99 protein-coding genes (2 of these 99 running past the window's edge) are annotated in these 112734 nt (G+C 66.1%); 51 read left to right on the top strand and 48 right to left on the bottom strand.

The window, feature by feature from the left end; genetic code table 11:
• The 5 genes from ACVOMC_RS12430 to ACVOMC_RS12410 form a co-directional block, all read right to left on the bottom strand.
• Positions 1 to 371: the start of a methylglyoxal synthase gene (locus tag ACVOMC_RS12430; RefSeq protein WP_481524203.1), read on the bottom strand. 505 nt of this gene lie to the left of the window's left edge; only the first 371 of its 876 coding nucleotides appear in the window; it begins with the start codon at positions 369 to 371; its stop codon lies beyond the left edge, outside the window.
• Positions 372 to 416: 45 nt separating this feature from the next.
• Positions 417 to 1862, bottom strand: a complete 1446-nt coding sequence (locus ACVOMC_RS12425) for an FAD-dependent oxidoreductase (RefSeq protein ID WP_481524202.1) — start codon at positions 1860 to 1862, stop codon at positions 417 to 419.
• Between the two features lie 96 nt (positions 1863 to 1958).
• Positions 1959 to 6413: a glutamate synthase large subunit gene (gene gltB / locus ACVOMC_RS12420; RefSeq protein ID WP_481524201.1), complete on the bottom strand. Its 4455-nt coding sequence runs from the start codon at positions 6411 to 6413 to the stop codon at positions 1959 to 1961.
• A 174-nt stretch (positions 6414 to 6587) separates the two neighbouring features.
• Complete coding sequence (locus ACVOMC_RS12415) at positions 6588 to 6968, bottom strand: I78 family peptidase inhibitor (protein ID WP_481524200.1); 381 nt, start codon at positions 6966 to 6968, stop codon at positions 6588 to 6590.
• A gap of 80 nt (positions 6969 to 7048) precedes the next feature.
• On the bottom strand, positions 7049 to 7369 hold the full coding sequence (locus ACVOMC_RS12410) for a hypothetical protein (protein WP_481524199.1): 321 nt from the start codon (positions 7367 to 7369) through the stop codon (positions 7049 to 7051).
• 228 nt (positions 7370 to 7597) lie between these two features.
• Here ACVOMC_RS12410 and ACVOMC_RS12405 point away from each other — a divergent pair, with 228 nt between their 5' ends.
• From ACVOMC_RS12405 to ACVOMC_RS12375, 7 genes are all read left to right on the top strand, one after another.
• Positions 7598 to 8713, top strand: coding sequence for a saccharopine dehydrogenase family protein (locus ACVOMC_RS12405; RefSeq protein ID WP_481524198.1), 1116 nt, complete (start codon positions 7598 to 7600; stop codon positions 8711 to 8713).
• A 97-nt stretch (positions 8714 to 8810) separates the two neighbouring features.
• A complete protein-coding gene (locus tag ACVOMC_RS12400) occupies positions 8811 to 9197 on the top strand; it encodes a BlaI/MecI/CopY family transcriptional regulator (RefSeq protein ID WP_054660920.1) in 387 nt (128 codons plus the stop codon).
• Between the two features lie 3 nt (positions 9198 to 9200).
• Positions 9201 to 10964: a M56 family metallopeptidase gene (locus tag ACVOMC_RS12395; protein WP_481524197.1), complete on the top strand. Its 1764-nt coding sequence runs from the start codon at positions 9201 to 9203 to the stop codon at positions 10962 to 10964.
• 194 nt (positions 10965 to 11158) lie between these two features.
• Positions 11159 to 11824, top strand: a complete 666-nt coding sequence (locus ACVOMC_RS12390) for a hypothetical protein (protein WP_481524196.1) — start codon at positions 11159 to 11161, stop codon at positions 11822 to 11824.
• 6 nt (positions 11825 to 11830) lie between these two features.
• Entirely contained in the window at positions 11831 to 13168 is a 1338-nt protein-coding gene (locus ACVOMC_RS12385) for an XVIPCD domain-containing protein (protein ID WP_481524195.1), read from the top strand.
• Positions 13169 to 13383: 215 nt separating this feature from the next.
• Positions 13384 to 14037 (top strand): hypothetical protein, encoded by a 654-nt coding sequence (locus ACVOMC_RS12380; protein ID WP_054658834.1) that lies wholly within the window; start codon positions 13384 to 13386, stop codon positions 14035 to 14037.
• On the top strand, positions 14034 to 14264 hold the full coding sequence (locus tag ACVOMC_RS12375; protein WP_481524194.1) for a hypothetical protein: 231 nt from the start codon (positions 14034 to 14036) through the stop codon (positions 14262 to 14264). The genes ACVOMC_RS12380 and ACVOMC_RS12375 overlap by 4 nt, the downstream gene beginning before the upstream one ends.
• Before the next feature lie 75 nt (positions 14265 to 14339).
• Here ACVOMC_RS12375 and ACVOMC_RS12370 read toward each other — a convergent pair whose 3' ends face one another.
• Positions 14340 to 15590, bottom strand: a complete 1251-nt coding sequence (locus tag ACVOMC_RS12370) for a ribonuclease H-like domain-containing protein (protein ID WP_481524193.1) — start codon at positions 15588 to 15590, stop codon at positions 14340 to 14342.
• Positions 15587 to 18079 (bottom strand): DEAD/DEAH box helicase, encoded by a 2493-nt coding sequence (locus ACVOMC_RS12365; RefSeq protein WP_481524192.1) that lies wholly within the window; start codon positions 18077 to 18079, stop codon positions 15587 to 15589. The genes ACVOMC_RS12370 and ACVOMC_RS12365 overlap by 4 nt, the downstream gene beginning before the upstream one ends.
• A gap of 159 nt (positions 18080 to 18238) precedes the next feature.
• Here ACVOMC_RS12365 and ACVOMC_RS12360 point away from each other — a divergent pair, with 159 nt between their 5' ends.
• From ACVOMC_RS12360 to ACVOMC_RS12340, 5 genes are all read left to right on the top strand, one after another.
• Entirely contained in the window at positions 18239 to 18748 is a 510-nt protein-coding gene (locus ACVOMC_RS12360; RefSeq protein ID WP_481524191.1) for a hypothetical protein, read from the top strand.
• An 86-nt stretch (positions 18749 to 18834) separates the two neighbouring features.
• Positions 18835 to 19518: a dTMP kinase gene (gene tmk / locus ACVOMC_RS12355; RefSeq protein WP_481524190.1), complete on the top strand. Its 684-nt coding sequence runs from the start codon at positions 18835 to 18837 to the stop codon at positions 19516 to 19518.
• Between the two features lie 125 nt (positions 19519 to 19643).
• Positions 19644 to 20639, top strand: a complete 996-nt coding sequence (gene rlmF, locus ACVOMC_RS12350; protein ID WP_481524189.1) for a 23S rRNA (adenine(1618)-N(6))-methyltransferase RlmF — start codon at positions 19644 to 19646, stop codon at positions 20637 to 20639.
• Between the two features lie 226 nt (positions 20640 to 20865).
• A complete protein-coding gene (locus ACVOMC_RS12345) occupies positions 20866 to 21138 on the top strand; it encodes a hypothetical protein (RefSeq protein WP_157722936.1) in 273 nt (90 codons plus the stop codon).
• 278 nt (positions 21139 to 21416) lie between these two features.
• Positions 21417 to 21896, top strand: a complete 480-nt coding sequence (locus ACVOMC_RS12340) for a hypothetical protein (protein WP_481524188.1) — start codon at positions 21417 to 21419, stop codon at positions 21894 to 21896.
• A 121-nt stretch (positions 21897 to 22017) separates the two neighbouring features.
• Here the strand turns inward: ACVOMC_RS12340 and ACVOMC_RS12335 are convergent, their stop codons facing one another.
• The 9 genes from ACVOMC_RS12335 to ACVOMC_RS12295 form a co-directional block, all read right to left on the bottom strand.
• A complete protein-coding gene (locus tag ACVOMC_RS12335) occupies positions 22018 to 23232 on the bottom strand; it encodes a serine hydrolase domain-containing protein (protein WP_481524187.1) in 1215 nt (404 codons plus the stop codon).
• A 993-nt stretch (positions 23233 to 24225) separates the two neighbouring features.
• Positions 24226 to 24438 (bottom strand): hypothetical protein, encoded by a 213-nt coding sequence (locus ACVOMC_RS12330; RefSeq protein WP_481524186.1) that lies wholly within the window; start codon positions 24436 to 24438, stop codon positions 24226 to 24228.
• A 92-nt stretch (positions 24439 to 24530) separates the two neighbouring features.
• The gene (locus tag ACVOMC_RS12325) at positions 24531 to 25076 is read right to left on the bottom strand and encodes a hypothetical protein (RefSeq protein ID WP_481524185.1); all 546 of its coding nucleotides are present in this window, start codon (positions 25074 to 25076) and stop codon (positions 24531 to 24533) included.
• 39 nt (positions 25077 to 25115) lie between these two features.
• A complete protein-coding gene (locus tag ACVOMC_RS12320; RefSeq protein WP_481524184.1) occupies positions 25116 to 25469 on the bottom strand; it encodes a hypothetical protein in 354 nt (117 codons plus the stop codon).
• A 105-nt stretch (positions 25470 to 25574) separates the two neighbouring features.
• Entirely contained in the window at positions 25575 to 25877 is a 303-nt protein-coding gene (locus ACVOMC_RS12315; RefSeq protein ID WP_481524183.1) for an excalibur calcium-binding domain-containing protein, read from the bottom strand.
• A 102-nt stretch (positions 25878 to 25979) separates the two neighbouring features.
• Complete coding sequence (locus ACVOMC_RS12310) at positions 25980 to 26708, bottom strand: serine hydrolase domain-containing protein (RefSeq protein ID WP_481524182.1); 729 nt, start codon at positions 26706 to 26708, stop codon at positions 25980 to 25982.
• Between the two features lie 840 nt (positions 26709 to 27548).
• On the bottom strand, positions 27549 to 28382 hold the full coding sequence (locus ACVOMC_RS12305; protein WP_481524181.1) for a hypothetical protein: 834 nt from the start codon (positions 28380 to 28382) through the stop codon (positions 27549 to 27551).
• The gene (locus ACVOMC_RS12300; protein WP_481524180.1) at positions 28379 to 28942 is read right to left on the bottom strand and encodes a hypothetical protein; all 564 of its coding nucleotides are present in this window, start codon (positions 28940 to 28942) and stop codon (positions 28379 to 28381) included. The genes ACVOMC_RS12305 and ACVOMC_RS12300 overlap by 4 nt, the downstream gene beginning before the upstream one ends.
• An 85-nt stretch (positions 28943 to 29027) precedes the next feature.
• Entirely contained in the window at positions 29028 to 29411 is a 384-nt protein-coding gene (locus ACVOMC_RS12295; protein WP_481524179.1) for a hypothetical protein, read from the bottom strand.
• A gap of 237 nt (positions 29412 to 29648) precedes the next feature.
• Here ACVOMC_RS12295 and ACVOMC_RS12290 point away from each other — a divergent pair, with 237 nt between their 5' ends.
• From ACVOMC_RS12290 to ACVOMC_RS12270, 5 genes are all read left to right on the top strand, one after another.
• The gene (locus ACVOMC_RS12290) at positions 29649 to 30407 is read left to right on the top strand and encodes a PIN domain-containing protein (protein ID WP_481524178.1); all 759 of its coding nucleotides are present in this window, start codon (positions 29649 to 29651) and stop codon (positions 30405 to 30407) included.
• A 240-nt stretch (positions 30408 to 30647) separates the two neighbouring features.
• Positions 30648 to 32381: a cytochrome c biogenesis protein DipZ gene (locus tag ACVOMC_RS12285; RefSeq protein ID WP_481524177.1), complete on the top strand. Its 1734-nt coding sequence runs from the start codon at positions 30648 to 30650 to the stop codon at positions 32379 to 32381.
• A 144-nt stretch (positions 32382 to 32525) separates the two neighbouring features.
• Entirely contained in the window at positions 32526 to 32885 is a 360-nt protein-coding gene (locus tag ACVOMC_RS12280) for a DUF1428 domain-containing protein (protein ID WP_481524176.1), read from the top strand.
• Positions 32886 to 32914: 29 nt separating this feature from the next.
• Positions 32915 to 33451 carry an EF-hand domain-containing protein gene (locus tag ACVOMC_RS12275; protein ID WP_481524175.1) on the top strand — a complete coding sequence of 179 codons (537 nt, stop codon included), beginning with the start codon at positions 32915 to 32917 and terminating at the stop codon, positions 33449 to 33451.
• 132 nt (positions 33452 to 33583) lie between these two features.
• Positions 33584 to 35503: a M61 family metallopeptidase gene (locus ACVOMC_RS12270; protein ID WP_481524174.1), complete on the top strand. Its 1920-nt coding sequence runs from the start codon at positions 33584 to 33586 to the stop codon at positions 35501 to 35503.
• Between the two features lie 122 nt (positions 35504 to 35625).
• On the opposite strand, the gene ACVOMC_RS12265 is transcribed toward ACVOMC_RS12270, so the two are convergent.
• The 10 genes from ACVOMC_RS12265 to ACVOMC_RS12220 all read right to left on the bottom strand — a co-directional run bounded on the left by ACVOMC_RS12265 (position 35626) and on the right by ACVOMC_RS12220 (position 48601).
• A complete protein-coding gene (locus ACVOMC_RS12265) occupies positions 35626 to 37365 on the bottom strand; it encodes a carboxypeptidase regulatory-like domain-containing protein (protein WP_481524173.1) in 1740 nt (579 codons plus the stop codon).
• The gene (locus ACVOMC_RS12260; protein WP_481524172.1) at positions 37365 to 39506 is read right to left on the bottom strand and encodes a hypothetical protein; all 2142 of its coding nucleotides are present in this window, start codon (positions 39504 to 39506) and stop codon (positions 37365 to 37367) included. The genes ACVOMC_RS12265 and ACVOMC_RS12260 overlap by 1 nt, the downstream gene beginning before the upstream one ends.
• The gene (locus ACVOMC_RS12255; protein WP_481524171.1) at positions 39503 to 40651 is read right to left on the bottom strand and encodes a BatA domain-containing protein; all 1149 of its coding nucleotides are present in this window, start codon (positions 40649 to 40651) and stop codon (positions 39503 to 39505) included. Before ACVOMC_RS12255 ends, ACVOMC_RS12260 begins: the two co-directional genes overlap by 4 nt.
• Positions 40648 to 41550, bottom strand: a complete 903-nt coding sequence (locus tag ACVOMC_RS12250) for a DUF58 domain-containing protein (RefSeq protein ID WP_481524170.1) — start codon at positions 41548 to 41550, stop codon at positions 40648 to 40650. Before ACVOMC_RS12250 ends, ACVOMC_RS12255 begins: the two co-directional genes overlap by 4 nt.
• 21 nt (positions 41551 to 41571) lie before the next feature.
• Positions 41572 to 42555 (bottom strand): AAA family ATPase, encoded by a 984-nt coding sequence (locus tag ACVOMC_RS12245; protein ID WP_481524169.1) that lies wholly within the window; start codon positions 42553 to 42555, stop codon positions 41572 to 41574.
• Between the two features lie 16 nt (positions 42556 to 42571).
• Positions 42572 to 43246 (bottom strand): DUF4159 domain-containing protein, encoded by a 675-nt coding sequence (locus tag ACVOMC_RS12240; protein WP_481524208.1) that lies wholly within the window; start codon positions 43244 to 43246, stop codon positions 42572 to 42574.
• Positions 43247 to 43405: 159 nt separating this feature from the next.
• Positions 43406 to 43720, bottom strand: coding sequence for a hypothetical protein (locus ACVOMC_RS12235; RefSeq protein WP_481524168.1), 315 nt, complete (start codon positions 43718 to 43720; stop codon positions 43406 to 43408).
• A gap of 74 nt (positions 43721 to 43794) precedes the next feature.
• Positions 43795 to 45129: a TldD/PmbA family protein gene (locus ACVOMC_RS12230; protein ID WP_481524167.1), complete on the bottom strand. Its 1335-nt coding sequence runs from the start codon at positions 45127 to 45129 to the stop codon at positions 43795 to 43797.
• Positions 45130 to 45150: 21 nt separating this feature from the next.
• Positions 45151 to 46785, bottom strand: a complete 1635-nt coding sequence (locus tag ACVOMC_RS12225) for a TldD/PmbA family protein (RefSeq protein WP_481524166.1) — start codon at positions 46783 to 46785, stop codon at positions 45151 to 45153.
• 187 nt (positions 46786 to 46972) lie between these two features.
• Positions 46973 to 48601, bottom strand: coding sequence for a TldD/PmbA family protein (locus ACVOMC_RS12220; RefSeq protein ID WP_481524165.1), 1629 nt, complete (start codon positions 48599 to 48601; stop codon positions 46973 to 46975).
• 156 nt (positions 48602 to 48757) lie between these two features.
• On the opposite strand from ACVOMC_RS12220, the gene ACVOMC_RS12215 reads away from it, so the two are divergent.
• A complete protein-coding gene (locus ACVOMC_RS12215; protein ID WP_481524207.1) occupies positions 48758 to 49387 on the top strand; it encodes a DUF938 domain-containing protein in 630 nt (209 codons plus the stop codon).
• A gap of 44 nt (positions 49388 to 49431) precedes the next feature.
• The gene (locus tag ACVOMC_RS12210) at positions 49432 to 51345 is read left to right on the top strand and encodes a M61 family metallopeptidase (RefSeq protein WP_481524164.1); all 1914 of its coding nucleotides are present in this window, start codon (positions 49432 to 49434) and stop codon (positions 51343 to 51345) included.
• Positions 51346 to 51413: 68 nt separating this feature from the next.
• On the opposite strand, the gene ACVOMC_RS12205 is transcribed toward ACVOMC_RS12210, so the two are convergent.
• Positions 51414 to 55124: an indolepyruvate ferredoxin oxidoreductase family protein gene (locus ACVOMC_RS12205; RefSeq protein ID WP_481524163.1), complete on the bottom strand. Its 3711-nt coding sequence runs from the start codon at positions 55122 to 55124 to the stop codon at positions 51414 to 51416.
• Positions 55125 to 55299: 175 nt separating this feature from the next.
• Here ACVOMC_RS12205 and ACVOMC_RS12200 point away from each other — a divergent pair, with 175 nt between their 5' ends.
• From ACVOMC_RS12200 to ACVOMC_RS12190, 3 genes are all read left to right on the top strand, one after another.
• Complete coding sequence (locus tag ACVOMC_RS12200; RefSeq protein WP_481524162.1) at positions 55300 to 55935, top strand: tetratricopeptide repeat protein; 636 nt, start codon at positions 55300 to 55302, stop codon at positions 55933 to 55935.
• Between the two features lie 175 nt (positions 55936 to 56110).
• On the top strand, positions 56111 to 57025 hold the full coding sequence (locus ACVOMC_RS12195) for an AEC family transporter (RefSeq protein ID WP_054660235.1): 915 nt from the start codon (positions 56111 to 56113) through the stop codon (positions 57023 to 57025).
• 56 nt (positions 57026 to 57081) lie between these two features.
• The gene (locus ACVOMC_RS12190) at positions 57082 to 58098 is read left to right on the top strand and encodes a hypothetical protein (RefSeq protein WP_481524161.1); all 1017 of its coding nucleotides are present in this window, start codon (positions 57082 to 57084) and stop codon (positions 58096 to 58098) included.
• 34 nt (positions 58099 to 58132) lie between these two features.
• Here ACVOMC_RS12190 and ACVOMC_RS12185 read toward each other — a convergent pair whose 3' ends face one another.
• Positions 58133 to 59614: an AAA family ATPase gene (locus ACVOMC_RS12185; RefSeq protein WP_481524160.1), complete on the bottom strand. Its 1482-nt coding sequence runs from the start codon at positions 59612 to 59614 to the stop codon at positions 58133 to 58135.
• Between the two features lie 135 nt (positions 59615 to 59749).
• Between ACVOMC_RS12185 and ACVOMC_RS12180 the strand changes: the two genes are divergently transcribed.
• From ACVOMC_RS12180 to ACVOMC_RS12160, 5 genes are read left to right on the top strand one after another with little or no spacing between them, the layout of a single operon-like run.
• The gene (locus ACVOMC_RS12180; protein WP_481524159.1) at positions 59750 to 60382 is read left to right on the top strand and encodes a nucleotide-binding protein; all 633 of its coding nucleotides are present in this window, start codon (positions 59750 to 59752) and stop codon (positions 60380 to 60382) included.
• Between the two features lie 18 nt (positions 60383 to 60400).
• Complete coding sequence (locus ACVOMC_RS12175) at positions 60401 to 60877, top strand: SixA phosphatase family protein (protein WP_054660137.1); 477 nt, start codon at positions 60401 to 60403, stop codon at positions 60875 to 60877.
• Positions 60878 to 60881: 4 nt separating this feature from the next.
• Entirely contained in the window at positions 60882 to 61451 is a 570-nt protein-coding gene (locus tag ACVOMC_RS12170; protein WP_481524158.1) for a YceI family protein, read from the top strand.
• A complete protein-coding gene (locus ACVOMC_RS12165; protein ID WP_481524157.1) occupies positions 61448 to 63421 on the top strand; it encodes a phospholipase D family protein in 1974 nt (657 codons plus the stop codon). The genes ACVOMC_RS12170 and ACVOMC_RS12165 overlap by 4 nt, the downstream gene beginning before the upstream one ends.
• Positions 63422 to 63453: 32 nt before the next feature.
• Positions 63454 to 63882 carry a hotdog fold thioesterase gene (locus tag ACVOMC_RS12160; protein WP_481524156.1) on the top strand — a complete coding sequence of 143 codons (429 nt, stop codon included), beginning with the start codon at positions 63454 to 63456 and terminating at the stop codon, positions 63880 to 63882.
• A 15-nt stretch (positions 63883 to 63897) separates the two neighbouring features.
• Here ACVOMC_RS12160 and ACVOMC_RS12155 read toward each other — a convergent pair whose 3' ends face one another.
• Positions 63898 to 66486 (bottom strand): EAL domain-containing protein, encoded by a 2589-nt coding sequence (locus tag ACVOMC_RS12155; RefSeq protein WP_481524155.1) that lies wholly within the window; start codon positions 66484 to 66486, stop codon positions 63898 to 63900.
• Between the two features lie 196 nt (positions 66487 to 66682).
• On the opposite strand from ACVOMC_RS12155, the gene ACVOMC_RS12150 reads away from it, so the two are divergent.
• The 4 genes from ACVOMC_RS12150 (at position 66683) to ACVOMC_RS12135 (ending at position 71287) form a co-directional block, all read left to right on the top strand.
• Positions 66683 to 67474, top strand: coding sequence for a lysophospholipid acyltransferase family protein (locus ACVOMC_RS12150; RefSeq protein WP_481524154.1), 792 nt, complete (start codon positions 66683 to 66685; stop codon positions 67472 to 67474).
• 56 nt (positions 67475 to 67530) lie between these two features.
• Positions 67531 to 68523 carry a YheT family hydrolase gene (locus tag ACVOMC_RS12145; protein ID WP_481524206.1) on the top strand — a complete coding sequence of 331 codons (993 nt, stop codon included), beginning with the start codon at positions 67531 to 67533 and terminating at the stop codon, positions 68521 to 68523.
• 67 nt (positions 68524 to 68590) lie between these two features.
• Positions 68591 to 70660 (top strand): tetratricopeptide repeat protein, encoded by a 2070-nt coding sequence (locus ACVOMC_RS12140; RefSeq protein ID WP_481524153.1) that lies wholly within the window; start codon positions 68591 to 68593, stop codon positions 70658 to 70660.
• Positions 70661 to 70675: 15 nt separating this feature from the next.
• A complete protein-coding gene (locus tag ACVOMC_RS12135) occupies positions 70676 to 71287 on the top strand; it encodes a YbhB/YbcL family Raf kinase inhibitor-like protein (protein WP_481524152.1) in 612 nt (203 codons plus the stop codon).
• A 66-nt stretch (positions 71288 to 71353) separates the two neighbouring features.
• On the opposite strand, the gene ACVOMC_RS12130 is transcribed toward ACVOMC_RS12135, so the two are convergent.
• Positions 71354 to 72163 carry a DUF4377 domain-containing protein gene (locus ACVOMC_RS12130; protein ID WP_481524151.1) on the bottom strand — a complete coding sequence of 270 codons (810 nt, stop codon included), beginning with the start codon at positions 72161 to 72163 and terminating at the stop codon, positions 71354 to 71356.
• Between the two features lie 82 nt (positions 72164 to 72245).
• Positions 72246 to 73040: an undecaprenyl-diphosphate phosphatase gene (locus ACVOMC_RS12125; RefSeq protein ID WP_481524150.1), complete on the bottom strand. Its 795-nt coding sequence runs from the start codon at positions 73038 to 73040 to the stop codon at positions 72246 to 72248.
• A gap of 211 nt (positions 73041 to 73251) precedes the next feature.
• On the opposite strand from ACVOMC_RS12125, the gene glnA reads away from it, so the two are divergent.
• The 7 genes from glnA to ACVOMC_RS12090 all read left to right on the top strand — a co-directional run bounded on the left by glnA (position 73252) and on the right by ACVOMC_RS12090 (position 80822).
• Positions 73252 to 74661 carry a type I glutamate--ammonia ligase gene (glnA, locus tag ACVOMC_RS12120; RefSeq protein ID WP_481524149.1) on the top strand — a complete coding sequence of 470 codons (1410 nt, stop codon included), beginning with the start codon at positions 73252 to 73254 and terminating at the stop codon, positions 74659 to 74661.
• 375 nt (positions 74662 to 75036) lie between these two features.
• On the top strand, positions 75037 to 75375 hold the full coding sequence (locus ACVOMC_RS12115; RefSeq protein ID WP_054659584.1) for a P-II family nitrogen regulator: 339 nt from the start codon (positions 75037 to 75039) through the stop codon (positions 75373 to 75375).
• Positions 75376 to 75468: 93 nt separating this feature from the next.
• A complete protein-coding gene (locus ACVOMC_RS12110) occupies positions 75469 to 76896 on the top strand; it encodes an ammonium transporter (RefSeq protein ID WP_481524148.1) in 1428 nt (475 codons plus the stop codon).
• Positions 76897 to 77065: 169 nt separating this feature from the next.
• The gene (locus ACVOMC_RS12105; RefSeq protein WP_481524147.1) at positions 77066 to 78130 is read left to right on the top strand and encodes a two-component system sensor histidine kinase NtrB; all 1065 of its coding nucleotides are present in this window, start codon (positions 77066 to 77068) and stop codon (positions 78128 to 78130) included.
• Positions 78123 to 79562 (top strand): nitrogen regulation protein NR(I), encoded by a 1440-nt coding sequence (gene ntrC / locus ACVOMC_RS12100; protein WP_057505946.1) that lies wholly within the window; start codon positions 78123 to 78125, stop codon positions 79560 to 79562. The genes ACVOMC_RS12105 and ntrC overlap by 8 nt, the downstream gene beginning before the upstream one ends.
• A 38-nt stretch (positions 79563 to 79600) precedes the next feature.
• On the top strand, positions 79601 to 80170 hold the full coding sequence (locus ACVOMC_RS12095; RefSeq protein WP_481524146.1) for a superoxide dismutase family protein: 570 nt from the start codon (positions 79601 to 79603) through the stop codon (positions 80168 to 80170).
• A gap of 49 nt (positions 80171 to 80219) precedes the next feature.
• Complete coding sequence (locus tag ACVOMC_RS12090; RefSeq protein WP_481524145.1) at positions 80220 to 80822, top strand: superoxide dismutase family protein; 603 nt, start codon at positions 80220 to 80222, stop codon at positions 80820 to 80822.
• Positions 80823 to 80891: 69 nt separating this feature from the next.
• Here the strand turns inward: ACVOMC_RS12090 and ACVOMC_RS12085 are convergent, their stop codons facing one another.
• Positions 80892 to 81779, bottom strand: coding sequence for a hypothetical protein (locus tag ACVOMC_RS12085; RefSeq protein ID WP_481524144.1), 888 nt, complete (start codon positions 81777 to 81779; stop codon positions 80892 to 80894).
• Positions 81780 to 81868: 89 nt separating this feature from the next.
• On the opposite strand from ACVOMC_RS12085, the gene ACVOMC_RS12080 reads away from it, so the two are divergent.
• From ACVOMC_RS12080 to ACVOMC_RS12070, 3 genes are all read left to right on the top strand, one after another.
• Positions 81869 to 83164: an acetyl-CoA C-acetyltransferase gene (locus ACVOMC_RS12080; protein WP_481524143.1), complete on the top strand. Its 1296-nt coding sequence runs from the start codon at positions 81869 to 81871 to the stop codon at positions 83162 to 83164.
• A 408-nt stretch (positions 83165 to 83572) separates the two neighbouring features.
• Positions 83573 to 84475 carry a hypothetical protein gene (locus ACVOMC_RS12075; RefSeq protein ID WP_481524142.1) on the top strand — a complete coding sequence of 301 codons (903 nt, stop codon included), beginning with the start codon at positions 83573 to 83575 and terminating at the stop codon, positions 84473 to 84475.
• Between the two features lie 257 nt (positions 84476 to 84732).
• Positions 84733 to 84942 carry a hypothetical protein gene (locus tag ACVOMC_RS12070; RefSeq protein WP_054661041.1) on the top strand — a complete coding sequence of 70 codons (210 nt, stop codon included), beginning with the start codon at positions 84733 to 84735 and terminating at the stop codon, positions 84940 to 84942.
• Between the two features lie 66 nt (positions 84943 to 85008).
• Here ACVOMC_RS12070 and ACVOMC_RS12065 read toward each other — a convergent pair whose 3' ends face one another.
• The 4 genes from ACVOMC_RS12065 to ACVOMC_RS12050 all read right to left on the bottom strand — a co-directional run bounded on the left by ACVOMC_RS12065 (position 85009) and on the right by ACVOMC_RS12050 (position 88625).
• Positions 85009 to 85446 carry a hypothetical protein gene (locus ACVOMC_RS12065; RefSeq protein ID WP_481524141.1) on the bottom strand — a complete coding sequence of 146 codons (438 nt, stop codon included), beginning with the start codon at positions 85444 to 85446 and terminating at the stop codon, positions 85009 to 85011.
• Between the two features lie 39 nt (positions 85447 to 85485).
• Complete coding sequence (locus ACVOMC_RS12060) at positions 85486 to 86748, bottom strand: heme biosynthesis HemY N-terminal domain-containing protein (protein WP_481524140.1); 1263 nt, start codon at positions 86746 to 86748, stop codon at positions 85486 to 85488.
• Entirely contained in the window at positions 86745 to 87725 is a 981-nt protein-coding gene (locus ACVOMC_RS12055) for a uroporphyrinogen-III C-methyltransferase (RefSeq protein ID WP_481524139.1), read from the bottom strand. The genes ACVOMC_RS12060 and ACVOMC_RS12055 overlap by 4 nt, the downstream gene beginning before the upstream one ends.
• A gap of 111 nt (positions 87726 to 87836) precedes the next feature.
• A complete protein-coding gene (locus ACVOMC_RS12050; RefSeq protein ID WP_481524138.1) occupies positions 87837 to 88625 on the bottom strand; it encodes a uroporphyrinogen-III synthase in 789 nt (262 codons plus the stop codon).
• Positions 88626 to 88668: 43 nt separating this feature from the next.
• On the opposite strand from ACVOMC_RS12050, the gene ACVOMC_RS12045 reads away from it, so the two are divergent.
• The 5 genes from ACVOMC_RS12045 (at position 88669) to ACVOMC_RS12025 (ending at position 91753) form a co-directional block, all read left to right on the top strand.
• Positions 88669 to 89127 carry a YiiD C-terminal domain-containing protein gene (locus tag ACVOMC_RS12045; protein WP_481524137.1) on the top strand — a complete coding sequence of 153 codons (459 nt, stop codon included), beginning with the start codon at positions 88669 to 88671 and terminating at the stop codon, positions 89125 to 89127.
• Positions 89128 to 89152: 25 nt separating this feature from the next.
• Positions 89153 to 89581, top strand: a complete 429-nt coding sequence (locus ACVOMC_RS12040; protein ID WP_481524136.1) for a hypothetical protein — start codon at positions 89153 to 89155, stop codon at positions 89579 to 89581.
• Positions 89582 to 89648: 67 nt separating this feature from the next.
• Positions 89649 to 90086 (top strand): rhodanese-like domain-containing protein, encoded by a 438-nt coding sequence (locus ACVOMC_RS12035; protein ID WP_057505955.1) that lies wholly within the window; start codon positions 89649 to 89651, stop codon positions 90084 to 90086.
• Positions 90087 to 90189: 103 nt separating this feature from the next.
• The gene (gene secB / locus ACVOMC_RS12030; protein WP_054660447.1) at positions 90190 to 90705 is read left to right on the top strand and encodes a protein-export chaperone SecB; all 516 of its coding nucleotides are present in this window, start codon (positions 90190 to 90192) and stop codon (positions 90703 to 90705) included.
• Between the two features lie 19 nt (positions 90706 to 90724).
• Complete coding sequence (locus ACVOMC_RS12025) at positions 90725 to 91753, top strand: NAD(P)H-dependent glycerol-3-phosphate dehydrogenase (RefSeq protein ID WP_057505956.1); 1029 nt, start codon at positions 90725 to 90727, stop codon at positions 91751 to 91753.
• 302 nt (positions 91754 to 92055) lie between these two features.
• Here ACVOMC_RS12025 and ACVOMC_RS12020 read toward each other — a convergent pair whose 3' ends face one another.
• Entirely contained in the window at positions 92056 to 92628 is a 573-nt protein-coding gene (locus ACVOMC_RS12020) for an OmpO family porin (RefSeq protein WP_481524135.1), read from the bottom strand.
• Positions 92629 to 93089: 461 nt separating this feature from the next.
• On the opposite strand from ACVOMC_RS12020, the gene ACVOMC_RS12015 reads away from it, so the two are divergent.
• The gene (locus ACVOMC_RS12015) at positions 93090 to 93866 is read left to right on the top strand and encodes a glucose 1-dehydrogenase (RefSeq protein WP_054658876.1); all 777 of its coding nucleotides are present in this window, start codon (positions 93090 to 93092) and stop codon (positions 93864 to 93866) included.
• A gap of 18 nt (positions 93867 to 93884) precedes the next feature.
• Here the strand turns inward: ACVOMC_RS12015 and ACVOMC_RS12010 are convergent, their stop codons facing one another.
• From ACVOMC_RS12010 to ACVOMC_RS11980, 7 genes are all read right to left on the bottom strand, one after another.
• Entirely contained in the window at positions 93885 to 94280 is a 396-nt protein-coding gene (locus tag ACVOMC_RS12010) for a c-type cytochrome (protein ID WP_481524134.1), read from the bottom strand.
• A gap of 162 nt (positions 94281 to 94442) precedes the next feature.
• On the bottom strand, positions 94443 to 96122 hold the full coding sequence (locus ACVOMC_RS12005; protein WP_481524133.1) for an electron transfer flavoprotein-ubiquinone oxidoreductase: 1680 nt from the start codon (positions 96120 to 96122) through the stop codon (positions 94443 to 94445).
• A gap of 1583 nt (positions 96123 to 97705) precedes the next feature.
• Complete coding sequence (locus ACVOMC_RS12000; RefSeq protein ID WP_481524132.1) at positions 97706 to 98278, bottom strand: hypothetical protein; 573 nt, start codon at positions 98276 to 98278, stop codon at positions 97706 to 97708.
• A 63-nt stretch (positions 98279 to 98341) separates the two neighbouring features.
• Complete coding sequence (locus tag ACVOMC_RS11995; RefSeq protein WP_481524131.1) at positions 98342 to 98647, bottom strand: PLDc N-terminal domain-containing protein; 306 nt, start codon at positions 98645 to 98647, stop codon at positions 98342 to 98344.
• 82 nt (positions 98648 to 98729) lie between these two features.
• The gene (locus ACVOMC_RS11990) at positions 98730 to 99098 is read right to left on the bottom strand and encodes a hypothetical protein (RefSeq protein WP_481524130.1); all 369 of its coding nucleotides are present in this window, start codon (positions 99096 to 99098) and stop codon (positions 98730 to 98732) included.
• Positions 99099 to 99170: 72 nt separating this feature from the next.
• Positions 99171 to 99557, bottom strand: a complete 387-nt coding sequence (locus tag ACVOMC_RS11985) for a hypothetical protein (protein ID WP_481524129.1) — start codon at positions 99555 to 99557, stop codon at positions 99171 to 99173.
• An 884-nt stretch (positions 99558 to 100441) separates the two neighbouring features.
• Positions 100442 to 100738 carry a hypothetical protein gene (locus tag ACVOMC_RS11980; protein WP_481524128.1) on the bottom strand — a complete coding sequence of 99 codons (297 nt, stop codon included), beginning with the start codon at positions 100736 to 100738 and terminating at the stop codon, positions 100442 to 100444.
• A gap of 224 nt (positions 100739 to 100962) precedes the next feature.
• Here ACVOMC_RS11980 and ACVOMC_RS11975 point away from each other — a divergent pair, with 224 nt between their 5' ends.
• The gene (locus ACVOMC_RS11975) at positions 100963 to 101886 is read left to right on the top strand and encodes an IS110 family RNA-guided transposase (protein ID WP_481524127.1); all 924 of its coding nucleotides are present in this window, start codon (positions 100963 to 100965) and stop codon (positions 101884 to 101886) included.
• Between the two features lie 975 nt (positions 101887 to 102861).
• On the opposite strand, the gene ACVOMC_RS11970 is transcribed toward ACVOMC_RS11975, so the two are convergent.
• Together ACVOMC_RS11970 and ACVOMC_RS11965 are read right to left on the bottom strand one after the other, a co-directional pair.
• Positions 102862 to 103242, bottom strand: a complete 381-nt coding sequence (locus tag ACVOMC_RS11970; RefSeq protein WP_481524126.1) for a hypothetical protein — start codon at positions 103240 to 103242, stop codon at positions 102862 to 102864.
• A 1216-nt stretch (positions 103243 to 104458) separates the two neighbouring features.
• On the bottom strand, positions 104459 to 105025 hold the full coding sequence (locus tag ACVOMC_RS11965; RefSeq protein WP_481524125.1) for a hypothetical protein: 567 nt from the start codon (positions 105023 to 105025) through the stop codon (positions 104459 to 104461).
• A 761-nt stretch (positions 105026 to 105786) separates the two neighbouring features.
• Between ACVOMC_RS11965 and ACVOMC_RS11960 the strand changes: the two genes are divergently transcribed.
• Positions 105787 to 106749 (top strand): integron integrase, encoded by a 963-nt coding sequence (locus tag ACVOMC_RS11960; RefSeq protein ID WP_481524124.1) that lies wholly within the window; start codon positions 105787 to 105789, stop codon positions 106747 to 106749.
• 5 nt (positions 106750 to 106754) lie between these two features.
• Here the strand turns inward: ACVOMC_RS11960 and ilvD are convergent, their stop codons facing one another.
• Positions 106755 to 108593 (bottom strand): dihydroxy-acid dehydratase, encoded by a 1839-nt coding sequence (gene ilvD / locus ACVOMC_RS11955; protein ID WP_481524123.1) that lies wholly within the window; start codon positions 108591 to 108593, stop codon positions 106755 to 106757.
• Positions 108594 to 108792: 199 nt separating this feature from the next.
• On the opposite strand from ilvD, the gene ACVOMC_RS11950 reads away from it, so the two are divergent.
• A complete protein-coding gene (locus tag ACVOMC_RS11950) occupies positions 108793 to 109356 on the top strand; it encodes a DUF1190 domain-containing protein (RefSeq protein ID WP_481524122.1) in 564 nt (187 codons plus the stop codon).
• 4 nt (positions 109357 to 109360) lie between these two features.
• Positions 109361 to 110548 (top strand): glutathionylspermidine synthase family protein, encoded by a 1188-nt coding sequence (locus ACVOMC_RS11945; RefSeq protein WP_481524121.1) that lies wholly within the window; start codon positions 109361 to 109363, stop codon positions 110546 to 110548.
• A gap of 58 nt (positions 110549 to 110606) precedes the next feature.
• On the opposite strand, the gene ACVOMC_RS11940 is transcribed toward ACVOMC_RS11945, so the two are convergent.
• Positions 110607 to 112734, bottom strand: partial view of a TonB-dependent receptor gene (locus ACVOMC_RS11940; RefSeq protein ID WP_481524120.1) — the 3' portion only. The gene runs 518 nt beyond the window's last position; 2128 of the gene's 2646 nt are visible here — the last part of the coding sequence; its start codon lies beyond the right edge, outside the window; its stop codon occupies positions 110607 to 110609.

Genomic DNA, 112734 nt, shown 5'->3' with positions numbered 1-112734 from the left:
ACGGTGGAGATGAAAGGCTTGCCGTGGATCACGCACTGGCGTTTCAAGGCGATGGCTTCGGGGAATACCGAAGACGGGTCGACCGGGTCGATCAGGTAGATGGCGCCGTCCAAAGTCCGTTCCGGTGTGCCCATGCCGACGACTTCGGCCACCAGTTTCATCAGCCCGCCCTCGCGGCCGTAAGGGTAGCGCTTGAGGGCGGGATAGTTCTCCAGCGGCCGGGTGCTGGCGATGGCGTCATAGGTGCGACCAACCGCGTGCAGCTCCACGCCGAGCTCGCGGATGCCGTTTTCGCACGCGCGCAGCCAGCGGAACAGGGCCGAATCGGCCCCTTCATGATGCAGGCGGTTGGCCGCCAGACCGATACGCATTGCGGGGACTTCTCCGGATGGGGAGCGCTGAGTGTAGAGCGTGTGTCAGCGTTGCAGCAGGGCGATGATGCTCTGCGCTGCGTCCCGGCCTTCGGCAACGGCTGTCACCACCAGGTCGGCACCCCGCACCGCATCCCCGCCGGCGAACAGCCGGGGGTTGTGGGTCTGGTAGGGCAGCAGGGAGCTGCCGCCGGCGATGATGCGGCCGTTGCTGCTGGCCTGTACGCCTTGGGCTGCCAGCCACTCCGGCAGCGTCGGCGAGAAGCCGAAGGCGATGATCACCACATCCGCTTCCAGCAGCGACTCGCTGCCCTCGATGGGCACGGCGTTGCGGCGGCCGTTGGTATCGGGGGCGCCCAGCCCGGTTTCGACCACGGTCACGCCGATCACTTCGTCGTCAGCACCGGCCTCGATCGCCAACGGTTGGCGGTTGAACAGGAAGCGCACGCCCTCTTCGCGGGCGTTGGCCACCTCGCGTGCCGAGCCCGGCATGCTGGCTTCATCACGGCGATACGCGCAGGTCACTTTGGCCGCGCCCAGGCGGATCGCGCTGCGCACGCAGTCCATGCCGGTGTCACCGCCGCCGAGTACCACCACGCGCTTGCCGTTGAGGTCGGGCAGGGCGATCTGGTCTTCCCAGCCGGCGATCGGCCGTCCTTGCGGATCATCGCCACTGACGATGCGGCTGTTGTGCACCAGGAACGGCAACGCCGGCAGCACGCCCTTGAGATCCTGGCCGATCAGGCCGCCGTCGGTGTAACGGTAGGCACCGGTGCCGAGGAACACCGCGTCGTAGTCGGCCTGCAGCTGCTCGATGCTGATGTCACGGCCGATCTCCACGCCCAGGCGGAACTGCACGCCCATGCCGTCGAGGATCGCGCGGCGGCGGTCGATCACGCTCTTGTCCAGCTTGAAGCTGGGGATGCCGAACTGCAGCAGGCCCCCAATCTTCTCGTAACGGTCGAACACCACCGCCTGCACGCCCGCCCGTGCCAGTCGATCGGCGCAGGCCAGCCCCGCCGGGCCGGCACCGACAACCGCCACGCGCTTGCCGGTGCACTTGACCGCGTGTAGATCGGGCTTCCAGCCGGTGGCCAGCGCGGTATCGACGATGTACTTCTCGACCGCACCGATGGTGACCGCGCCGAATTCCTCCAGCGTGCAGCTGCCTTCGCACAGGCGGTCCTGCGGACAGACGCGACCACAGACTTCCGGCAGCGGGTTGGTGGAATGGCACAGCGTCGCCGCCTCGTGGATGCGGTCCTCCTGCACCAGCTGCAGCCACTGCGGGATGGCGTTGTGTACCGGGCACTTCCAGCTGCAGTACGGGTTGCCGCAATCCAGACAACGGCCGGCCTGGTATTGCGCATCGGCTTTGTCGAACTTGCCGTAGAGCTCGCCCCAATCGCCGGAGGTGCGCAATTCCACCGGAATGCGCTGCGGCATGGTGCGGGGCAGATCGAGGAACTGGAAGGCTTGCTTGCGGCTCATGGAAGATTCCGGGCGAGCTTCCCGTCTGCGGGAAGCATTGGCTAAGGCACAACGGTTGGATGCGTCGACGCGGGGCGTGTCCGTACCGACGCCAGATCAGGCCGCGCGGCGCAGCGACTCGGCCAGCGACTCGATGCTGGCGGCCTTGGGTTTGACCAGCCAGAACTTGCCGACGTAGTCGCGGAACTCGTCGAGGATCTGCTGCGCCCAGATGCTGCCGGTCAACTCGCGGTGACGGCCGATCAGGGTGTGCAGGTGTTGCCGGTAGTTCTCGAAGCCTTCGGCCGAAATGCGGTGGATGTCGATCAGCTCATGGTTGTAGCGGTCGACGAAGTCACGGTCGACGTCGAGCACATAGGCCAGGCCACCGGTGAAGCCGGCGCCGAAGTTCAGGCCGACCTTGCCCAGCACCACCACCACACCGTCGGTCATGTATTCGCAGCAGTGGTCGCCGGCGCCTTCAATCACCGCCAGCGCGCCGGAGTTGCGCACGCCGAAGCGTTCGCCTGCGCGACCTGCGGCAAACAGCTCGCCACCGGTGGCGCCATAGAGGCAGGTGTTGCCGATGATGGCGGTATTGCGCGCCTCGAAGCGGGCGCCGCGCGGTGGGCGTACCACCAGGCGACCGCCGGCCATGCCCTTGCCCACGTAGTCGTTGGCTTCACCTTCCACTTCCAGGTTCAGGCCGCCGACGTTGAACGCGCCGAAACTCTGGCCTGCAGTGCCGCGGAAGCGCAGGTTCAACGGCGCTTCGCTCATGCCGTGGTTGCCATATGCGCGGGCGATGGTGCCGGACAGACGCGTGCCCACCGAGCGGTCGGTGTTGTGGATCAGGAAGCGGTGCTCGCCGCCCTGCTTGTTGGCGATGGCATCGGCGAGCAGGTTGTCCATCTGCGTGGCCAGGCTGTCCGGCGACTGGTACAGGCGCTGCGCGGCGCAATGCGCGCCGTCGTAATGCGCAGGCGCAAGCAGGCGCGACAGATCGACCTTGACGCCTTCGCGCGGCGACACTTCCAGCTGCTGCAGCAGATCGGTGCGACCGACGATTTCATCCAACGAACGCACGCCCAGATACGACAGCCACTCGCGCACTTCCCCGGCCAACAGGCGGAAGAAGTTCTCCACGCGTTCCGGCAGGCCGGTGAAGTAGCCGGCACGCAGGCGCTCGTCCTGGGTGGCGACGCCGGTGGCGCAGTTGTTGAGGTGGCAGATACGCAGGTACTTGCAGCCGAGCACGATCATCGGCCCGGTGCCGAAGCCGAAGCTGTCGGCGCCCAGCAGTGCAGCCTTGACCACATCCAGGCCGGTCTTCAGGCCACCGTCGGTCTGCAGGATGGTGCGGCTGCGCAGGTCGTTGCCGACCAGTGCCTGGTGCGACTCGGCCACGCCCAGCTCCCACGGCACGCCGGCATAGCGGATCGAACTGATCGGCGAAGCACCGGTGCCGCCGTCGTGGCCGGACACGGTGATCAGGTCGGCACCGGCTTTCACCACGCCCGCGGCAATGGTGCCGACGCCGGCATGCGAGACCAGCTTCACCGACACCAGCGCCTGCGGATTGACCTGCTTCAGGTCGTAGATGAGCTGCGCCAGATCTTCGATCGAATATATGTCGTGGTGCGGCGGCGGCGAGATCAGGCCGATGCCGGGCTTGGCGTAACGCAGGCGCGCGATCAGCTCGTTGACCTTGTGGCCGGGCAGCTGGCCACCTTCGCCGGGCTTGGCGCCCTGCGCGACCTTGATCTGCAGCACTTCGGCATTGACCAGGTATTCGGCGGTGACGCCGAAGCGACCGGAGGCCACCTGCTTGATCTTGGAGCGATTCTCGGTGCCATAGCGGGCGGGATCTTCGCCGCCTTCGCCGGAGTTGGAGCGGCCGCCGAGGCGGTTCATCGCAATCGCCAGCGCCTCATGCGCTTCCGGCGAAAGTGCGCCCAAGGAAATGGCGGCGGTGTCGAAACGCTTGAACAGTGCTTCGGCCGGTTCCACTTCATCCAACGGCACCGGCGTTGCTGCCGGCTTGAGCTGCAGAAGATCGCGCAGCGCCGAGGTCGGGCGCGAATGCACCGCATCCATGTACTTGCGCCAGTCTTCGGCATCGCCGGTGCGTGATGCGCGCTGCAGCGTCATCACCACGTCCGGGTTGTACATGTGGTACTCGCCGCCGTGCACGTACTTGAGCAGGCCGCCTACTTCCGGCTGCGCCAGATCGTTCCAGGCACGCACGGTGAGCTCGCGTGCTTCGGTATCCAGACGTGCAAGGCCCACGCCGCCGATGCGGGCAGCGGTATCCGGGAAGCACAGTTCAACCACGTCCGGGTCGAGGCCAACGATCTCGAACAACTGCGCGCCGCGATAACTGGCAATGGTGCAGATGCCCATCTTGGAGATGATCTTGCTCAGGCCCTTGTAGATGCCCTTGCGGTAGCTGCGGCCGATCTGCGAGACCTCACCGCCCTTCTTCAACTGCAGGATGCCGCGCCGGCCCAGGTCGAACAGCGTCTGGTAGGCCAGATACGGATATACCGCGGTCGCACCAAAACCCAGCAGACACGCCATATGGTGCGCATCGCGGGCGGTGCCGGTCTCGATGATCAGGTTGACGTCGCAGCGCAGGCCAACCTTGGACAGATGGTGATGCACGGCGCTGGTGGCCAGCAGTGCATGCACCATCGGCCGGTCGGCGACCGGGTAGCGGTCGGACAGCAGCAGCATCACCATGCCTTCGCGCGCGGCCTGTTCGCACTGCGCGCAGATGCGCTCGATACCGGCCTTCAGCCCTTCCTCGACGCTGTAGGACAGGTCGATCAGGCGGTTGCGCGCGACGTACTGCTCCATCTTCAGCAACTGGCGCAGCTTGCGCTGGCTCAGCACCGGCGAGTTGAGGATGACGTGGTTCACCGTCTCCGCACCGGCGTGGAAGATGTTGGTCTCCTTGCCGAGCTGGGTGGTCAGCGACATCGCGCACTCTTCACGCAGCGGATCGATCGGCGGGTTGGTGACCTGCGCGAAAGCCTGGCGGAAGTAGTCGTACAGCGGACGGGTGTGGCGGCTGAGCACGGCGATCGGCGTGTCATCGCCCATCGAGCCGGTGGCTTCCTGGCCGGTTTCGGCCAGCGGCCGCAGCACCTGTTCCAGTTCCTCGGTCGTGAGCTGGAACAGCTTGTGGTAGCTGCGCAGCGTGGCTTCGTCGAACGGCTCCTCGGCCAGTGACGGATCGATCAGCTCGGTCTGCAGGTAGGTCACGCCCTGGTGCAGCCATTGCTTGTACGGCGCACGTGCACGGTTGATGCGGTCGATGGCGTCCGAATCGAGCAGGTCGCCACGCTTGAGATCGATGGCCATCATCTGGCCCGGACCGAGCTTGCCCTTGCGCACCACGCGCTCGGTGGGCACTTCCCAGACGCCGGCTTCGGAGGCGACCAGGAAGTGGCGGTCGGAGGTCAGCAGCCAGCGCGCCGGGCGCAGACCGTTGCGGTCCAGGGTGCAGGCGGCATAGCGGCCATCGCAGGCGACGATGCCGGCCGGGCCATCCCACGGTTCGCTGTTCAAGCCATAGAACTCGTAGAACGCGGCCAGATCGGCATCCTTGAATTCCAGCGACTGGGTTGCCGGCGGTACCAGGATGCGCAGCGCCTGGATCAGCTCCATGCCACCGGCCACCATCAGCTCCAGCATGTTGTCCATGCTCTGCGAATCGGAGCCGTGCATCGAGATCACCGGGTCGAGCTCGGCGATGTCGAACTTCGGCGTCTTCCACACCTTGCTGCGCGCCTGCGCCCAGCGGCGGTTGCCTTCGATGGTGTTGATCTCGCCGTTGTGGGCGAGCAGGCGGAACGGATGGGCCAGCGGCCAGCGTGGCAGGGTGTTGGTGGAAAAGCGCTGGTGGAACACCACCACGCTGGAGGCCAGTTCATGGCGCTGCAGGTCCGGGTAGAAGGTGCTCAGCTTGTCCGGCAGCACCATGCCCTTGTAGCTGATGGCTTCGGCGCTGAGGGTGGTGACGTAATAGTCGGCGACATCGCGCAGCGCCTGTTCGCTGCGACGGCGGGCCATGAACAGCGCCAGTGCGAACTGTTCGGCACTCTGCTCGATGTCGGCATCGACGAACACCTGCTCGATCTTCGGCAGCGTGTCGCGCGCCAGCTGGCCACAAACGCTGTCATCGGTGGGCACCTCACGCCAACCGCGCGGATGGCAGCCGGCGTGGCGCAGCTGGGCATCGAGTTCGTCACGGCAGCGCTGTGCGGCATCGGCGTCGTGCGGCAGGAACATCACGCCGGCGGCGAAATTGGGCCCCAGCGCGATGCCGGCTTCTTCGGCCAGCTGGCGCAGGAACACGGTGGGTTTGCGCAGCAGCAGGCCGCAGCCGTCACCGGTGAGCCCGTCAGCGGCGACGCCACCGCGGTGGGTCATGCGCGACAGGGCGGCGATGGCGGTATCCACCAGCAGGCGCGAGGGCTGGTCATCGAGCTGGGCGACCATGCCGAAGCCACAGGCGTCGCGTTCGTCTTGCGGGTCGTAAAGCCCTTGCGGGGTTCGGACTGCCATGTGTGCCTCTTGACGATGTCAGGTGAGCGGCGACACTCGCCTCGCGCTCAATCCCTGGAGCGCACCTTGAGGCCACCGGATGGCATCGACTAGATCACAGATGCTGCAGTGCCGCAATACATCGTTGCGGACGCAACCAAAACCTTGTGGGACAAGGCTTTGGCGGGTTTCCATTCAGCCGCAACGCACGCCGCTGACCAGGCCTTTTTCATCGAGCTCGATGTTCAGGCGCTCGCCGATGAACTCCATCGTGACCGGCTGGTTGGGCTTGAGCACGCGGACCTCGCTGGCGCCGGCATCATTCTTGGCCTGGGCCTGCATCGCCTCCGACCAGGTCTGGCCGACCAGCCCCTGCACCTGGCTGGCATCGCAGCTGCCCACCGGCGGAGGCGTGGCGGCTTCGGCGGTGGCAGCGGCGGCGGCGGCCTGTTGGGCCTGGTCCAGCGCCTGGTCCTGCTCTTCCGCGGCCGGGCCCGAGCACGCGCCCAGCAACACGAGCGAGAAAGTGGCGGCAATCAGCGCGGCGGAGCGGCGCGTCGTGGACGGAAACTGCATCGGAACTCCAGAACGTTGTTGGACGTCCCCAGCATATCGTCTGCGTCCGGATGTGTACTGTCGCGCTGCAAAACGGCGGGTCATCCGCAGCGCAGCGCGGTGATGTTGTTGGTGGGGCCGATCTCGATGGTCAGATGGTCACCGCCAGCGCTGGCACCCACGTTGGCGTCATTGCGCCCGCGCTGCCCGCGGACCACGCTGACGCCCAGGCTGTCGCTGTCCACGCGTGCGCGTTCCACCGTTCCCGGTGCCGCCGCCAGGCCCACTGCGCCGCGCACGCTATCGGTGTGGCATTGCCCGGAAATCACCCCGTCGATGGGTTCCACCGACGCGACCGGGGTGCTGCTGCAGGCGCTGAGCGCCATCGCACTGATGCCGACGACAACAAGGATGCGTGACATGTTCGACTCCGGGTGTGGCAGTTGCCTACAGCCTGCCGCCGCTGGCGTAAGCGGTTGATGAAAAGCCCGGCGGTGCTGTTCCGCAGATGGCTCACCGGGCGCGCACGCAGGCCGGCGATGCGGGGCATTCGCGACTCGAACGTAGGCATACGGACGCCCCGGTTGGCGGTCACCTGACAAAGGCCTGCTGCGCTGCCGATAATCGGGCCTTCACTTCCGGAGATGGCGATGTCAGCGCAGGAACGCTGCCGGGTACTGGTACTGGGCGGCTATGGCCACTTCGGAGCACGCATCGTGCGCGCCCTTGCGATCACGCCGGGTATCACGGTGATCGCCGCAGGTCGCAATCCGGCGCAGGCTGCCGCGCGTCTGCCAGGAGTGGATCTGGCGAACATCGAGCTGTGCCGATTGGATACTGCGGCTGCGGATTTTGCAGCGACGCTTGCCTGCACGCGCGCGGACCTGGTCATCCACACCGCCGGGCCATTCCAGGGGCAGGGCTACGACGTGGCGCAGGCCTGCCTGCGGGCCGGCATGTACTACATCGATCTGGCCGATGGCCGTGAGTTTGTCGCCGGCTTTCCCGGGCAACTGGACGCGCTTGCGCAGCGGATGCAGTGCTGCGCGATCACTGGCGCCAGCACGTTGCCGGCGCTGTCCAGTGCGGTGGTGGATGCGTTGGCGCCGCAGTTCGAACAGCTGCACAGCATCGACATGGTGATCGCGCCGGCGCAGGCCACGCCGCTGGGCATCGCCACGGTGCGCGCGGTGTTGTCCTATTGCGGCAGGCCGTTCGACTGCTGGATCGATGGGCGCTGGCAGACCCGTATCGGGTGGGCCAAGCCGCAGCCGGTGCGCTTTGCGCGCATCGGCCCGCGTCTGGCCTCGCCCTGCGATGTGCCCGACCACACCTTGCTGGTGCAGCGCTATCCGGGCGTGGCGACGGTGCGTTTTCGTGCCGCGCTGGAACTGCCGTTGCTGTCGCGCTGTCTGGCCGCGCTGGCGTGGCTGCGCAGTCACGGCCTGCCGTTGCCGATGGAAGCGCTGGCCGGGGTGTTCGCGCGCGCCGGACGCTGGTTCGACCGTTTCGGCACGGACCTTAGCGGTATGCGCATCACCCTGCGCGGCCAACGCGGTGGTTTGCAGCACACCGTCCATTGGGACCTGACCGCGCCGATGCTGCACGGCCCGGAGATTCCCACCTTCGCCGCGGTGCTGCTGGCGCGCCGCTTCGCCCGCGGGGAAGGGCTGCCGATTGGCGCCCATGCCTGTATGGGCATGCTGAGCCTGGCCGAGTTCGAGCGCGAGTTCGCGCGCTGGCGGATCGACAGCGCCGTCAGCTGAAGCATTCAGCCCGACAGGGGTCAGGGTGCCGACCGGGCTATTGACGACATTTGTAGTCAGGCCTACCGTGACGACACATGTAGTCACGGAGACGGCCATGCGCCGCAAGACCATCGGGGACCAGGAACTGGCCCTGCTGCAGTACATCGGAGAGAACGAACCGGCCAGCGTCGGCGAGGTGGCGGCGTGCTTTGGGGAGGCCCGCGGGCTGGCCCGTTCCACCGTGCTGACGATGATGGAGCGCCTGCGCACCAAGGGATACCTGCAGCGTGAGCACGACGCCGGTGTATACCGCTACACCACCACCACCGGGCAGCAGGACGTGGTCAGCGGTGCGGTCGGCAGCTTTGTCGAGAAGACCCTGCAGGGATCGATCTCGCCGTTCGTGGCATGGATGTCGCAGAAAGCCGAGGTCAGCGACCACGAACTGGCCGAACTGGAAGCGCTGGTCAGCAAGCTGCAGTCGCAGCGCCGGGAGGACTGAATCATGGATTCCACCTTCGAACTGTTGGGCAGCCGCTTGCTGGCCACCAGCGTGCAGACCGCCCTGTTGGCGGGCCTGGTGTGGTTGCTGTGCCGCTGCGTGCGGCGGCTGCCGGCCAGCACCCAGTGCGCGCTGTGGTGGCTGGTGGCGCTGCAGGCGGTGGTCGGCGTGTTCTGGGTCGCACCGCTGGAACTGCCGGTACTGCCTGCAATAGAAATGGTGACGGTGGTGCAGCAGGCGCAGGCCGCCGCTCCGACGGTTGCAGCCACGCCGCTGATCGTGATGAAGCCCCTGCCGGTGGACAGCGGCTGGTCGTGGTCGCTGGTGCTGATGGCGTTGTGGGGGGGCGGCGTTGCGGTGATGGTATGGCGCACGTTCACTGCCTGGCGCGGCAGCCGTGCGCTGCTGCGTCATGCCCAGCCGTGCCGCGACCACAAGCTCGGTGCCGCCTTGCAACTCGCCGCCGCTGCCCATGGCCTGCGCCGCGCACCGCGTCTGATGCTCAGCACGGCCATCGATTCGCCGCAGCTGATCGGGCCGTGGCATCCGGTCCTGCTGCTGCCGGCACGTGGCCTGCAGCGCATGGACGATGACCAGCTGGACATGGCGCTGACCCACGAGCTGGTCCACCTGCAACGCCGCGACCTGTGGCTGGGCCTGGTGCCGGCACTGGCCCAGCACCTGTTCTTCTTCCACCCGCTGGTCCACTTGGCCGCCCGCGAATACGGCATTGCCCGCGAAGCGGCGGTGGACGCCGCCGTGGTTGCCGGGAATCGCCACTGCCGCCACCACTACGGACGCCTGCTGCTGCAATTGGGCGTCGCTCCACGTCCCGGCGCTGGATTGGCCAGTGCCTCGCCCAGCTTCCTCAGTCTGAAGCGGAGATTGCTCATGTTGCAGGACACCCCATCTTTCCCGCGCGCCGGCGCGGTGCTGATTCTTGCCGTCGTCGCGCTGGTCGGCGTGGCACCGCTGCGGCTGGTGGCGATGCCGGCTCCGCCCGCACCTCCCCCGCCGCCCGCTCCCCCTGCTGCGCCACCTGCCCCCCCCGCGCCTGTCATGCCGGCCATGCCCAAAGCCCTGCCCGCGCCGGCGATGCCGGCGGCACCGACGATGCCGTCCGCTCCTCCCGCGGCACCAGTGAAGACGCAGGGCGTGCTCCATCTCTCCAGCCAACCCCGCAGTGATGGCTATGTACTGCTGAAGGGGGACTACAACGTGATGAATGGTTCGGTCGCGGATCTACGCCACGCACAGCAGCTGGACGACGGCAACGGCGTGCTCTGGCTGCGCCGCGACGGCAAGCAGTACGTGGTCCGTGACGCCGCCACGCTGACACGCTTCCAGCAGCTGTATGCGGAGACCGCGCGCCTGGGTGAGGCACAGGGCCAGCTGGGTGAACAGCAAGGCAAGCTGGGCGAGCGGCAAGGGGAAATCGGTGCACGCATGGGCGAAATCGGCGCGCGTATCGGTGCCCTGGCCGCGCAACATGCCCAGCTGGCGCTACGCAGCGATGACAGCACCGAGGCCATACGCAGCGCCGTCGAAGCGGCCCGTCGCAAGGCCGAGCAGGCCCGTGCCGAGCTAGACACCCCGGCGCTGCGTGAGGAAATGCAACGTCTTGCCCGACAGCAGGCGGCGCTGGGCACGCGACAGGCTGCACTGGGCAAGCAGCAGGCCGCAGCCAGTGCCCGCGCCGAGCGCGAGGCCGAGCAGTTGATCCAGCACGTCATCCGCGAGGGCCTGGCCAAACCGGTCAGCGGCTGACCGGCCGATCATGCCCCGGGCCGCGCAACATTGCTGCGCGGCCTTTCCATTTTCGGCGAAAGTGGCCGCCGGTCACGGTAAAGAGGGGTCTGGTCTGCGAATCTTCGGCAACAGTCGTTTGTGCCGGCGTGCGGTGAAATCGCCGAATTCCATCTGCGGCACAATCGGCTCCACTTACGTGTCATGGAGGACCGATGAAGCCGATTTCTCTATCCGTTATGGCACTGTTCCTGGCCGGTATCGGCACCGCATGCGGAGCACGTTCGATGTCTGACCCGATCGCATCCAATCCTTACGCGGATGTAAAACACAGGGCGCCGCCGCAGCCCGAACTCAAGCGCAACCCCACGCCCACCCCGTACGAAATCACGGTGACGTTGAAAGACGCGCCGGGGCCATTCGCCTCGATCAAAGGCTTCATGCAGTACGAGACGAAACTGGCCGATCCCTGTCTGCCGGATCTGGGGGGCATGGCCGGTACGCGGATGCGGATCAAGGAAAACGTGCCGTTCGAACTGCAACAGGTCGATGTCGATACCTATCGTGGTGTGATCTATACCGATCTGTTCGAGGACCACGATTACTTTGGTCTGGGGAGCTGCCATGTGGGCCTTGTAGCAGCAAGGGTGGAGTTGCGGCCAACCGGAGCGACGACCGAAAGCGCATTTGTTGAATACCTGTCGCTGGATGAAATCCAGAAGCAGACTCCCATGCATTCGGGATTTCTGAAGCGTCAGTATCCCGCAGGGACGTTCGGTGGCGCATCTGTTCCTTCATTCCGGGAAGGAACCCAGATGCGCGCCAGAGTGGATGGGAAAGATCTCTTCGGCATCGAGCTTGTTGCCCATAAGCGGAACTGACCGGGCATGGACACGACCATCAATTCCAGGTTGGCCGTAGATGTGTATGAGGCGGCGAAGCCGCGTCAAGAAGAAGAATGGTTTGATCTTGATGGACACAGGATCAAGGTTGTCAGGCGCTTCGATGATGAATCCGGCTATCAGGGAGTTCTGTATGAAAGCCTGCAGACCGGTGAGCTGATCCTTGCCCACCGCGGCACCGAGTTCGACAAGCAACTGGTCAAGGATGGTCTTATCGCCGACGGTGGAATGGTGATGTTTGGAGCGAACAGCCAGGCCAAAGCTGCGATGAACGCAACAGAGTTCGCGTTGGAATATGCGAAGAACAATGCTGAAGCCTGTGGAGCAATGCCACTCTCAGTTGTTGGTCATTCTCTTGGTGGAACGCTGGCGCAGATCACCGCTTACCGCTATGGCCTGCGCGGTGAGACCTTCAACGCCTATGGTGCTGCAGGTCTGACCGCCGACCTGCATGAAGGGGGCAGCCAGATCATCAACCATGTGCGTGCGACCGACTTTGTGAGCGCTGCGAGTCGGCATGTCGGCGAAGTCCGTGTTTACGCCGCACAGAAGGATATTCAAGCATTGGAGTTGGCTGGGTACGCCAACGATGACCGTCGTTTCACTGATCTACGCAATCCGCTGGCCGTAGTGGCTGGCGTTGGCGTCGAGGCGCACTACAGCCGCAACTTCCTCGCGGACAATGATCTCGGTATCGGCGGCTCGATCACCGGTGCTGAGAATGCCGCCCGCTACGAACAGTACAAGCCGATGATCGACAAGTACCGCGCGGACGTGGCCACGCTCCACAACACACTGGCGCTGCCACGGAACGTTGTCGACGGTGTCGTTGACCGGGCCCGCAACGTGTTCGCCGGACGTGACATGCAGGAACAGCCCGCGGCATTGCGACAGACCGGCTGTGCATTGCCTGCATCCGTTGATGCCCGCGATCCCGCACACCCGGATCACGGGCTCTACGTGCAGATCCAGCAGGGCATGAGGGCGGTGGATGCCAGTCTTGACCGGGTCCCGGACGCAGCGACAGATCGCGCCAGTGCGCGACTGTTCGCGGAGGCCAAGGCCGGTGGCATCACCCGTGCCGACCATGTGCTGATGAGCACGGGAGGCGCTGCTCCTGCCGCAGGTCCCAACCTGTTCGTTGTCCAGGGCGCGTTGAATGACCCGGCGCACCTGCGCGTGCAGGTGAGTTCATCCGAAGCCGTGGCCACAGCCGTGGAGCAGTCTTTTGAGCGTGCTGCGCTCTTTGAAAAGCGGCAGGCCGCTTCGCCTTCGCAACAGATGCAACAGCAGGAACAGGGCGCACCCCGTCTTTCGATGTGAGGGCGCGCGCTTGCCGATAGCACGGCGGGTGCGCGCCGATTCACTATTTCATCGCCTCTATCGCTGTCCGGCAGTGCGTCTCAACGGTGTAGTCCACAGGAACAGCTGCACCCCCCGACTTTTCGGATGCCGATGTCGAAAGCGTCTGGTTCCGATTCCGCAAAGGCGTTCTGCTTTCGTCCCGTTTGGATCAACTTGCCCGTCATGGAGGACTGATGAAATCGATACTTCGCATCCTTGGGGCGCTGCTGCTGAGCAGTGTGTTTACGGCATGCGGCGTTGGCTCTTTCACCTCAGGTGCCTACGCGGATGTGAGGCATAGAGCGCCGCCGCAGCCCGAACTCAAGCGCAACCCCACGCCCACCGCGTACGAACTGACGGTGACGCTGAAAGACGCGCCGGGTCCATTCGCCTCGATCAAAGGCTTCATGCAGTACGAGACGAAACTGGCCGACCCGTGTCTGCCGGATCTGGGGGGCATGGCCGGTACACGGATGCGGATCAAGGAGAACGTGCCGTTCGAACTGCAACAGGTCGATGCCGATACCTATCGCGGTGTGATCTATACCGACCTGTTCGAGGACCATGACTACTTTGGTCTTGGTCCATGTCGCGTCGGCTTTGTCGAGGCGCGAATAGATCTAAATCCAGATGGCGGCAGTACTTCGACGCGTTTCATTGGTGGTGTCGATGGTGGCGAGATTGAAACGGAAAGCGCTGTTGACGTCTATTTCCCCCGTAGGCAATACGGTCGAAATGATATGGATGGCGTGGGTGTGCCGGGTATGCGGCCGGGAACCCCTTTTCATGAACGCTGGAAAGCTGAAGATCTGTTTTCCGTGGAGATGTCAGTCCTGAGGAAGCCATGAGTCCCTCAACGGATGCGATGGCCGTAATTGCCGTCGACAGCTACGTTGACCCACGCAGCCGTGGCGATGATGAGACGATCAAGATCGGTGGACATGGGTTCCACGCGATCAACCACTTCAATAACCCGGCTGGATATCAGGTAGCCGACTATCAGGACGAGGTGACGGGCCAGCTGGTTGTCATCCATAGCTGTACGGCCTGCGACAAGTCACTTATCGAGGAGTGAGCACCGCTCCCGATACGATTCCCGCGAGCAACGAGAGGTAACGGTAAGAAGCGATGCGGGCAACGGAGTACGTCCTCAAGACACTGTTGCGGCAGATGAACGGAGGGCTTCCAGTTCATGCCGACTTTCGTCGTTGCGTTGTTCTTCGACCAGCCGCAGGAACAGCTGCGCCAGCGTGACCACGTCCTGATGGTTGTGCTCGCCGACACGGCGCAGGTTGCGCGCGCTGCCGCCGCGCAGATAGCCCAGCCACGCCGCCGGGGCTTCGGAGCCGGGCAGGTCATCCTCGCGGGCGATCTGCAGCAGCTGCCGTTCGATGGTGCCCAGCCTGCAGTTCTCCCAGGTGCCGCGATAACGGCGGCGGGTCGGGAACAGCAGGTCCACATGGTCCAACGCCGAAATAGGATCGCCACGCCGTGCCAGCCGGTAGCGCGTCTTCAACAACGGCGCGTCGTAGCAGCGGCCGTTGTAGCTGGACAGCACGGTGGACGGCGCCAGCCAGCTGGCGAACAGCTCCAGCATCGCGCTCTCGGCGGCCATCGTGGCCATCAGCAGCTGGCGCACACGCAGGCCTTCACCACGCGCGGCATCACGATGCCAGTCGGCCGCGCCGATCATGAAGGCGCGGGTGCCGGTGCCGCCGGCCAGGCCGGTGGTCTCGGTGTCGAAGAACAGCAGATCGTGCGGCGCCACCGCCTCATCGGGGCGCTTGCTGAAAGCCAGCGACAGCGGCTGCGCGGGAATCGGCTGGGGCAGAAAGGCTTCGATCAGATGCAGGCCGGGCGCGATCTCGCTGCCCGGCAGCTCGCGATCAATCGGACCCGCAGGTTCGGCGCGCAACGGAGCGCCGGCAGCGCGCTTGCGGGTGGCGAGCAGGCGCCGCAACACGTCGCCATCCTGCGGCCGGTGCACCGCTGGCCGCGTGGAAGTTGCGGCCGGCGCGCGCGGTGCCGCGACCGCTTTGTGCTGGATCTGCTCCACCCAGCCGAATACCGAGGTTTCGCGCGGCGCCGCTGGAGGTTGTTGCGCGCGTGCTGCGGTAGCGCCGGGCGAGCGCAATGGCGGTGTGGCGGCAGCTGCGATGGGAGAGACAGTGGCGTTCTCCGCAGCCGATGGCGGCGACACATCTACCACCGCCGCGTCTGCACTCGTCGCACCGCTGTCCGGTTCCGAAGAATCTCGGGCGTCCCATGTCGCCGTTGAAGAAGCGGAAGCGGGCGACGCCGCTGCATCCACCCCCCCTGCGGAAGACGGCGCAAGCGCTGCCTTGTCCACATGCCCTGCCTGTTTCCGCAGGGCTTTGAGCTTGTCCAGGCTGAGGCTCATGGCAGCAGGTCGAGGGCCTCATCGACGGGGTCGGCCATCACGGCGCACACCTGCTCGCAACGCTCGGCCGAGAGCAGCGACAACACGGTCAACGCCAGCGAGCGCGGTGTCTGGCCCTTGTCCTCTTCCTGCGCGGCCAGCACCGGGCCCACGCAGGCCGGGCAGCCGGCGTTGCAGTCACAGCGCTCCACCAGCTCCAGGGCACGCGTCACCAGTTCGCCTTGACGCTGCCACAGCGGCTCGCTCAGGCCCACGCCGCCGGGGAAGTTGTCGTACAGGTATACCGTGGGTACGAAACTCTGCATCAGTTCCACCGTGGTCTCGCCGGCGTCGTTGCCACGCAGCTGCCCGCGGCCGGTCTGGTCGGCGATTGCAAACCAGGCGCCATCGCCGCTGCCCACCGCTTTCTGCAGGTCGCGCGCATCGGCCATTACCGCCACGGTGGCGACGATGTGCAGCGCATAGGCCGCGCCGAGGAAACCATCCAGCGCGTCCTGCTTCTGCGCGAAGCTGCGCAGCAAGGTTGCCTGCGGCAACTGCCACCACACCGCAGTGGTATGCAGTTCCTGGTCGGGCAGGTTGACCGGGCCGTAGCCGATGTTCTCGTGGGTGTAGTAGCGGATCTTCTTGTAGCCGGCCACACGCCGCACGACATGCACCTCGCCATGGTGCGAATCGCCGCGACCGGCGCCGTTGCCGTCGAAGCGGTCCAGCACCTTGAGCTTGGTGAAGTCGATGCTGTCGGTGTAGTAGTCCACGTGCGTGCGGGTGACGTAGGCCTTGCGCCCGTCCCAGTCCAGCCGCTCCACCTGGTAGGGCGTGCTCTGCACCATGTGGATCGCGCCTTCGTACAGGGTCAGCGCGGCGGCGGAATAGTCCACCTCGGCGATGATCTGCTGCTTGCCGTCGCTGCGGTCCACCACCACGAAGTTGCCATCGGCCACCGCGCGCAGGCTCACCGCGTTGGCGGGGTAGCTGTCGGCGATCCACTCCCAGCGGTCGCCTTCCTGGTGCACCACTTCGGTCTCGGCCAGCGCCTGCAGGAACACCAGCGGGTCGATCGGCCCGAACGGCTCGCCGGCCAGGAACGGCAGTTCGAAGGCGGCGCAGCGGATGTGGTCGAACAGGATCAGCGGCTGGTCCGGCGAGATGCGTGCGTGTTCGGGCGTGGCATTGGCGAAGAAATCCGGATGTCGCACCACGTACTGGTCCAGCGGCTGGCTGCTGGCCACCATCACGCCCAGCGCCGCCTGCTGACGCCGGCCTGCGCGGCCGAAGCGCTGCCAGGTGGCGGCGACGCTGCCCGGGTAGCCGTTGAGGATGACCACATCCAGCGCACCGATATCCACGCCCAGCTCCAGCGCCGAGGTGCTGACGATGCCGTCGATGCTGCCCGCGCGCATCGCCCGTTCCACCTCGCGCCGTTCGGTCGGCAGGTAGCCGCCGCGGTAGGCGCGGATGCGGGCCGGCTTGCGCGGGTCGTTGTCAAAGATGTCCTTCATGTACTTGGTCAGCACCTCGACCATCAAGCGCGTCTGTGCGAACACCAGCGTCTTCAGGCCGCTTTTGATCGCGATGCGGGCGATGCGGTTGGCCTGCGAGCGGGCGGAGGCGCGCAGGCCCAGATCGGCGTTGATCACCGGCGGGTTCCACAGCAGCACGTGCTTGGGTCCACTCGGCGCGCCGGACTCGGTGATCGCATGCACCTTCTCTTCCACCAGCGCCTCGGCATGCGCATGCGGGTTGCCGATGGTGGCCGAGCACAGGATGAACTGCGGTTGCACGCCGTAGAACGCGCAGATGCGCTTGAGCCGGCGCAGCACATTGGTGACATGGCTGCCGAACACACCGCGATAGGTGTGGATCTCGTCGATCACCACATAGCGCAGGTTCTCGAAGAACTGCGCCCACTTGGTGTGATGCGGCAGGATCGCCTGGTGCAGCATGTCCGGGTTGCTGACCACGATATCGCCATGCAAACGGATCGCCTGCCGCGCATCGCCGGGCGTATCACCGTCGAAGGTGAAGGCCTTGACCCCAAGATCGCCGGCCCGGTTGAGCTCCAGCAGCTCGGCCACCTGGTCCTGCGCCAGCGCCTTGGTCGGGAACAGGTACAAGGCCTTGGCATTGCCCTGCATCGCCGCGCTTACCACCGGCAGCGTGTAGCACAGCGATTTGCCAGAGGCGGTCGGGGTGACGATGGCAACGTGCTCGCCGCGCTGGCTGGCGTCCCAGGCCTGCGCCTGGTGCGAGTACAGCTGCTCGATGCCGCGCGCCTTCAATGCGGCTTTCAGCGCCTCCGGCACGTCATCGGGAATCGGCGCGTAACTGCCTTCGCGGCCCGGAAGGGTGAAACTGCCGGTCACCCGGTCCTTGTAGCGCCGGGCCAGGCGCTGGCCCAGCAGCGAGCCGTCACGCGAAGGCAGGCCATCGGTGGTTGCCAGCGCCCGTTCGCTGGCTTCGGTGCGGGGAGCGAGGGAGAACGCCATGCACGCAACTGCCGGTCAAAGGAGCGGCATGGAAACACACCCCGATCTCAGCGTGTGAGACGGATTTGTTTTCTACGCTGAACAGGGCCGGGCATCCACCAACAAAATCTGAAGCCGCGCCGCCGTATCCTGCGCGCTCGGCGGAACAGGCGGACGTGGATGATGGTGGCAACACGTGGATGGCAGGCGATGATGGCCGGCCTGCTGTTGGCAGGGGCGGCGCAGGCGCAGCAGACGCCGCCGTCCGCACCGGCGTTACCGGGAACCGCCGGGGTGGCGCCCCCCATCGCGCCGCCGGCTCCGCCAACGCCGGCGCAGGACAAGGTCACCACCCTGGAAGAGGTGCGGGCGCTCAAGCCCGAGGACGAGCAGCCGCTGGACCTGTACCGCTTCAAGAGTCCGGTCGCACCTGCGCCCAACCGTTTCAGCAAATCCTGGAGCGAGCCGCCCACGCCCGAACAGGTCAGCCTCAGTGGTGGCTACCTTTTCATGGGCATCAACTACGGGCTGATGGCCGCGGCCAAGGGCCTGCACAAACTCACCAATGGCCGCGACCAGATCCAGTCCGCCATCGCCCGCCCGCCACCGGAGTTCGACGCCGAACAGCAGCGCCGCGCGCTGCAGTTCTGCCAGCAGCAGGGGGACTGCCCGGCGCCGCCGGGTTCGTGAGTCGAACGGTCCACGCCGACAGGAGGCTGGCGGCGGGGCCGTCACCGCCGTTGGGTGGGCGCGGCGGGTTCCGTTAAAGTAGCGCCATGAACAAAGAAAAGATCACTGGCGGCCTGCTCATCGCCATCGAAGGCATTGATGGCGCTGGCAAATCCACCCTCGCGCGCAAACTGGCGGGGGTGCTGGAATCTGCCGGTGCGGAAGTCGTCCTGAGCAAGGAGCCGACCAATGGCCCCTGGGGGACGCGCCTGCGGGAAACCGCGGCTACCGGAAGGCTCCGCCCGGAAGAGGAGGTGGAATACCTGCTTCTGGATCGCCAGCAGCATGTGGAAGAGATCATCCGGCCGGCGCTGGACAGGGGGCAGATCGTCATCCTGGATCGCTATTTCCCTTCGATGGTGGCGTATCAGGGCGCTGCGGGTCTGCCGGTGGAGCAAATGCTGCATTCCAATGATTTCGCACCCCGGCCGGATCTGCTGCTTTTGCTGGACCTGACGCCGGCGCAGGGGCTGCAGCGGATCCGCGCGCGCGGTGATGTGCCCAATCATTTTGAAACGGCCCAGAATCTGGAGCGCTGCCGCGAGATCTTCAATCAGCTGGAGTTGCCCGGCAAAACGGTGATCGATGCCAGCCGGGGTGAAGCCGAAGTGCTGGGGGATGCACATGCCGCCACCGTGGCCGCCCTGGCCAGGCGGATTGCGGAAGATGGCGGCCTGACGCCGGAAAATGTCCAGAAACTGGAACGCCTTACGGCCGCGGTTGCCTCCTGACCTGCGGAAACGGTGCCCGGTCCTCCCGGACCGGTGTCCACGCACTGCCCGTGTCTGCCGGGCGGTACGGCCCGGAGCGTTTGCGGTGGCTGCATCCGGCGCTCCCCATGGCGTCTAATACGTGCATGAATTCCCCATCCCCGCGCCCGTCACCGCGGCGTACCGCCGCCACGCCTGCCGCGGCGACGCCCGGCCTGCATCCCCGTAACCGCCACCAGGGCCGCTATGACCTGCCACGGCTGGTTGCCGCCAACCCGGCGCTGAAGGCGCACCTGGTCCGCACGCCGGCGGGCACGCAGAGCATCGATTTCAGCGATCCGCTGGCGGTGCGCGAGCTCAACCGCGCGCTGCTGGCCAGTGATTACGGCATCAGGCACTGGGATATTCCCGAGGGCTACCTGTGCCCGCCGGTGCCGGGCCGGGTGGACTACCTGCACGGACTGGCCGATCTGCTGGCCGCCGATGCCGGCGGCACGATCCCGCGCGGACCGCACGTGCGCGTGCTGGATATCGGCGTCGGCGCCAACTGCATCTATCCGCTGCTTGGGCAGGCCGAATACGGCTGGTCGTTCGTCGGCAGCGATATCGATCCGGGCGCGTTGCAGTGCGCCGCCGCCAACCTCCAGGCCAACGGTCTGGCCAAGGTGATCGAGCTGCGCCAGCAGCATGCGCGTGGCAGCCTGTTCGCCGGACTGCTGCAGCCGCAGGACCGCTTCCAGCTGACCATGTGCAATCCGCCGTTCCACAGCTCGGCCAAAGAGGCCGCGCAGGGCAGCCAGCGCAAGCGCCGCAACCTCGGCAACGCGCCGGCGCCACGCGGCAGCCGGGCGCCGGCATTGAACTTCGGTGGCCAGGCCAACGAGCTGTGGTGCACCGGCGGCGAAGCCTCGTTCCTGCGCCGGATGATCAAGGAAAGCGTGGTGTTCCAGACCCAGGTGCTGTGGTTTTCCTCGCTGGTGGCCAAAAGCGAGCATCTGCCCGACCTGCACAAACAGCTGGCCAAGGCCGGCGCCGCCGAGGTGCGCGAGGTGGCCATGGCCCAGGGCCACAAACAGAGCCGCTTCGTGGCGTGGAGCTTCCACGCGCCGGCCGCGCGCAGGGCATGGTTGTTGTCCGGCTGAAGCTCTACCGCGGAAAGCGCCGCGCCAGAGGCACCCCATCCTGAATCGATTTGGTCGGGTCTGATTGGTCGCCGCGATCGGTAATGAGCGGCACGGCGGGAGGAGTCTGAAAGCGGTGATGCATCACTGCGACTGCTGCCATGTGGGGTGAACACGACGAAGGCGTATCGCGTATATATGAATGTGCATAACCCGCCGCTCCCCTGACCGACTTTCGAGGATCAACGTGCTGACCCATTACCGTGCTGGAAGACTCGTCGCCAAGATTTTCATCAGGCTGGCCTGGGCCATTTTGATGGCCTTCGCTCTCATCCTGTTGATCGGGTTGCCCGGCTATTTCCTGTTTACCGGCAACTCCATCGCCGGGAGTTTGCAGTTGCTTCCCCACTCTGTTTTTCCCCTGCTGCCGTTGACATATGCGTGTCTGGCGACCGTGCTGTTCGGCCATGTCGCGCTGGCGGTGTTCGACATGGCCGATGCGGCGCGGAAAACCGGCTGACGCCGCCCCGACCGCCCGCGCTGGCGGACGACTGGAACGGTTCCAACAGAAACCGCGGCCTCGGCCGCGGTTTTCCATTTCAGAAAACGTGCCGCCGCCGGACCCTGACGATCCCGCATCCCGCATCCCGCATCCATGCCCCCTGCAGCGTGCGCCGGGGACACGCGCGGCGCCGCCATCCGACTTCTTTTTCACATGAATGAATACGAGCGCGGTTATGTGCAATGCTCCGCTGCCCGCCCTCTGGGCGTCCACCTGTGGAGACCGGAAGACCCACCATGCTCAAGCCACTTGTCCTCTGCGCCGCGTTGTTCCCCGCCACCGCCTTCGCCTGGCCGACCCCGGAGCAGGCGCTGGACGCGTTCGTGAGATTCGAACTTTCCGGCGGCCGGCTGGAAACGGACCCGGACACGCTGGCGCCGCTGGTCCACGCCCCGGCCGACTACGAAACCATCGGCGCGGACACGATCTCCGTGGCCAGCACCCACCGCATCGGCAAACTGCGCTGCAGCACCGGCAGCTGCATCGCCGAGGTCGCCTACGTGCTGCCGCCGGCGGCCCGGTACGGCGATATTCCGCTGTACAACGGCACCCGCCAGCGCACCGAGAAGGTCCGCTACCGGCTGCTCAACCGCGACGGCGACTGGCGCGTGGACGCCGGCTCGATCAGCGACGCGCCGATCGTGGATGAGGCGGCGCTGGCCGCGCACCTGGCCATGCTGCAGGACGATGCTGGCGAGGCCGACGCCGAAGGCTGATCCCCCCCGCGCGGAACCGGTCGCCGTAGCTCCACGCGTCGCGTTCGATTCCCGCCCGTCGCAACAAAAAGGGCTGCCTTCTGGCAGCCCTTTCGTTAGGTCGCGGTGTTGCGGCGACGGTTTACCGCCCGGTCGCCAGCCGCTCCTCCTCGGCGGTATAGGCCGAGTGTGTGCCGGCCGGGGCGCCGTCCATGCCGGTGGCGAAGTAGGCCACGCCGGTGCCGCTGGCCGGGTCGATCCACAGCCCCGAGCGCAGGCCGTAGGCGTTGCCCGAATGGCCCACGCGCACGATGCCGTCGCCGAACGGGTCATCGCCGCAGTCCGGGTGGCCGCTGGCCAGGGTGATGGTGGACAGGCCGTAGCGGCACATCGTGGCGCGCGGCTGGCCCGGCGGCGGCTCCGGCTCGCCGTCCTCCCAGGTCTGGCCGTTGCCCGGCGCGTACACCCACTGCGGGGTCAGCAGGGTCTGTACCGAGGCCGGACTGAGCACCCGCACCCCGTCGATCTCACCCTTGCCCAGCAGCAGCCGGCCGACCCGCGCCAGCGCGGTGGCGCTGATCCGCAGCCCGCCCTGCGGCGAGAACGCGCCGCCATTGCGGCCCGGCTGCCACAACGCCAGGTCACAGCTGCCGTTGGCGGCGCGGCGCACATTGCATTCGGGTTTTGCGCCGCGGTTGTCATCCACCGCCGGCTTCCCCGCGGCGTCATACAGCACCACCGCACGCGCGGCGGTGGCGGCATTGCAGCTTTCCCAGCCGTAGCAGGCGGTGATCTGCGCCGGCTGCAGCACCAGCCGCTGCATCAGCAGGTCGAAGCGCTCGCCCGTGGCGCGCTCCATCATCGAGGCCACCAGCGGCGAGTTGAGGTTGGTGTAACGGAACCAGGTGCCCGGCGCGTGCGTATCCCAGGCGCGCGGATCGTCCAGGATCTCGCGGATGTCGCCATCCAGCGGTGTGGCCCAGTAGCCGGCGTCATCGGTCAGCCCGGAGCGGTGCGAGAGCATCAGCCGCAGCGTGATCGGGGTGTCGGCAAAGCGCGGGTGGCGCAGCGGCCAGCCCAGATAAGTCGACACGTCGGTATCCAGGTCGAAGGTGCCTTCCTCCACCAGCCGCATCACGCCGATGGCCAGCACCAGCTTGGAGATCGAGGCGATCCGCACCGGATCCTCCACGCTGAGCGCGCGCTGGGCCTGCACATCGGCCAGCCCCTGGGCCTGGGTGGCGGTGACGCCGTCGCGGTCGAAGGCCACCCGCGCGCTGGCGATGGGCGGGTGGGCTGCGGCGGGCAGGGCGAGCAACAGCAGCGCGGCAAGGCTGCCGGACAGGACGGTACGCATGGTGATTCCCCGGTGATGTACCGGTGTTGATAGCCAGCCCGCGGGAAACCGTCAAGCCGGCGTGACGCCCGTCGCCCGGAAAGCCGGGGCCAAGCGGGGTGCGCGGAGCAATCTGCTCGGGCTTCGGAGCAAAAAGCCCGGCGTGCCGGGTAGGAGAGCTCGGCGTTCGGAGCAAATTGCTCGGGTCTCCGGGCAAAAAGCTCGCCGCTCCGGGCAATCTGCTCGGGCTTCGGAACAAAAAGCCCGGCGTGCCGGGTAGGGGCGCTCGGCGTTCGGAGCAAATTGCTCGGGTCTCCGGGCAAATCTGCTCGGGCTTCGGAGCAAAAAGCCCGGCGTGCCGGGTAGGGTAGCTCGGCGTTCGGAGCAAATTGCTCGGGTCTCCGGGCAAAAAGCTCGACGCTCCGGGCAAATCTGCTCGGGCTTCGGAGCAAAAAGCCCGGCGCGCCGGGTAGGGGAGCTCGGCGTTCGGAGCAGATTGCTTGGGCTTCCGAGCAAAAAGCTCGGTCGATGGAGCAATTAGCTCGACGCTCCAGGCAATATGCTTGGCTGTCCGAGCTCTGAGCTCGGAACAGTCATCCCCGGTGTGCCGCTGCGGTGCCGCGAAGCTTTCTGCTTTCCGCTGTTGACGTGCCCAAGCCGTGAAAGCATGCCGAGCATCGCAGCGGAGCGGGGGAATAAGGCGCGGGTGTCTGAGCGCAGCGAGTTCCGCGCCGCCCCGTTCCGCGAGAAGCGCAGGGCACCGATGCGGCTGCACCGCATCGGCATGCGTCCGGCGGAAGCGGTTTGACTCGCACCCTCGGTGCTCGCCCTTCGGGCCGGCTTCGCCGTTCGTCGCTACGCTCCGTTGGTTAGTTTTGCTGCGTCAAACGTTCTTCAACAGCCGAATGGCTGGTCAAAGTTACCCGGGCGCGAAGCGTACGGAAGCTTTTGTTCGGGCGCTTAGTGCGAGAAGGCAAAGGCAGAAAGAGCTTTCGTGCACCTGCGGTGCGCGAGTCACTTTTTCTTTGCCTGTGCAAAGAAAAAGTAACCAAAAGAGGCGCTTTTCCAACAGCCGAATGGCTGGTCAACACACCCGGGACGCATGCCCGCGCTGCGCACGGGGCCGCCACTGCCCGGCGCATTTTTCGACGGCACATCCATGTACCGGCGAAAAACGACGCGCTCCTGCGCGTCGCCCTGCGGGTATCCGCGCCGGTCATTGGCCATGCTCTACGGGGTGAACGTCAAAATCGGAAGGCAGAAGCTGAAAAGCCAACCTGACCTCGCTACCTGAGCATGCCTCGGGCACTCACTTCCGGTCATCTGCTTTTTTTGGGGAATGCCTTCCTGTGCGATACAAATAAAAGGATTGCTGCCAGTGCCGCCTTTAAATAAATCGCCAAATAGAACAAGAATGGCTCTCTATCCCGAGAAACTGTCGATATGCCCGCTTTGGATGAAACTCCTGCATGCCCTAGCGCCAATTCATAATAGACAGCAACGCCAAAATAGATGGCGCCAATGAGCCATGGGGCAGCCAGCAATACACCCGGGAAACGTTTTTCCTTTCTACCTCCCAAGCTCCACCATTTCGCAAACAACAAAAAAATGCCAACGCCAGTGAACACAATGATTATTGTGTTCCCTACCTTGCGCGCCTGCTCTCTCGTCTTCTCAGCCTCGTATCGCTTCTCGTAGGCCAGTAACTCGGCATTGAGCCACTCTTCGTCGAAATCCTGATTTTTTTCAGTTGCGGGAATTTCGTTTCGCGAATCAGCTGGCTGCGCGAAAGCCACCTCATTACCCAGAACGGCGGTGGTTCCCATGAGAAAAATCAGCGGTGCGAAAAACATCGAAAACTTCATGATCTTCTCCCTAGAAGCCAACTTGCCCCGTAACCGCCGTTACCGCCGCTGCTTTTCTTTAGGTTCTTTGAAAATAACTAATACCAGTATCCAGCAAGCAGACCAGGAAATACCGCCGCTAGCCATGACTGTTAACTTTTCATGCACAGCATTGCCCGGATCAAAGAGGAGATTCGCAATAATAAGTAATGCAAGCCCGATGTAGATTACCCAAGGGCTCCATCCATCCCCGACACTTCTCCGTAGCAATAGGAGGTCAACCAGGAATGAAATAACACCAATTACCAAGCCAAGAGTGAGGGGCTTCGATGGAAATTTCACGCCTATTAATAGCAATATCCCGGCTGTAGCGATAAGAGTAAGGCGGGAGCGAAAGCCATAACTAAATTTCATATCCAGCTCTTTCGTCTTTAATGGCAATAGGGGCATGTACTCCAGCCGCTCCTAACAATTTGCTGAGATGGCGAAAATCCACTCTGATCCCTGTCTTCCTTTTTTTTACCGGCCGCGATAGGGTTCGCAGCCGATACCGTCGTTATCGCGGTCCAGGTGCGGGCCATAACCGGGATCACCGCGCCGCACGGGCGCGGCACCTGCTGCGCGGGCTTCATCGCAATTGCGGAAAACCCTGCCACCCAGTGATGACGCAGCCGGGGAAGGAGTCAACGACGCCGGCTGGAAAGTGGATCGGGGCGTACTGGTGCCGGCCGCCCCGCGATGACAGTGATAGCCCCCGTTCTTGCGTCGTTGTGGCAGCCCTCCTTGTTCAGGCCACCGGAATGCGCATGGGCTGCCGTCCATGCCGCCAACAGCAACCCGGCACCCACCAGACCTGTTCCATACTTAATCAGAAACCGCATTGATATCGCGCCCCCAACGCGATGAAGCCGGATTTTTACGCGCCTACGTTTGGGTGTGGGAATGAGCGAAAATCGACTCTGACCCCTGTTTCGCGGGTTTGGCGCCGTGGTTGTCATCCACCGCCGGCTTGCCCGCTTCGTCGTACAGCACCACCGCGCGCGCGGCGGTGGCGCTATCGCAGCTCTCCCAGCCGTAGCAGGCGGTGATCTTCGCCGGCTGCAGCACCAGCCGCTGCATCAGCAGGTCGAAGCGTTCGCCGGTGGCGCGCTCCATCATCGAGGCCACCAGCGGCGAGTTGAGGTTGGTGTAGCGGAACCAGGTGCCCGGCGCGTGCGTATCCCAGGCGCGCGGATCATCCAGGATCTCGCGGATGTCGCCATCCAGCGGCGTGGCCCAGTAGCCGGCGTCATCGGTCAGCCCGGAGCGGTGCGAGAGCATCAGCCGCAGCGTGATCGGGGTATCGGCAAAGCGCGGGTGGCGCAGCGGCCAGCCCAGGTAGGTGGAGACATCGGTATCCAGGTCGAATTTGCCTTCCTCCACCAGCCGCATCACGCCGATGGCCAGCACCAGCTTGGAGATCGAGGCGATCCGCACCGGATTATCCACGCTGAGCGCGCGCTGCGCGGCCACATCGGCCAGTCCCTGCGCCTGGCTGGCGGTCACCCCGTCGCGGTCGAAGGCCACCCGCGCGCTGGCGATGGGCTGGTGGGCCGCGGCGGGCAGGGCGAGCAACAGCAGCGCGGCAAGGCTGCCGGACAGGACGGTACGCATGGTGATTCCCCGGTGATGTACCGGTGTTGATAGCCAGCCGGCGGGAAACCGTCAAGCCGGCGTGACGGCCGCCGGCCGGAAAACCGGGGCCGACGTGGGGTGTGCGGAGCAATTTGCTCGGGCTGCCGAGCAAATCACCCGGACCGCCGAGCAAAAAGCCCGGCCTTCGGAGCGGATTGCCCGGTCTTCCGAGCAGAAAGCCCGGTGTACCGGGCAGGGGAGCTCGGGGTTTGGAGCAAATTGCTCGGTCCTCCGAGCAAAAAGCTCGACGCTCCGGGCAATCTGCCCGGTCTTCGGAGCAAAAAGCCCGGCGTGCGGGGTAGGGGAGCTCGGCGTTCGGAGCAAATTGCTCGGGTCTCCGAGCAAAAAGCTCGACGCTTCGGGCAATCTGCCCGGTCTTCGGAGCAAAAAGCTCGGGCTTCCGGGCAAAAAGCTCGGTCGATGGAGCAAATAGCTCGACGCTCCAGGCAATCTGCTCGGCTGTCCGAGCTCTGAGCTCGGAATGATCGTTCCCGGCCTGCGCTCTCCGCCCTCATCGGAAAGGCTTTCGTGCACCTGCGATGCGCGAGTCACTTTTTCTTTGCCTGTGCAAAGAAAAAGTAACCAAAAAGAAAGCACACCCGGGACGCATGCCCGCGCGTTGCGCGGGTTCGCCACTGCCCGGCGCATTTTTCGACGGCACATCCCTGTACCGGCGAAAAACGACGCGCTCCTGCGCGTCGCCCTGCGGGTATCCGCGCCAGTCATTGGCCATGCTTTACGGGAGGGAAGGTAAAAAGCGGAATGCAGAAGCTGAAAAGCCAACCTGACCCCGTTACTGCATTGTCTAATCAAAATCTACTAATCGATTGGCTGTACGGAATTTGCAATTCTCTTTTCATTGCCGAGGAGCGTTGTATAGAAGCGCTGTTCGATTCCGTATAGAAGTAGCTTTAGTTGATCATCGGTTGATATTTCAAAGGTATTTTTATCCTTATCGAAGATCAATTTATTCGTGCAATACTTGCTGATGTAATCAAGGATGTCTTCTTTGTCTTTAGGCGACATTTTTTCGAGTGAATCCATCGCCAGGGCGATTCTTTTTCGATTGGGCTTTGAAACTCTGTCCGGGCCGTAGTCTTGTTTCAGATCTATAAAATTCATCTCTAAAAAGGCCGTTGTCTCTTGTTGAGTGGCCTCCCGGTAAAGCTGGTCGATTCCCTTGAAAATTCCTGAGATTGTCGCTAGGTTGCGAAAAATCAATGTGTCATGAGCGCTTATATATACTGCGTCTGGCAGTTTATTGATTATTAGCCGATTACTACCCTCTTCAATCTCAACTGCTTCGCCAAAGCCTAGGGTCTTTTTGTTCAAAATCAGGGCTGGTGTAATTTTCTGGAAATAGAAATCATTTGCTTGGACGGAGAGGATGAATGATATGTTTGAAAATTGCTTTTTCTCTATATTGTTGTAGTCCTTTGAATCTATCTTTTTCTTAATAAATTCGATGCAAAATGGTTGTTTGCTAAATAGCTCAATTTTGAACCATGACTCTTCATCCAGATTATGACCTGGCAGATATTTAATGCAGGCGTCTACATTGACATTTATGTTTTCGTATAGCGTGTAATCTGAAATAATTTTTAAGAACGGCGCCTTGGTGAGCCTTTTTACCTTGGCCAAAACGAAATTCATTCTTGCTCTCTCTCAATAAAAGTGTAATCGTTGATTCTGTAGGCAGCTGGAATCGTCACGTCGTTAGGATTTTTGTACTTTCGGCGACTTATTAGGAATATGGTTGTTCCGTTTTTAGTTGTTACGTTGTAGAACTCATATCCAAAAATCAGAAACAATGGGTTGAAGTACAGGGCTTGGGATAAAAACGTGAAAGTAAAAAGAACGGCGTATACCACATGTAATGTTTCCCAGTTTCCGATGCTGAGCGCTACGAAAAAGTAGCCTAGGTAGCTGGGTAAAAAGCTATTGTTCGCATGTCCGATGCTCGATACTTCGCCTGATTTGAATTCATCTTTCCCAAGTTTTTTGCTTAATGAAATGCTGAGTCCGGTGGAGGCTATTGGGATTAGCAAGTACAGGGCATACGATGCCGCTGGTGGTAATGCATCAAGGCAATCAAAGTTGTTGGAGTTTTTTAGGAAATATCCAAGCGTGTAACTTTTTTGAACCATGAATATAATAACGAGCAGGGACGTTGCGTTGAGCGTAAGTAATAATCGGAATGCGACATTTATCATTGGTGGTTCTTCTTAATTAATTGTTTTATTTTAATTTAGAGGCTGTCTATTTGGTTTCCGAGTAGAGTAACGGGGTCAGGTTCACTTACCGACACCTCTGCCACCCACCCGCAGCAGCCGACACCTGCTCCCAGCCATTCTTCAACCGCTTGAACGCCTGTCCCCCAACGCAGGCATAGCCCAGCGCCTTGGCCGACTCAGAGCCCAAAGGCGGTAATTCGATGATGGAAGACGAGGGTGCGGGGCGGCCTTGGCGACGGGCTTCGCCTTGCAGGGTCATGGTTTCGATGCCCTGGCAGTAACCGGCCATGCCCGGATGCGGGTGGTTGCGGTACTGCTCGCAGTTGAAGGCCGTGGTGTCACGCGCCATCGAGTTGTGCGGCTGCCGTGGCGGCGGAATGTATTGGCGCTGCTGCGTGCCCACCGCCGAGCGCACCGTCTGTGCGTGGACGGCGGTGCTGCACAACATCCCGGTTATCACGATCCACCGCACGACAGCGCGTGCGGACAAAACACATTCCATGTGTCCCCCTGTGATTCCCTGCGGAATCGGACTTGGTGAAGACTCGTTCACGCGGCGGCTTATTTCAAGCCCATGCCTCTTACGATCAGGGCGTGCCGCATACGGGCGTAGGGAAAGTGCTGCTTGGAATGTCGGTGGTTGCGGGGTAATGATGGCTCCGGGGCAACAGGGAGTGCGCAGGGAATGCTGGCCGAAGTCGTCGCTACACCGCTGGTTGAGAACCGGCGCATCAATTACGTGCTGATCGATCACGAGAACGTGCAGCCCACCGATCTGAAGCTGCTGGACCGGGAGGATGTCCGCCTGTGGGTATTCGTAGGCGCCGCCCAGACCAAGCTGTCATCCGAGTTGGCGATCCAGATGCAGGCCATGCGCGAGCGGGCCGACTACGTGCGGATTTCCGGCAATGGCTCCAATGCGCTGGACTTCCACATCGCGTTCTATATCGGCCAGCTGGCGTGCGAGGACCCGCGCGGGTTCTTCCACATCATTTCCAGAGATACCGGCTTTGATCCGCTGATCGAACACCTGAAGGCGAAGAAGACATTTGCGTGCCGGTCGGGGGCGATTGCGCAGATGCCGCTGTTCAAGCCGGTGGTGGCAAAAGCCGTTGCCGCAGCGCCCGCGGTGACGCCGGAGGCGAAGCCAGTGGTCAAGCCCGCCGTGAATGCGGTGACGGTGATAGTGGAGAAGGCCCCCACACCGGCCAAGCCAAAGGTGCCGGTGGACAAGGTAATGACTGCAGCGCAGCGCCTCGAAAAGACGAAGTTGGCGTTGGCAAAAATGAAAAGCAACAAGCCAGGAACATTGGCGGCATTGAAGAAGCACGTGGCTGCCACTTTCCAAAAGCAGATCAAGGCCGAGGAAGTGGATGCGCTGATTACGGGGCTGACGAAGGCCGGGGTGGTGAAGGTGGAAGGCAGCAAGGTGCGGTATGCCTGAGGCCCGCAGCGGGAGACGTCAAACAGCCAGGGCTCCGCATTCGGCGGTACTGGTCTATCTGCGATCCGGGACGCGCGGCGCCATGACGGCAGATGCGCAAGCGGCGCCGCCGCCGCGTGCGGGCCGACGGTTCTTCATCGCCCGGCACCGGGTTCACGGCGGGCACATGGGGGCCGGCGCACCGTCGCTGGGGTTTTGCGGGCGCGCGTCCGGTCGCCGCGCCGTTGAGGAGAAACGTTGATGGTCTTCCTGCTGATCGCCTACCTGGGCGGGGTACTCACGATCCTGAGCCCGTGCATCCTGCCGGTGCTGCCGTTCGTGTTCGCCCGCGCCGACCGCCCGTTCCGCCGCAATGGCCTGCCGCTGCTGATCGGCATGGGCGTGACCTTCGCGCTGGTGGCCAGCCTGGCCACGGTCGGTGGCGCGTGGGCGGTGCGGGCCAACCAGTACGGACGCTGGATCGCGCTGGCGGTGCTGGCGCTGTTGGGGCTGACGCTGCTGTCCGAACGGGTGGCCGAATGGGTCAGCCGGCCGTTCGTGCGTGTGGGCCAGCGCCTGTCGCAACGGGCCGATGCCGGCGGCGATTCGATCTGGGCCGCGCTCGGGCTGGGCGTGGCCACCGGCCTGCTGTGGGTGCCGTGCGCCGGGCCGATCCTGGGCCTGCTGCTGACCGCCGCGGCGATCAACGGCGCCAGCGTGGCCACCGCGGTGCTGCTGCTGGTGTACGCCGCCGGGGCCGCGACCTCGCTGGCGCTGGCGTTGCTGATCGGCGGGCGCGTGTTCGCAGCAATGAAACGCACCCTCGGCGCCGGGCAATGGTTGCGCCGCGCGCTGGGCGTGCTGGTACTGGCAGGGGTGGCGGCGATCGCCCTCGGGCTGGATACCGGGCTGCTGACCCGGGTGTCGCTGGCCAGCAATGGGCCACTGGAGCAGAAGCTGCTGGATACCTTGAAGCCGCCGCCGGGCGGCCCGGCGGTGGCGCAGCCGGCGTCCGAATCCGAGGTGCTGCTGGCCGACCTGGGCCCGATGCCGCCGCTGGCCGGCGCCACGCTGTGGTTGAACAGCCCGCCGCTGGACAATGCGGCGCTGCGCGGCAAGGTGGTGCTGGTCGATTTCTGGACTTACTCGTGCATCAACTGCCTGCGCGCGCTGCCGTATGTGCGCGCGTGGTCGGACAAATACGCCGCGCAGGGGCTGGTGGTGGTCGGCGTGCATGCCCCGGAATTCGCCTTCGAGAAGGATCCGGGCAACGTGCGCCGGGCGGTGCGCGAGCTGGGCATCGGCTATCCGGTGGCGTTGGACAACGACTATGCGATCTGGCGCGCGTTCAACAACCAGTACTGGCCGGCGCACTACTTCATCGATGCCAACGGCCGCGTGCGTTACCGGCATTTCGGCGAGGGCAACTATGCGCGCAGCGAGGCGGTGATCCGCCAGCTGCTGCGCGAGGCCGGCGATGCCGCGCTGCCGGCGGCCGGCACCGCGCCGCGCGCGGCCGGGGCGCAGGCCGCGCCTTCCACCGGCCTGCGGCAGTCGCCGGAAACCTATATCGGTTACGAACGTGCGGCCAACTTCGCCGGCGGCCGGCTGGTCTACGACGATGGCTGGGACTACCGCGCACCGTCGCAGCTGCGTCCGGACCAGTGGGCGCTGGACGGGCGCTGGAACGTGCAGCGCCAGTTCGCCCGCAACGAGGCCGCCGGGGCGCGCGTGCTGTACCGCTTCCGGGGCCGCGACCTGCATCTGGTGCTCGGCCCGGCCGGCGGTGGCAAACCGCTGCGCTTCCGCATCCGTCTGGACGGGCAGGCGCCGGGCGCCGACCACGGCGTGGACACCGATGCCGACGGCCAGGGGGTGGTCACCGAGCACCGCCTGTACCAGCTGGTGCGGCAGCAGGCCGGCGGCGGCGAACGGCTGTTCGAGATCGAGTTCCTCGACCCGGGCATGAAGGTGTACGCCTTCACCTTCGGCTGAACGCGGCCGTGGCCCACCGGCGATGAATGCGGCGTGTTGCCATCGTCGCAACATCGCCTGCGGCAAGGTGGCGCTTCTTCGCGCCATTGCGCGCGGACCTGTGGAAGACGGCCCTCCCGGTCGTCATCACCCCGGAGCTGCCCCATGTCGTATGTCGATGGTTTCGTCCTGGCCGTGCCCACGGCCCACAAGGAAAAATTCATTGCCCATGCCCGCACTGGCGATGCGGTGTTCATCGAGCTGGGCGCGCTGCGCGTGGTCGAGTGCTGGGGCGACGACGTCCCGCACGGCACGCAGACCGATTTCTTCCGCTGTGTGCAGGCCAAGGACGATGAGACGGTGGTGTTCTCGTGGATCGAATGGCCGGACAAGGCCACCCGCGATGCGGCGATGGAAAAGATGATGGACGACCCGCGCATGGACCCGGCCAACAACCCGATGCCATTTGACGGCAAGCGCCTGATCTACGGTGGTTTCGCGCCGCTGGTGCAGCTGCAGGCCTAGCCGGGCCCGCCGGCCGCTGAACACCTTGCATGGCCGCGTATCGCGCGCCGGATGAATTCACATGCGCCAAACCCGGCCGCGCGCAGCGTTCGCCCACGCCCCGCCGCCTGTGGCGGCCTTTCCTGGAGAACACGATGAAACGCATCGCTTCCACCCCGCTCGTGCTGGCCGGCCTGCTACTGGGCGTCGCCGCCCACGCCGAAGAGAAAGCCCGCTCGATGGATGCCAACGGCGATGGCATGGTCTCGGCCAGCGAGCATGCCGACGCGGCCAGGATGAAGTTCGAGACGATGGATGCCAACAAGGACGGGTTCGTCACCGCCGCGGAGATGGACCAGTCCCCGATGGCGATGGGCAAGGACCGCCCGATGCGGCAGCCGCCCGCAGCCGACCGGATCAGGATGATGGACGGCGATGGTGATGGAAAACTCTCCGCCGCCGAGTACGCCGCCGCCACGAAGAAGATGTTCGACAGTACCGACACCGACAAAAACGGGATGATCAGCCGCGCGGAAATGGAAGCCAGCCACAAGGCGATGGCCGCCAGAGCCGGCGGCAACAAATGATCCAGCGCCGGGCGCAGCGGTCGCCGCGCTGACTGCCGCGACCGCTGGCACCGGCGCCCATGCCGTTCGGCTCATGCGCGCACGCGGCCATCACGACAGGATGGAAGGTCCTTCCTGATCGAGAACTGCGTGATGCGTGTACTGCAACTGGCGGCGTTGAGTGTGGCGTTGATGACGGCCACGGGACTTGCCTCGGCCGCGCCGCGGGTGCCGGACACGGATGCACGCGGGGTGCGGATCAGCGAGGCGGCCTACCCGGGCACGATCCGGCTGGACGTGGATGCCACCGCGCTGGGCCAGCGCGTGTTCAAGATCCGCCAGCGGGTGCCGGTGCGGGCCGGCCTGCAGCGCTTCCACTACCCTGCCTGGCTGCCCGGCAACCACGCCGCCAGCGGCGCGATCGAGAAGCTGGCCGGGCTGGTGATCACCGGCAACGGCCAGCGGCTGGACTGGGTGCGTGATCCGCTGGATGTGTTCACCTTCAACGTGCAGGTGCCCGAGGGTGTCACCGAACTGCGCATGGACTACCAGTTCCTGAGTCCCACCGATCCGGCGCAGGGCCGCACGGTGATGACCCCGAACATGCTCAACCTGCAGTGGAACGCGATGCTGCTGTACCCGGCCGGGCATGCCGCGCACGCGATCACCTATGAAGCCAGTGCGCGCTATCCGCAGGGCTGGCAGGCGGCGTCCGCGCTGGAGGTGGCGCGCCGTGACGGCGACACGGTGCATTACGCGCCGGTCAACCTGGAAATCCTGATGGACTCGCCGGTGTTCGCCGGCCGCTACCACAAGACCTTCGATCTGGCCCCGGCCGGCACCCGCCCGGTGCGGTTGAACGTGTTCGCCGACCGCGCCAAGGATCTGGAGGCCAAGCCCGAGCACATTGAGCAGCACCGCGCGCTGGTGACCCAGGCGCGCAAGCTGTTCGGCGCCGAGCACTACGACCACTACGACTTCCTGTTCGCGGTGACCAGCCAGCTCGGCGGCATCGGCCTGGAGCACCAGCGCTCCAGCGAGAACAGCGAGGACCGCGACTACTTCAGCGGCTGGGACGCCAAGCTCGGCAGCAGCGACCTGCTCGGCCACGAGTACACCCATTCCTGGGATGGCAAGTACCGGCGTCCGGCCGATCTGGCCACGCTCAACTACAACGTACCGATGCAGGGCAGCCTGCTGTGGGTGTACGAGGGCCAGACCCAGTACTGGGGCAACGTGCTGACCGCGCGCTCGGGCATCCGCCCGCTGCAGGCCTCGCGCGATGCGCTGGCGATGGTGGCGGCCACCTACGCCGACAACCGCCCCGGTCTGGAGTGGCGCTCGCTGGGCGATACCACCAACGATCCGGTGATCGCGCGGCGCAAGCCCAAGCCGTACCGCGGCTACCAGATGAGCGAGGACTACTACCAGGGCGGGCAGATGCTGTGGCTGGAGGCCGATGTGCGCATCCGCACGCTCAGCGGCGGCAAGCGCAGCCTGGACGATTTCGCCCGCGCGTTCTTCGGTAAGAACGACGGCCAGTGGCAGCGGCCGGACACCTACACCTTCGAGGACGTGGCCGCGACGCTGGAACAGGTGCAGCCCACCGGTGACTGGGCGCGGTTCCTGACCGAGCGCGTGGACGGCCGTCGTGGCCTGACCGATGGTCTCGAGGCGGCCGGCTGGAAGCTGGTCTACCAGGACACGCCCAGCGCCTACTTCAAGGCGATGATGAAGGGCCGCGGCGTCAACCTGATCTATTCGCTGGGCCTGAATGTGAGCCCGGCCGGGACGGTGACCGAAGTGCGCTGGGACAGCCCGGCGTTCAACGCCGGTATCGGCAGCGGCATGCAGCTGCTTGCGGTCAACGACCTGCAGTACAGCGCCGAGGAACTGGAAGGCGCGGTGCGCGCGGCCAAGGACGACACCGCGCCGATCCGCCTGCTGGTCAAGCAGATGGACGTGTACCGCACCTTCGAGATCGACTACCACGGCGGCCTGCGCTATCCGGTGCTGCAGCGGATCGAAGGCCGTCCCGATCACCTGACGCCGATCCTCAGCGCGAAGAAATGATCTCCGCGTAGTGCCGGGCAATGCCCGGCAGAGGGTGGATGGGAAGACCTTGTAGCCCGGGTAAGCGCAGCGCACCCGGGGCTCTGCGCGAAAGGCTCCCGGGTGCGCGGCGCTTGCCCGGGCTACGGGGAAGGCGTTTGGATCGGCCGGCGTCTTTCCAGCCACCACAGCAGGCTCGCCCCCAGCACGAAGGCCAGCAGCCACGGCCAGCGCGGCCCGGGGACCGGCACGGGTACACCGCCCCCGCGGCCGGCGTGACCGCGCAGGGCGAAGGTGGCCTCGCGGGTCTGCTGGGCATGCAGGGCGCGGGCGTGGGCCGGATCGAGCAGCAGCACACCGGCCTGCGTGTCACCGGCGGTCAGCGTGTGCCAGCCCGGGCGGGTCGGCCACCAGCCGCTGCAGTGGCCGGCCTGCGGATCAGGCAGCAGGTCACTGCGACGGCCATCGGGGGCGATCACCTGCGCGCCTGCAGGCAGGTCGCACAGCGTGTTGCGCTCGCCGCTCCAGCCCAAGGCCGGTAGCGGTGACAGCGGGGCGGCGGGTAGCGGCCGCGCCAGCGTTGCCAGCACCTGGTTCCACAGTTCGGCATGGCGATCGCCATGGCCGGCCAGCACCAGCGTATAGCTGTCGCTGACCGGCAACAGCCCGAGGCGGCCCTGGCCCAGCGCCCGCCAGGCGCCGATGCCGCTGCCATCGGCGGCGTGCAGCAGCGGCACGCCCACCTCGTCCTCGATTTCAAGCCGGAAGCGCTCCAGCGCCGGCAGCGGGGTGCTGGATGCGGTGTCGCCAGCGCGGGAATCCCCAGGCAGTTTCAGCGTGCCGGTCTGTTCACCGCCGCGCGTGGCCAGCCCCCAGTCGCGCAGCGCCCGGCGGGCGTTGCCGTCGAGCGGGCCGCCCATCCGTACCAGCACGCCCAGGCCCGTGCGCATGGCTTCGGTGAGGACCGCGCGCTGTGCCGATGACAGGGCGGCCAGCCGGCGCTCGTCGAGCAGCAGCAGATCCAGCCGTGCCAGGCTGGCCGCGTCCAGTGCCTGCGGCGCATCGCCCAGCTGCACACCGCCGCCCACCTGGATACCGGTCTGCAGCCGGGCGCCGGTGTCGCTGGCCCAGCGCTGCAAGTATTTCAGTTCCGGCCCCGGCGCCGCCGCCAGCAGCCGCAGCGTGGGTGCCGGGACCTCGCGTACGCGCACCGGCACCGGCAGCTGGTCGAGCACCTTGCCGGTGCCATCGAGTACGCGCAGGGAAAATGCAACGTCGCCGGGCGCGCGCGCGCTGGCGTGCAGCCGCACGCGGCCGTCCGTATCGGGCGTGGCGATGGCCACCCGGTGGCCGGCCGGATCGCGCAGCTCCACCCGCACCTGCGCCAGGCCCTGCACGCGGCTGCCCACGCTGAAGCGGGCGCCGGGCGCGAGCGGTGGCGGGGCCTGCAGTTCGACCAGTCCGCGCGGGGCCGGGCTCGGCACGAACTGCAACGGTGGCAATGGCAGGTCGCGGTCACGCGCGGGCAGGCCATCGCCGACGATCACCAGCGCCCGTGCACCGGGATGCTGGCGCAAGGCGGTGGCCAGATCCGGCACCGGCGCCACTCCCGGCAGCGGCGCGGCTTCAGGCAGGCGCAGACGCCGGGCCGGCGCTTGCGCGGCCAGCTGCGCGGCGGTGGCGCCGCGCGTGGCGATGACCAGGGTCTCGGCCGGGCCGGGGCGCGCTGGCGGCAGCAGGGTGAAATACAGCAACGCCGCGACCAGCAGCTGCAACAGCAGCAGTAGGCCCAGGCGCAGCGGTGCCGGACGCGGCGCGCGGCTCAGGCGCGCGCTGGCCAGCAGCACCGCCAGTGCGATCACGATCAACGGCAGCCAGGACATCATCGGGCGGGCTCCTGCGGTGCGGCCAAGGCGTCCAGATAGCGGCGCCCGGCGGCATCGGCGGTGGCGCGTCGTGCCGGCGGTCCCAACGGGCGCTGCAGCGCCGGCCACAGCTGGTCGCGCAACTGCACGCGGCAGCTGTGGCAGTCCGGCTGCTGGCGCAGCGCGTCGATGGCGGCGGCCACATCCAGCACCTCGGGAACCGCGTCGGGATGGGTATCGAGCCAGCGCGTGAGCGCGTCCAGATCCACCGGCGTCCCAGCCGTGGCCAATGCCCGCCAGGCCCCGCCGACCGTGCCATCGTCGGGCGGGCGCGCGGGCAGCGCCAGGCCGCGGTTGCCTAGTCCATCGCGCTTGCCGCTCATGCGCCGGGCCAGGTCGATCGGCGGCAGCTCATCGCCGACCCGCGCCAGATAGATGCGTTCGGCCTGCTGCACCTGCTTGATCAAACCCAGCGCCTTGTAGGCATACGGCAGCGCGTCGGCGGGCCGGCCCTGGCGCAGCTGGCCTTCGGACTGCCACATCTGGTCCAGCGCGGCCTTGAGGATGGCGCGGGTCTGCGGGTCGAGCAGCGTCGCCGCCTCGGCGTGGTCGTGGGTGTGGCCGTACTCGGCCAGCACATCGCTGGCGCTGCCGAATACCGGTGCGGCGTCGCGGCTGGCATCGCCGTGGTCGTGGCCATCGTCCTGCGCGTGTCCCTCGCCATGGCCCTCATCGGCACCGGCAACAGGCGCGTCGCTGGTCGGCGGCGGTTTGGCCCCGCCCTCGGCTTCCTCGCCGAGGAACTGGCCGTAGCGCAGGCGCAGGATGCGCTGGTCCACGCCGATCGCATCGGCGCGTTTGACGAAGGTGTCGGCATCGAGCGTGCGCTGCTGCTTCAACAGCGCCTCGGCGTCGATGATGATCTGCCGCTGGCTGCGGAAGTAGGCCGGCATCACTTTCTTGATCGCCTCTTCCAGGTCGCTGGCCTGCACCTGCTGCTCGCTGGGCAGGCGCAGGATCAGGCTGGCGCTGCGTGTCTCCTGCGGCTGCGGGCTGCGGTTGTCGCGTACGCTCAGGCGGGCGACCACTTCGTCGCCCGGTTCAAGGCCGAGTGCGGCCAGGTCGGCGGTGTAGGCGAAGCGCCGTGCGGTGACCGGTCCGCTACCGGCCAGGGTGAGCTGGCGCTGCTGGAAGGTGATGTTCTCGCCGCTGCCCTTGGCGGTAGTGATCGCCAGCGTCGCGGCACTGTTCACGCCGAAATCGTCGCTGGCCTCGAAGCGCAGCTGCCAGGTGCGCTGGCGCGGTGCGGCCTGGCTGAGCGTCTGTGCCGGCGTGATCACCTTCACCTGCGGCGGGCGATCCCCCACCACGTCGAGCCGATAGGCGCGTCCGGCCTCGGCCATGGCCGGTGTCGTGTGGAGGCGGTACAGGCCTGCGCGCAGCAACACGTCGCTGCCGCGCCAGTAGTCGCCATCGCGCCGCAGGGCGACCCGGCGACCATCATGGAACTGCAGCCACGCCTGTTGTGGCTGGGGGCCGAACTGCAGACGCCACTGCAGACGGCTGCCTTGCAGGGCGCGTGCATCGAGCGTGTCGCCGGCCGTTGCCGCCTGGCCGCTGTAGGCCGGCGGGGTGACCTGCAGCCAACGACCGCGCACTACGGGCGCGGTGTTCGCCGCGACGCGGCCAGCCAGGCTTGCATCAGCACCCGCGGGTGGATTGACCGCGTTGCGCGGCCATAGCAGCGCGGCAGCTGCCATCAGCACGGCAAACAGAAAGCACAGCAACACGCGCGGCCAGGGCCAGCGCGGGCGCAGGTCCGGCGGAACGCGTTGCAGGCGCTGCTCGATATGGCGGCGTTGGCGTTGCTGCAGCGGGTTGAGCGTGGCCGCTGCGGCGAACAGCAGATCGGCACTGTCCTCGAAGCGCGGATGATCGTTCAGACGTGCGACCAGCCAGCGCGTATCCAGGCGCCGTGCACGCCAGACCGCAATGCCCGCCGCCACCAGCAAGGCTGCCGTGGCGGTGATGTAACCGGCGTCGACGCCGAACATGCGCGCTGCCAGCACGCCGACCGCCAGGGCCAGCGGCAGGCCGGCGGACAACGCGATCAGCCGCGTGCGGCGTCGTGCGGCGCGCAGCAAAGTGGGGGCGTTCATGGCTGGCCCCGCCGGCGCGGCGCGCTGGCCAGCCAGCGCTCAAGCAGGAACAACAAGGCGATGGCCAACAGCAGCCAATGGCCCAGCTCGGTTGCGGGCTGCGGATAGGGCGTAGCACCGGTTTCCGGCGGTATCGTCGCGGCCGGGGCACGTTGCGGCGTGGGTGACGCCTGCAGTACCGAACGCAGCCCGGTGGGGAATTCGGCATCAAGCAGCACCGGCAGGCTTGCCGGCTGCAGTGGTGCTGCCCAGCGCAGCCATTGGCCGTGCGCCGTGCCAATCCGCTCCACGACCAGTACCCCGTTGGCGTCACGCCACAGCGGTGTGCGCTGGGCATCGGCAGGTACCGGTGTGCGTGCATCCACCAGCAGGCGGCCGCCGCGCTGCAGCCATGCGCTGGTGTCGGCGGGCAGCGGCTTGGCCGACAGCCAGACGCGTAGCGCGTTGTCGTCGCTGAAAGCGACCGTGTCATCCGCCGTCTGTGGCCTGGCGCCACTCCATGCGCTGGCGGCCGCATCGAGATAGCGCACGCCCGGCGTGCCAGCGTCGTCGTGACGGATCTGCAACTGCGGCGCAGCGACGGTCGTCGGCGTTTCCGTCGCGGCGGTCTGCTCCAGCACCTGCCACCGCACCGTGCGTGACAGCTGAGGACGTTGCGCGTCCAGCCCATCAAGCACCGATGGAACAACCACGGTGAGCGGGGCGCCGGCCGGCAGGCTGGCGTCCAGCTCGCGCAGCAGGCTGGACGGCGACTCCGAGTCCTGCGGAGCTGCGGTGTTGTCGATGGAGGGGAAGCCCGCTGCCAGCCACAACCACCGGGCATCGGCATGGCCAACGCTGCGTTGGGCGGCGGCAAGATCAACACCGGGCACTACCGCGATGCGCGGCCGGGTATCAGGCACACCGGTCAGTGCTGGCCGTGCCAACAGGACGGCCAGCAAGGCAAGCAGCAGCAAGCGCAGCACCAGCAGCGGCCATTCGTCGAAACGGATGCGGCGACGCGGGCGCGGCCTGGCCGACAGCCAGCGCAGCGCGGCGAAGTCGATGACGCGTTGCTCGCTGCGGCGGGCAAGATGGATCAGCAGCGGCAGCAACAGTGCCGCCAAGGCGATGAAGCCGGCTGGGAACAGCCACAGCAGGCTCATGCACCGCTCCCGGCACGGCGCCCGAACAGGCGCTGCAACGGTGCATCGATGGCTTCATCGAGATAGGCGGTGTCATGGCGGATGCCGGCGGCCTGCAGCCGTGCATCCAGCACGCGCTGTGCGTCCTTGAAGCGGGCGAGGTACTCGCCGCGTACCGTTGCGCCATCGCCCAGCAGCTCATCGCCGGTTTCCGGATCACGGAAACGGTGGCCGTCGCGGAACGGGAAATCACGCTCTTCCACCGTCAACAACTGCAGGTGGATCACATCGCGGCCGGCCCTGGCCAGGCGCTCGGCCAGCGCGATGCCGGCTTCGTCGAAACCGTCGCCGATGATCACCACCAGATCATTGCGGGCGATGCGCTCCCACAAGGGTGACAGCTTCAGTTGTGGCGGCCATTGCCCTGCAGCCTTCAATCCCTGCAGCTGCAGGTGCAGGCGGTCGCGTTGGCGCAGGCCGTTGCCGGCCGGCAGCAACTGCACGCCATCGCCGCCCAGTGCGATCAGGCCGAAGGCGTCCCCCTGCTGCATCGCCAGTTCGGCCACGCAGCCGGCCAGCGCCCTGGCCGCATCCAGCCGCTGCCAGTCCGGCCGCGTCTGGTCGGCCTGTGCCATCGAGGCACTGGCATCGAGCAGCAGCCAGACGGTGATCGGGCTTTCGCGCTCGGATTCGCGTACGAAGAAGCGGTCCGAACGCGCATAGAGTTTCCAGTCGATCTGGCGCAGTTCATCGCCCGGTTCATAGGCGCGGTACTGCGCGAACTCCAAGCCGGCACCACGGCTGCGGCTGGCATGCGCGCCGATGCCACGGCTGCCGCTGGCCCGCTGCGGCCACAGCCGCAGGCTGCGCAGGCGGCTGCGCACATCGGCGGGAATCAGCGGGGGCACCGGGGCGGCCATTGCGAGCGGCGGGCGTATCGATCAGGCCGGGAACGGCACCGCGCGCAGCAGCGCGGCGATCACGTCATCGGCACTCTTGTGCTCGGCCTCGGCGGCGAAGGACAGCAGCAGGCGATGGCGCATCACCGGCGCGGCCAGTGCCTGCACATCCTCGCGGGTCGCGGCGAAGCGGCCCTGCAGCAGCGCACGCGCCTTGGCGGCCAGCACCAGCGATTGCCCGGCGCGCGGGCCGGCGCCCCATTTGATCCAGTTGTTCACCTCGGCCGGGGCGCCCTCGCCGGGGCGGCTGGCGCGGACCAGTCGGGTGATCCAGCTGAGCAGGTCGGGGCTGACATGCACCTCGCGCACCGCCGCCTGCAACGCCAGTACCGCATCGCTGTCCATCACCTTGGGCACCACGCCGCTGTGGCTGCCGGTGGTCTGGGCGAGGATGTCGCGCTCCTCGGTTTCGCTGGGGTAATCCACCCGCACGTGCAGCAGGAAGCGGTCCAGCTGGGCTTCCGGCAGCGGATAGGTGCCGGCCTGCTCGATCGGGTTCTGCGTGGCCAGCACGAAGAACGGCGCCGGCAGCGCGTAGGTGGTGCCGGCATAGCTGACGGTGCGCTCCTGCATCGCTTCCAGCAGCGCGGCCTGGGTCTTGGGTGGGGTGCGGTTGAGCTCGTCGGCCAGCAGCAGGTTGGTGAACACCGGCCCTTGCTGGAAGCGGAACGCGCGCTTGCCGGTGCCGTGGTCTTCTTCCAGCAGCTCGGTGCCGAGGATGTCGCTGGGCATCAGGTCGGGGGTGAACTGCACACGCCGGAACTGCAGCTCCAGCGCCTGGCCGAGCGAGCGCACCAGCAGCGTCTTGCCCAGGCCGGGGGCCCCTTCGAGCAGGCAGTGGCCGCCGGCCAGCAGGCCGATCAGCAGGTGTTCGACCACCTCGTGCTGGCCGACCACGGCCTGTGCGAGCGCGCTGCGCAGCGTGTCCAGACGCGGCAGCAGGGAGTCCAGATCGGTAGCGGTCATGCGGTCACCAGTGGGGTCAGTGCGTGAGTGCGTACATCACGATGTTCACGGCGAACTTCGTGTTGTCTTCGGCCAGGAAGCGTTTGTTGCGCCAGTCGTAGTCCCATTCGCAGCCGTAGTCCTTGTTGCTGTAGAGCACGCCGAGCCGGCCATCGATCTCGATCCCTTTCAGGTAGTCGTGGACCAGGTCGTCGCCCCAGCCGTTGAGCTCGAAGCCGGTGGCGGGTGGACCCTCGGGAAACCTGAAGAAGCTGTTGTACAGCGCATGGCTGTTGGGCAGCTTCTTCAGCGCGTTGGCACCGAAGATGCTGCGCATCTGCGCCTCGAACGAGGTGGCGAACAGGCCGTCGATGTCGTGGTTGCAGTCATCGACGAAGACGAAGCCGCCATTGCGCACGTAGCGTTCGAAGTTGCGGCGTTCGTCCGGATTGAACTCGACCAGCTTGTGTCCGGCCAGATAGCAGAACGGGGCGGCCAGCATCTTCGGATCGGCCAGCGCGATGACGTGTTCCTTCGGATCCACGCGCAGCGTGGTGTAGTCCACCAGCGAGGTGAGCAGGTTGGATGGCATGCGCGCATCCACATCCCAGTCGCCGGAGTCGTACTTCAATCGGGTGAACCAGAAGTCGTAACGGCTGGCCTGGGCTTCAGCCCGCCAAGGCAAGGCCGCTGCCACCGTGCCGCCCAGCAGCAGGTGGAGGAATTGCGCTCGCGTTAGGCCTGACTGTGACAAAGCGGAACTGTTCTCTTGGGCCCTTCGCTGCCACATGAAGTTGTGCAGGAAGGTTGGTAAGTAAGGTTGGAGCAGGTTGCAGCGATTGGGCAACGACCCTCAGTGGAAGAGTGGCAGTCACCTGCCGCCGCGCATCCTGCGTTGATTCTCCCAATCCTTGCGCGCCGCAATCTCTCCGATCGTGACCTTCCGGCGGGGAAGGACGCTGCTCGCAACAGCTGCGGCGATCGCTATGAAGATGCAAACCACGGCTGCAGCAGCGATCAGCAGCAGGAAGAATGGGAAGAACGCAAGTCCCATGGAGAGAAGCATGAAGTCATCGAACTGCTTATTGGAAACGTCAGGGAGAAACTGGACTGCGATAGCGATTTCCGCTGTCAGGACTACGAGGAAAATCAAAACTGCAAGACACCAGCGTCTGAAGCTGCTCATTCTGCCTCCCGGTTCTCTCGCGATGTCTGGCAGTTATGCCAGACATCGCCCGTGGAAGCAGCTGCCGTCCGCGCTTACACCGCGTCCGACAACGAGGTGAAGGTGAAGTCGCGCAGCTTCATCGGCGGGATCATCATCACCAGGCTGGACTCGTCACCGGCCACGCGCACCGGCTTGCCCAGCTCCTCGATGTTGTTGAGCATGATCACCGGCGACTCGTTGAAGCGGAAGTTCTTCACCGGATATTTGATCTGGCCGTTCTCGATGTAGAACGTGCCGTCGCGGGTCAGCCCGGTCAGCAGCACGGTCTGCGGATCGACCATGCGGATGTACCAGGTGCGGGTGACCAGGATGCCCTTCTGCGTGCCCTTGACCAGCTCGGCGGTGGACTTGTCGCCACCGGCCATCAGCAGGTTGCCCGGCCGCGCGTTGGCGGTCTTGCCCTGCTTCTGCGCCCAGTAGCGCGAATAGTTGAGGTTGGCGATCCTGCCCTTGTCGATGATCGCCAGCTTCTCGCGCGGCATGCCTTCGCCATCCCACGGCAGCACCGGCGCGTCCGGGTGCCACGGATCGGCGAGCATGGTCACACGCGGGTCGTAGACCTGTTCGCCGAGCTTGTTGCCACCGCCCTTCCTGGACAGGAAGCTGCGGCCTTCGTCGGCCGCGCGCGCGTCGAAGAAATTCATCATGAAGCTGATCAGGCCGGCGGCGGCGGCCGGCTCCAGGATCACCGTGTACTTGCCCGGCTCCAGCGCCTTTGCCTCGGCCGATTCGATCGCCTTGCGCTTGGCGATCTCGATCTCCTGGCTGGCCCTGAAATCGGCCGCGTCCTTGAGGTTGCGCCCGACCCAGCCCGAGCCACGGCCGTCCTCGGTGCGCACGGTGCAGGTGTAGTTGAAGCTGGTCGCCTGCTGGTAGCCGAAATTGCCGTTGCTGTTGGCGGTGGCGATGAAGCTGTTGCCATCCTCCAGGAAGCCGGCGGCGACCAGGCCGTTGCCGCGGCAGGGCGTGATCGAATCGGCGGCCACCTGGGCGCGGAACTCCGGATCGATCGCGGCGGTGGAGGCGCTGAAGGTCGGGCTGGGTGTGTACTGCTGTTTGCCGATGGCCGGCATGAACTCCGGGTTCTCCGGTGCCAGGCGGGCCAGGTCCTCGGCGCGGCGCACCACGCGCTCCAGCGAGGCGTCGTCGAACTCGTTGATCGAGGCGGTGCCCACGCGCTTGCCGAAAGCGACCTGCACGGCCAGTTCGGCATTGCTGACGATGCCGCTGGTGGAGACGTTGTTCAGCGCGAAGCGGATGTTGCCATCGACCGAGCCGGCCAGCGTGGCGGTGCATTCATCGGCCTTGGACAGCGCGATGACCTTGTCCAAGATGGCCTTGGCTTCCTGTTCGGTGAAGATGCTCATGGTTCAGGGGCTCCTTACCGGTCAGCCGAGGCTGCGGGCGGTGTTGATGACGTTGATGCCGTTGAAACGGGCGGTGGAAGAACCGTGCGAAACCGCCGAGACCTGGCCCGGCTGGCCCTTGCCGTCGAAGAACGAACCGCCCAGGCGGTAGTCGCGTTCATCGGCCACGGCCACGCAGGCGTTCCAGAACTCCGGCGTGCGGATCTGGTAGGCCACGTCTTCGAGCATGCCGGTGATCTGGCCGTTCCTGATCTCGTAGAACAGCTGGCCGCCGAACTGCGCGTTGTAGCGCTGCTGGTCGATCGAGAACGAGCCGTCGCCGATGATGTAGATGCCGTTCTCCACGTCCTTGACCAGCTCGGCCACCGACAGCGGGGTCTTGCCCGGCGCCATCGACACGTTGGCCATGCGCTGGAACTGCACCGAGGACCACGAATCGGCATAGCAGCAGCCGTCCGATTCGGTCTTGCCCATGATGTGGGCTTGGTCGCGGATGGTCTGGTAGTCCACCAGCTTGCCGTCGGTGATCAGGTTCCAGCGCTTGGTCTTGACGCCTTCATCGTCGTAGCCGACCGCGCCCAGCGAACCGGGCTGGGTCTTGTCGGCGAACATGGTGACCTTGTCGCTGCCGTACTGGAAACGCTGTTCGCGCTTGTCCAGCGTGGCGAAGCTGGTGCCGGCGTAATTGGCTTCGTAGCCGAGCACGCGGTCCAGCTCCAGCGGGTGGCCGACCGCTTCGTGGATGGTCAGCCAGGTGTGCGACGGATCGAGCACGAGGTCGTATTTGCCCGGTTTCACCGACGGCGCCTTGAGCTTCTCCTGCGCCTGCTTGGCCGCGGCGATGGCGTCCTCGCGCATGTCGTAGGACTGGCCGTAGACCACCACGCCATTGGGCAGCACGGTCTTGCTGGAGGCGTCGCCGTCAAGGTATTCGAAGCCCAGGCCCATCGGCGAGGACAGCCCGGCGCGGGTGCGGAACTTGCCGCTGCTCTTGTCGATGGCGGTGACCGTCATCGGCGCCCAGATCCGGTGCACGTCCTGGTCGATGTAGGAGCCGTCGGTGGAGGCGAAGTATTTCTGCTCGTTGACCAGGAACAGCATCGAGTTGACGAAGCTGGCACCGGCCTCCATGGCGGCGGCATTCACCCCCAACAGCAGGTCGGCCTTGTCCTTGAGCGGCACTTCCATCGCGTTCTTCCGGATCGGGGTCTTCCACGACACCTCGCCATACCCCGGCGCCTTGGCCAGCTGCACCGGCGCGGTCTGCACCCGGGCATTGGCCCGGGCGATGGCCGCGGCCTGCTGCGCGGCCTTGACCACACCGGCCGGGGACAGGTCATTGGTCGCGGCAAAGCCCCAGGCGCCGTTGACGATCACGCGGATGCCGGTGCCGGTGGACTCGGTGTTGACCACGTTCTGCACCTTGTCCTCGCGGGTGATCACGAACTGGCGCAGGTAGCGGCCGATGCGCACGTCGCAGTAGGTAGCGCCGGCGGCGCGGGCGGCGTTCAGCGCATCATCGGCCAGGCGCTTCTTCAGCGCCGGGTCGAGCACGGTGAGCAGCTGTTCGGCGGCGATGGCCTTGCCGAAGATCGACGGCAGCATCAGGCCGCCTGCGGTAAGCCCGGTCAGGGCGAGGAAGTCACGTCTTTGCAAGGCTGCTCTCCAAGGGACACGGCCCGCGCGGCGGGCGTTACGGCAACAAACGACGATGGCTTCGCGGTGCTCTGCGAACGGTTCGATTTTTGCGGGGACCTCGCTGCAGCGGTAGTGACTTTCGACATGCACCCCGGTTACGAGTGCGCATTTGCCGCCATTCCCCGCCGGTTTGCGTGGACTCCGCTCAGCCCAGGCTGCGGGCGGTGTTGATGATGTTGATCCCGTCAAAGCGGGTGGTGGCCGAACCGTGCGAGACCGCCGACACCTGCGAGGGCTGGCCCTTGCCGTCGAAGAACGAGCCGCCCAGACGGAAGTCGCGTTCATCGCAGATCGCGCTGCAGGCGTTCCAGAATTCCGGCGTGCGGATCTGGTAGGCGGCGTCTTCGACCATGCCGGTGATCTGGCCATTTTTGATCTGGTAGTACAGCTGGCCGCCGAACTGCGCGTTGTAACGCTGCTGGTCGATCGAGTAGGAGCCGCGGCCGTGGATGTAGATGCCGTTCTCCACGTCCTTGACCATCTGCGCCGGGGTCAGCGGGGTCTTGCCCGGCGCCAGCGAGACGTTGGCCATGCGCTGGAACTGCACGCTCTTCCACGAATCGGCGTAGCTGCAGCCGTGCGAGGCGTTCTCACCGAGGATGTGCACCTCGTCGCGGGTGGCCATGTAGTTGACCAGCTTGCCGTCGGTGACCAGATCCCAGCGCCGGGTCTTGACCCCTTCATCATCGTAGCCGACCGCGCCCAGCGAGCCGGGCTGGGTCTTGTCGGCGAAGAAATTGACGATGTCGCTGCCGTACTGGAAACGCTGCTCACGCTTGTCCAGGGTGGCGAAACTGGTGCCGGCGTAGTTGGCTTCGTAGCCGAGCACGCGGTCCAGCTCCAGCGGATGGCCGACGTTCTCGTGGATGGTCAAAAACAGGTTGGACGGGTCCAGTACCAGGTCGTACTTGCCCGGTTTGACCGACGGTGCGCTGAGCTTGGCACGCGCCTGCCGGGCCGCGGCAATGGCGTCTTCGACCGGATCGTAGGAGGCGCCGTAGCCGATCACCTCGCCGGGCAGCGGATGCTTGTCGGCGGCATTGCCATCGAGGAACTCCCAGCCGCGACCGGCCGGCGCCGACAGCCCGGCGCGGGTGCGGAATTTGCCGCTGGCCTTGTCGATGGCGGTGGCGGTGAACGGCAGCCAGATGCGGTGCACGTCCTGGTCGATCCACGAACCGTCGGACGAGGCGAAATACTTCTGTTCGTTGACCAGGAACAGCTGCGAGTTGATGAAATCGGCGCCGGCGTTGATCGCCGCGGCGTTGATCGACAGCAGCAGCTCCACCTTGTCCTTGACCGGTACCGCCATCGCGTTGCGGACGATCGGCGTCTTCCATTGCACCTCGCCCACCCCCGGCGTCGGCGCCAGTTGCACCGGCCGGCTCTGGATCTTCGCATTGGCACGGGCAATGGCGCTGGCCTGGGCCACCGCGGTGGCCACGCCCTGCGCGCTGGACTGGTTGCTGGCGGCGAAGCCCCAGGCACCATTGACCAGCACGCGGATGCCGACCCCGGCCGATTCGCTGTTGGTGACGTTCTGCACCTTGTCTTCGCGGGTGACGATGGCCTGGTTGAGATAGCGGCCGATGCGCACGTCGCAGTAGCTGGCGCCGCCGCGCCTGGCCAGTGCCAGCACGGTGTCGGCCAGGGCCTTCTTCTTGGCCACGTCCGCCGGTGCGAGCAGCTCCTCGGCGGCGATCAGGCGGGCGTTGGGCAGCAGCATCCCGGCAAGGCCGAGGCCGGAAAGGCTGAGGAACTGGCGGCGTTGCATGGCAGGCGGGGCTCCGGGGCAGCGATGCCGGGCATCGCACAGGACTTCCGAATCTGGGCTGCCATGCAGTCCGGACACAAGTGACCATGGTCATGCGTGGCCGAAACCGGCACTGCGGCACAATCGGATCTGCTTTCCAGATCCCCCACCGTGATGATCCCCAAACCCTACGCCGAATCCTGCGAGCGCAACCGCGCGCCGATCCTGTCGGTGCTGCAGCGCTATCTGGGCGATGCCCGCCAGGTACTGGAGATTGGCAGCGGCACGGGCCAGCACGCGGTGCATTTCGCCGCGGCGCTGCCGTGGCTGCGCTGGCAGGCCAGTGACCATGCCGATCACCTGCCCGGTATCCGGCAGTGGCTGGAGGAGGCGGCGTTGCCGAACACGCCGCCCCCGTTCGCGCTGCAGGCGGTGGCCGGTGCATCGCCAGGATTGCAGCCGCTCCCCCCGGGGCCGGAGGACCGGTGCTTCGATGCGGTGTTCACCGCCAACACGCTGCACATCATGGGCTGGGACAACGTGCAGGCGCTGTTCGCCGGTCTGCCGGCGCTGATGGCGCCTGCCGCGCTGTTCATCGCCTACGGACCGTTCAATTACGGCGGCGCTTTCACCAGTGACAGCAACCGCGCCTTCGATGGCTGGTTGAAGGCGCGCGATGCGCGCTCGGGCATCCGCGACTTCGAGGCGGTCGATGCGCTGGCGCAGGCCCAGGGAATGCGGCTGTTGGAGGATGTGGCAATGCCGGCCAACAACCGGCTGCTGGTGTGGCAACGCCTGCAGCGCTGAAGGCGGGCTAGGATGCGATCACTTCTGGCGAGGATGGGGGCGTGGTGAAGCACGGACGTAACTGGTGGTTGGTGATGGCGCTGGGCGTCGCGCCCTGGTGGGTGCAGGCACAGCAGCACGATGCCCCGCGCAGCGACCCGCGGCAGGCGGCGATGCAGGTGCAGCCCCGCTATCCGGGCGTGATCGAACTGGAGGTGGATGCCAGCGACATCGGTCGCCGCATCCAGCGCGTGCGCCAGCGCATTCCGGTAGTGCCCGGCCCGCTGCGACTGTGGTATCCGCAGTGGATTCCCGGTAACCACGCGCCGACCGGACCGATCAACCAGATGGCCGGGCTCATCATCCGTGGCAACGGTCAGCCGCTGCAGTGGACGCGCGATTCCGGCGACATGTACGCCTTCGGGCTGCAGGTGCCGGAGGGGGTGAGCATGCTGGAGATCGAGTTCCAGTATCTGTCGCCGACCGCTGCCGACCAGGGCCGGGTGGCGATGACACCCAATCTGCTGGATCTGCAATGGCACCGGGTGGTGCTGTATCCGGCCGGGGTGGATGCGCGGGGCATCCAGATCAAGCCGTCCTTGCGCCTGCCGGCGGGCTGGCAAAGCGGCAGCGCGCTGGAGCTGGTGCGCCGTGACGGCGACACCGAGCACTACGCAACGCTGCCGTTGATGACGCTGATCGATTCGCCGGTGTTCGCCGGTCGCCATTTCAGGCGGTTCGCACTGGATGACAGCGCCCGGCAGCCGGTGTGGCTGGAGGTGGTGGCGGAGAATCCGCAGGCGCTGCAGGCCGATGCCACGGTGTTGGAGGCGCATCGCGCGCTGGTGCGCGAGGCCGATGCGGTCTTCGGCTCGCGCCCTTACAGCCGCTACAACTTCCTGCTGGCGGTATCGGACGTGTTCAGCGGCATCGGTCTGGAGCATGCGCAGTCCAGCGAGAACGGCATGCACGACGGCTACCTGCGCGGCGAGCGCCCGTTCCTCGACAACGACCTGCTGCCACACGAGTATGCCCATGCGTGGATAGGCAAGGCCTGGCGGCCGCGGCCGACCTGGGTGCCGCACTACAACGCGCCGATGCACAACGACGAGTTGTGGATGTACGAAGGCCAGACCCAGTACTGGGCGGTGGTCCTGGCCGCACGCGCCGGGCTGTGGAAGCCGGACTACGCGCTGGGCATGCTGGCGCAGCTGCAGGCCAACTACGCCATCCAGCCGGGCCGGCAATGGCGCGACCTGCACGACACCGTGCATCAGGGCATCCTCGACTTCAATTCAAAGCCGCAGGCCTGGGCCGACTGGCAGCGTGCGTTCGAGTTCTACAACGAGAGCACGCTGCTATGGCTGGGCGTGGATGCGCGGCTGCGCAGCCTGTCGAAAGGCAAAGCCACGCTGGATGATTTCGCCCGGCGTTTCCACCAGGGCGGTACGCCGGGCGAGATCCGCCTGTACGACCGCGCCGACGTGATGCAGGCACTGGAAGCGGTGCAACCCGGCAACTGGGATGCGTTCATCGGCCAACGGCTGCAAGCCCGCGATGGCCGGGCGCCGGATGGTCTGGAGGCCGCGGGCTGGGAGGTGTATTTCAGCGATCTGCCGAATCCGGTGATCGCCGATGGCGAGGCCGACGGGCTCACCGATCTGCAGTATTCGCTGGGAATGAAGGTCGGCAGCGATGGCGTGCTGCAATCGGTAGGCTGGGAAAGTGCCGCATTCAAGGCCGGTCTGGCCAAGGACATGACGCTGCTGGCGGTCAACGGGCTGGCCTACAGCGGTGCGCGTCTGAAGCAGGCGGTAACCGATGCCAAGGACGGCGCGCCGGTCGAGCTGATCGTGCGCCAGGCCGACAGCTTTCGCACCGTGCGCATCGACTATCGCGAGGGCCTGCGCTATCCGCATCTGCGTCGTATCGCCGGAACGCCGGATCTGCTGACGAAGATTCTTGCGCCGCGACGCTGATCTTCGATCTTAAAAACAACAACGCCCCGCATTGCGGGGCGTTGTTGGTCAGGCAGCGTCGCCGCGTCTTAGCTGGCGTGCACGATATGCAGCGCCTTCGGGTTACGCCAGGTTGCCAGCAGCGTGGCTTCGCGGGCCTTGGCCTCGTGCAGGTGTGCTTCCTTGACGTGGCCGTAGCCTCGGATGTGCTCGGGGATGCTGGCGATCTCCACCGCCAATGACAGCCGACGCGCATCCAGCGAGCCGATCAGTTCCTGCAGGGTCTTCTCGTAGTCACTGATCAGCTGGCGTTCGCCGCGGCGTTCTTCGGTGTAACCGAACACGTCGAAGCGGCCGCCGCGCAGGAACTTCAGCTTGGCCAGCAGGCCGAAGGCCTTGAACATCCACGGCCCGTATTCCTTCTTCTGCAGCTGGCCGTGTTCGTCGCGCTTGGCGAACAGCGGCGGGGCCAGATGGAAACGAACCTGGTAGTCGCCTTCGAACTTCTCTGCCACACGCTTGGCGAAGTCGCCACTGGTGTACAGCCGGGCCACTTCGTATTCGTCCTTGTAGGCCATCAGCTTGAAGAAGTAGCGCGCGGTGGCTTCGCTCAAGGCGGTGCTGCCGGGAATGGCCCGCTGCTCGGCGCTGCGCACCGCCTCCACCAGGGTGCGGTAGCGGTTGGCGTAGGCGGCGTCCTGGTAGTCGGTGAGGAAGCTGCTGCGGCGGGCGATCAGTTCGTCCAGCGAGCGCGACAGGCGGGTGTCGTCCAGCGGGGCGAAGCTGGCTTCACCACGGGTCGGGCTGGCGGCCGGCAGGCCACGCACATCCGGCTCGTTTTCCGGGTTGCGCGGTGCCGACGGGGCGCCGGCTTCGCTGCCTTCCCAATCGCCCGGCGGCAGTTCGCGCAGTGCATGCGGCTTGCGCTCGGCCTCGGTCGGCGCGTTGTGGATCAGGCCGGCAGCCTGCTGCACGGCCTGCGGATCGATCGCGGCCAGCCGGCCCCAGGCGAACGCGGTCTGGTTCATGGCCACGGCGGCGCCGTTGAGTTCCACCGCGCGCATCAGCGATTCCAGCGACAGCGGCACCAGCCCCTGCTGCCAGGCGAAGCCGAGGATGAACAGGTTGGAGGCGATCGCGTCGCCGAGCAGCGCGGTGGCCAGCTGGGTGGCATCGAGCAGGATCGGGTCGCGACCGCCCAGTGCCAGCTTCACCCCGGCAATGATGTCGGCGGCCGGGAACTGCATGTCCGGGTGCGTGGTGAAGGTGCCGGGCATCGCTTCGTAGGTGTTCAACACCACCTGGGTGCGCTCGCCGCGCACCTTGGACAGCGCCCAGTAGTCGTTGACCACCACCATGTCGCAGCCCAGCACCAGGTCGGCCTCACCGGCGGCGATGCGCACGGCGTGGATGTCGGCCGGGCGGTTGGCGATGCGGATATGGGTGGTCACCGCGCCGCCCTTCTGCGCCAGACCGGTCTGGTCGAGCACGCTGGCGCCCTTGCCTTCGAGGTGGCCGGCCATGCCGAGCAGCGCGCCGATGGTCACCACGCCGGTGCCGCCGACGCCGGTGATCAGGATGTTCCAGGGCTGCGAGAAGTCAGTGCGGAAGGTCGGCGCCGGCAGGTTGTCGAGCAGGCTGGCGGCGCTGCTCTTGCTGCCCTTGCGCAGCTGGCCGCCGTGCACGGTGACGAAGCTCGGGCAGAAGCCCGTCGTGCAGGTGAAGTCCTTGTTGCAGTTGGACTGGTCGATATCGCGCTTGCGTCCGAACTCGGTTTCCTTCGGCAGTACCGACACGCAGAAGCTCTTCTCACCACAGTCACCGCAGCCTTCGCAGACCAGCGAGTTGATCATGGTGCGCTTGGCCGGGTCGACGATCTTGCCGCGCTTGCGGCGGCGGCGCTTCTCGGTGGCGCAGGTCTGCTCAAAGATCAGGATGCTGGTGCCCTTTACCGTGCGCAGCTGCTGCTGCACGGCATCGAGCTCGGCGCGATCGTGGAATTCCACATCACTCGGGAACTCGTGGCGGCGCGACTTCCACTTCTGGATGTCGTCGGACAGCAGCACGATGGTGTGCACGCCTTCGGCACGCATCTGGTGGGCGATCTGCGGCACGGTCAGGGTGCCGTCCACCGGCTGGCCGCCGGTCATCGCCACTGCATCGTTGTAGAGGATCTTGTAGGTAATGTTGACGCCCGCGGCGATGGCCTGGCGGATCGCCAGCGAGCCGCTGTGGAAATAGGTGCCGTCGCCGAGGTTCTGGAACACGTGCCCGGTGTCGGTGAACGCGGCTTGGCCGGCCCAGGTGACGCCTTCGCCGCCCATGTGGGTGAAGGTGTCGGTGTCGCGGTCCATCCACGTCACCATGTAGTGGCAACCGATGCCGGCCAGCGCACGCGAGCCTTCCGGCACCTTGGTCGAGGTGTTGTGCGGGCAGCCGGAGCAGTAGTGCGGCACGCGCGGGAACTGCGCGCGCGGCAGGGCCATCTCGGCTTCCTTGACGTCCATCCAGCGCAGGCGTTCTTCAATCGATTCGGTGTTGAAGAACCGCTGGATGCGACGACCGATCACGCCGGCAATCGTGGCCGGGGTCAGCTCGCCGGTGGACGGCAGGATCCACTGGCCCTGCTCGTCGTACTTGCCGACGATGGACGGGCGCGCCCCCCAGTTGGCCGGCCAGTTGTAGAAGTACTCCTTCATCTGCCGCTCGATGAAGGCCTTCTTCTCCTCCACCACGACGATGTCTTCCAGGCCGCGGGCGAACTCACCGATGCCCTGCGGCTCCAGCGGCCAGGTCATGCCCACCTTGTAGACGCGGATGCCGATGTCGGCGCAGGCCTTCTCGTCCAGGCCCAGGTATTCCAGCGCCTGCAGCACGTCCAGGTAGCTCTTGCCGGTGGTGACGATGCCCAGCCGCGCCTGCGGCGAATCCATCACCACCTTGTCGATGCCGTTGGCGCGGGCGAACGCCTGCGCGGCCTTCACCGCATAACGGTGCAGGCGCATTTCCTGTTCCAGCGGCGGGTCCGGCCAGCGGATGTTGAGCCCGGCGGCCGGCATCTCGAAATCTTCCGGCAGGAGGATCTGGCGGGCGAACGGGTTGACGTCCACCGACGCGGAGGACTCCACCGTCTCGGCAATGGTCTTGAAGCCGATCCAGCGGCCGGTGTAGCGGCTCATCGCCCAGCCGACCAGGCCCATGTCGAGGATGTCCTGCACACCGGCCGGGTTCAGCACCGGCATCATCGCGCTGACGAATTCCTCTTCGCTGCCGTGCGGCAGGGTGGAACTGCGGCAGGCGTGGTCGTCGGCGGCCAGCGCCAGCACGCCACCGTGCTTCGAGGTGCCGGCGGCATTGGCGTGTTTGAACACGTCACCGCAGCGGTCCACGCCCGGGCCCTTGCCGTACCACATGCCGAACACGCCATCGACGTTGGCGCCGGGGAACAGGTTGGTCTGCTGCGTCCCCCACACCATGGTCGCGCCCAGGTCCTCGTTGAGGCCGGGCACGAACTTCACCTTGGCCGCTTCCAGGTGCTTGCGCGCGCGCCACAGCTCCAGGTCGAAGCCACCCAGCGGCGAGCCGCGGTAGCCGCTGACGAAGCCGCCGGTGTTCAGCCCGGCGGCGGCATCGCGCTGCTGCTGCATCAGCGGCAGGCGTACCAGTGCCTGGACCCCGCTCAGATAGATGCGGCCGTCGGTGCGCGTGTACTTGTGTTCCAGGGTGTAATCGGAATCACGCACGCCGATCAGGGGATCGTTGGCGGAAGCTGGCGAGGTAAGTTCGGCGGTGCTGGTCATGGCTGGCCCATTGCAGGAACGGCTGGCGGCGGAGGCCTTCACACAGGCTCCCGGCAGCCGGCAAGTGTAGCAGTGCGGTTTTCCCCGCCGCCGGTGTTGCAGTCGCACATGGGCAGCCGTGCAGGTTAGGATCGGGGGCAGGGTGGGGGACAACCGAGATACGGGGGAGCAAGTGATGGGGATGACAATGCGCCTGGCAGCGGGAGTGCTGCTGGCCGGTTTTTTGCTTTCGACGGCGCAGGCGCAAAGCCTGCCCAAGATTGCCGAGTTCTACTTCGATGAAGACGTGGCCGCCAAGCCGCTCCAGGCGTTGCCGGCCGATCAGCCCGGGCTGGTGGACCAGCTGATGAAACTGCGTGAGCGCGGGCGCAAGGCCGTCGAAGCCAGCGTGCAGCTTGCCTCCATCGCCTATGCCGAAGGCCGCAGTGAACTGGCGAACAAGCTGTACGGCGAAGCGCTGGGTGCGGTGGGCGATACCTCCGCGCAGGCGCGTGCCATCCGCTGGAATCACGCGTGGGATCTGTACCGGCAGGGTGATGCCGAAGCGGCCCTGGCGCTGTGGGCTGCCGCCGCCGAAGGCACCCGCGGGAACGCGGCCTGGGTGCCGCCGACACTGGCGTTGGCGCTGTGGAAGCTCGACCGCAAGGACGAGGCGGTCAGCTGGTTCGCCGCCGCGGTGCGTACCGAGCCGGAGCAGTGGAACGATGTCTCACGCTTTGCCCAGTTGCTGCCCCACTGGCAGGACGGCGAGCGCGCGCAGCTGGCCGAAGTGCAGCAGGCCTGGGCGGCCAGTCCACCGGCCTGGCCCTGAGCCGCGTGCTGTCCGGGTGACCCGTTGCCGCGGACACCGCGCGGTAACCCAGCGCAGCGTCCCTGCCCGGGACAGGGCGTCGGGCACGCAGGAATGAGCGGGCAGGGCGAGCGCTTCGTCCGAGCCTGCTCGGATGCCGGTTCCCTCACCGATATCGTCAGTGCATGCTTGTGCCATGGCCTTTGATGCTTTCGCACTGATCCTGGCCATGCTCGCGTTGGGCATGGTTTTCGCAAGGTTGCGCACCTTTCCCGACAACGCCGCCGACACGCTCAACAAGGTCGTGCTGTATGTGTGCCTGCCGGCGGCGGTGCTGACCTATGTGCCGCGGTTGCAGCTGGATACCGCGCTGCTCGGCCTGATGCTCACACCCTGGGTGTTGATGGGGTTGACGCTGGCGCTGGTCAGCCTAGCCACCCGGCTGTTCGGCTTCGAACGGCAGGTGCATGCGGTGCTGCTGCTGTGCGTGGCGTTGTGCAACTCCAGCTTCATCGGCTACCCGATGGTGCGCGCGCTGCTGGGTGATCACGCCTTGCCGTATGCGGTGGTCTACGACCAGTTCGGCACCTTCGTGCTGCTGTCCACGTTCGGGCTGTATGTGCTGGCGCGTTACAGCGGCGATGCGCCACCGGGCGGACGTGCGATCGTGCTGCGGATCCTGAAGTTCCCGCCGCTGTGGGCACTGGGGTTCGCGCTGGTGCTGATGCCGGCCAGTCCGCCGGCCTGGATCGCATTGGCGTTGAAGAACCTGGCTGATGCGATGCTGCCGCTGGTGATGCTGGCCGTCGGCTTGACCATCCAGCTGCGGCTGACGCGCGCTGAACTTGCGCCGTTGGGGGTGGGGCTGCTGCTCAAGCTGGTGGTGCTGCCGGCGGCGGCCCTGCCGCTGTCGTGGGCCTTTGGATTGCAGGGCGAGATGTTGCGGGTCAACGTGCTGGAAACCGCCATGCCGACCATGATCACCGCGGCCGCGCTGGCGATCTCGCACCGGCTGGCGCCGCGACTGGCCGCCGCGCTGGTCGGTTACGGCATCGTGCTGTCGCTTGTCACCTTGCCGGTCTGGGTGTGGGTGTTGCACCGGGTTTCCTGATACAACGTGTCTGGGAGCCGCTACCGCTCCCTCCACTTCCAGGAAGGAGTTGGCTGATGAAGGGCAACAAAGCGTTCTTCCTCTTGTTTGGCACGTTGCTGTCGGTCCCCGGTCTGGCTGGCGGATCAACGTCTCCCGAACCTACCGTCGAGTCGGGGGCGAACGACTTTCACGCACCGATGCTGCAGAAAGCGCAGGAGCTGGCAGCCAGCGGGCAGCCACTGGCGTTGCTGGTAGCATCACGCTTGGCCTTGCCGACCGAGCTGTCGGCGCAGCCACATTCATCGTCCGTTCCCCGCCAGAGTGATGCTTGGCTGGAGCAGGCCATCCGCGAGGGCAGCGAGCAGCCTGTGATAGCGCGCGCGGCGGTGAGCCGTTGCATCAGCGCGGGACAGTGCGACATCCCCCTGGCGATTCGTACACTGAAAACGCAGGAAGCCGATGAAGCAGTTGCACAGCTGCTTTTGTGGCGCATGGCCGTGGCTTTGGGCGATACCGAGGAGGCGTCGCTGGCATGGACGCGCGCGACCCAAGCGACCCGCTTTGTTGATGAATATGCCGAAGGACTGGACATGCTCGATCGCATGACCCGCGGCATGCGCATTCCAGTGCACTCCACGGCGGTGCAGACCGATCCGGAACAGGCGCGCCTGATCATGGTGTATGCCTTGGCCTCGGCCTTCTCCATGACAGCGCTGGGTGAGGTGCAGCAGCAATGTCCAGCACCCGCCGACGCTACGCGCAGCGAGGGATGTCGAAACCTCCTGACGTTGCTGGCCGGCAGCAATGCGCTGCTGGCCAGCAGCTATGGAAGCGCAAGGATGCAGGTATATGCCCGGGATGCGACTGAGCGTGAATACTGGCAGCAACGCCGGCGCGAAGTGGCCTGGATCTCCGGGCAGGCGCTGGGTTTGCTGTCGCACCAGGCCGATGGCGGTACCGTGGCGGAAATGCAGCAGTACCTGCGCTGGAACGTGGTATCGGGCGAATTGGGTGCGATGCGGCAACTGTTGGCGGCGAACGATATCCCGCCAACGCCGCCGCTGAACTGGCAGCCGGAAAAGGTTCTCTAAGGCCTCACCCGCCTGCGGGGGAGGCGGCAGGGCCTCAATCCGCCGACACCGTGCGTTCGCGTGCCCACGCGCGCAGCGCCTGCACCGGTTCGGCCATCAGCACCGACAGCGGCCTTGTGCTGCGGATCTCGGCCATCAGCAGTTCGGTGTCCAGCGGCTTCTGCTCGGCGTGGGCGGCGTACAGGCCGGCGACGATGGCCTGCTCGATTTCGGCACCGGAGAAGCCTTCGCTGGCTGCGGCCAGGGCCGGCAGCGCGAAATTCCCGACAACGAGGCCGCGCTTGCCCAGGTGCAGGCGCAGCAGCTCCACGCGGGTGTCCGGCGAGGGCAGGTCGACAAAGAAGATCTCGTCGAAACGGCCCTTGCGCAGCAGCTCGGCCGGCAGTTCCTGTACCTGGTTGGCGGTGGCGACGATGAACACCGGCGCCTTGCGCTCGGCCATCCAGGTCAGCAGATAGCCCAGGACGCGGCGTGACACACCGCCGTCCTCGCCGTTGCTGGCAAGCCCTTTTTCGATCTCGTCGATCCACAGCACGCACGGCGCCAGCTGCTCGGCCGAGGCCAGCGCATCGCGCAGGTTCTTTTCGGTTTCGCCGTGGTACTTGTTGTAGAGCATGCCGAAGTCCAGCCGCAGCAACGGCACGCCGAACCCGGTGGCGGTGGCCTTGGCCAGCATCGACTTGCCGCAGCCCTGCACGCCCAGCAGCAGCATGCCCCTGGGCGGGTCCAGTCCGGGCGGTGCAGTGCCGGCGACGAACACCGCGCGGCGCTGCGCGATCCAGCGTTTCAGCCGGGCCGCGCCGGCGACGTCGCCGAACCGCGCGCTGTCGTATTCATAGTGCAGGTGGCCGCTGCGGTTGAGCAGCTCGAACTTCAGCTTGGCCAGTTGCGGCAGGTCGTTGGGTCCCAGCGCGCCGTCGTCGTAGATCAGCTGGCGGGCGATGCGGCGGGCATCGGGCAGGCTCAGGCCCTGCAGGTTGCGTAGGATCTGCCGCACCGCGTCCTGGTCCACCTCCACGCGCCGGCCGCCGTGCTCGCCGGCATAGGCGCCGGCTTCCTCGCGCAGCATCTTCAACAACGCGTTGGCATCGGGCAGGCGCGGGTTGAAGCGGGTTGCCAGCGCCTCCAGTTCGGCCGGCAGTTCGACCTTGCTGCCGACTAGCACCAGCACATGCGGCTGGCTGTGCCGGCGCTGCACGATGTCGCGCAGCAGCCGTTGATGGCTGGCGTAACCCAGGTAGGGATGGATGTCGAGCAGCAGGTAGATACCGCGCTGGTCGGCGTCCTGGATCATCCGCAACACCGCGCTGGCATCGGGGGGACCGATGGCATCGTCCTCGCGGTCCATGTCGATGCGGCGCAGGCCTTCGGTGATCGACCAGCGGTACAGGGCGCGCCACACCTGCATCAGCGCCTGCCGGAACAGCTCCACGATCCGTGCTTCGTCCTGGGTCTGGATGACGATCAGCGGCGTGTTGGCGCGGATCAGTGCGGTGAGGTCCTGCAGCTCGCTCATGGTGGTTCCATCCCGGGGCGCACACGATAGCAAAGCCGGACCGGGCCGCTGGCCGACGTTCCTGATCCGGTGACTACCGTTGGCAATGCGCCGCGGTGTACGCTGCGGACAAGTCCCGCGCAAAACGAGGCGTGCATGAAGACGATCTTGGTAGCCGGCTCCAAAGGCGGTGTCGGCAAGACCACCATCGCCACCCATCTGGCCGCGCAATCGGCGTTGGCCGGCACTGCCACGGTGATCGCCGACGCCGACCCGCAGGGCTCCAGCACCCGCTGGGCGCAGCGCCGCTCGGTGGTCGACAGCGCCGTGCTGCCGGTGGACGTGTACCGCAAGAAGCACTGGGAAAAACGCATTCCCGATGGCACCGGGCAGGTGATCATCGATGCGCCCGCCGGCGCGTATGCCGAGGATCTGGAGCAGTTCCTCGACGTGGCCGATGCGGTGGTGGTGCCGGTGCTGCCCTCGGCGCTGGATATCGAGGCGATCGTCGGCTTTCTGAACAGTCTGGCCAAGATCCCGCGCGTGCATTCGCGCGCGCTGCCCGTGGGGCTGGTGCTCAACCGCACCAAGCCATGGACGCAGACCTCGCAGCAGGCCCAACAGATGTTGGCGCAATGGCCGTATGAAGTGGTCGCGCAGCTGCGCGACAGCCAGAGTTACGTGGTGATGGTCGGGCTCGGGCGCAGCCTGTTCGACTATCACTCCGCCCAGGTACGCGAGCACCAGCACGACTGGGCGCCACTGCTCAAATGGTTGAACAAGGTCTGACAGGAGTATTCCCCGACCATGCGTGAACTGATCCTGCTGCGACATGCCCACGCCGAACCGGCGGCCACCGGCCAGGCCGATATCGACCGTCCCCTTTCCCCGCATGGCCTGGCCGAAGCCGAAGCCGCCGGGCGCTGGTTGCTGGAACACAAGCTGACCCCGGACCGGGTGCTGTGCTCACCGGCGCGACGCACGCGCGAGACGCTCGAAGCGGTGCTGGAACGGACCGGCTACGTCGAACAGCGCCTGGACGAGCGCATTTACGACGCGGTCCCCGGCACGCTGGCCGCGCTGGCCGATGAGCACCGTGAAGTGGAGCGCCTGCTGATCGTCGGCCACAACCCGGGGCTGGAGCAGCTGGTGGCACTGATGCACAGCGGCCAGTCCGGCGACTACCGCGGCATGCCGCCGGCGGCGGTGGCGGTGTTGTCCTTGCCGATGGAGGCGGCGATCGAGCCGGGTATCGCCCGGCTGACCGCGTTCTGGTGGCCGTAACCCCATGGCGGCGGCGCGGGGAGGGCTGCTGCTGAGTCTGGTCCTGCTGGCCGGCTCGGCTTTCGCGGGCGAGCCGCTGCAGTTTGATACCTCCCATTCCCGGTTCGGTTTCGAGATACGCACCCGCTTCGGGCAGACGATCGAGGGCGTGTTTCCGCGGTTCGAGGGCTGGATCACGGTGCTGCCCGACGGCAGCCACCAGGTGCGGTTGCGCATGTTCACCCAGTACGTGGAGATCCCGGGCAAGCCGCGCTACACCGGCTGGATGCGCGGGGAGGACTTCTTCGATGCCGTCCATCATCCGCTGGTGGAGTTCGAGTCCGATCCCTACCGGCCGGAGATCGCCGAGCACGGCGGCAAGATCGACGGACGGCTGAGTATCCGCGGCATCAGCCGGCGTGAAACGCTGCATCTGCTGAAGCCTGAATGCGCAAGGCCCGGCTATGATTGCGACCTCATCAGTCGTGGCACCGTCCAACGCGGGCGCTACGGCATGGATAGCTGGCAGATGGCCGTGAGTGACCGAGTGACCTTTGTATTGCGTACGCGCCTGACCCGCGCCCCCGGACCGTGAATTTCCTGTTGCGTCTGCTGCTGCTCGGCGCGGCGGTGCTGGGCGCTGGCTGTGCCTCGCTGTCGCCGCAGCAGAAGGACCGTGCCCAGGGGATCGCCATCGCCGCGCGCTCCAGCACGGTGACGTGCGATCTTCCCGACCGCTGCGCGCTGGATTCGCCGCTGCGCGCGCTCGGCGGCCAGGCGATCGCCGGCTCGCAACCGGAGTTGCCGCTGCACTACGCCACCATCCTGGACGAGGGCGAGCTGTCGCTGGTGGCGCGCCTGAACCTGATCCGCAGCGCCACCCGCAGCATCGATCTGCAGACCTACATCTTCGACACCGACGACAGTGCGCGGCTGGTACTGGACGAGCTGCTGGCCGCCGCCCGGCGCGGGGTCCAGGTGCGGTTGCTGATCGACCAGCTCTCGGCGATCTCCGACCTGGAGGTGCTCGGCGCCCTGTCCACCGCGCACGTGAACTTCCAGCTGCGCGTCTACAACCCCGCCTTCGGCAAGGCCAAGCTCAACTATCTGGATTACGCCGGCAGCGTGCTGTGCTGCTTCCGCCGCTTCAACCAGCGCATGCACAACAAGCTGCTGGTGATCGATGACGTGATCGGCGTGGTCGGCGGGCGCAACTACCAGGACGACTATTACGACTGGGACCACGAGTACAACTTCCGCGACCGCGACGTGCTGGTGGCCGGCCCCGAGGCGCGCGAGATGGCGGCCAATTTCCAGGCGTTCTGGAACGCGCGGCGCAGCGTGGATGCCGAGCGCCTGAATGATGTGGGCCGCACGCTGCTCCGGCAGGGGCCGCCGCCGATGCCGCCAGCACGCTTCCGGCGTCCGGAGCGCATCGCGCGGGTGGATGCCGAGGCGTCGGACCCGGCGTTCATCGCCCGCCAGTTCGTGGATACCGCGCTGCCGGTGCGCTCGGTCAGCTATGTGGCCGATCTGCCACGCAAGCACCGCCGCGACCGCAGCGATCCGGCCCTGGCCGGCCAGCACCTGACCGAGCCGCGGCTGGATGCGCTGATCGCCGGCGCCGAGCGCGAAGTGCTGCTGCAGACCCCGTACCTGGTGCTGTCCGAGCCGGCACAGACGCTGTTCAAGGACCTGCGCCGGCGCACGACGCCGCCGCGGGTGGTGGTCTCCACCAACAGCCTGGCCGCCACCGACAACCCGATCGTCTATGCGCTGTCCTACAAGTACAAACGCCGCAACCTGCGCGAGCTGGGTTTCAACATCTACGAATACAAGCCGTTTCCGCTGGATGCGCCGGTGGCTTCTTTCAATATCGTGCCCCCGCCGTTGCCCGGCGAGCGGGAGGAACAGCACCGCAGCCGGGTGCTGGGCGGCAGTGCCGCCGGCAGCAATGTGCGCGGCAGTGGATCGGGCCGGCGCCTGAGCGCCGATGGCAGCGAGGTGGAATACGAGCTGCTGCGCACCGAGACCCGTCCCTCCTTCCTCGGCACGCGGGCGGTGAACCGGCCGCTGCCGGTGACCCGCCGTGGCGCGCGCATGGGCCTGCACGCCAAGTCGCTGGTGGTGGACCGCCGCATCGGGGTGATCGGCACCCACAACTTCGACCCGCGCAGCGAGAACTACAACACCGAAGGGGCGGTGATCATCGAGGATCCGGTGTTCGCCGAACGGCTGGCGCAGAGCATCCTGCGCGATGTGCATCCGGACAATTCCTGGGTGGTGGCGCCACGGCAGAAGGCGCCGGTGCTGTCGGGACTGAACTACAGCCTGGGCAAGGCCTCCGAGGCGCTGCCGGTGCTCGATTTCTGGCCATGGCGCTATGCCACCGACTATGCCTTCCAGCCCGGCCCGGACTGTCCGCGGCCGCTGCCCCGGCAGGATCCGGATTTCCACCGCTGCTACACCGCCGTGGGCGATTTTCCGGAGGTGGATGTCGGCCCGAAATGGCTGCTGGTGCGGATGCTGACCGCCTTCGGCGCCGGTCTGGTGCCGATCCTGTAACGCCTTCCTTGGTCTTTGAACAGGTTATGCGCATGTCCCGAGTATTCCGCCAGCCGGTCGATCTGCAGCAGCTCAACGCGCTCAGCCGCAACACGCTGATCGAGCATCTGGGCATCGTCTTCACCGCCGCCGGCGAGGATTGGCTGCAGGCGACGATGCCGGTGGACGACCGTACCCGGCAACCGTATGGCCTGCTGCACGGCGGTGCCTCGGTGGTGCTGGCCGAAACATTGGGCAGCAGCGCCGGCAACCTGTGCGTGGACCCGGACCGGCAGGTCTGCGTCGGTCTGGAAATCAATGCCAACCACCTGCGCGCCGCACGTTCGGGGATGGTGACCGGTACCGCCCGCGCGCTGCATGTCGGGCGCACCACGCAGGTGTGGGAGATCCGCATCGAGAACGAGGCCGGCAAGCCGGTGTGCGTCTCGCGGCTGACGCTGGCGGTGGTGGCGTCAGCCTGAGGTGTTGGCGCCGGCTCAGCAGCTCACGGCCGGCGCTGCGGGTACGGCCAGATGCTCGCGCACCCACTGTGCCAGTGCCGGCGCAGGCAGCGCCGCGGTGAAGTGGAAGCCCTGGGCGATCTGGTAGCCCTGCTGGCCGAGCAGGCGCAACTGCGCCTGGCTCTCCACGCCTTCGGCCACCACTTTGAGTTGCAGGCTCTGGCCGATATGCGCGATCGCCTGGGTCAAGGCGCACGCGATCGGATCCTCCTCGATCCCGCAGACGAAGCTACGGTCGAGTTTGAGTTCGCTGATCGGCAACTGTCGCAGGTAGCTCAGGCTGGAGTAGCCGGTGCCGAAATCATCCATCGACAGCCGTACCCCCAGGGCATGCACTTCGTGCAGGGTGCGCAAGGTGGTGGGATCGGTGTCGAGCAGGATGTCCTCGGTGATCTCCACGGTCAGGTCCGTGGCCACCAGGGCCTCGCGCTGCAGGATCTGCGCGATCCGTGCCGGCAGCCCGGCGTCGTGGAAGTCGGTCGGAGACAGGTTCACCGCCACCGACGGCACCCGCAGCCCGTCGCGGCGCCAGCTGGCCAGCTGCTTACAGGCCTGCGCGAGTGCCCACTGCCCGATTTCGCCGATCAGGCCGCACTCCTCGGCCAGCGCGATGAAACGTATCGGCGGCACCGTGCCCAGCGTCGGATGCTGCCAGCGCGCCAGCGCCTCGACGCTGTGCAGGTGGCCATCGGCGATGTCGATCTGCGGCTGGTAATGCAGCTGCAGCTGGTGATGCTGGAGCGCCTCGCGCAAGGCCGCCTCCATGGTCAGCCGTTCCTGTGCGCTCTGGTTCATTTCCGGGCAGTAGAAACGCACCCGCGCGCGGCCGCTGTGTTTGGCCTGGTACATGGCCATGTCCGCGTTCTGCAGCAGTGTCTCCATGTCGCCGCCATCGTGCGGAAACACGCTGATGCCGATGCTGGCCGAGGACCGCACCTCCACCTCGCCCAGCTGCCAGGGTTGGGACAGCGCGTGCAGCAGGCGCTCACCGCGCTCCAGGGCTGCCTGCGCATCGCACGGGGCCAGTACCACCACGAATTCGTCGCCGGACAGACGCCCGACGATGTCCCTGGGCCCGGCTTCCTCCTGCAGCCGTCGCGCGACGGTGCGCAGCAGGGCGTCGCCCCCGGGATGGCCCATCGAGTCGTTGACCTGCTTGAAGCGGTCCAGGTCGATGAACAGCACCGCCAGTTCCTGCCCGGCATGACCGGCCGCGCTGATCGCCTGGTCGGCCTGGGCATGCAGCAGGCTGCGGTTGGGCAGCCCGGTCAGATCGTCATAGAACGCCAGCCGGCGGATGCGGTTGCGCGCCTCCTCGCGCTCCAGCGCCAACGCGCACAGATGCACGATGACGGCCACCAGCCGGTGATGGAACTCGTCCGGATCATGCGGCTGGCGGTAGTAGAAGGCGAAGGTGCCCAGCACGCGGCCGTCGCTGGCCTTGATCGGTGTGGACCAGCAGGCGGCCAGGCCGTGGGCAAGGGCCACGGCCCGGTGGGGAATGTCGGCCCAGTTCGGATCGCTGGCGATATCGCGGGCGATCACGGTTTCGCCGGTATACGCAGCGGTGCCGCAGCTGCCCGTGCGCGGGCCGGCGATCACGCCATCGACCAGGCGGCTGAAGGGGTCGGGCAGGCTGGGGCCGGCCAGGGTACGCAGCTTGCCGTCCTCGACCCGCAGCACCGAGCTGATCACCTCCGGCGCGATGCGTTCGACCTCCTGGCACATCATCTGCAGCACTTCGGCGGTGGGCACCTCGCGGACCAGTGCATCGAGCATCTTGTGCTGCAGCAGCTCGTGTACTTTGGTGCGGGTGATGTCCATCAGCACCACCACCCGGTTCACCAGCGTGCCGTAGTCATCGAAGATCGGGTTGGTGCTGACCGAGCACCACAGCGGTTGCCCGTTGTGCCGGTACAGACGCTCGTCGCGCTGGATCGGCTCTCCGGCCTTGAGCTGCCGCGTATCGGCGTCCATCTGCGCGGCGCCATGACTGCCCGGGGCCAGCAGCGCCGGCAGGTACTGGCCGATGGCTTCGTGCTCTGCAAAGCCGAACAGCCGGCCAAAGCCCTTGTTGAGTTGCACGATGCGCCCTTCACCGTCGGTGATCAGCACCGCGCTGTGGGTCTCATCAAAGCCCAGTGACAGCAGGCGGCCGCGTTCCTGCTGCTGGCGTTGCACGGTGACGTCGCGGATCAGTGCCATGCGCAGGCTGTCCGTGCCGGCGCTGAGCGTGGACAGCGCCACGCTGATCCAGCACTCGCTGCCATCCGCGCGGACCAGCTTGATGTCATGCGGCTGGGCGGACAGCTCGCTGATCCGGTTGCGGTCGCCGGGATACAGGCGGGTGTCGTAGCGCTCGCGCACCGCCGGCGGCGCCAGCACGCCCAGGTTGCGGCCGAGCAGCTGCGCGCGCGGCCAGCCGCAGATCGCCTCCATCGCCGCGTTGACGTACATGATGCGGTTCTGCTCGTCGAACAGGATCACCCCGTTGCCGATCTGTTCCAGCGCGGCCGAGAAGAACGGCAGCATCGCGCTGGCCGGTCCGGGTGTGTTTTGCTCCATCCTGCGGCTCCCCATGTCCATGGCTCCCCATGCCCGGCGGCAGACCGTGAAGGGTGTGACGCAGCCAGCATAAGCCAAATGTCCCGGGTCCCTGCAGCGGTGTTGGCGGCGGCATCGCCCGTGCGACGGAGGGGGCTGGCGCCGGCGGCGGTGTTCGCGCTGGCGAAAGCCGGACCGCATCCGGTATCGTGCGCGGATGACTTTCCCCCGATCCGCCGGCCATGGCGGTGTGGTCCGCGTGTTCCGCTACCTGTACCGCGTCCCGCTGCTGCTGGTCCACATCGTGCTGTTCCTGCCGTTGATCCTGCTGCTGATGCTGCCCCCGTGGGGGCGTCTCGGTGCGGCGGACGATCCGCTGGAACATCGCGTGGTGCGCGGGTGGTCGACCGTGTTCATGTGGATATTCGGCTTCCGCCTGCAGCGCTATGGCCAGCCGCTGCCCGGTGCGGTGCTGTTCGTGGCCAACCATGTCTGCTGGGTCGACATCTGCATGATCCACAGCCAGAAGATGGTCGGTTTTGTCGCCAAACGCGAAATCGCCAGCTGGCCGCTGGTGGGCTGGGTGGCCTCGCGCGGGCACACCATCTATCACCAGCGCGGCAACACCGAATCGCTGGGCGGGGTGATGGAGGAAATGGTCAAGCGCCTGCAGGAACAGCGTCCGGTGGCGGTGTTCCCGGAAGGCCGCACCCGCGGTGGCCAGCAGGTGGGCCCGTTCCACGCGCGTATTTTCCAGGCCGCGGTGGAGACCGGGGTGCCGGTACAGCCGGTGGCGCTGCGCTATGGCGAGCGCGGCGATGCGCAGACCACGGTGGCGTTCGCGCCGGGTGAGAGCTTCCTTGGCAACTTCCTGCGGCTGCTGGGTGAACCGGTGCGGCGTGCCGAGGTGCATTTTCTCGAGCCGATCGGCAGCGTGGATCTTGAAGGCCGGCGCCGTCTCGCCGAGACCGCGCGCGCGCGCATCGTGGCGGTGATGGAAGGGCCCTGAGTGATGCGGGTTGTTCACGCCCTCTGGCTCCGGTGCGGCGCAGCCTGTCGGCCATGTTGAGTGCCGCCAACTACCTGCCGCCGCCCTGGCTGCGCAATCCGCACCTGCAGTCGATGCTGGCGTCCAGCCGGCTGCGGCTGCGCCGCGGCGAGCAGCTGCTCGCGGCCAGTGGCGCACAGTCGCGCGAACTGATCCTCGATGGCGGCGACGGTGTGCGCCTGCAGGCGTTGCACAGCCGGATTCCGGCGCAGCGTGAACCGGTCGGGCTGGCACTGCTGCTGCATGGCTGGGAGGGCAGCACCCAATCCAGCTACATGCGCATGACCGCCGCACGGCTGTTGGAGCAGGGCTTCGAGGTGGTGCGGCTGAATTTCCGCGATCATGGCAACACCCATCACCTGAATCCGGGCATCTTCCATTCCTGCCGGATCGACGAGGTGGTGCACGCGGCCGCGGATGTGGCGCGGCGTTTCCCGCACCTGCCGCTGGTGGCGGCCGGCTATTCGCTGGGCGGCAACTTCGTATTGCGGCTAGCCTTGCGCGCACCGGCCGCCGGGATACCGCTGGTGCGGGTGGCCTCGGTCTGTCCGGTGCTGGATCCGGCGGTGACGATGGACAGCATCGAGCGTGGTCCGGTGATGTACGACTGGTATTTCCATCGCAAATGGACCGGCTCGCTGCGCCGCAAGCGCGCGCTGTTCCCGGAGCTGGCCGACTGCGATGACGGGGTGCTGAAACTGGACATCCGCGCGCTGACCGGCTGGCTGGTGGAACGGCATACCGATTACGGCTCGCTGCAGGCGTACTTCGACGGCTACTCCATTGCCGGCGGGCGGCTGGCCACACTGCAGCTGCCGGCCGACATCCTGATGGCCAAGGACGATCCGGTGATTCCCTTCACCACGTTCGACCAGTGGCAGCTGCCGGCGCAGGCGCGACTGGAGATCGCCGACTGGGGCGGACATTGCGGCTTCCTGGAAAACCTGCGCGGCGACGGCTTTGCCGAGCGCTGGGTGGCGCAGCACCTGCGCCGGGCCGTGACCGGCTGAACCGGCACGGGCCGGACGCATGCGCGCTGCCGGCTACAATGCGGGTTTGCGCTAACGCCGGACCGTCATGCAAGAGAACATCATTCAAGCCCTGCGCCGTAACGCCGCCGATGAGGCCGTGTCGCTGGCGCGCGAATGGACCGCTGCCGAGCCGCAGCAGCCGCAGGCCCACCGTTGGCTGGCGCTGGCGCTGCAGCAGCAGGGCAATCACGCCGATGCGCAGGCTGCGCTGGGCCAGGCGCTGGCACTGGCGCCGGACGATGCCGCCTTGCACCTGCAGCATGCCGGCCTGCTGCTGGCGCAGCGCCAGCTCGAGGCTGCCGGCCAGGCGCTGGACAAGACCACCGCGCTCAACCCCAACGAATTTGCCGCCTACCTGATGCAGGCGCATCTGGCGCTGGCCCGCGACGACGTCGATGAGGCCGACCGCCTGGGCCGGCTGGCCGCGCGCGTGGAGCCGGACAGCCCGGAGCTGGCCGCGGTCGAAGGCATGGTGGCGTTGCGCCGTGGCGAGGTGGACCGTGCGCTGGCGGTGCTGTCGTCGGCCAGCCAGGCGCTGCCCAACGATCCGCGCCTGCTGTATGCGCTGGGCTTTGCCTATCTGGGCAAGGACATGCTGGCCTTCGCCGAGCAGGCGTTCCGCCGTGTGGTCGAATTTAACCCGTCCAACCATGCCTTGCGCGGCCTGCTGGTGCAGCTGGCGCTGCGCCAGGGCAATACCGAAGGTGCTGCTGAAACGATGCGCCAGGTGCTGGCCACGGCCGAGGGCGACACTCCGGGCATGCGCCGCCTGGCCGGTGAGCTGGAACTGGCTTCCGGCCAGCCGTTGCAGGCGCTGGAACACCTGCGTCCGCTGCTGGCCGCGTTGCCGGGCGACCGGCCGACGCTGCAGATGCTGCTGGTGGCCTGGCAGCGGCTGGGCCGCGACGAGGAAGCGCGCACCGAGCTGGACGCGGTGCTCGCCAACCACACCCGGCTGCACGATCTGTGGCTGGCCCGCCTGGCGGTGGCGCCGGTCGGCAGCGCCGAAGCGGTGGAGGTGGTCGAACGCTGGCTGACGGCCATGCCCGAACACCTGCCGGCGCTGGAAACGCGCATGCGTCTGCACGACATGAACCAGGAAGCCGACGCGGCCGAAGCCGTGGCGCGGCGCATCGTCGCGCTGGAGCCGGGCCGGGTCAGTGGCGAACAGCGCATCGTCGAAGCGCTGCTGGCGCGCGAGCCGGCAGCGGCGGTGGCGCATGTGCAGGGCCTGCTCGACAACGCGCCGGCCGAAGTGCGCCCGGCGCTGCGCACGTGGCTGGGCGCGGTGCAGGATCGCGCCGGGGAACCGGCCGCCGCACTGAAAACCTGGCTGGAGCTGCACGCCGAACTGGCGCCCTCGCGGCTGCCGTTGCCGCCGCAGGCCAAGGCGCCGGCGAGCTGGCCCGAGCAGGGCAGTGTCGCTGAGGATCACCCGGTCCGGCCGATCTTCGTCTGGGGCGCGCCGGGTTCCGGTGTGGAGCGGGTGGTGGAAGTGATGGCCGCCGGCAGCCCGGTGCTGCGTACCGACCGCTTCGGGCCGAACCCGCCCGACGATGGCTTCCAGAATTTCCATACCCTGCAGCGTCTGGCCACCGACGAACTCCCCCCCGGGCAGCTGGTGCAGCAGTGGCGTGAGCAGCTGCCGGCGCGTGGCATCAGCGACGGCAACGTGATCGACTGGCTGCTGTGGTGGGACAACGCGCTGCTGTGGGCGCTGCGCCCGCAGTTGCCCGAAGGCCGGCTGGTGGTGGTGGTGCGCGATCCGCGCGACATGCTGGTGGAATGGCTGGCGCTGGGTGCACCGGCACCGCTGGCGGTGAATTCGGCCAGCGAGGCGGCCCAATGGCTGGCGCGTTCGCTGGAGCAGGTGGTGCAGCTGCACGAGCAGGAGCTGTACACCCACCTGATCGTGCGTACCGACGATGCGGTCAACGACCCGGCGGCGATGGGCGCGCTGCTGGAACAGGCCTTCGGCCTGCGTTTCCCGCCGGTGCGCAGTCTCGGACCGACCACCCTCGCTGCCGGCCACTGGCGCAAGTACGCGCAGGTGCTGGCCGGCGAGTTCGCCAAGCTGACCCCGGTCGCGGTGCGGCTGGGTTATCCCGAAGTCTGAGCGACAGGAGCACGCATGAAACTGGAGAGTCAGAGCTTCCACAACGGCCAGCCGATTCCGGCCGAATTCGCCGCCGGCGATGCCGCCGGTTTTGCCGGCAACCGCAATCCGCAGCTGGCCTGGCGCGAGGTGCCCGACGGCACACGTTCGTTCGTGCTGCTGTGCGTGGACCCGGATGTGCCGACCGTGCCGGAAACCGTGGGGCGTACCGATGTGACCGTGCCGCTGGACCAGCCGCGTGGAGAGTTCGTGCACTGGGTGATGGTGGATATCCCCGCGCAGCTGCGGGAGATCGCGGCCGGCAGCTGCAGCGAAGGCTTCAGCGTGGGCGGCAAGGCGCAGCTGGCCGGTCCGGCCGGTGCCCGTCAAGGTCTGAACGACTACACCGGCTGGTTTGCCGGGGACGCGCAGATGGGCGGTACCTACCGCGGCTATGACGGCCCGTACCCGCCGTTCAACGACGAGCGGCTGCACCGCTACTTCTTCCGCCTGTTCGCGCTGGATATCGCGCAGCTGCCGGTGGACGGCGATTTCACCGCGGCGCAGGTGCTGCGGGCGATGCAGGGCCATGTACTGGCCGAAGCCAGCGTGCATGGCACCTACACGCTGAACCCGGCACTGGGCTGAGGCGGCGCAGCGGCAAAAGAAAAGGGCGCCGCAAGGCGCCCTTTCTGTATCGGCCGGTGGGGTCGCTTACGGCTTGACCTGTTCCGAGCCGACCACCATGTCCAGCACATAGGCCTGCGAGGCGCCATCGGCCGGCGGGTTCTTGACCTCGTAGCGCTTCACGCGCAGCACATTGCGCACGCCCGGCTGATGGGTGTAACCCTCGATGTTGCCGTAGAAGTTCTCCCAGGCGCCGCGCTGGCCCTGTTCCAGGCCCTGGTCGTCGTACTTCACTTCACGCACCTGCAGGCAGGTGGCGTCCTTCATCAGCGGGTGGGAGCACGGCTTGCTCTGCGCGTCCACTTCCAGGAACACCGTCTCGCCCTGGCCGCCGTAACGGGTTTCCGCGGTGGGCGCGCCGGCAAACACCAGCACATCGCCGCTGGCGGTGACCAGGGTCAGCTTGTTTGCATCGAGCGAACGCACGGTCAGCTTGCCGCCCTGCAGGCGCTCGCTCACCAAGCCATCCAGTGCCATCAGCTCCGGCTCGCAGGCCATGTTGGTGGACATCAGGCTGCCGATGGACAGCGCGTCCCCTTCCAGCGTGTAGCTGCCGCCCAGGCCGTTGCAGGTGTTGCTGACGGCGACGCGGCCGTCGGTGAAGTCCAGCGTGACCGGCTTGTCGGTACGTACGAACAGGCCATCGATGCGCTTGCCACTGGCGTCGGTCGCGGTTTCCAGCGTCCAGTGGCGGGTGCCCAGCAGGGCGCCGTCGATGCCGGCGGCGGCCGGCGCACTGGCCGCTGGCGCGGTGGTCGCCTCATCGGTGGTCGCCGGCGGATTGCTGCAGGCGGTCATCAGGGCGAAGGGAAGGGCCAGCAGGAGGATGCGCTTCATGGGGAACTCCTTGGAGCTTTGGAAAGAGGTGGCACGGTAAACGGGCAGGCGTGCCTGGCGGGGTTGCGGACGTTTTGCCTATTCAGTTTCCAGCAGGCAAAAACAGCAGCAGGCCGATGCCCAGTGCGATGCGGTATAGCGCAAAGCCCGTGAAGGGACGGCGCTTGATGTAATCCAGCAACCACTTCACCACGATGAAACCGGTGACCACCGCGGCGGCGAAGGCCACGCCCACCTCGCCCCAGTTCTCGCTGCCGAGCGCTCCGTCCCTGGCAAGTTCCATGAACGCGTAGCCACTGGCGGCGAACATGGTGGGAATGCCGACCAGGAACACGAATTCGGCCGCGGCTGCGCGGCGCGTCAGGCCCAGCAGCATGGCCAGGAAAATGGCCGCCGCCGAGCGCGAGGTGCCGGGAAACACACCGGCGACCACCTGGGCCAGGCCCACGGCGATGGCGACTTTCCAGGTCACCGTCTCGCTGTCGGGCAGGCGTGACGCCAGGCGCTCGGCCACCAGCATCCAGACCCCGCCGATCAGCACCGCCCACGCGATGGGGGTGACGGTTTCAGGCAGCTGCCAGCCAGCCAGCCGCACCGGCAGCCCGACCAGCGCGGTGACCAGGAAGGCCACGCCCAGCTTCATCACGTAGTCGCGGTTCTCACGCTGGTCCAGGCCGTTGGCCAAGGTCCACAGCCGCTCGCGGAAGGCCAGGGTCACCGCGAGAATGGCGCCGGCCTGGATGACGATGTTGAAGAAGTCCGAACGGGCACCGAGCCAGTGCTGGGAGATCAGCAGGTGGCCAGTACTGGAGATGGGGAGGAATTCGGTGAGGCCTTCGAGGATGCCCAGCAACAGGGCGGAGAGCAGGTCGGACATGAAAAGAGTGTGTGAAAAAGGCGCCGACAGCATAGTGCATGCCCGTGGTTGCACCAGTTTGGTGCTTCAGCTGCGGTTTGCACTATTTTGGTGCAAGTGCCTGACGCGGGAGGGCGGCTGTATCCAATAGAAACAAACGCTTGCGATGGTTTGAAAGTTGGCACGCAAGCTGCTTAGGTACCCGTACATCATCCATCCGAGGTTGCACCCGATGTCCCTGGAAAACGTTGAGAAGCTGATCAAGGACAACCAGATCGAGTTCATCGACCTGCGTTTTGTCGACATGCGTGGCATCGAGCAGCACCTGACCTTCCCGGTGTCGATCATCGAGCCGTCGCTGTTCGAGGAAGGCAAGATGTTCGATGGCAGCTCGATCGCCGGCTGGAAGGGCATCGCCGAATCGGACATGGTGCTGCTGCCGGACGCTGACAGCGCCTACGTGGACCCGTTCTACGCCGATCCGACCCTTGTGCTGATCTGCGACGTGCTCGACCCGGCCACCATGCAGGGCTACGGCCGCTGCCCGCGCGGCATCGCCAAGCGCGCCGAGGCCTACCTGAAGTCCTCGGGCATCGCCGATCTGGCCTTCTTCGGTCCGGAACCGGAATTCTTCATCTTCGACTCGGTCCAGTTCGCCAACGACATGGGCCACACCTTCTTCAAGATCAACTCCGAGGAAGGCGCCTGGAACACCGGCAAGAGCTATGACGGCACCAACACCGGCTACCGCCCGACCGTGAAGGGCGGCTACTTCCCGGTGCCGCCGACCGATTCGCTGCACGATATCCGCGCCGAGATGTGCAAGGTGCTGGAAAAGGTCGGCATCGAAGTGGAAGTGCACCACCACGAAGTGGCCAATGCCGGCCAGTGCGAGATCGGCGCCAAGTTCAACACCCTGGTGACCAAGGCCGATGAACTGCAGCGCATGAAGCACGTGATAAAGAACGTGGCGCACCGCAACGGCAAGACCGTCACCTTCATGCCCAAGCCGCTGGTCGGCGACAACGGCAGCGGCATGCACGTGCACCAGTCGCTGGCCAAGGGTGGCACCAACCTGTTCTCCGGGGACGGTTACGGCGGCCTGAGCCAGATGGCGCTGTGGTACATCGGCGGCATCTTCAAGCATGCCCGCGCGATCAACGCCTTCACCAACGCCGGTACCAACAGCTACAAGCGGCTGGTGCCGGGCTTCGAGGCACCGGTGATGCTGGCCTATTCGGCCCGCAACCGTTCGGCGTCGTGCCGCATTCCGTGGGTGTCCAATCCGAAGGCACGCCGCATCGAGATGCGCTTCCCCGATCCGATCCAGTCCGGCTACCTGACCTTCACCGCGCTGATGATGGCCGGCCTGGACGGTATCCGTAACCAGATCGACCCGGGCGCACCGAGCGACAAGGATCTGTACGACCTGCCGCCGGAAGAAGAGAAGCTGATTCCGCAGGTCTGCTCCTCGCTGGACCAGGCGCTGGAAGCGCTGGACAAGGACCGCGAGTTCCTCAAGGCCGGTGGCGTGATGAGCGACGACTTCATCGATGCCTACATCGCGCTGAAGATGAAGGAAGTGACCGCGTTCCGCGCCGCCACCCATCCGCTGGAATACCAGCTGTACTACGCCAGCTGAGGACCGTCTGAAGTAACGGCGGCCTACGCAGGGCGCTGGCCGCCGGCATCACCGGATACCGTTTGCCGCTGTTGTCAGGTGGCGATGGCGAAGACCTTCCCCCTCCCATCTTCGCCATCGCCGCCGCCTTTGTTGCCCGGGGAGCGCAGGGGCGCTGCAACCGCCGTCAACGCATCCGCAGGCGCAACGCACGCCGCGCGCGACATGGGTGAGGACTCTGCCCGTGGGCAGGTGGTGGTCGGCGGGCAACGCCGGTCGTCACCGCCGAACTCTCGCGGCGTTCGGCGCAACAGGCAGTGGCCGTACCGCGGCCGCTGCAAGACACGATCCCGGCCCGCAGCCGCAGGCCGGTCTCCTCCACATCGGGACATGCGCATGAAACTGATCTCCGCGATCATCCGGCCGTTCAAGCTCGACGACGTGCGTGAGGCCCTGGGCGCCGCTGGCGTTTCCGGCATCACCGTCACCGAGGTCAAGGGGTTTGGCCGGCAGAAGGGCCACACCGAGCTGTACCGTGGTGCCGAGTACGTCGTCGATTTCCTGCCCAAGATCCGCATCGAAACCGCCGTCACCGACGACAACGTCGAGGCGGTGATCGAAGCCCTGCAGGGGGCGGCCGGTACCGGCAAGATCGGTGACGGCAAGATCTTCGTTACCGCACTTGAGCAGGTGGTGCGGATCCGCACCGGCGAAACAGGCGCCGACGCGCTGTAAGAAGAACCCGCTCCCGACCTGTCCTCCGGCGGCAGCGACCGCCAGGTGACAAGAGGTCGCTGGCAGGTTCCATCCCCACAACCGGAGTCGACAATGCGAACGGAATTTTTCACCGGGTTGAACGCCCGGCTCGGAGGCCTGTGCCTGTCTTTCCTGCTCAGCGCGGCGATGCTGGGCATGTTCTCCAGCAGCGCCTGGGCACAGCCAGCACAACCCCAGCCGCTGGCGGCAGCGGAAGTGCATGCCCAGGCGGTGGAGGCCGCCCCAGCCCCGGCAGCCGCGGTGGCAGATGCAGTGCCCGGCTTCGACAAGGGCGATGTGGCGTGGATGCTCACCGCCACCTTGCTGGTACTGATGATGGTGGTGCCCGGCCTGGCGCTTTTCTACGGCGGCCTGGTGCGCGCCAAGAACGTGCTATCGGTGCTCAGCCAGGTGCTGGTGGTGTTCTCGCTGGTGCTGCTGCTGTGGGTGGCCTATGGCTACAGCGCGGTGTTCAGCGCCGGCAATGCGTTCTTCGGTTCGTTCACCCAGTTCGCCTTTCTCAAGGGCTTCACCCCGGACTCGGTGGGCAACACGCCGATCGCCGGCCTGCCGGACTTCCTGTTCGTGGCCTTCCAGTCGACCTTCGCCGGCATCACCACCGCGCTGATCGTCGGTGCCTTCGCCGAGCGCATCAGGTTCCGCGCGGTGCTGCTGTTCTCGGCGTTGTGGTTCACCTTCAGCTACATCCCGATTGCGCACATCGTCTGGGGCGGCGGCTATCTTGGTGAGATGGGCGCGATCGATTTTGCCGGTGGCACCGTGGTGCACATCAACGCCGGTGTCGCCGGCCTGGTGGCGGCGTGGTTCGTCGGCAAGCGCATCGGCTATGGCCAGACCGCGCTGAAGCCGCACAACCTGCCGCTGACCTGGATCGGCGCGATGCTGCTGTGGGTGGGCTGGTTCGGCTTCAACGCCGGCTCGGCGGCCGCCGCCGATACCGTGGCGGCGCTGGCCTTCATCAACACCGTGCTGGCAACGGCGGCCGCGGTGTTGGGCTGGACGCTGGTGGAAGCCGTCACCAAGGGCCATCCCTCGGCACTGGGGGCGGCCTCGGGCGCGGTGGCCGGCCTGGTCGGGGTAACGCCGGCCTGCGGCAGCGTGGGTCCAATGGGTGCCATCGTGATTGGTTTTGTCACCGGCATCATCTGCGTCTGGGGTGTTACCGGGTTGAAGCGGCTGCTGAAGGCCGATGACACCGCCGACGTGTTCGGCGTGCACGGCGTGGGCGGCATCGTCGGCGCCCTCCTCACCGGTGTGTTCAGTGCGCAGTCGCTGGGCGGCACCAAGGCCGATCTGGATATCGCCCACCAGGTGTGGGTGCAGGTGGTCAGTGTCGGCTTCACCGTGCTGTGGTCGGCCGTGGTCACCGCGGTGATCCTGCTGGTGGTGCGCGCGCTGGTCGGTCTGCGGGTCAGCGAGGATGCCGAACGCACCGGGTTGGACGTCACCACCCATGGCGAATCGGCCTACGAGGTCTGAGGCGCAGCACAGCCCCTCTCCCTGCCGGGGGAGGGAGTACAGGCGCCCGCACCGACGCGGCCTGCGCGGGCGCATCGGTGCGGCCCGGCGGATGCCGAAAGCGCCCGGCGGCGCGCTTCGCCGGTGGTGCACAAGCCGTGCCGCGGTCGCTTTGCACTATATTGGTGCAATGACCGCAGCCGAGTTCACCCCGTCGCCGGAACTGATGGCCACGCCGCTGGTGTGGAGTGGCGCGGACGGGCGCATCCAGGGGGCCAATCCGGCGTTCTGCCGCTGGCTCGGGGTCAGCGTCCGGCGCCTGCTCGGCCAGCCGCTGGTCTCGCTGGAAACCCAGGGTGAGGCGCTGGCGGTGCGGCTGACCACCGCCGGCAGCGAGACCACCCGGCTGCCCAGGCTGGCGCTGGCGCTTCCCGGCGAGGCGCCGCGCTTTGCCGATGGCTGGCTGAGCGTGATCGACGCGGGGGGCTGGCTGCTGGAGGCGCATCCGGTGGACGAGTTCCAGGGCGCCGATCCTGCGCAGCTGCTGCCGGGCGCGTTCAGCGCCGCGCTCAAGGGGCTGGCGCACGAACTGCGCAATCCGCTGGCCGGCCTGAAAGGGGCGGCGCAATTGCTGGCCCGGCGCGCGCATGGTCGCGATGCCGAGGAAAGCGAGCTGATCGACCTGATCGGCACGGAGATCGAGCGCCTGAACACCCTGCTCGAACAGCTGCTCTCGCCGGCACCGCAGCGCCCGCATGCGCCGCTGAACATCCACGCCGCGCTGGAGCGGGTACTGCGCCTGGCCGAGAACGAGGCCGGCTGGTCGGTGCGGCTGCTGCGCGACTACGATCCCAGCATTCCCGAATTCCCCGGCGATGCCGACCGGCTGACCCAGGCGCTGCTCAACCTGGTGCGTAACGCGATGCAGTCCGGCGCCACCACGGTCACCGTGCGTACCCGGGTCGAGCACGGCCTGCGCATCGCCGAGCAGCCCCACCCGTTGGCGCTGCGCCTGGAAGTGGCCGATGACGGCCGTGGCGTGCCCGAGGAGCTGACCGAACACCTGTTCCTGCCGCTGGTCAGTGGCCGTGCCGAGGGCACCGGGCTGGGCCTGGCGCTGGCCCAGCAGGTGGCGCGCGAACACCGTGGCACGCTGAGCTACCGCTCGCGTCCCGGCCGCACCGTGTTCACCGTGCTGCTGCCCCTGCCGCTTGCCGAAGAAGCCCCCGCGGAGATGGAGATGAGCGATGTCTGATCCAACCGCGCAGGGCGCCACCATCTGGGTGGTCGACGACGACCGCTCGGTGCGCTTCGTCCTGACCACCGCCCTGCGCGACGCCGGCTACGGCGTGGAAGGGTTCGACAGTGCCGCGGCCGCGCTGGCGGCGCTGGCGCTGCGGCCGGTGCCCGACCTGCTGTTCACCGATGTGCGCATGCCCGGCGATGACGGCCTGGTACTGCTGGAAAAGCTCAAGGCCGCGCACCCGCAGCTGCCGGTGATCGTGATGTCGGCCTACACCGATGTGGCCAGCACCGCGGGCGCGTTCCGCGGGGGCGCCCATGAATTCCTGTCCAAGCCGTTCGATCTGGATGACGCGGTCGAGCTGGCGCGGCGCGCCTTGCCGGAGCGCGACGCGCTGCCGGTCCCCGTCGTACCGCTCGCCCGGGAGGAGGGGCCGCCGCAGCTGATCGGCGACAGCCCGGCGATGCGCGCACTGTTCCGCAGTATCGGCCGGCTGGCGCAGGCGCCGCTGTCGGTGCTGATCAATGGCGAGACCGGCACCGGCAAGGAGCTGGTGGCCAACGCGCTGCACCGCGAATCGCCACGAGCCAAGGGTCCCTTCGTCGCGCTCAACACCGCCGCCATTCCCGCCGAGCTGCTGGAAAGCGAACTGTTCGGTCACGAGGCCGGAGCCTTCACCGGTGCGACCAAGCGCCATATCGGCCGCTTCGAACAGGCCAACGGTGGCACCTTGTTCCTGGATGAAATCGGCGACATGCCGCTGCCGTTGCAGACCCGCCTGCTGCGGGTGCTGGCCGAAGGCGAGTTCTTCCGCGTCGGTGGCCGCGAGCTGATCCGCGTGGATGTGCGGGTGGTGGCCGCCACCCACCAGGATCTGGAGGCCCTGGTCGAGCAGGGCCGGTTCCGCGCCGATCTGTTGCACCGGCTGGACATGGTGCGGCTGTGGCTGCCGCCGTTGCGCGAGCGTGTCGATGATGTGCCGCAACTGGCCGAGACCTTCCTGGCCAATGCCGCGCGCCGCCTGGAAATGCCGGTCAAGCGCCTGTCGGCGCCGGCGATCACGGCGCTGCGCGGCTACGCCTGGCCAGGCAACGTGCGCGAGCTGGAGAACGTGTGCTGGCGCCTGGCCGCGCTGGCCGCGGCCGATACGGTATCGGCCGAGGATGTACAGGCGGCGCTGGCCCGTGGCGGCCGCGGACCGCGCCACCCTGCGGTGGCCGTGCCCGAGCACTGGGATCGCGCCCTGGCGGTGTGGGCGCAGCAGCGGCTGGCCGAAGGCGCCAGCGGCCTGCACGCCGAGGCGCGCGCGCGGCTGGACGCGGTGCTGCTGGAGGTGGCGTTGACGTTCACCGACGGGCATCGCGGCGATGCCGCCACCCGGCTGGGACTGGGCCGTAACACCATCACCCGCAAACTGGGACCGGGCCGCTTCGGCGAGAGTTGAGCGCCGGCGGCCGGATCCGTTACTGACAGGAGTTATCGATGCGTCTGATTCTTCCCTTGCTGGCGACGGCCACTGCGCTCGCGCTCGGCGCCTGCGGTTCCAGCGCCCCGGTCAAACCGGCCGCGCCGGCGCCGGTGGCGGCGGTCAGCACCGCGCAGCTGGCCGAGGCCAACCTGGCGCCGGCCTCGGCCAGCCTGGTCAGCGGGCGGCTGGTACTGGTGCCTGAAGCGGGCGGCGTGCACATCACCGGCACCATTGGCAGCCTGCCGCGCAGCCAGCCGGCCGCCTTCCACGTGCATGAAAAAGGCGATTGCAGCGCGGTGGATGCCAGCAGCGCCGGGCCCCATTTCAATCCGCTGTCGCAGCCGCACGGCCGCGCCGGTGCCGGTGCGCACCACGCCGGCGATATGGAAAACCTGCAGGCCAATGCCGAGGGCGTGGCGCAGGTGGATGTGCACTTGCGCGGGGTCACCCTCGGCGGCGCTGCGGCCAATGACATCGCCGGTCGCGCGCTCATCGTGCACGCCGGCGCCGACGATTACCGCAGCCAGCCGGCCGGCAATGCCGGTGCGCGGGTGGCCTGCGCGGTGATCCGTGTGGTGCGTTGAGCGCCCTGTATCCGTCTTTCTTTACCCAGCCCAGCAAGGGAGTAGCACCATGCGTCTGATCCACAGCACTTTGTTTCTGGCCAGTGCCCTGGCGCTGAGCGCCTGCAAGCCTGCCGCCGAACCCGCGGCAGCCCCGGCCGATACCGCCTCCACACCGGCCGCCGCCGATCCGGCCGCGCCGCCGGCGATGGGCAGCCCGCTTGCCATTGCCGAGCTGCAGCCGACCCAGGGCAGCTCGGTCAAAGGCACCATCCACTTCCTGCTGGTGGACGGCAAGCTGCGCGCCAGCGGCGACATCAGCGGCTTGAAGCCCGACAGCCAGCATGGCTTCCATATCCACGAGAAGGGCGATTGCAGTGCGCCGGACGGTAGCAGCGCCGGTGGCCACTTCAATCCCGGCAGCAGCGAGCATGGCAGTGTTGATGCGGTCGCCCATCACGGCGGCGACATGCCCAACATCAGCGCCGATGCGCAGGGCAATGCCCACATCGACGGCCCGGTGGCGAGCAACGTCAATGCCGGCAAGGGCGATGCGTTCGACATCATCGGCCGTGGTCTGATCGTCCACGCCGATGCGGACGACTACCAGACCCAGCCCACCGGCAACGCCGGCGCCCGGCTGGCCTGCGCGGTGATCACCGCCGCGCGGTAAGCGACTCTGCATGGAATGGAAAACGCCGGCAGTGGCCGGCGTTTTTCCCTGCGGCAGCGCGCTGGTGACTCAGTGCGCCAGCAGCGCCCTGGCATCCTGGCCGGCGTGCACATGCACGTACAGCACGTCGACGCCATGGGCTTCGAGCACCGCGGCCATCTGCCGCTGGCGCATCAGGTACTGCTCGTAGATCCGCTGCAGGCGCTCTCCATCGCGGTTGTCGTGCGCGTAGTGCGCGCACCAGCCGGCCGGATCGAACAGCGCCATACGCACCTCGCCGCCGACATAGCGCAGCAGCGGCTCGGGTCCGGCTTCCAGCCAGTGCTCTTCGCCCGGCGCGAACATCGCCGTTTCCAGCAGCGGCCACAGATCACCCAGCCCCTGGTTGTCGTACTGCATGGCCATCATCGCGGCCAGATCGTTGACGGTGAAATAGCGCGCGTGCTCGATCTGCGCACCAAAGGCGTTCTGCGCCAGCAGCGCGGTATCGGGCTGGGCCATGCCGTTGGCCAGCAGCACTTCTTCCAGTGCCTGGCGGCAGTCGTGCAGCGTGGCGGTATCGGTGCCGGTCAACACAAAGGGCAGTACCCGCAGGCCGCCGCCGGTCAGTGCCGGATCGGCCTGCAACGGCAGCGGGATCTCGCCGTTGGCATCGGCGCCGAACGCCAGCAGACGCGGGCCCTGGTTGCGACCGGGCGCACGCAGCTGCAGTTCTTCCAGTCGCCGGTGGATCGGCCAACCCGGACGCAGCACTTCGGCCGGATCGAAATGCGCGGCGGCAAACACCAGATCCAGCGCACTGGCCTGCGGCACCAGCTTGGCCAGATCGCGGCCGATCAGTGCGGCCAGTTCGCCGGCTTGAACCGAGCCCAGTGCGGCGCGCGTGGGTTGTTGGCCGCCGGCCAGTTCCAGCGCTACGACGCCCAGCGCATTCATGTCAGGGTGGGAATTGCTCATGGTTTGCGGTTGGCCCGTAACTGGCTCGAAGCTACACTCAACGCCATTATGCCTGCTATCGCGTGCAGGCCACGTCGCACACCCTCCCCATGTCAGGTATCCGCATGCCCAGCGCTCGTCCCGTCGCCATTCTTGGTGGTGTTCGCATTCCGTTCTGCCGCCAGAACACCGCCTATTCGGACGTTGGCAACCTGGGCATGTCGGTGCGCACGCTCGGTGCGCTGGTGGAGCGCTTCGGCCTGCATGGGCAACAGCTGGGCGAAGTGGCGATGGGCGCGGTGATCAAGCATCCCGGCGACTGGAATCTGGGACGCGAGGCGGCACTGTCGTCCGGGCTGTCGCCGCTGACCCCGGGCATCACCCTGCAGCGCGCCTGCGGCACCTCGCTGGATACGATCATCACCGTGGCCAACAAGATCGCACTGGGCCAGATCGACTCGGGCATCGGCGGCGGTTCGGATACCACCTCGGATGTGACGATCGTCTATGGCAAGAAGCTGCGCGCGCGGCTGCTGGCGGCCAATCGCGCCAAGAGCACCGGCGACAAGTTCCGCGCGCTGACGGCGGGCTTCAAGTTCTCCGAGCTCAAGCCCGAGTTCCCCGGCGTGGCCGAGCCGCGTACCGGCAAGAGCATGGGCGAGCACTGCGAGGACATGGCCAAGGAGTGGAACATCTCGCGCGATTCGCAGGACGAATGGGCGGTGGCCTCGCACAGGAAGCTGGCCGCCGCCTATGAGCGCGGTTTCTTCAACGACCTGATCGCGCCGTTCCGCGGCGTGGAGCGTGACAACATTCTGCGTCCGGACACCTCGCTGGAGAAGCTGGCGACGTTGAAGCCGGCGTTCGACAAGACCTCCGGTCGCGGCACCCTGACCGCCGCCAATTCCACGCCGCTCACCGATGGCGCCTCGGCGGTGCTGCTGGCCAGCGAGGACTGGGCGCGCGCGCACGGCCACGAGCCGCTGGCGTACTTGCGTGACTCGCAGGTGGCGGCGGTGGATTTCGTCCATGGTGAGGGCCTGCTGATGGCACCGACCATCGCCGTGCCGGAAATGCTCAAGCGCAACGGCCTGACCCTGCAGGATTTCGATCTCTACGAGATCCACGAGGCCTTCGCCGCCCAGGTGCTGTGCACGCTGCGGGCGTGGGAGAGCGAGGACTACTGCCGCAACCGGCTGGGCCTGGACGCGGCGCTGGGCAAGATCGATCCGGACAAGATCAACCCGCTGGGTTCCTCGCTGGCCACCGGCCATCCGTTCGCCGCCACCGGCGCGCGGGTGATCGCCACGGCCGCCAAGCAGCTGGCCGAACGCGGCGGTGGCCGCGCGCTGGTGTCGATCTGCACCGCCGGCGGCATGGGCGTGGTGGCGATCGTCGAGCGCTGATCTGCCGGAGCGTGTCCACACGGAGGTGGGCGGGCTTCTGATCGCACGGGAAACCGCCGCGCCGCTGCTGCGCCGGCGACATGGCCGATACCCATCCGCTCCCTGACCGCTGTATCGACGGGTGGATGGTGGCGGTTGCTGCGCATCGATCCGTGGGCCGTTGCCGGCGGTGCGCTCCGGACCGATCCCATTCCAGGCGCGGCGGCGGGGCACGGCCCTGGTGCCGACTTCCATGTCGTGTCCTGCGGCGGCGACCGGAGCGGGCACCGCTGGAACTGCGCCGGGGATTTTGGCGCGCGGCCGCTGACGGGCGCTGGCAACGGAGCCCGCCGCACCGGTCCTGGACCCTGCCGCGATCCCCTGGCTGACTGCTATCGTCGCCGCTTCAGCGGACACGGGGGACGGGGTATGAAGCGCATCACGATCGGTCTGGGCGTGCTGTTGGCGACGCTGGCGGCGCCGGCGGCGGCAATGACCTTCATGACGGTGGATTACGTCTGCCCGGTGGGGGGCGAGCGCTTCAGCGCCAGCACAATGGGCTCGGGCACGGCGTTCGGCCATTTCCTGGATGGGCGCGCCTATGGCGCCATCCAGTCGCCGTGGCCGCTGGTGGAGTGCCCGGGCAACGGCTTTTTGCTGTTCCGCGAGGCGTACAGCCAGGCCGAGCGGAAGGCGCTGGGCGCCTATGTGCAAAGCGACGACTACCAGCGCCTGCGTGGCACGGAGACCAGCTACTGGCGGCTGGCGCAGCTGCTGCAGGTGATCGATGCGCCGGCCGCCGAGCAGGCCGGCGCGTTGCAGCGGGCCAGCTGGCAGGCCTCGCCGGCGCAGTACCCGCGCTACGTGGCGGCCGCCGCGGCCGCGTTCGCCCGGCAATGCCCGGATGACAGGGCCGTGCGCGATGGCCAGTGGCTGTATTGCCAGATGCTGCTGGGCGAATGGGAGCGGCGGCTGTCACGGTTCGAACCGGCGCGGGCGCGGTTCATACGCCTGCAGCCGCAGGTGGCCCCACTGGTGGCAGGCCAGGACCGCGAGCGGGTGGCCAGGCAGTTCGCCGCCGAGATCGCCCAGCAGCTGCAGCTCATCGAAGCGGGCGACAGCCGGGCGACGATGGCGGTGGATGTCGATGCGCCGGCAGTTGCCTCGGCCGGCGCGCAACCCGGTTTCCCGGACGACGCGGCATCGGCGGCCGATGCCGCCGCATCTCCGGCCGGAAGGACGGCGGACACCGCTGCAATGGCGGCCGACGCGGCCGCCGAAGCGGCGCGTGATGCCGCGGCCGATGCTGCCGCCGGCGAAGGGGATCGCTGAGCGCTCACGCCGGGCGTGCCTGCGCCCTGATCAATCCGCCTCGGGGCGAAGAGGGCGTCCTGCAATGGATGCGTCTCTGCATGAGATGTGACGCGCCCACGGCCGAATACCGCAAGCGCGGCGTCTGCTGGCATTCGCCATGGGGGTACCTGGGCAGAGGTTGGTCCATCCCATGGGTGCGCTGGTCGTGTGCAAGCGGCCCGCCCCAGGTCGGGTTGTGCGCTGCGCACCAGGGCCAGCGCCGGCGGTACGTCCTGATGGCGTGGCTGTCGCTGCACGGCGGTTTCGTGCTGGAGAGCGGCCCGCCGGTGCTGCTGGATATCCTCGCCTCGTTGGTGAGGCGGTTCTGGGGCCTGATCGGAATACGCATCCTCAAACCCCGGCGGATCACCCCGGAACGGGCGGTCTACCGCGGTGTCTCGCCCTGTTTTGCGGGTGCGGCCGCCATCCTGTCCGTACCGGCATGAATGAGCGTTGCGGCCGCTGCACGGTAGAGGTTTGCGGGTACGTGTCGCGTGCTCGGGAGCGTTGCCTCAGTGCCGATCGGCCGGGGATGCGTGATCGAGCAGGAACTGGCGGATATCGCGGCGCAGCGGCAGGTCATCGGTGCGGCCGGCGAAGCCGTCGGCCTGCCGCGCGTAATCGCGGGCGGCCTCGGGTTCGTCCAGATTGACGTGGCGTTCGGCCAGCGCCAGGCAGATCGATGCGGCATACCCGCACGCGTCGGCGGCGGTGGCCAGCGGCAGGGCGCGCAGGTACAGGGCGATGGCCAGGCGGTCATCGCCGGTGAAATCGGCCAGCGTCTCCCACAGGAACGGATGGTCGCGGCCCTCGGCAGCCACGGCGTGGCCGTAGTCGGCCAGTGCGCGGTACGCCGCTTCTGCGGCCTCGGCATCGCCGGACTGGCCGGCGTGGAGGATGGCGTCGGTCAGTTCCACGACGCGGGCGTGGATATCGGCAGGTATGTTCATGGGGACTGCTGGCAGAGACGGGGGGCGGATTCTACGGATTCAACCCGGCAGCCGCGGGAAACCGTGCACATCGCGTTCCTCGGCCACCGCCTGGTCCTGGATCTGCTGGCGCAGGTCACGGCGATTGAGCGGCAGCGGGATCTGGCCACGACGCTGGCGCAACGCATTGAGCAGGCAGTGCCGGGCCAGCGCGTCGTCGCCCTGTTCGGCAAAGCCTTCGCCGAGTGCTTCCCAGCCTTCCGGACCCGCGCCCTGGGCGATGGCCCGGTGCAGGAACTGCTCGGCCTGCGGCCACTGCGCCTGTGCGCGGGCAAAGCGGGCCAGCGCCAGCAGCAGGGCCGGGCTGGAGGGGTGGGTCTGCAGCCAGCGCTGCGCGTTGGCGCGCCGCGCGTCGAACCGGTCCACCGGCAGCTCGGCATAGAGCGTGACCAGCGCTTCATCCCACTGGCTGTCCAGGGTCTGCTCGACCACCCGCATGGCCACCTCCTCCCAGTCCAGCGCGACCGCGCGGCGGGCGTAATGGGCCACCGCCTGCGGCGAGACGCGCACAGTCTTGGGCAGCGCGTCCCAGCGGGCGGCCAGCGCGTTGACGTCGGCCGCTTCATCGAGCATCTGCAATGCCAGCGCGGTTTCCAGCGCGGCCAATGATTCGGCCGGCATCACCTGGGTCTGGCGCAGCGCGCCCAGCTGGCCGAAGGCCTCCTCGGCGCGGCCGGCGCGGGCCAGCGCCTCGGTGCGCAACCACAGCCCGCGCGGCGGCAGCGGCTGGATCGCGGGCAGGTCCAGGGCGTTGATCGCCTCCAGCGGCTTGTCCTGCTGCAGCCAGCGCTCGGCACTGTGCAGGGCATGCAGAGCCGGTTCGGCAGTTGCCAGCTGCTGCAGGTGTTGGCCGGCACTGGCGCTGTCGGCGCGCGCCTCGGCCGCCCGCATCGCCGCGACCAGCGCGATCGGGCGTACCTGCTGCTCGGTGGCGGCGCTTTGCAGCAGTTTTTCCGCGCGCTGCCAGTGGCCGGCGTCCAGCGCGTGCAGGCCATCGAGCAACCGTGCCCGGCCTTGCCGGCGTCGGTAACGGCCCCAGGCACGGAACGGCGCGCTGAGCAGCGTGCCCAACAGCCACAGCAGCAGCAGCGCGATCAGCCCGGCCAGTGCGGCCTGTGGCAGCGTGGCGATGTAGTCGTTGCCGCCGGCGCGGACGATGACCTCGCCCAGGTCGCGCTGCGATTCCTGCCCCAGCCACTGCGCGCCCAGAATGCCCAGGGCCGCGACCAGCAGGACGACCAGCAGTGAACGGAACGCTTTCATGGTGTCTCCTTGGGGGCGTGCTGGCTGCGCAGTTGCTGCAGGGTGCTGCCCAGTTCGGGCAGGGCCGGGCGCAGATCCAGCGCACGCAGGGCCTGCAGCCGCGTGCGCAGGGCCTGGCGTTGCGGCGAGTCTGGCCACAGCCGTTGCAGCCAGTTGTCCATCCGCCCCAGCGCCGCCGCCCAGGCCGGCGTGTCGCCACGTTCGAGCGCGGCCCGGGCCAGGCTCAGTTCGATCTGCAGGGAATCATTGGCGCTGACCCGCTCGGAGCGGGCGATCAGCACCTGGCTGTCGGCCGGGCGGATCTGCACCAGCGGCGAGAGCAGCTGCTGCCACCACGGCCGGGTGGCGCCGGTGGCCTGCGGCAGTTGTTCGGGCAGGGTTTCCAGGGCATTGGCCCATTGCGTCAGCTGTTCGGCCGCCTGCGCACGCACGCCCGGGCCCAGTGCATCGAGCGCGTTGCGCTCCTGGATCAGCGCCTGGCGCAGGTTGAGGTAGTCCGGACTGTCGATGCTTTCCAGCACCCCGGCTGCCAGGCCATACAGGCGTCGCGCCCCGTCCAGATCGCCGGCATAGATCAGCCGTTGCTGGGCCTGGCTGAGCAGCAGCTCGGCCTCCTCGCGGCGCACGGCCTGCACCCCCTGGCGCGAACGGTCGGCCAGACGGGCGAGGTTTTCCTCCAGCAGTGCGTTGCGCTGGCCAAGGCCCAGCACTTCGTCGCGCAACACCCGGTTGGTCGCGGCCGCGTCCTGGATGCTGCGGGCATTGGCGCGCTGGTCGCGACGCAGGGCGTCCACGCTCTGCGCCAGCGCGCTGAGCTGGAGGGCGGCCGCTGCCCGGCTCTGGTCGGTCTGCGCCAGACGGGCCTGCCAGCTGCGATAGCCGAGCCAGACCGCAGCGGCCACGGCCAGCAGGGCGACCACGGCCAGCAGCCCGCGCACGGCACGGCGGGGCGGGGAAGAGGTGGAAACGTCATTCATGGGGGCACAGCATCCTTGGCAGGCATGCCATCGCCACAGGCGTCACGGCGACGGTGATGCGCGGCAAGCATGGCCTGCGACGTGGCCGCGCTGCAAGCCGGCGGCGTACAGCTAGGGTGCCGGATCCTGCGGATGCAGCACGGCGTAGGCGGCGCTGGCCAGTTGTGCCGGCATGGGCCCGGCGGCCACGTGGACCTGTCCGAAGCCGAGCGATCTGGCCAGTTCCGCCAGCCGCGCGCTGGCACTGACCACCGGCGCGGCGCGCCAGCGCTCGATCAGCGGTTCCGGCAGCTGGGTGAGCAGGTGTTCCAGCGCCTCGCCGCTGCTCAGCGCCAGCACGGTAATACCCTGCAGCGCCTGCAGGCGGGCCACGGTGGCCGCGCTGACCGGCAGTGGCACCCGGTCGTAGACGTCCGTCCGCAGCAGTTGCGCGCCCATGGCCTGGACCTGGGCGGCAATCATCCCGCGCCCGCCCGGGGCCGTGACCAGCGCCACCCGCTTGCCCTGCAGGTGGCGCATGGCCGGCAATGCCAGCAGGCCCTCGCTGTCCATGCGCGAGGGCGCCTGAACCCCGGCGACCCCGCGCCGGCGCAGTTCGCGCGCGGTGCCTTCGCCCACGGTCACTGCCTGCCCGGGCGGTATCTGCGCCAGCGGCAGCAGCCGCGCGGCGGCATCCACCGCGGCCGGGCTGGTGAACACGATCCGGTCGCAGGCCAGCGCCTGCGCCAGCTGCGCGCGGGTGGCCGCATCGTTGCGCAGGCGCAGCCGCCACGGCGACAGTGCCACGGTACGCGCGCCAAAGCGGGCGGCGGCACGGCGCAGCGCATCATGTTGTCCCTGCGGGCGTAGCGAGATCAGGTGCCAGGGCGTGTCGGTTGGCACATAGGCGGGAGCGTTCATTGCATGCATTATGCGGGCGCTTTCCGATTGCCGATGTTCATTCATGTCCGAATTGCCCTCCTGTTCCCCGTTGCTGTCCCAGCTGCAGTCCACGCTCGATGCGATGCCGCCGGTGGCGGCGATGGATATCCGTATCGCCGGCTATGAGAACGGCGTACTGCGCATGCAGGCGCCGCTGGCGGCCAACGTCAATGACAAGGGCAACGCCTTTGGCGGCAGCCTGGCGTCGGTGATGACGCTGGGCGGCTGGGCGCTGGTCAGCCTGCGCCTGGCCCTGGCCGGGCACGATGCCGAAGTCTATGTGGCCGACAGCAGCATCCGCTACAAAGCGCCGGTGTACGGGGCGCTGCAGGCCAGTGCCTGCGCCGCGCCGGACCAGGACTGGGAGGCGTTTCTGGCGCTGCTGGCCAAGCGCGGGCGGGCGCGGATGACCGTGCACGCGAAGATCGAAGGTGGCGCGGCCGAGCTGGAAGGGCGGTTCGTCGCGCTGCGCAAAGGCTAGGATGGGCCACTACCAAGGGGATCCCATGTATCGACGTCTTACTCAGTCCGCATCGATGGTGCTGCTGCTGGTGGCCGGGGTGGCCTCGGCGGCGGGTCCCGGCCGTGCCCAGCGCGCCAAACTCGTGCCGACCCAGGATGCCTATGTGGCCGCGCTGCGCTGGAGCGATTTTGAAACCGCCGAAGGCTTCATCGATCCGGAATACCTCCGTGCCCATCCGCTCACCGAGATGCAGCGCGAGCGCTACAGGCAGCTGCAGGTGTCCAGCTACCGCGAGCGCGGCAGCAGCGCCACGGCCGATGGCAGCATCGAGCGCCGCATCGAAATGGGCGTGATCAACCGCAACACCCAGGCCGAACGCACCCTCACCCTGACCGAGCGCTGGCGCTGGGATCCGCAGGCCAAGCGCTGGTGGCAGGCGGCCGGGCTGCCGGACCTGTGGCAGGGCCAGTAAGCCGTCGGGCGCCGGGTTGCCGGCATATGCGACAATCCCTGCCCGCTTAAAACGACCTGTGACCTGAGTGAACTACGAAGAGTTGCTGGCCTTCGCCGGCCGAAATCCGATGCTGTCGCTGGCCCTGGTCGGCCTGACCGTGGCCATCATCGCCACCGAGATCGCGCGCCTGTTCCGCGGTTACAAATCGCTCAAGCCGGCCGAGCTGACCCACATGATCAACGCCGGCAATGCCGTGGTGATCGATCTGTCGGCCAGTGCCGAGTTCGAGAAGGGCCATATCGTCGGCAGCCGCAACCTGCAGCCGGCGCAGCTGACCCCCTCGCACAAGCTGCTGGCCAACGCCAAGCAGTCGCCGGTGGTGCTGCTGTGCCGGACCGGCAATGCCTCGGCCACTGCCGCCAAGGCGCTGAAAAAGGCCGGTTTCGAGCAGGTCTATGTGCTCGAGGGTGGGCTTCCGGCCTGGCAGGCGGCCGATCTGCCGCTGGTCAAAGGCCGCGGCTGAGCCGTCAATTTTCGTTCAGGCCTTGTATAGGCGGGCGGCAGCCCCCATCGCTGGTCTGGTACCAATCCCAATCATTGAACAATCTGTTCTGGAGTCCTGAGAAATGTCCGAAGAGAACACCAACGGCGTCGCCCCGGCTGAAGCCAACAACGGCCCGGCGTTCACCATCGAGAAGATCTACGTCAAGGACGTTTCTTTCGAATCCCCGAATTCGCCGACCATCTTCAACGAGAACGTGCAGCCGGACCTGCAGCTGAACCTGAACCAGAAGGTGCAGCGCTTGTCCGACACCGCCTTTGAAGTGGTGTTGGGCGTGACCCTGACCTGCAAGGCCGGCGACAAGACCGCCTATGTGGCCGAAGTGGAACAGGCCGGCGTGTTCGGCCTGATCGGCCTGGAGCCGCAGGCGATCGACGTGCTGCTCGGCACCCAGTGCCCGAACATCCTGTTCCCGTACGTGCGCTCGATGGTGTCGGACCTGATCCAGGCCGGCGGCTTCCCGCCGTTCTACCTGCAGCCGATCAACTTCGAAGGCCTGTACGCCGAAACCCTGCGTCAGCGTCAGCAGCAGGCCGACGGTGCCTCGCTGGCCGACTCCGAGCCGGCCGGCAACGCCTGATCGGCGTCTGCACTTCCGTATGAGTACGAACGACGCGAACAAGATCGCCGTTCTCGGCGCGGGCTCCTGGGGCACCGCGCTGGCCACCTTGCTGGCCCGGCACGGTCACCCGACCGTGCTGTGGGGACGTGATGCCGCCGTCATCGAGGCGATCGACCAGCGTCATGAGAATCCCCGGTACCTGCCGGGGATTCCCTTGCCCGGCTCCCTGCGGGCCAGCACCGACCTGGCGGCCACCGTGCAAGGGGCGGCCTGGATTCTGGTGGTGGTGCCCTCGCATGCCTTTGCCGAAACCGTGCGTGCGCTGGCGCCGCTGCGGCCGGCCGGGGCCGGTGTGGCCTGGGCGACCAAGGGCTTCGAGCCCGGCTCCGGCCGTTTCCTGCATGAAGTGGCGCGTGACGTGCTGGGCCCGGACGTGCCGCTGGCCGTGGTCACCGGCCCGTCCTTCGCCAAGGAAGTCACCCTGGGCCTGCCCACCGCCATCACCGTCCACGGTGATGACGAAGGGTTCTCCCAGCAGGTGGCCGATGCCATGCACGGCCCGGCATTCCGCGCCTACACCGGTGACGACATGGTCGGCGCCGAGCTGGGCGGGGCGATGAAGAACGTGCTGGCGGTGGCCACCGGCGTAGCTGATGGCATGCAACTGGGCTTGAATGCCCGTGCCGGCCTGATCACCCGCGGCCTGAACGAGATGTTGCGGCTGGCCGCCGCCATCGGGGGCAAGCCCGAGACCCTGATGGGTCTGGCCGGCCTGGGCGATCTGGTGCTGACCAGCACCGGCGACCTGTCGCGCAACCGCCGCCTGGGCTTGGCGTTGGGTCGCGGCCAGAGCCTGCCCGATGCAGTGAAGGAAATCGGCCAGGTGGTGGAATCGGTGCAGACCGCCGATGAAGTCATGCGCCAGGCCGATCGCCATGGCATCGATCTGCCGATCTCCAAGGCGGTGCAGTCGGTGCTGCATGGCGACCTGAGCCCGGCCGAAGGCCTGCAGCAGCTGCTGGCGCGGGAACAGAAACCGGAATATCCGGATACGCTGTTCAAGTGAACATCAGCGACGATCAACGAAAAAGCCCGGCAATGCCGGGCTTTTTTGTGGCTGGAGGCAGGCCGGGAGCGGCCACCGCAACGGCTTGTCCGACACCGTGCATCGCCATCGCCATCGCCATCGGCCGTTCAGCCGATCCGGCGTCGGTGGGGCGTGTGGTGCCGTTCTGCGACCGCCGCAGCCAGGGGCGTGCCCTCCGCTTGCACGCAAAAAAGAAGCCCGGTCTGGGGGAGACCGGGCTTCCAGCGGCGCGGGGGAGAGAGAGCACGCGCCGTACAACAACCTCCGTTAGGAGGTACCGCTTACCAGCTGAAGCGCGGGCCGACGAACCATTCCTTGTCGCCACCCTTGGCCAGCTTGACCTCACCGCTCACGCCCCAGTTGGCGTTGAACTTGGCCAGGCCACCGACGCGGCCGTAGAACTCGCCGTCCGGGTTGATGCCGTGCTTCTTGGTGAAATCCTCGTAACCGGCCAGTGCATAGCCCTCGAACATCGGGGTGAAGGCCTTGCGCACGCCGACTTCGGCGCTGTAGCCGTTGAAGTCCAGGCCCAGCTCCGGATCGAACTTCTGGTAGGCCACACGGGCCAGCAGATCGGTGTCCTTGGCGAGGGTGTGGTTGTAGCCCACGCCCAGACGCCACTGGTCCACATCAACCTTGCCCGCATCGGTTTCCTGCTGGGTGTAGTCACCGAAGACATGGAAGTTCGGCGCCACGGCGACCGAGCCCTTCACGCCAAAGCCGTCGGCGTCGCCGCCCTTGGCATCGGTGTTCACATAGCCGCCTTCCGCATAGTTGTAGGACAGGCCGTCGGCGGCCGAAGCGGCGAACGGCAGGGCGGCCAGCAGGCCAAGCGCAATCAGGGAAGTCTTCATAATCGGGATTACCTTTTTTATTGGTTTGATCGAAGCGGCGGTGAAAACGTTTGCGGCTTCGACAGGTGTGAATTATCCGTTAGGCGACGGAATGCCCCCTGAATATCAAACTGACCAGTACATGAATTAATCCGCGCCGGAGGGAACTTCCGCAGATGCCGGCCGGGCGTTCGCCTGGGCCAGAGCACGGCAGCAGTTCAGCCGCTGTGCCCCGGACGCCGAGGGGACGCCTGCCGTGCCGACGGCGAGGTTGGAGCCTGTGCAAGCGCCACCGGTGCCGGTCATCTTCCTCTGCGCCACGCACGGGCGGTGCTTTCACCCCGGTTTTCGCCCGGTTCCTGCACATTGCCGGCTCTGTCCCCGGGAAACGGCAAGCGTTGCGAGGCGGGCCTGCCGACAGGCCGGTCCTGCGCGGCGTGCCATGACCGGGCACGCGCACGTCAATCCGGAGAACGCAGCCCATGAGCCCGCAATCGCATTTCGATCTCAGTGGAAAAGTCGCCATCGTCACCGGTGGTGGCAATGGCATCGGTCGCGCCAGTGCGTTGATGCTGGCCGCTTATGGCGCGGCGGTGACGATCGCCGATCTGAAACTGGCCGATGCCGAGAAGGTCGCCGCCGAGATCACCGCCCACGGTGGCAGGGCGCTGGCGCTGGAGTGCAACGTGCTCAAGGACGAGGACCTGGTGCGGACGGTGGAGCGCACCGCCGCCGAGCTGGGCGGCATCCACATCCTGGTCAACAACGCCGGTGGCGGCGGGGCCGGGCGCGAGAGCCCGTTCGAGATCACCGTGCAGCAGTTCGAGCGGCCGTTCCAGATCAACGTGTTCAGCGCGTGGCGGCTGGCCCAGCTGTGCGCCCCGCACATGAAGAAGGGCGGTTATGGCTCGATCATCAACATGTCCTCGATGAGCTCGATCAACAAGAGCCCGGCGATCAGCGCCTATGCCGCCTCCAAGGCCGCGATCAACCACATGACCGCCAACCTGGCCCACGACTACGGCCCGGACAACATCCGCATCAACGCCGTCGGCCCCGGTGCGGTGCGTACTGCGGCGCTGGCCACCGTGCTGACCCCGGAGATCGAGCAGAGGATGCTCTCGCATACGCCGATCAAGCGCCTGGGCGAGGCCGATGACATCGCCGGGGCGGTGCTGTACTTCGCCGCCCCGATCTCCAGCTGGGTCAGCGGGCAGATCCTGTTCGTCAACGGCGGTGGCGTGCAGACCCTGGACTGACGCGACAGCCGGCGCGGATCACTCCGGCAGCGAGGACAGGTATTCGATCACCGCCCGGCGACGCGCCGGGTCGGCGGTGGCGTTGACCATCTTGCTGCCCGGTACCCGCTTGGAGGGCGAGGCCAGGAAGGCATCCAGCGTCTGCGCGTCCCAGGTGATGCCGCTGGCGCTCATCGCCTCCGAATACGCATAGCCCGGCGCAGTGCCGGCCTTGCGGCCGATCACCCCGTGCAGGTTGGGACCGACGCGGTGGCCCAGATCGGGGCGGGTGTCATGGCAGCCGGCGCAGATGGCGAAAGCGCGTTCCAGCTCGCGCTGGTGCGGATCGGCACTGGCCGAATGGTTGAACGCATCGCGCTGGCCACAGGCGCCCAGCAGCAGGCAGAGAAGTCCCGGCAGTGGCAGGCGTGACATCGATTCCTCGTTGCGGCAAATGGCCCCGGTGGCCAGGCGTGGGCATGATCGCCGCCGGCCACGGCGAACGCAAAGCGCGCCATGAAAAACCCCGCCGCGGTGGGCGGCGGGGTCGGGTCAGCTGGCGCAGCGCTCATCGCCGGCGCGTTGCAGGCGCCGCGCTTACATTGCCGGGTAGTTCGGACCACCACCGCCCTGCGGGGTCACCCAGACAATGTTCTGGGTCGGGTCCTTGATATCGCAGGTCTTGCAGTGCACGCAGTTCTGCGCGTTGATCTGCAGGCGGGTATCGGCACCTTCACCGACAAACTCGTAGACGCCGGCCGGGCAGTAACGCGCTTCCGGTCCGCCGTAGGTGGCCAGGTTAACGCTCACCGGAATGCTGGCGTCCTTCAGGGTCAGATGGCTGGGCTGGTCTTCCTCATGGTTGGTCGAGGACAGGAACACCGAGCTCAGCCGGTCGAAGGTCAGCACGTTGTCCGGCTTCGGGTACTCGATCTTCGGCTGGCTGGCCGCCGGCTGCAGGCACTCGTGGTCGGCCTGGGTGCGATGGATGGTCCACGGCGCATTGCGGATGCCCAGCTTGGGCAGCAGCCACTGCTCGATGCCGGTCATCAGCGTGGCGATGGTGCGGCCCTTCTTGAACCACTGTTTGAAGTTCTTGGACTGCAGCAGCTCGGCTTTCAGCCAGCTGTTCTCGAAGGCTTCCGGATAGGCGCTCAGCTCATCGCGCGAGCGGCCGGCGACCAGCGCCTCGAACGCGGCCTCGGCGGCCAGCATGCCGGTCTTGATCGCGGCGTGGCTGCCCTTGATGCGGCTGACATTGAGGTAGCCGGCTTCGCAGCCGACCAGCGCGCCGCCCGGGAACACGGTCTTGGGCAGCGACAGGATGCCGCCGGCGGTGATCGCACGCGCGCCATAGGCGATGCGCTTGCCGCCTTCCAGGTGCTTGCGGATGGCCGGGTGGGTCTTGAAGCGCTGGAATTCCTCGAACGGGCTCAGCCACGGGTTCTTGTAGTCCAGGCCGACCACATAGCCGATCGAGACCTTGCCGCCCTCGGCGTGGTACAGGAACGCGCCGCCGTAGGTGTCGTTGTCCAGCGGCCAGCCGGCGGCGTGCACCACCAGGCCCGGCTCATGCTTGGCCGGGTCGATCTGCCACAGCTCCTTGATGCCGATGCCGTAGGACTGCGGGTCGCGGCCTTCGTCGAGCTTGAAGCAGCTGATCAGCTGGCGGCCGAGGTGGCCGCGCGAGCCTTCGGCGAACACCGTGTACTTGGCATGCAGCTCCATGCCGCGCTCGAAGTTCGGGCCCGGCGTGCCGTCCTTGTGGATGCCCATGTCGCCGGTGGCCACGCCCATCACCGCACCGGTCTCGTCGTACAGCACTTCGGCGGCGGCAAAGCCCGGGAAGATCGCCACCTCCAGCGCCTCGGCCTGCTGCGCCAGCCAGCGGCTCACTTCACCGAGGCTGACGATGTAGTTGCCGTCGTTGTGGAAGCACTCCGGCAGCAGCGCGTGCGGGGTTGCCTTGGCGCCGGTTTCGTCCAGGAACAGGAACTCGTCGCGGGTCACGGCCTGCTTCAGCGGCGCGCCGCGTTCTTTCCAGTCCGGGAACAGCTCGGTGAGCGCGCGCGGATCCATGATCGCGCCGGACAGGATGTGCGCGCCCGGCTCGGAGCCCTTCTCCAGCACGCACACCGACAGCTCCTGGCCCTTTTCCACGGCCAGCTGGCGCAGGCGGATGGCCGTGGCCAGCCCGGCAGGGCCGGCACCGACGATGACGACGTCGAACTCCATCGCTTCGCGCGGCGGCAGGGCGGTGTTGCTTTCAGTGTTCATGCAAGAGCTCTTGGGTAAAGGTCGGCGCGGTGGCGACGACGGTTGCCTGGAACCATCGCCCCGAAGTGAGGCGACGATGATCTGTGAAGGTACCGCAGTTCCGCTCCGACCGACCCGCCCTGCGCCCTTGGCAGACACGCGGCGCAGCGGGCAGATGCGGCCCGGCCCGCCCCGGATCCTGTGAAGGACGGGGCAGCAGGGCAGACGAGCGGGGCCGTCGCACTGCAGTCCCTCCGGCTGGAAAGCGCAGGCCTCGTCCCTGAGCGGCCGCTCCGGACTCGATATCGCGATTTTCGCCGACGATCAGCCGATCGTCCAAGGCTTGCGCCTGCGGCCGGCAGTTGTCGGCCGAATCATCCCCAAGACTTGCGCCGGTGTCCGGCACGGAGTGGCCGACCACGGCGCTGCACGCACTCGCATCCGGTAGGCCAGATCCCGGCCGGTCCGGTGCGTTGCCGGCCGGGCGGCCCCGGTCAAGCCGCCCGGCCGGGCGTCACACCGTATCGCCTTCAAAGGCGCAGCCCTGCACTTGGCAACAGGGACGAAAGGCTCCCACAGCACCGCCTGGAGTCTCAACGGAACAGCAAAAAGCCTTAACGAAACAGCTCAGAAGCTATCCGGAGTAGCAAAAAGCCTTAACGGAGTAGCTCAGAAGGTATCGGGAATAGCAAAAAGCCTTAATGGAGTAGCTCAGAAGGTATCGGGAATAGCAAAAAGCCTTAATGGAGTAGCTCACAAGCTATCCGGAGTAGTAAAAAGCCTCAACGGACAAGCAAAAAGCCTTAATCGTTCAGCAAAAAGCCTCAACGACGCAGCAAAAAGTCTCACCGCATAAATAAACAGTCTTGATGGGGCCGCTCGCGGCTCGAGGGCCCGCCGCTCGGCCGTGGGCCATTGAAAGCCCGCGCCGCGCGCTGCCTTGTCGGCGCGGCCAAACGGCTCGCTCACACGCAATGCGCTCGCTTTGCAATGCGCTGTACTGGGCGCGGGACATGGGGAATAGCTAGGCCTGATCGCCAGGTCAGAGTCGCCACCGAACCGAAGGAGCTCCCGCTTCGGCCTGAATGGATGGGCGGAACGTACCTGACCCGCCTGCAGGCCAATGGGCGGCGCCCCGCAGGGCCGCGGACCAGGCGCGTACGGCGGCTGGTCAATGAGCCCAGTGCCTGTTCCGTCCGGCGCTAAGGCTGGGAAATCCGAATGCTACCTCCTCGGGCGAGGCATAGAGCCTGTCAGACAGCGGCCACTCGGGGAGATCGGACGCACTGATCGGAACACCGCTGTCTTGGACAGCTGAACGCTCAGCGACGCAATGGAAGAGCCGGGGACGCTGCGGGGCGCCGCCCGCTCCAGGTTGCGGCCGCTGCAGCCAGCCTGGGGCTACTTCGACATACCCCTAGAGGGGCAGCCGCGGCCGCGGCGTATCCGGCTTGCAGGGCGGACCGCGGCGGTTCACTCGTTCCCTGATGCGGCCCGGCGGCGCCAGGCAGGCGCTAACGCCGCATCAAGCCGCCGATGACCGACCGCGTCGCAGCAACCGTCGAAGCACCTCGTGGCGATGCGCTCCGATCCAGCGTGGGGTATCACTGCGATACCTTGCAGCTTCCTTCCTGGCGGCAAGGCTTGCAATCGTTTGCCTCCCGATAGCTCTCCGAGAGCTCAAGGAGCGCATTCTTTACGATCGCCAGATGTTCGGTGCGGGACACCTGCGCCACGAAGAAATTCACGGTCGATGGAGCCGCAAAATAGGTCGCCAGCTCGTAGCCCCCGTTCGAGTAGCCGGAGAATTGCCACAACTCGCCTTCGGCCCCCGTCCTGGAGCGGACATCTCCGAGCTTCGTCGCCTCGACCGCCTCGGAAGCTTCCGCGTACATGGCAACGACGTCGTCTACGGCACGCCGAATGGCGTCCCGTGGCGCGCCACTGCTGAGTGCGGGTCGCGTATAGATGACATAGGGCGCAGCGGACAAGGAGCTGTCTTCGGGGTAAAACACCATCGGGACGCCGCTCATCGCCAACGCCGCCTCGCTCATAACCCAGCCCGATGGCGACGTGAAGTGGTAGCAGTGATCCTTCCCGTGTGCGTACCCGTGATCGCCTGCTGCAGCGCTGAACGAAGCCAGTAGGAACATGGCGGCAGAAAAAATGCTTCGCATGAGTGTGAGACCCGGCGTTTGGGTTAAGCCATGCCACGAAGCAGCGTCGGCTTGGATGAAGTGTTAGATCGTGCCTTTCGCCATTCGCTTCCGCTTGGGTCGTTGAATGCGTAGATAGAGAAGGGCGCCAATAAATCCAAGAAAGATGATGATCAATAGCCAGACGATCTTGTCATTGCCTGTCGCCGGTTCATTGTTTATGCAGTCAATGAGTGCCCATAACCAAAGCCCAGTGACAAATAGGAAAAATGCAAACATCAGGCCAATGTGAATCGACACAGGCAATCCTGCCGATGAAACTGGCGTGCTTTGTGCGACTGCAGGAAAAGATATGACGGGCATTAGTGCTAGTAACTTAAACTGGGACAAGAGATTTCTCCATTGTGATCTAACGCCTGAACTACGCTGGGCCGCAAAGCGGCTTCGGCTCGGGCCAACTGTTATATTCCCCTTATAGCTGAGTGACATCCCAGTTGAGTTGACAGTCAGTTCTGAAAACAAGCCTGCGCTTCAAAGATGCTACCCACTCCGCAGAGTTTAGTGCCGACTTCTCACCCGAATAGGTAATCTCAGTGGCCTCTACTTTTCCGCCCAATCCACCCGACATTTGAAAAGTAGCGCTTGGCTGCATTGTTAGATCTTTCATAAGCGAGAACCATCGATCTTTATCAGCCAGCCACTGATCTTCACGCTGTATGTCTACCGGACACTTGGCGCTAACAGTGACACTGGTTGGATGCGTGTAGTCAATCTCAGCTTGAGCTGAAACAGCACCAGCGAGCACGGACAGCGCCGATAGAATGAAGAACGAGTACCTCATTAAACCTCCGGAATTGGCAGCTAACACCCGAATTAAGCCGAGCCACGAAGCGGCATCGGCTTGGACGAATTGTCAGGTCGCGGCTGCCTTATGTGTGCGACTGGTTGCCCAAGCTTGGCCAACATAGGTGCCGATTGCCGTCGCAACGCCAGACAGTGAAAATGCTACCCAGTTGTGCTGGACGATGGAAAAGGCAGAAGCGTTGCCGGTAGGTGCTGCGATTAGGTACAGCATGTAGCCAACCGCCATCCAAAGTGCTGCCCATGTTGCCAATGCGATGAGCACAAATCGTCCACGTGCTATGGCGCCCCCGACAATGCTTGCGAGGAAAGAAACCACTATTGGTTGGACGGTGATGGTGACAATGCTCTGCGTCACAAAAGCATTGGCAATGTTGCTTAGCACGACATAGGTCGCGACTAGAGAAGCGAATCCAAGCCACAAGCGTTTCTGAGACATGCGGTTAACCTCCTTGAGCCAATTGACGCCCGACTTAAGCCGATCTACGAAGCGGTATCGGCTTGAATGAATTTTTAGCTGGAAAGCCTATCGCCAAGCCGTTTGATACGCCGCCTGTAAGTGACCGCGGCATGCCTTGTGCCGCGTATACCGCACAAACTGTCGCCAAGACCATCCAGCTTTCTAGAACTTGCAGACGGCGCATGCAACTCAAGCACTTTAGATAGAACGCCGATAGAGCCAAGAGGGGCCTCCATGTCTGGCGAAGAAACGAGCGCACGAACCGCAGCTGGATCATTTCGGGTCGCGCCGAGAAGTTGACCTTTTAGTGCCATTGTCTATCTCTTGCCGGCTAACGCTTGAATTAAGCCGATCCACGAAACAGGTTCGGTTTGAATGAATTGTTAGGCACGTTGCGACCAAGCTTGCACACTAGCAGGATAGCAATCGGCAGTGCAGAAAGTTGAAGGAAAAACTGAACTCCAACCCAGACGCTGTGTGAGAACAAGGGCAAGCCAAAAACGAGCCATGAGGTGCCCGCGGAAGATGCCAACGCTAAGAAAGTATTGGTGCGGATATGCTCTTTGCTGAGGCGGCATAGGACCCAAGCGACGGGCAGGCAAAGGACAACATTGAACAAGAAATCCGTGAACGTGACGGCGCTTGAGAAGCCTATGCCTCGAAGTCCGGTGCGTAATAAGAAGCCGGGGAGCGGGCTATACGCAGCAATGCATGCCCAGCACCACACGAGAAATAGAGCCAGTAGGCCGCCGATGGCAATTGCAACAATCCCGGAGCTTAAACGTGACATGCGAGGCCCTCCCTTACGCGCCTAACGCCAGAATTAAGCCGCGTTGCGGAGTAACGTCGGCTTGAATGATTGGTTAGAGCCCATCGCCTGACCAGCAGTGAAGGGCGTACTCAAGTGCATTCCTTACAATGATCGGCGTTACTTCGGCGAACTCAAGTCCCGTCGAAATAGCCTCAGCAAGGGCGTCATAGCTTTTCGGCATTGCCGCGCGAAGGTCTCTTTCTGAGAAGTCATCGCCAAAAGCTAAAGTGAGAACCTCATACGCATCTTGTCCGCTGAACTCACAGTGGTCCGCAGCTTTATTGAGAGCGTCTGCGAAGTTGCTAGAAACGGATGAAATGAAGTCCAAGTCGCTGTGGCTATTGGTCATGGGCTCTAACGCCTTATGTCTTTAGTTTCCCCTAGCCTAGGTGCCGAGAGCCCGACGTGCGCGCCCGATAACGCCTCGGTGTCAGCACCACCGTAATTCAGCAGGGGCCGCACGTCGGATCTCGCGTCCTGCGCCCGGACAGTTGGTCGAGGTTTCCCTCGAACGGATAAGCGTGGGCCTCGGGCGCGATGCTCTCGACCAGCCAACTGTAGCGGAGAATCGACATGACGGCAGTGGGAATCGACGTGGGCAAGGCCAGCCTGGATCTGGCAGTAGACGGGCAAAGTGAAGTGGCCCGTTATCCCAATACCCCGACCGGAATTACTAAGGTCATTGAGCGACTGCAGCATTTGAAGGCAACCCGGATCGTGGTCGAAGCCACCGGTGGTTATGAGGAGCCGCTGCTGGAGGCCTGCTGCGATGCCGGTCTCTGGATCGCACGGGTGAATCCACGCCAGGCCCGCGATATTGCCCGCGCCACTGGCGAGCTGGCCAAGACCGATGCGATTGATGCCCGCTTGCTGGCATTGATGGCCCGCCTGTTTGCCGACCGGCTTCGCCCGCATCTGGCGCCACTACCGTGGCAGCGTGAGATGCGCCACTGGCTGCGCCGGTGGGCCCAAGTGGTCGTGACGTTACAGGCACAGAAACAGCAGGCCGCGATGGCTCCGGTATCGGTACGCAAGCTGGCGACCCGCACCATCGCCGCACTGGCCCGCGAACAGGCTGCAATCAACCAGGCCATCCACGTGCTGATCAAACAGCACATCACTCCCGCCGTCCGCTCTAGCAAGGGGCTCGGCCCGGTGTTCCAGGCAACGGTACTGGCGTTGTTGCCCGAGCTGGGGCATCTCGACCGCCGACAGATTGCCAAGCTGGTAGGCGTAGCCCCAATGAACCGGGACAGCTGTCAAGGCTCTGGCCAGCGTCGCATCCGGGGAGGCCGGTCGCCGGTGCGGGTGGCGCTCTATATGGCCACGCTGTCCGCGGTGCGCTGGGACCCGATGATGAAAGCGCATTACCAGCAATTGCGCGAACGAGGAAAGCTGGGCAAAGTGGCGGTCGTGGCGTGCATGCGAAAGCTGCCGGGGATCGTAAATGCCAGGCGGCGCGATGAACTTCGAGCGGAGCTCGTGGCACTAGCTTGAGCGGCACGCTTCAAGACAGTTGCTGAATTAAGCCGACCCGCGTAGCGGGTTCGGCTTGAATGAATTGTTAGCTGCCAGCGACGTACTCATACACGCGGAGCGGCAGGTAGCGATAAGACGACATTGCAAACTCGTGGATCTCATGAGTCACCCGAACCGGAAGCCCGCACCCAAGGCAGCAGAAGTCAGTGTAATCCGTCTCCCACGGCACGGGCGGACCGGAAGCGGCGTCCAGCGCCGCATGGATAATTGGCGTGAATGACTCAGGGTTCTTGAGGCCGAGCTGGAACCGAGTGGACTCACCACACGCGGCACAACGGTATGCCGCTGGGTGGCCCAAGACAGGCCGGCCAGTGAACCGATCTGGCGATAGGTTCATCAGCCGTGCTCCTGGCTCGGTCGCAACCACTTTTTCCATGGCAGCTAACGCCAGAGTTAAGCCGCGTTGCGGAGCAACGTCGGCTTGAATGACTTGTTAGGCAGTGAGTGGCCAGAACGGTTTGATGCTGCAACCGTGCTCCCCAGCACTGCCGCCTTTTGCCGAGCTTGCCACAGACTGCGGGGCGGGGCTTGCCCTTTGAGCCACGGTGCGCAGCGCCACCGAAGCCGTGGCCATGTGGCACTAGAAACTTGCCGAAGCGGAAACCATCTGAAGTTTTAGCTCCACCACGGCCTAACGCCAGAATTAAGCCGCGTTGCGAAGCAACGTCGGCTTGGATGACTTGTTAGGCAGTGAGTGGCTAGAACGGTTTGATGCTGCAACCGTGCTGCCCAGCACTGCCGAATTTTGCCGAGCTTGCCACAGACTGCGGGGCGTGGCTTGCCCCTTGAGCCACGGTGCGCGATGCCACCGAAGTCGCGGCCATGGGGCGCAGGAAACTTGCCGAAGCGGAAACCATCTGAAGATTTAGCTCCACCACGGCCTAACGCCAGAGTTAAGCCGCGCCGCGAAGCGGCGTCGGCTTGAATGAATTGTTAGCTGCCACCAGCCAATTGGGCGACATTCCAGTTGAGTTGACAACCGGCTTTAAAAATCAAGTCGCGCTTTGCAGTCGCCACCCATGCTTCAGAATTCAATCCTATCTTTTCGCCCGAATAGATCAGCTCAACTGTATCTACCTTGCCACTTGGGCCTCCCGACATGCGAAAAGTTGCGCTTGGCTGCATCGATAGTTCCTTGAGAAGGGCAAACCATTGGTCCTTGTCTGGAAGAAAACTCCCCTGACCATCTATGTTTGCGGGGCATTTGGCTTCAACTGTGACAATAGTTGATTGTGTGTAGTCAATTATTGTTTCTGCTGAAGCAGCTCCCGAAAACGCAATCAAGGCTGAAGCAAGGGAAAGCGAGATCCTCATGAAATCTCCTGTTTGACAGCTAACGCCAGAATTAAGCCGCGTTGCGAAGCAACGTCGGCTTGGATGACTTGTTAGGCAGTGAGTGGCCAGAACGGTTTGGTATTGCAACCGTGCTCCCCAGCACTGCCGCCTTTTGCCGAGCTTGCCACAGACCGCGGGGCGTGGCTTGCCCAGTGAACCTTGAAGCGCAGTGCGACCGAAGCCGCGGCCATGGGGCACTGGAAACTTGCCGAAGCGGAAACCATCTGAAGGTTTAGCTCCACCACGGCCTAACGCCAGAATTAAGCCGCGTTGCGAAGCAACGTCGGCTTGGATGACTTGTTAGGCAGTGAGTGGCCAGAAAGGTTTGATGCCGCAACCGTGCTCCCCAGCACTGCCGCCTTCTTGTGAGCTTGCCACAGACTGCGGGGCTGGGCTTGCCCCATGAACCGTGATGCGAGGTGTTGCCGAAGCGGGTGACCAAGTGGCACCGGGAACTTGCCGAGGTGGAAACCACCTGAAGGTCTTGCCCCACCACGGCCTAACGCCAGAATTAAGCCGCGTTGCGGCGCAACGTCGGCTTGGATGACTTGTTAGGTGGGATTGGCCGAGATGTTTAGCCACTGACCAAAACCACCCGCCTGAACTGCATGACGAAGGCCGATAGTGCCACAGCGTGCGGGACCGGGGCTTGCTACTGAAACCATGCCGCGTGGAGCCGCCGAAGCCAACTGCAATGATTGTGCAGCAGAAATAAAGCCTGGGCCGAAGCCGTGAGCTTGCCGATGCCGAAAACATTGAAGAGCGGTGCCCGGAGCCGACTGGCAAACAACCGGTGAACTGTCCGAAGCAGAAACCACCCTCAATTTTTACCAATGCCACCTAACGCCAGAATTAAGCCGCGTTGCGAAGCAACGTCGGCTTGGATGACTTGTTAGGCAGTGAGTGGCCAGAGCGGTTTAATATTACAACCGTGCTGCCCAGCACTGCCGCCTTTTGCCGAGCCTGCCACAAATTGCGTGACTGGGCTTGCCCGGTGAACCGTGATGCGTGGTACTACCGAGGCCGCGACCTGGTGAAACCAAAAAGTTGCCGAAGTGGAAACCACCTTAAGGTTTGCTCCGCCACGGCCTAACGTCGGAGTTGACCGGCACGCAGCGGCATTGCGCCGCGAGGCGTGCGGGTGAGCATACGCCTCGTGGCGCAATGCCGCTGCGTGTCCGTGTCGAACGACCTGTTAGCGGGCATTCTCCCCTCCGTCGAGCCTCACATGCATCATTCTTGCGTCAGAGGCGATCAGGTCGTAACGCTTTACAAAATCGTGGATCTTCGCGCGCTCCATGCCGTAGGTCTCACACCATTTTCCGCATGCGTTACCAATCGCGATTATGAGCTTCTGCAAGTTGTAGTAGCCGGTAGTCTCGTGGTCTAACTTTACATCTGGCGGGAGCTCTCCGAGATAGAACACAAGTCTGCGGGTCTTTCCAGAAACGACCTTCCGCGAATCAAGATTACTCATGTGCAGAAGTGAGTTCCTATGCTCCCACAGCTCCTCGGCCGTTACTCCTAGCGGCGCGAGATCGGCATAGGCATTCAGCCACCGGACAAAAACCTTGTCGCGCGTGCTTTCGCCGTATTCGACAAACGCAACTGAGTCTATGGCCACCAAGAGCAGCTTGGCGGCTGAAACGTAGTGCTGATGTTGAAAGAGGATGCGGACTGGCTGGAAGAAGTCAGCGTTGAGCAGCTCCGTGAAATCGAAGCCCTCTTTCGTGAAGAACGTTCCGAAGTAATCGACGCTCATGGATGCCCGCTAACGTTTGAGCTCAGGCCGCGGCCCGTCAGGGCCGTCGCGCCTGCAGCGAATGGTTATGCGCGATTGCTGGTACCTGAGCCTGCACCTGCGCGAATTACGGCTAGAGCTTCTGTTAGAACACTCTCGCCCATGGTGGATCGTACCAGCTCGTTCAGCTGCCCTCGCTCAAACTCTGCCCACCCACACTGGGAGGCACCAGAGGAATGCGAGTACCGCCCATATGCGGCACATACAATTCCGTTATCGAACACAATGAATTGGTAGAGCTCGCCGCCAGGAATGTCCCTCTCCCACTTCCGAATTGCTTGCGGCGGAACGTATTTCTGGCTCACGACGATTCAGTCTCCATGTGAAATTGCCTCGCTCTACCTGAGCGCATAACTCTAAGTAGACCCCGAAAACGGGGATATGCCGGCATACTCGGGCTGGGCTGGTTGGCTGTCAACGGGGAAATCCTACGTTGAGTCAATTACTTATCTCATTTCCCCGTTCTTGATGCTTCCCCAGACTGGGCTGCATATCAGCGGGAGCGAAGCGATATGTCATATCCACCCGGAAACGAGGGATATCAGCGGCGTGCAGCAGACACCGGCGGGGCGGGGAATGCCGGTGGGACTTCGGGGAAATCACCGCAACGCAAGGCGGCCGTGAAGCGCGGGGGGATCGGGCCGCACCTGCTGCCGCCAATCGCGGCTCATCCCGCCGACGCCGCAGCGTCAACGGCAGGCAAGCCCAGGTTGTTGGATGAGGTGCGCCGGCACCTGCGCCTGAAGCATTACAGCCTGCGCACGGAAAAGGCCTATGTCGGTTGGATCGTGCGCTATATCCGTTTCCATCGCATGACCCATCCACGCGAGATGGCCGGCGAGCAGGTGGCGGCGTTTCTGTCGATGTTGGCGGTGAAGGGCAAGGTCACCGCCAGCACGCAGAACCAGGCGTTGTCGGCATTGCTGTTTCTTTACCGCGAAGTGTTGGGTACGCAGTTGCCGTGGATGGAGGGCGTGGTGCGGGCCAAGCGGCCCAAGCGCTTGCCGACGGTGTTGTCGCCGCAAGAAGTGCAGCGCCTGCTGCTGGCGATGGACGGCCGCCCGTGGTTGCTGGCCAGTCTGCTGTATGGCACCGGTATGCGCTTGATGGAATGCCTGCGCCTGCGGGTACAGGACGTGGACCTGTCACGCATGGAAATCCTGATCCGTGATGGCAAAGGCGGCAAGGACAGGCGTACGGTGTTGCCGCGCAGTCTGCTGGAATCGCTGCACAAGGAAATGGAGCGGGCGCGTCTGCTGCATCAACATGACCTGTTCGCCGGGCAGGGGGCGGTGTGGTTGCCCTACGCGCTGAAGCGAAAGTATCCGAATGCGGATCGCGAGTTCGGCTGGCAGTACGTGTTTCCGGCCGAGCGCATCAGTGTTGATCCGCGCGATGGCGTGCAGCGGCGCCATCATGTGGATGACGCGGTGCTGTCACGTGCCATCAAGAATGCGCGCATCCAGGTGGGCATCGACAAGCCGGTGTCGGCGCACACATTGCGTCATTCCTTCGCCACCCATCTGCTCGAGGCCGGGCACGATATCCGCACGGTGCAGGAACTGCTCGGGCACAAGGACGTGGCGACCACGCAGATCTATACGCATGTGCTGGGACGCGGTGCGGGTGGTCTGCTCAGCCCGTTGGACCGCTTGCCGGGAGCGTTGTCGCCCCCGGCGGAGTGAGCAAGTCAGCCGTCGAGCAGCGCGGTGTCGCGTACCGCGCCCTTGTCGGCGCTGGTGGCCAGCAGGGCATAGGCTTTGAGGGCGCTGCTGACCTTGCGCGGACGGGCGTCGGCCGGCTTCCAGCCGCGGGCGTCCTGTTCGGTGCGGCGTCGCGCGAGTTCGGCCTCGTCCACCAGCAGTGTGATACCGCGCTGCGGGATGTCGATGCGGATGCGGTCGCCGTCGCGGACCAGGCCGATGGCGCCGCCGGCCGCGGCTTCCGGCGAGCAGTGGCCGATGGACAGCCCGGAGGTGCCGCCGGAGAAACGGCCGTCGGTGAGCAGCGCGCAGGCTTTGCCCAGCCCCTTGGATTTGAGGTAGCTGGTGGGATACAGCATCTCCTGCATGCCCGGGCCGCCCTTCGGGCCTTCATAGCGGATCACCACCACATCGCCGGCCTGCACCTCGTCGCCGAGGATGCCCTTGACCGCCGCGTCCTGGCTTTCATAGACGCGGGCATTGCCTTCGAACACGTGGATGGATTCGTCCACGCCGGCGGTCTTGACCACGCAGCCGTCGGCGGCAAGGTTGCCGTACAGCACCGCCAGCCCGCCTTCGGTGGAGAACGCGTGGGCGACGCTGCGGATGCAGCCGTTGGCGCGGTCGGTATCCAGCGACGGCCAGCGCGTGGACTGGCTGAAGGCCACCTGCGTCGGAATACCGGCCGGGCCGGCCTTGTAGAACTGGTGCACGGTCTGGTCGCTGGTCTGGCTGATGTCCCAGCGGGCAATCGCCTCGCCCAGGGTGCGCGCATGCACGGTCGGCACCTCGGTGTGCAGCAGGCCGCCGCGCGCCAGTTCGCCGAGGATGGCCATGATGCCGCCGGCACGGTGCACGTCCTCGATGTGGTACTTGGGCGAGTTCGGCGCGACCTTGCACAGCTGCGGCACGCGCCGTGACAGGCGGTCGATGTCGCGCTGGTCGAAGGCGACTCCGGCCTCCTGCGCGGCGGCCAGCAGATGCAGGATGGTGTTGGTGGAACCGCCCATGGCGATATCCAGGGTCATCGCGTTCTCGAACGCCTCGAAGGTGGCGATGCCACGCGGCAGCACGCTGGCCTCCTCGCCGCCATACCAGCGGTGGCACAGCTCGACGATCAGCCGGCCGGCGCGCTTGAACAGGCCCTCGCGATCACTGTGGGTGGCCACCACGGTGCCGTTGCCCGGCAGCGACAGGCCCAGCGCTTCGGTCAGGCAGTTCATCGAGTTGGCGGTGAACATGCCCGAGCACGAGCCGCAGGTGGGGCAGGCGCTGCGTTCGATCGCGGCCACTTCCTCGTCGCTGATCGAGGCGTCACCGGCGGCGACCATCGCGTCGATCAGGTCCAGCTTGTGGTCGGCCAGCTTGGTCTTGCCCGCCTCCATCGGCCCGCCGGAAACGAACACCACCGGGATGTTCAGGCGCAGCGCGGCCATCAGCATGCCGGGGGTGATCTTGTCGCAGTTGGAGATGCACACCAGCGCATCGGCGCAGTGCGCGTTGGCCATGTACTCGACCGAGTCGGCGATGATCTCGCGGCTGGGCAGCGAATACAGCATGCCGTCGTGGCCCATCGCGATACCGTCATCCACGGCGATGGTATTGAATTCCTTGGCCACGCCGCCGGCGGCCTGGATCTCGCGCGCGACCAGCTGGCCCAGGTCCTTCAGGTGCACGTGGCCGGGCACGAACTGGGTGAAGGAGTTGACCACCGCGATGATCGGCTTGTGGAAGTCGCCATCGGTCATGCCGGTGGCGCGCCACAGGGCGCGGGCGCCGGCCATGTTGCGGCCGGCGGTGGAGGTTTTCGAACGGTATTCGGGCATGGGATAGCGAACGCGACAACGGGCGCAACGGCACCTTGGCCATTGATTCTGCATAAAAAACCCGGTTACAGCTGCAACCATCGCGACGCTGTCTGCGTGCCTGCAACTGAAAGCCGATTCAGTTTGACCGCGCTGCCGATTTCCGCCCGATGCGCTGGATCGGGCATCATTCGGAAACGACTTTCACGGGGAATCGACGATGAAGCGATCCAGGACCACCGCACTGCTGCTGATGAGCGCCGCGCCGCTGCTGTTTACCGCCTGCCAGAAGGAGCAAGCCGTGCAGGTGCAGGAAGGGCTGTACACCTCGGTGGAGGCCTGCGGTGAAGCGACCGGTGATCCGTCCGCGTGCCGCACGGCGTTTGCCGCCGCGCAGCAGCAGGCGGCCGACGCCGCGCCCAAGTACGCCAGCCAGGCCGAGTGTGCCAAGGAGTACCCGGCCGAGCAGTGCGTGCAGCAGACCACCAGCGCCGGCACCTCGTTCATCGGGCCGATGATGATGGGCTTTTTCATGTCGCAGATGCTCAACAGCGGCCGCGGCGCGGTGGCCGCCCCCCCGGCCGCGCAGCCGGCCTTCAAGGACAAGGCCAATGGCTGGGCCAAGCCCGCACCGGGCGGCAGTGGCGGCCTGAACACCGCCAGCGGCATCGGTGCCGGCAAGGCCGGTCTGGCCCCGGTCACGGCGACCCCGAACCGCGCGGTGACCGCCAGCCGTGGCGGCTTCGGCACGCGCAGCGGCGGCCGCAGCAGCGTCGGCGGTTGATGCGGTGAGGCGTATCGCAATTGCCGAGCGCGGCAACTGGCGCGCGCGCGCGGCCGAGGCCGGGTTCCGCTTCCACACCATCGACGGTGCCCCGTACTGGGATGAAAGCGCGTACTACGCCTTCACCCTGCGCCAGATCGAGCATGACATCGAGGATCCCAGCGCCGAGCTGCATGCGATGGCACTGGATCTGGTGGGCGAGGTGGTGGCCAGCGAGGCGCTGATGGCGCAGCTGGCCATCCCGGAAGCTTTTCGCGACTGGATCGCCGAGAGCTGGCGCCGGCGTGATCCGCATCTGTACGGGCGGCTGGACTTCGCCTACGACGGCACCGGCCCGGCCAAGTTGTACGAGCTGAACTACGACACGCCCACGTCCCTGTACGAGGCGTCGTTCTTCCAGTGGCAATGGCTGGAGGACCAGCGCAACCGTGGCGCGCTGCCGCTGCAGGCCGACCAGTTCAATTCGATCCACGAAACGCTGGTGGAGCGCTTTGCCGAACTGGCGGCGCGGCTGCCGCCGCCGCTGTATTTCAGCGCGGTGGGCGAATCGAGCGAGGACCAGGGCACGGTGGATTACCTGCGCGATTGCGCGGCGCAGGCCGGCCTGCACGGCGCGGCGATCGCGATCGAGGACATCGGCCTGTCGGCCGACGGCCGTTTCACCGATCTGGACGATGGGGTGATCGGCAGCCTGTTCAAGCTGTACCCGCTGGAAGACCTGATGCGCGAGGAGTTCGGCGCGGCGCTGCCCAAGTCCGGCGTACAGCTGCTGGAGCCGGCGTGGAAGGCGGTGCTGAGCAACAAGGGCATCCTGCCGCTGCTATGGCAGCGCCATCGGGGCCATCCGAACCTGCTGGAAGCGCATTTCGACGATGGCAGCGCGCTGCCGGCCGGCTGGGTGCGCAAGCCGCTGCATTCGCGCGAGGGTGCCAATGTCGCCATGCACATGAGCGATGGCCGCTGGCAGGAAAGCGAAGGGCCGTACACCGGGCCGAGCATCCGCCAGGCGTTCCATGCGCTGCCGGTGTTCGAGGGCAACTATCCGCTGGTCGGCAGCTGGGTGGTGGGCGATCACGCCTGCGGCATCGGCATCCGCGAGGACAACAGCCGCATCACCCGCGACAGCGCCCGCTTCCTGCCGCACGCGATCCTCGATGACGCGCCACAGGGCAGCACCCGCATCTATCTGTAATCGATCGGCCGGGACGCTAGAACAGGACAAGGCCCCGCATCGCGGGGCCTTGCTTGTTTTACATCTTGTAGATCAGGTGCACGCTAAAGGTGCGGCCGGACTCACCCTCTGAGCGCCACCATTCCAGATCCTGGCCCACGGCCAGATTGCGCTTCTCGTTGAGCAGGTTGCGCGCGTCGAACTTCACCAGCCAATGCGTGCCGAAGTGGTGGCGCAGGCTGAAGTCCAGACTGTCGTAATCGTCCGTGCCGCGGTTGAGATAGGGCTCGTCGCCCAGTATGGTCAGGCTGGCGCTCTGGTAGTTCCAGGCCAGGCGCACCTCGCCGCCTTGCGGCAACGCATAGAACACGGCGAGGTTGGCCAGCCATTCGCTCTGGTCCACCAGTTGGTCGAGCTGGTGACGCTGGCCCTTGGCGATGTAATCCATCGATCCATCCGACCACATCAGATTGGTGGACATGCCCACCTTGTCACGCAGGAAACCGGGCAGATGCGGGATGCGGTTGTTGATGTAGCCGAACTCCACGCCGCTGATGGTGGAGCCCTCGGCATTCATCGGCCGGGTGGACAGCCACGACAGGCCGTCGATCTGCACCTCGCTGGCCAGGCGGAAGATGTCGTCCTTGATCTGCTTGTGGAACAGGCCCAGCGTCATCGCTGAATCGTAGCCATCGATGAACCATTCCACCGCCACGTCAAAGTTGTCCGACACGCGTGGCCTCAGGTCCGGGTTGCCCTGGCTGATGGTCTGGTTTTCTTGGTTGATGGTGGAAGGTTCGGCGATCTGGTTCGGCATCGGCCGGCCCAGGGTACGGCTATAGGCCGCTTTCAGCCGCCAGCTGTCGTTGAAGCTGTGCAGCAGGTTGGCCGAGGGCAGCCAATGGTCGTACTTGCCCTTGCTGGGGACAAAGCGGGGGTCGAACACGCCATTGACGGTTTCCGGCGCGTGACCGGTGTAGTCCGCCTTGTCGTAGCGCAGGCCGGCCACCACCTTGGTGCTGTCGGTGGCATAGCCGAACATGCCGTAGCCCCAGCCGATGGTCTCGTCGTATCGGAAGTCTTCCGTGCCGGAGGCTTTCAGTGACGAGGCCGCGTTGATGCCCAGCGTGGGCAGCACTTCATCGCGGAACTTGGCGTAGTCCACCACCATCGACGGCAGCGGGAAATAGCCCGGGGTGAAATGGTAGTCGCTGTAGCCGGCCAGGGTGAAGACCGGATTGATGACGTAGTTGGTCACCGTGACGTCGCGCTCCAGCGCATAGTCACGCAGGCCCGCACCGAACTTCCAGCCCCATCCCACGCTGCCGTTGTCCATGTTGTGGCTGTAGTCCAGCTTGAACTCGGTGGCATCGGCTTCCGAGGCGGTCTGGGTGGTGGAGGCGCTGGCCAGCTTGTAGCCGCTGGCGTTGCCATAGCGCTCGGGTTCGCGCACGTCGAAGCCGTAGTGCTTGCCATCGAACCAGTAGTCAAGCAGGCCACCGGCATTGCTCAGGCGATAGCGCACCTGTGGAGCCGTATTGTCGTAGCCGGAGAACGAGTAGCCGGCACGTACATCCAGGCGGCTGAGTTCATCGAAGTCGAAACGTGAGTGGTAGATCGCACCGCGGCTGCGGCGGTCGATGGTGTCCATGTAGAACGCGGCATCGGCCCGGCCCACGCTCAAGGTGCCGGAGGCGTCGCTCTGGTTCTGCATGCCCGACAAGCTGTTGAGGCTGTATTCGTTGCGGTTCTCGGTGTAGTCCTGGCCGTAGCCGTACAGCAGCAGCGAGTGGTAGCTGCTGTCGTTGGGCTTCCACTCCAGGCGCGCGGAGATGCCCTTGCGGTCGGAGACGCGGTTGTTGAAGTCATAGCTGCGCGCGGTGTCGGGTACGGCGCGGTAGCCGTTCCAGCCCGATGCCGACGGCGAGGCGATTTTCTTGCCGGACTGGTCGAAGAACATCAGGCCGTTGGCGTTGTACTTGGTCAGGTCGCGCTGCTGGGTGCCGGCGTTGGCGGCCAGGGTCAGGCCCCACTGCCCATCGGCACCGAATACCGTCGACCACAGCGCGCTCAGGCCTTTGCCGAGGTTGTTGCTGTGGTCGTCGTGCAGGTTGTTGGTATTGGGCACCGTGTTGTAATCGGCCCAGTTCAGCTGCGCGTCCACGATCAAGGCATCCTTGCCGCCGTTCTGGAATGCGCTGCGCGGC

The organism is Stenotrophomonas sp. STEN014 (genome assembly GCF_056760315.1).
This window is presented reverse-complemented; position numbering and strand designations above follow the sequence as displayed.

Excerpts from the sequence above, each read along its gene's own strand:
- ACVOMC_RS12340 (WP_481524188.1), top strand. The coding sequence starts at position 21,417 with ATGCTCAAGCCACTTGTCCTCTGCGCCGCGTTGTTCCCCGCCACCGCC.
- ACVOMC_RS12085 (WP_481524144.1), bottom strand. The coding sequence starts at position 81,779 with ATGAGCAATTCCCACCCTGACATGAATGCGCTGGGCGTCGTAGCGCTG.
- ACVOMC_RS12255 (WP_481524171.1), bottom strand. The coding sequence starts at position 40,651 with ATGAGCCTGCTGTGGCTGTTCCCAGCCGGCTTCATCGCCTTGGCGGCA.
- secB (WP_054660447.1), top strand. The coding sequence starts at position 90,190 with ATGTCCGAAGAGAACACCAACGGCGTCGCCCCGGCTGAAGCCAACAAC.
- ACVOMC_RS12360 (WP_481524191.1), top strand. The coding sequence starts at position 18,239 with ATGATGGTGGCAACACGTGGATGGCAGGCGATGATGGCCGGCCTGCTG.
- ACVOMC_RS12375 (WP_481524194.1), top strand. The coding sequence starts at position 14,034 with ATGAGTCCCTCAACGGATGCGATGGCCGTAATTGCCGTCGACAGCTAC.
- ACVOMC_RS12160 (WP_481524156.1), top strand. The coding sequence starts at position 63,454 with ATGTCCCGAGTATTCCGCCAGCCGGTCGATCTGCAGCAGCTCAACGCG.
- ACVOMC_RS12010 (WP_481524134.1), bottom strand. The coding sequence starts at position 94,280 with ATGTCACGCCTGCCACTGCCGGGACTTCTCTGCCTGCTGCTGGGCGCC.
- ACVOMC_RS12250 (WP_481524170.1), bottom strand. The coding sequence starts at position 41,550 with ATGGCCGCCCCGGTGCCCCCGCTGATTCCCGCCGATGTGCGCAGCCGC.
- ACVOMC_RS12330 (WP_481524186.1), bottom strand. The coding sequence starts at position 24,438 with ATGGCCAATGACCGGCGCGGATACCCGCAGGGCGACGCGCAGGAGCGC.
- ACVOMC_RS12400 (WP_054660920.1), top strand. The coding sequence starts at position 8,811 with ATGCGCCGCAAGACCATCGGGGACCAGGAACTGGCCCTGCTGCAGTAC.
- ACVOMC_RS12065 (WP_481524141.1), bottom strand. The coding sequence starts at position 85,446 with ATGAACATACCTGCCGATATCCACGCCCGCGTCGTGGAACTGACCGAC.
- tmk (WP_481524190.1), top strand. The coding sequence starts at position 18,835 with ATGAACAAAGAAAAGATCACTGGCGGCCTGCTCATCGCCATCGAAGGC.
- ACVOMC_RS12425 (WP_481524202.1), bottom strand. The coding sequence starts at position 1,862 with ATGAGCCGCAAGCAAGCCTTCCAGTTCCTCGATCTGCCCCGCACCATG.
- ACVOMC_RS12135 (WP_481524152.1), top strand. The coding sequence starts at position 70,676 with ATGAAACTGGAGAGTCAGAGCTTCCACAACGGCCAGCCGATTCCGGCC.
- ACVOMC_RS12005 (WP_481524133.1), bottom strand. The coding sequence starts at position 96,122 with ATGAACACTGAAAGCAACACCGCCCTGCCGCCGCGCGAAGCGATGGAG.
- ACVOMC_RS12185 (WP_481524160.1), bottom strand. The coding sequence starts at position 59,614 with ATGAGCGAGCTGCAGGACCTCACCGCACTGATCCGCGCCAACACGCCG.
- ACVOMC_RS12245 (WP_481524169.1), bottom strand. The coding sequence starts at position 42,555 with ATGACCGCTACCGATCTGGACTCCCTGCTGCCGCGTCTGGACACGCTG.
- ACVOMC_RS12290 (WP_481524178.1), top strand. The coding sequence starts at position 29,649 with ATGCTGGCCGAAGTCGTCGCTACACCGCTGGTTGAGAACCGGCGCATC.
- ACVOMC_RS12235 (WP_481524168.1), bottom strand. The coding sequence starts at position 43,720 with ATGAGCAGCTTCAGACGCTGGTGTCTTGCAGTTTTGATTTTCCTCGTA.
- ACVOMC_RS11950 (WP_481524122.1), top strand. The coding sequence starts at position 108,793 with ATGAAGCGATCCAGGACCACCGCACTGCTGCTGATGAGCGCCGCGCCG.
- ACVOMC_RS12320 (WP_481524184.1), bottom strand. The coding sequence starts at position 25,469 with ATGAAATTTAGTTATGGCTTTCGCTCCCGCCTTACTCTTATCGCTACA.
- ACVOMC_RS12275 (WP_481524175.1), top strand. The coding sequence starts at position 32,915 with ATGGCCGCGTATCGCGCGCCGGATGAATTCACATGCGCCAAACCCGGC.
- ACVOMC_RS12325 (WP_481524185.1), bottom strand. The coding sequence starts at position 25,076 with ATGAAGTTTTCGATGTTTTTCGCACCGCTGATTTTTCTCATGGGAACC.
- ACVOMC_RS12040 (WP_481524136.1), top strand. The coding sequence starts at position 89,153 with ATGTATCGACGTCTTACTCAGTCCGCATCGATGGTGCTGCTGCTGGTG.
- ACVOMC_RS12150 (WP_481524154.1), top strand. The coding sequence starts at position 66,683 with ATGACTTTCCCCCGATCCGCCGGCCATGGCGGTGTGGTCCGCGTGTTC.
- gltB (WP_481524201.1), bottom strand. The coding sequence starts at position 6,413 with ATGGCAGTCCGAACCCCGCAAGGGCTTTACGACCCGCAAGACGAACGC.
- ACVOMC_RS12190 (WP_481524161.1), top strand. The coding sequence starts at position 57,082 with ATGAAGGGCAACAAAGCGTTCTTCCTCTTGTTTGGCACGTTGCTGTCG.
- ilvD (WP_481524123.1), bottom strand. The coding sequence starts at position 108,593 with ATGCCCGAATACCGTTCGAAAACCTCCACCGCCGGCCGCAACATGGCC.
- ACVOMC_RS12180 (WP_481524159.1), top strand. The coding sequence starts at position 59,750 with ATGAAGACGATCTTGGTAGCCGGCTCCAAAGGCGGTGTCGGCAAGACC.
- ACVOMC_RS12415 (WP_481524200.1), bottom strand. The coding sequence starts at position 6,968 with ATGCAGTTTCCGTCCACGACGCGCCGCTCCGCCGCGCTGATTGCCGCC.
- ACVOMC_RS12265 (WP_481524173.1), bottom strand. The coding sequence starts at position 37,365 with ATGTCCTGGCTGCCGTTGATCGTGATCGCACTGGCGGTGCTGCTGGCC.
- ACVOMC_RS12220 (WP_481524165.1), bottom strand. The coding sequence starts at position 48,601 with ATGCAACGCCGCCAGTTCCTCAGCCTTTCCGGCCTCGGCCTTGCCGGG.
- ACVOMC_RS12205 (WP_481524163.1), bottom strand. The coding sequence starts at position 55,124 with ATGACCAGCACCGCCGAACTTACCTCGCCAGCTTCCGCCAACGATCCC.
- ACVOMC_RS12230 (WP_481524167.1), bottom strand. The coding sequence starts at position 45,129 with ATGAGCATCTTCACCGAACAGGAAGCCAAGGCCATCTTGGACAAGGTC.
- ACVOMC_RS12070 (WP_054661041.1), top strand. The coding sequence starts at position 84,733 with ATGGCGTGGCTGTCGCTGCACGGCGGTTTCGTGCTGGAGAGCGGCCCG.
- ACVOMC_RS12195 (WP_054660235.1), top strand. The coding sequence starts at position 56,111 with ATGGCCTTTGATGCTTTCGCACTGATCCTGGCCATGCTCGCGTTGGGC.
- ACVOMC_RS12115 (WP_054659584.1), top strand. The coding sequence starts at position 75,037 with ATGAAACTGATCTCCGCGATCATCCGGCCGTTCAAGCTCGACGACGTG.
- ACVOMC_RS12110 (WP_481524148.1), top strand. The coding sequence starts at position 75,469 with ATGCGAACGGAATTTTTCACCGGGTTGAACGCCCGGCTCGGAGGCCTG.
- ACVOMC_RS12105 (WP_481524147.1), top strand. The coding sequence starts at position 77,066 with ATGACCGCAGCCGAGTTCACCCCGTCGCCGGAACTGATGGCCACGCCG.
- ACVOMC_RS12285 (WP_481524177.1), top strand. The coding sequence starts at position 30,648 with ATGGTCTTCCTGCTGATCGCCTACCTGGGCGGGGTACTCACGATCCTG.
- ACVOMC_RS12200 (WP_481524162.1), top strand. The coding sequence starts at position 55,300 with ATGGGGATGACAATGCGCCTGGCAGCGGGAGTGCTGCTGGCCGGTTTT.
- ACVOMC_RS11990 (WP_481524130.1), bottom strand. The coding sequence starts at position 99,098 with ATGAGGTACTCGTTCTTCATTCTATCGGCGCTGTCCGTGCTCGCTGGT.
- ACVOMC_RS11970 (WP_481524126.1), bottom strand. The coding sequence starts at position 103,242 with ATGAGGATCTCGCTTTCCCTTGCTTCAGCCTTGATTGCGTTTTCGGGA.
- ACVOMC_RS12405 (WP_481524198.1), top strand. The coding sequence starts at position 7,598 with ATGTCAGCGCAGGAACGCTGCCGGGTACTGGTACTGGGCGGCTATGGC.
- ACVOMC_RS12015 (WP_054658876.1), top strand. The coding sequence starts at position 93,090 with ATGAGCCCGCAATCGCATTTCGATCTCAGTGGAAAAGTCGCCATCGTC.
- ntrC (WP_057505946.1), top strand. The coding sequence starts at position 78,123 with ATGTCTGATCCAACCGCGCAGGGCGCCACCATCTGGGTGGTCGACGAC.
- ACVOMC_RS12060 (WP_481524140.1), bottom strand. The coding sequence starts at position 86,748 with ATGAAAGCGTTCCGTTCACTGCTGGTCGTCCTGCTGGTCGCGGCCCTG.
- ACVOMC_RS11975 (WP_481524127.1), top strand. The coding sequence starts at position 100,963 with ATGACGGCAGTGGGAATCGACGTGGGCAAGGCCAGCCTGGATCTGGCA.
- ACVOMC_RS12395 (WP_481524197.1), top strand. The coding sequence starts at position 9,201 with ATGGATTCCACCTTCGAACTGTTGGGCAGCCGCTTGCTGGCCACCAGC.
- ACVOMC_RS12410 (WP_481524199.1), bottom strand. The coding sequence starts at position 7,369 with ATGTCACGCATCCTTGTTGTCGTCGGCATCAGTGCGATGGCGCTCAGC.
- ACVOMC_RS12390 (WP_481524196.1), top strand. The coding sequence starts at position 11,159 with ATGAAGCCGATTTCTCTATCCGTTATGGCACTGTTCCTGGCCGGTATC.
- ACVOMC_RS12125 (WP_481524150.1), bottom strand. The coding sequence starts at position 73,040 with ATGTCCGACCTGCTCTCCGCCCTGTTGCTGGGCATCCTCGAAGGCCTC.
- ACVOMC_RS12295 (WP_481524179.1), bottom strand. The coding sequence starts at position 29,411 with ATGTTGTGCAGCACCGCCGTCCACGCACAGACGGTGCGCTCGGCGGTG.
- ACVOMC_RS12045 (WP_481524137.1), top strand. The coding sequence starts at position 88,669 with ATGTCCGAATTGCCCTCCTGTTCCCCGTTGCTGTCCCAGCTGCAGTCC.
- ACVOMC_RS12075 (WP_481524142.1), top strand. The coding sequence starts at position 83,573 with ATGAAGCGCATCACGATCGGTCTGGGCGTGCTGTTGGCGACGCTGGCG.
- ACVOMC_RS12155 (WP_481524155.1), bottom strand. The coding sequence starts at position 66,486 with ATGGAGCAAAACACACCCGGACCGGCCAGCGCGATGCTGCCGTTCTTC.
- ACVOMC_RS11985 (WP_481524129.1), bottom strand. The coding sequence starts at position 99,557 with ATGTCTCAGAAACGCTTGTGGCTTGGATTCGCTTCTCTAGTCGCGACC.
- ACVOMC_RS12090 (WP_481524145.1), top strand. The coding sequence starts at position 80,220 with ATGCGTCTGATCCACAGCACTTTGTTTCTGGCCAGTGCCCTGGCGCTG.
- ACVOMC_RS11980 (WP_481524128.1), bottom strand. The coding sequence starts at position 100,738 with ATGACCAATAGCCACAGCGACTTGGACTTCATTTCATCCGTTTCTAGC.
- glnA (WP_481524149.1), top strand. The coding sequence starts at position 73,252 with ATGTCCCTGGAAAACGTTGAGAAGCTGATCAAGGACAACCAGATCGAG.
- ACVOMC_RS12370 (WP_481524193.1), bottom strand. The coding sequence starts at position 15,590 with ATGAGCCTCAGCCTGGACAAGCTCAAAGCCCTGCGGAAACAGGCAGGG.
- rlmF (WP_481524189.1), top strand. The coding sequence starts at position 19,644 with ATGAATTCCCCATCCCCGCGCCCGTCACCGCGGCGTACCGCCGCCACG.
- ACVOMC_RS12025 (WP_057505956.1), top strand. The coding sequence starts at position 90,725 with ATGAGTACGAACGACGCGAACAAGATCGCCGTTCTCGGCGCGGGCTCC.
- ACVOMC_RS12095 (WP_481524146.1), top strand. The coding sequence starts at position 79,601 with ATGCGTCTGATTCTTCCCTTGCTGGCGACGGCCACTGCGCTCGCGCTC.
- ACVOMC_RS12365 (WP_481524192.1), bottom strand. The coding sequence starts at position 18,079 with ATGGCGTTCTCCCTCGCTCCCCGCACCGAAGCCAGCGAACGGGCGCTG.
- ACVOMC_RS11965 (WP_481524125.1), bottom strand. The coding sequence starts at position 105,025 with ATGAGCGTCGATTACTTCGGAACGTTCTTCACGAAAGAGGGCTTCGAT.
- ACVOMC_RS12380 (WP_054658834.1), top strand. The coding sequence starts at position 13,384 with ATGAAATCGATACTTCGCATCCTTGGGGCGCTGCTGCTGAGCAGTGTG.
- ACVOMC_RS12335 (WP_481524187.1), bottom strand. The coding sequence starts at position 23,232 with ATGCGTACCGTCCTGTCCGGCAGCCTTGCCGCGCTGCTGTTGCTCGCC.
- ACVOMC_RS12050 (WP_481524138.1), bottom strand. The coding sequence starts at position 88,625 with ATGAACGCTCCCGCCTATGTGCCAACCGACACGCCCTGGCACCTGATC.
- ACVOMC_RS12000 (WP_481524132.1), bottom strand. The coding sequence starts at position 98,278 with ATGCGAAGCATTTTTTCTGCCGCCATGTTCCTACTGGCTTCGTTCAGC.
- ACVOMC_RS12300 (WP_481524180.1), bottom strand. The coding sequence starts at position 28,942 with ATGATAAATGTCGCATTCCGATTATTACTTACGCTCAACGCAACGTCC.
- ACVOMC_RS12175 (WP_054660137.1), top strand. The coding sequence starts at position 60,401 with ATGCGTGAACTGATCCTGCTGCGACATGCCCACGCCGAACCGGCGGCC.
- ACVOMC_RS12305 (WP_481524181.1), bottom strand. The coding sequence starts at position 28,382 with ATGAATTTCGTTTTGGCCAAGGTAAAAAGGCTCACCAAGGCGCCGTTC.
- ACVOMC_RS12310 (WP_481524182.1), bottom strand. The coding sequence starts at position 26,708 with ATGCGTACCGTCCTGTCCGGCAGCCTTGCCGCGCTGCTGTTGCTCGCC.
- ACVOMC_RS12055 (WP_481524139.1), bottom strand. The coding sequence starts at position 87,725 with ATGAATGACGTTTCCACCTCTTCCCCGCCCCGCCGTGCCGTGCGCGGG.
- ACVOMC_RS12315 (WP_481524183.1), bottom strand. The coding sequence starts at position 25,877 with ATGGACGGCAGCCCATGCGCATTCCGGTGGCCTGAACAAGGAGGGCTG.
- ACVOMC_RS12130 (WP_481524151.1), bottom strand. The coding sequence starts at position 72,163 with ATGAAGCGCATCCTCCTGCTGGCCCTTCCCTTCGCCCTGATGACCGCC.
- ACVOMC_RS12020 (WP_481524135.1), bottom strand. The coding sequence starts at position 92,628 with ATGAAGACTTCCCTGATTGCGCTTGGCCTGCTGGCCGCCCTGCCGTTC.
- ACVOMC_RS12385 (WP_481524195.1), top strand. The coding sequence starts at position 11,831 with ATGGACACGACCATCAATTCCAGGTTGGCCGTAGATGTGTATGAGGCG.
- ACVOMC_RS12080 (WP_481524143.1), top strand. The coding sequence starts at position 81,869 with ATGTCAGGTATCCGCATGCCCAGCGCTCGTCCCGTCGCCATTCTTGGT.
- ACVOMC_RS12260 (WP_481524172.1), bottom strand. The coding sequence starts at position 39,506 with ATGAACGCCCCCACTTTGCTGCGCGCCGCACGACGCCGCACGCGGCTG.
- ACVOMC_RS12270 (WP_481524174.1), top strand. The coding sequence starts at position 33,584 with ATGCGTGTACTGCAACTGGCGGCGTTGAGTGTGGCGTTGATGACGGCC.
- ACVOMC_RS12170 (WP_481524158.1), top strand. The coding sequence starts at position 60,882 with ATGGCGGCGGCGCGGGGAGGGCTGCTGCTGAGTCTGGTCCTGCTGGCC.
- ACVOMC_RS12140 (WP_481524153.1), top strand. The coding sequence starts at position 68,591 with ATGCAAGAGAACATCATTCAAGCCCTGCGCCGTAACGCCGCCGATGAG.
- ACVOMC_RS12280 (WP_481524176.1), top strand. The coding sequence starts at position 32,526 with ATGTCGTATGTCGATGGTTTCGTCCTGGCCGTGCCCACGGCCCACAAG.